Below are 115,343 nucleotides of genomic sequence, written 5' to 3'. Positions count from 1 at the left end.
GTCTACCCGGCTGTTCATAAGCAATATCTAGTTGTCCCAATCGACCCAAACAATCATCCAGTCGTGAGATGGCATTATCTACAAAGCCTTCCCTGGTATAACACACCAAATCGATGTCCGAGTACTCATCCAAGCTTTGAGTGCCATCGGAGCCCTCCAGCCAGATAGCCAATATAAAATCTTCGCCCTCAAGATTTGAAACCATTTCATTTATGATGGTCTCACGGGTAATTGTCATAGCTTGCTCCTCCTCGACTACAGTAGGTCAATAAGGCAGAATATAGGAATATCGGGCTTAGACAGGTATGTTATATTTTTCATTAAATAATCCAATGACTTCTCTTAGCTTATAATCGAGTCTGAGCATCACTTCAGAAATGATCTCTTTGGGTATTTTCTTATAGTAAGCATGAGCTATACTGCCTGTTATACAGGCTATAGTGTCACTATCTCCACCAATAGATATGGCCTTCCTTATAGCATCTTCAAAATCACAGGACTCCAAAAATGCAATTATTGCTTGCGGAACAGACCCCTGACAGCTTGGATCAAAGGCATAGGCCGGCCTTATATCATCCAGCTTTTGACTAAGATTATATTTAAATTTATTTTGAATGAAAGATTTGATTTCGTCCTTCGATTGAAGGGTTCTTCCCAAATATACTGCACAAGCCACAGCCTGGGCGCCAATAACGCCTTGTCTATGATTATGGGTAACTATGGCCGATAGTTTGGACTCCATTAACACCTCTTCAAGCGTGCTGTAGGCAAAACCTATAGGGCTCACTCTCATAGCAGATCCGTTCCCATAGCTTCTGTATGGTTTAGAGTTGTTATTCTTAGCCCATTCCTCGAACTTCTGACCGTATCCAACATTCGGGTACCATCTTGTATATTGCTTAAGCTTAATGGCATACAATTTCTTGCTTGCATAGTGATCAATAAGCTTGTTATTTTGCTTCTTTCTATTCAGAACAGCGTCTGCTATTGCAACAGTTAAAACCGTATCGTCGGTAAATCTCGTGAACCTGTCGTATAGTTTAAATTCAGTAGTTTTGACATTATGCCACTCAAATACAGAACCAATAACATCTCCAATCACTGCACCTAACATGATTCACCTCTGCCAAAGCTTTAGCATTGCTATATCCGAAAATTCTAATGTCGCACGTTGAATTAGGACTTCCATATAGCCGCTCCTCCACTGCATTATCCTCATTAAATTTTACCACAATATGGATTTGTATAGATATGTAAAACAAACAAACGCACCCTATTAAATGCGCTTCTCTGTCAGTTAAGCAAGCTGGGATTGATGATGCCCTGAAGTAGCTTTTTGCTCTCCAAATCCTTTTTGCGTGGTAGCCTGCCTATTTGCTCGTAGACTTCTTTTTCTTCAAGTAATTGCTGGGGACTTAAAACATACGCTGATCTGCCATGAAGAATGAACTTTTGTAGTGGTAAAGCATCCGACCTCCACACCCACTGTGGCTTACCATTCGCAACAATGCGACCGTCACTGGCTCGTGTCAAAAAACAAAATTGAATATCTACGTCTTCCTTGCGGAAATCCGTCTACGACGTGCTTACGGGTATGCATTGAAATCCAGCGTCGATCAGCGAACGCTCGATTTTTTCCCGATGCCGAACCCATGCAACCAAATCAATGTCGTCGTGAGGTCTTGTAATCCTTCCAAGCAGAAAATCTATCGCCCATCCCCCACGTAACCAAAAACGTGTATTAAGAGATGTACATATTGCATGAATTTCATCCAATATTTTTAATTGACACCGAGATCGTGCAATCGTGATAGCATCTGAGGGAAATAAACGATTAACGCTGCTCTCATCCTTCATCAACATAAGCTTTCCCCCTGTATGCGGCTTATTTCCATTCTTACTCCTTCATCCATATTCCTTATTATACGCCCCTTCCACATTCCAAATAAAGGTAATAAATAGATTATTTCAAAATCAATTGCCCATCATATCTCATAAAATCGTTGATGACTTCACGATTATGCTTATGCCAAAATCCACCGTCAGAAGGTAAAGGTAATTCATCAAGCGGAAAAAACCTCGCATCCGTGCTTTCCTCTGTTTCCGTCAGCAATGTTCCAGCCCATTCATGGACTATGAAACAAAACTCAAACAACTGCCCCTTCTCAGTCAAACCTTCAGCCCCAGTATAAATAGCGAAAAGGGTAGCTGAATAGACATCAAGACCCGTCTCTTCCTTTTAACTTCCTTTTCATACATTCGTAAATAGACTCCCCCAATTCAATAGAGCCAGCTATCAACCCCCATGAATGAGTATGTTTTACATTGGGCTTCCGTCTTTCAATAAATAAGATGCTGCCTTGTTCATCCCTTAATGATCGTCTTAATGGATGGAACAATGATGGGCAATTTCCCATCCACAAGGGTACGTAGCTTGTAAATATAGTGGTCCTCCCAAGGTATAGACATGGATGCATCTCTCCCAAGTGAATAATATATAATTGGAATATATTTCTTGTTAAAATTATTTCTCCATCTATATGTCTTTGTCCTTTAAAGGAGCCTCCAAGTAAAAAAAGAGCAAGCTGCCATAAGGCAACCTGCTCGTCTATTAAGTAACTGGTTAGTGCCAGTCATCCATTCTTACCACGCATAAGCCTTCGGCGCATCGCCACCTGGCCCTGGGAAAATTTCATCCAACCGCTTCAGCACATCTTCATTCAGTTGAATATCCACGACACGCAGCGTGCTCTGGAATTGCTCCAGCGTACGAGGCCCGATAATTGGCGCTGTCATCGCCGGGTGAACCAGCGTCCAGGCCAGCGCGACATTGGCTTCGGTTTCTCCAAGCTCCTTGCACAGCTTACTGAACGACTCCAACTGATCACGACGCTGCTCAGCGCGCGATTGATTACGAACGCTGCGGGACCCTTCAGCCGGGTTCAATGCATTGCCGCCAAGCAGGCCCCCATCAAGAGGACTCCAGGCGATAACTCCGATGCCGAATTCTTCTGCTGCTGGCAGCACCTCCAGCTCGGGCCATCTGCACAGCAAGCTGTATTTATGCTGCTCCGACACGAGTCCTAGGAAATGACGGTTTTTGGCCTCATACTGCGCCTTCACCAAGTCACGACCTGCAAAATTGCTGGCGCCGACGTAACCGATTTTACCCTGGTAAATGTGTACCAGGAAAGCTTCCCAGAGCTCCTCCCATACGACATTGCGATCCACGTGATGCATCTGGTACAACTCAATATGGTCCGTTTGAAGGCGCTTTAATGAAGCGTCCAAGTGACGACGTATTTTATAGGAGGACAATCCTCGAGCCGCATTAGGCCCGTCATTAGGGTCTTCCATATCTCCGTATACCTTAGTGGCCAGTACCACTTTCTCGCGGCGTCCTCCGCCTTGGGCGAACCAGCGACCGATGATCTCCTCGGTTTGCCCGCGTGCTTCTCCTGACCCGCCATAGACGTTTGCCGTGTCAAAAAAGTTGATCCCGGCATCCACTGCTGCATCCATGATCCGATAAGCTTCCTTCTCATCCGTAGCGACACCGAAGTTCATAGTTCCCAAACAAAGCTTGCTGACCTTTAATCCGGAACGTCCTAAATAAGTGTACTCCATCACAAATACCTCCTTATTTTAATCCTGCGGTACTGACAATCCTCATCATACCGCTCCTTGTCTTTTTTTAACAGTACGCAAAAATAGGTGAGATAGGAAGTCAAGGGAAATTTAGTTACCTTCAAGTAAGTCCTAGACCCATCTGAAAAATATGTCGAAAGTACCTTTATCTTTCGCTCTCCATGATGTATCTTGTTAACAGCCCATAAAAAGGTGCATTTATCCTTTTTTTCGGAAAATGATGGGAACCTTCTTTGCGTTACCCACCTATTTATGGATTGAATCACGAATAAATTGTAATGGACAGCTCTTAGTAGAAAATGCCGAATCAGCACAGCATAAGTGCTAGTACGGGGGATATTTTTCCTTGGGGTGAATATTTGTATGCCTTGTGCCTGCAAGTAAGGGAAAACCTCTTCCCTAACCCGTCAACTAACCTCGGAGGCTAATAGGAGGAATTAAGCTTTGAAGTTTTTCAGTAAGAAGACGGTTTGTTTATATGCATTTCTTTCTTGTGCACTCCTTTCTCCAGTTCATTCTCATGCAGCAGCGCTGAACGAAGGAGTCAAGATTCAGATTAATGATACGCTCGTTTATTTTCCCGAAGGACAGCCTGTCGTGGATACTCGTTCTCAGCTTCAAGTACCCTTTCGTCCTTTGATGGAGTCGCTCGGTTACGATATCAGTTGGTCACAGGAAGGCAGCGAGGTTCGTGTCTCCATGAAAAAGGGTGATCAAACTTTATCCTTGAAGACTGGCGATACGTTCGTGCAGGTCAATGGGAAACAGGTGAATGTCAATTCCTTGATCGGTATGGACAAGGGAAGCATCTATGTACCGGTCCGATTCATATCGGAAACGCTCGGATACAAAGTTCAATGGGATGACGATAATCAGATCGCCATCGTGGATGCGGATGGGAAATACCATGCTCCGGCCTGGTACAAGACTAAGAAGCAGGATAATGTGCTTCAATACGCTCAAGGCTATCTAGGCGTACCCTATGTATGGGGAGGAAGCACGCCCAACGGGTTTGATTGCTCCGGGTTCGTGCGGTATGTATTTTCCCAAACTCGGGGGATTGATTTACCGCGCACGTCTACTGCGATGTACTATAGCACAGGAATGTCTGTAGCCAGTCCGTCACCGGGGGATCTCGTTTTCTTTTCAAAAAGCGGAATATCTCACGTCGGGATTTACTTAGGTAACGGTCAATTCATCTCAGCTACGACATCCCGTGGGGTTCAAGTTGATTCTATCTACAGCTCTTATTGGCAAGCCAGGTATATTGGCGCAAAAAGCATTTAGTTGAATGAAATATATGATTACAACAGGCTGCCTCTGCAGCCTGTTTTTTTAATGTTTCGAATAAACGTCCCGATCAGTCACGAGTCGAACGGAAACGATACACTTTATATTGTCCGTTGTCTGACGAATATCTCAAAATATTCCCATCCTCAGGTATTCCTTCAAAATAAGCTCCAATACACCCCGTCGTGCATCGGTGTCCAGATAAGGCAATATGGACATTACTTTGGCCGTTTTTTTCTTCAAGCTCACGCATAAAATGAAAAACTCTTTGAATGAAAGCTTGGATTTCCTCGACATTTTTATAAATGCTAGAATCGGGAACTGCGCCATTCAATATTACTTCGCCTTTTTTTAACCTGTCAGCTTCACCTAAATCAAAAACATTCAGTCTTTCGTCCACTGTTACTGTTATACCTGCTGCAATTTCTGCTGTTTGAACAGCTCTTTCCTGAGGAGAGGAGAATGCATAATCGAACTTTATGTTATGAAGATTGTCTCTTAAACCTTCCGCTTGCTTTATGCCGTGTTCATTCAGAGGCAGCCCCTGTCTTCCTTGCAACCTGCCTTCTTTGTTCAGGTCGGTTTGCCCGTGTCTAATGACATAAATCATGATGACACCTTCCCTACTGCAGAATCATAAGGATATTTTGCAACCCTGAGTGCATATTCGAATGATTCTACATCGGGCATGTTTCGTTCTTTTGCTATGAGAATCGCCTTTTCAATATCATAAGAAACCCTTCTTAGCTGAACCGCTATATCCTTTCTATTAAAATCTACAACAGCATAGCTCGCTCTGTTATCTCCGTCAAAAGGTAGGCCAATGCTACCGCAGTTAACCACCGTTCGTCCGCGACATTGCCTAACATAAGCATGATGAATGTGACCATGCAGCACTAGTTTAGTCCGCTCATTTTGATGTAAAGTGTCAAGCTCGTCCAAAGTTGCCCAAGGATATACAACGCCCACTAGCGAGCTTGGAGTTGCATGATACATTTCAGTTGCTACCCCTTCAAACTCATAGCAAAACTCTTTAGGCCAATTAGACAACCAAAGCTGATCAGCGCTTAATATTTTTGCACAATCGTATTCAAAAGAACGTAAGAGCAATTCTTTTTTATAATTATCAGGCTGCCAGCCCGGCTTCGGGAATCTTGTAAATTTATCGTCGTGATTGCCTCTTATTATCGCTAACGGTTCTAACGACTTTAATAAATCTATACATTCTTGGGGTTCCGGTCCCCGCATACCAACGTCACCGAGGAATACTATGGCATCAGGACTTTGTTGCTTAAGATCATCTATTACCGCTTCAAAAGCAGTTGCATTCCCATGCGTGTCCGAAATTACGGCTAATTTCATGTTCTTCCTCCATTTCTATGTATGATAATAACAATTATTGTAATTTATAACTTGAATAGAAGGGTAGTATTATTTTGAGAGTGGTTTCACAAAAGCTAACAAAGTCCTCAAGGTTGTGTCTTCCTTAAATATTCAACCATAAAATCAAAAAGAGCCAGGCTCACTTCCCTCATAACACCTGGCGAATTTCCTACGTGTTTCTTGGTATAGAGGACATTTTCTTCAACAGTTACCGCTTTATGTATTCCCACATAATTAGGGACGACCTCATTGAGTGCTGTAAAAAATTTGATTTGAGGCTCCACAAGCTTAAGATGCTTTTCAAATGAACCTCTTCCTCTTGTTTTGTCAGCTTCCTTCCGTTTTCTAAGTTCTGGCTCCTCTGACCATAAAAGTACGTAGGCATGAGGAAACGCCAGCTCTCCTGAGACTAACTTTTTCCGAAAATAATTGGATTCATATTCAAACTGCTTATCGTCCAGCCCATAAACCCAATCATACCAAAGCTTAAAAACATCTCCGTCCAATAAAACATATGGATGCTCCTTACTTTTCTCCAATGCTATATGCCATCGCTTTATTTGACAATCAAGATACCAATCAACAAGCTGAGCACCCTGCATATTCGTTGGTCGGTTAAAAAGGAAATGAGTTTCTTCAACTACATACGCATCATATTTTTCTGCAAACATCCTACATGTTGTTGTCTTACCCACCGCGCTGGTGCCTTCAAGGCAAATAATTGGCATCTGAAACTGCTCACTTTCCTATATTTGGGAAATAAAAATTAAGTCAGGATATCATAGTTTGATTGATTTTACAATAATTAACTTCCAAGTGCACAAAAAAAGAGACCTCTTCTGAGATCTCCTCATTTAAAAAGCTATTTTAAGACCTATTTTTTCTGGCCAACGTTAACGATAAAGGTAGTAAAAAAACGGTATAAGCCGCAAGCACGTACAGACAGAAGATGAACGCTTCCGTGTAGCTCCGCGCATTCGCTTGCCGGACTCCGTCCGCATATAGCTTCTTGGCTTGATTGGTAACGGAAGCAGCATCCTCTGTGCAACTAGGCGACATGGAGGGATGAGCGCTTATCATTTGGGGATAACACAATTGGAATTTGGCAAGTGCGGCGTCACTCTGCTCCGTCGTCAAAGGCGCATATGCAGTCAATTGCTGACGCATTTGCAATTCAGTCTGTACGATCGCCTTATCCGCATTATGACTAAGCGAGTTCAGCCAGACGATACCAATAAGAGCAATTCCAATCGCATAGGCTACCTGCATCCCGGTCGTTAATATCCCCGATGCGGAGCCAATATCCTGCTTCTTCACCTTGGAAAGAACGACATTCGTAAGCGGTGCGGCAATGAAGCCCTGACCTAGACCAAGTATAGCCAATGCAGGAATCCACACATAAATATCCGGTGATATTCCTGTTCCTCGTACGGTAATAGCTAAAAGTAAATAGCCTGCCGCTGTCAGCACAGAGCCAACGGTCAGAACGTGCGAGCCTAGCTTCAAGGCTACCCGCGCTGATAATAATGAGGCTAGGAAATAGCCTAAACCCATTGGCAGAATGACCGCTCCGGCTTTAAGCGGAGAAAATCCGAGCCCAATTTGAAACAAATAAGCTGAGATTAAGAAGAAACTGGCTTGGGACGACATGAGCAAAAAAACGATAAGCATGCCCATTCCAAAGCCCCGTTGCTTGAACAAATTCACGTTCATGAATGGGTCGCCGTTTCGGCGCAAAAGTCTTTTCTGAACCCATACGAAGAGGACCAGCACAGGAATAGACAAGAGCAAGCTGAGGATCAGTATAAGCGGCCAGCCTTCTTTTTGTCCTTGAACTAGCGGGTACACTAGTAGGAATAAACCGACGGCGACTAATGCAGCACCAATCCAATCCGGTTTCGTTTGAACCTTTTCCTTGGATTCCGCAATGAAAGGGATCATACATAATAAGGCTATGCCTATCGGTACACTAAAGAAGAATACCATTCTCCATTCAAGACCCCAAGGGTTCCAGAAAAGCAGTAATCCTCCGATCAATTGCCCCGTCGAGGCGGCAATCCCTTGGGCTGCACCGTAAAGGCCGAATATTTTGCCTCTCTTCTCCGGTGCATATTGGGCCTGGATAAGCGATAAAATTTGCGGCGAGATCATCGCTGCGCTCAAGCCTTGCACGATCCGTATGACGGTGAGCATGCCGACTCCGCTTGATAACCCGCACAGCAAGGAGCTGATCGTAAAGCCAGCGACGCCAACAAGCAGCATGTTTCTCCTCCCAAACCGGTCGCCAAGTCTGCCGCCGATAATTAGAGCAATTGCATAGGAAAGTGTATAAGCCGAGATAACGAATTGGACCCCGAAGAAATCGGCGTGAAGACCGCGCTGAATTGAAGGCGTCGCCACATTGACGATAAAAATATTAGCCACCGCCATAAAGACCGATAGCAGCATGACGGCTAACATTAGGCGAGGACGTTGAAGAGCTTTCACCTCCACCTGTTGAGGATTAAGTGAACTATGTGCTGCTTGGGACATAAATTTTTTTCCTCCTTAGCGCACCCTGGGAACATTGACATACGCAGGGAACCTCGATTAAAATAAACGAGACAGAACTGTCTCATCCATCAATGTTTCGTATGATACAGACAGATCTGTCTCATGTCAACAAGATTTTTTCCTTACATTTGGAATTGGGTGATCACAATGGAAAAGAAAGAGTCCGCGAAAGAACGAATTTTACGAGTCGCTTCTGAATTGTTTTACAAAGAAGGGGTCCGTGCTGTCGGGATCGACCGAATTATTGAAGAATCCGGAGTTGCCAAGGCGAGCTTTTACCGCAATTTCCCGACAAAGGATAGTCTTATCGTTGCTTACTTGGAGAAAAGACACGGCAAGAGAACGGAAGCGATTGAAGAAGCAAAACGGCTTCATCCTAACTCACCTAAAGATCAGTTATACGCTATTCTTGATGAATTGGTTGAACGGATGAAGGCTCCAGGATTTCGCGGATGTCCGTTTATGAACGCAATCGTGGAGTTTCCGGATTTGGAGCATCCGGGGCACCGATCAGCCGTTGATAACCGACATCGGACTTGGGATAAGGTGGAGGAAATAGCGCGGGAAGGTCACGCACGAAATCCGGCCGAGCTAGCTTCACAGATCCGCATTTTAAGTGATGGAGCTATTATGAGCGCCTATATCGATAAGGATTCCTTCCATCCAGAACATTTCCTAAGTGCGGCAAAGCGGATCATAGAGGATCAATTCTTGGGATGAAGAAAAAAACATCGCCCCTTTCAGTCTGTAGACTAGCAAGGGGCGATGTTCCTCGTCTCCAAATAGAGTGCAGCAATTAATTAAGGACTGCGCCTGGCTCTAGGTTGGCTTTGAGCATTTTTTTAATCATATTAGCAGCCTTTACCTTGGTTGTCAGGCAAGGCGAGATTTCGATGCGAGATTTCCCCTGCTGAATGCAATGTTTTAACTCCGCGACCGTCGAGCATTCCGCATCCAAGTGGTTCACCACACACCCGAACTGCATCGGATGATGCGTATCGCTCCCCCCTACAACCGGAACTCCAAACTGTGCCCCGAATTTCAGAACCTGCTCGCTCATCGTATCGACACCGTATTTGTACAAATCCTTGCCGTTCATATCGAAGCTGTCAAATTGCTGCAGCAGCTCAGCAGAAACATGGTGGAGCGGATTGGATTCGCGGAATGGGTGTGCTCCAGTTTTGAGCAGCTCATAGGACTCTCCAAGACGGAACAGATTTTCCAAGGAAATGAACTGTCCTTCAACCTCATGGCCGTTCAGCTGCTCACGAATTTCACGAATGGCCCTCATATTACCCACAAACAAGATATGCCCGCCCTCCGCTACATCGATTTCCATTCCAGAGAACACCTTGAAGCCGTCCACATCGTAATGATCTCCCTGATACGTATACTCCTTATCCAAGGCATCATACATATCGGTAAAACGCAGCGTATTAAAATGCTCCGTCAGCGTAATCGCCGTCAGCCCGTTAGCCCGTGCTTCTTCAATGGAATTGCGGAAATAGTCCAGCGAAAAGGTTACTTTTTTGGTTAATTTCATATGTGTGTGAAAATCAATAATCATGACAGTCTCTCCCCGGTTGTTAGATTACAATTAAACTAGCTTTCAAGTATAATAGGCAATAAGTGTATTAAAGGAAATCGTCGATAAAGGCATAATAAAGGAGCCTGCCCGAGCATGGAAAAGAAATTCGAGTGGAATCTAGCCGAACTATCCTCCAACCAGAAAAAAATAGCCGATTTTATAGAGAAGAATAGCGCCAGAATGCCGCTGCTAACCGAGCAGGACATCGCCACGGAGCTGCAAATCAGTATTGCATCCGTCTCCCGCTTCTGGAAAGCGGTCGGTTACAAAAACCTTAAGGATTTCAAGCTCGCCTTAATGGAAGAACGAGATGTTTCCCCTGCCAATAAAATGCGCAACATGTTGAACAAAGTAGAAGCGGACGACTTGCCCGGCAATATGATGGAGCTCGGTGTTCAATATTTGAACGAAACTGCCGCGGAGCTGTCACGAGAACACTTCCAGCTCGCTGTCGAAGCCATCAATGCTGCCCGGCATTTGTACGTATACGCTCCTGGCCCGTCGGAAGGCCTCGGCAGCCTGCTTCGGTTCCGGCTTATGCGTTTTGGCTATGCCATACAATCGCTGCCTAAGAGCGGACGCGAGCTGTACGAATATTTGCCGCTGCTTCAGCAAGGCGATGTCGTCATTATTTTTGGCTTCGTTAATATGAATCAAGAAATCAAAGTGCTGCTCGAACGCGCCAAGAGTATCGGCTGTACTTCGATTCTGATCACCGATGTACTCGTCTCGGACATGCTTGCCAATGCGGACCTGAGCTTGTATGCATTCCGCGGTCAGATGTGGGAATTCCATTCCATGGTCGCCCCTACCGCCCTGGTAGAGAGCCTCATTGTAGCTGTAGGAATGAACAATAAAGAAGCCACATTGAAAAATCTCGAGCAGTTCAACGCTCTACGCAAGCAATACTCCGCCTATCTCCCTAAATAAGCCGGTTCCTTCCAATCCGCTTCCGCTTTCTCGGCAGTCCCTTCGGATGAATTCAGCATAGACGATTTCTGCTGTTCCTCTGCGGATGGGCTGCTGTATCTGGATAGTAGACTTCCGCTTCCCGCATCGTATACATTGACCTTCTCCAGAGGAATCGTAATCCACACCTCGCTGTTCAAATCCAGCTCCGCTTGGCCGAGCAGCTTCGCCATCAGCTGCACATCTCCCGTCTGGAGCTGCAGCAAGGTTTCTGATCCAGCCGGAAATACAGAAGTGACAGAACAGCGAATCCCGTTCGCCTGAGGAGCAGGCCCTACCGTGATATCCTCCGGTCGTAACGCAAGCATCAGTTCCTTTCCTGAGGCCAACGACTCGCAGGATACCTCTAAGCGACCCAAGCCTGAGCTCGTCATCAGCTTCCCGTCCTTCAGCGAACCGACAGGGACAGCCTTCACGAAGTTGATGCTTGGATTGCCAATAAAGTCGGCCACCTGAAGGGTCGCAGGATTGCGATACAGCTCCTTCGGTGTATCCACCTGCACAAGCTCCCCCTGGAAAAACACGGCAATCTTCGTTGATAACGTCAGCGCCTCGACCTGGTCATGCGTGACGTAGATAATCGTTGTTTTTAGCTCGCGGTGAAGCCGCTTCAGCTCGGAGCGCATCTCCATTCTCAGCTTAGCGTCGAGATTAGACAACGGCTCATCCAGCAGTAGGATGCGCGGCTCGGTCACAATGGCCCGGGCAATTGCAACCCTCTGCTGCTGGCCCCCCGACAGCTCGGAAGGATAGCGGTCGGCGAGATTAAGGATACGCATCTTCTCCAGCGCCCCCTCAACCTTCGAGCGGATGACCGCTTTGGACTGCTTCGTCAACGTCAGACCGAACGCCACATTATCGAATACGCTCATATGAGGCCAGAGCGCATAGCTTTGAAAGACTAGGCTGAGCCCCCGGTCAGATGAAGCTTTATGATAGCCTACAGCGCCGTCATCTACCTGCTTCCCGTCGATATAGATCAGACCGTTTTCGGGATGTTCTAGTCCTGCTATCATCCGCAGTGTTGTGGTCTTCCCGCAGCCGGAAGGGCCAAGGAAGGTCATGAAATCACCTTCCTCTACCTGAAGATCCAAGCTTTTGAGTACCAGATTGCCGTCGAACGTTTTGCTTACTTGCTTAAGCTCAATGAGTCCCATGTCAGCCACCTATCCCTCTCGTCAAATCGGCCTTCCCGAGCTTCGTTGCGAGAAAGTACACGACCATAATGATTACAATAATGATAAGAATCAACGCATCCGTGAACTGGAAATATCCCTTCTCCGCATACCAAAATGTCAGTGTGGTCAGCGTTCCCGTCTTAGGAGTAATGAGCAGGATGATCAGATCCATCTCCTTCATCGCCCCGACAAAGACAAGCAAAAAGCTGCTGATCAAGCTCTTGCGGGTGAGAGGAAGCAAAATTCTCATGAACCGCCGAAACCAACCTGCCCCTTGGATCATCGCAGCCTCCTCCAGCTCTCCCCCGATCTGCATCATCGCGCTGCTGCCCGCCCGGGTAGCGAAAGGCAGTTCCTTGACCAGCGTAATCAGAATAAGCAGGCTGAGCGTCCCGTATAACGCAGGGAGCAGGAGGGTCGGCTTCGCGAACATGGAGATGAATATGGCGGATAGCGATATTCCCGGAATCAAATAAGGGAAAAAAGCGACCTGCTCAATGAATCCAGATAGCAGCCTCTGCTTCTTTCTGCCGCGGGAAATGAGATACCCGAGCAGCAAACCAAACACAGCCGCCATAATAGAAGCAGCCAAGGCGATAGTGACTGAATTTTTCAAGGCCAGCCAAATGCCCTCATTTTTGAAAATACCCACTTCACCGGAAGCGATTTTTGGGTTGGAATCGCCGTTCCAATAATGAAGCGTCAAATTGCTGAGGCTGTAGTCGCCGTCCTTCAGCATAAAGGTTTGCCACACCAGCAAAATAAGCGGGAAAATAGCAATGACGGCCATAAACAGCATTGTCAAGCCTGCGGCGGGCAGTCTCCACTTCCCGAGCTGGGCGAGCGACTTTTTGCCATCCTTGCCGCCTACCGTTACGAAGCTTTTGCGGCGTCCAATCATTTTTTGGTTAAAGTAGATAGTAACCATGGAGATGACGATAAGGATCAGGCCGAGCACGTACGCTTCCGTAATCATCCGGTTGCGCATACTGCTGTACAGCATGGTTGAAATCGTATAATAGTTCACTGGCAGACCGAGCAGTGCCGGCGGGCCGAAAGAGCCCATCGCCTTCGTAAAAGTCAGGATAAAAGCCGACAAAATGGCAGGCAATACGAGCGGCAGCGTAATCCGCCGGATAATCGTCATACGGTTAGCCCCGAGAATCCCTGCGGACTCCTCCAACTGACTGTTCATCGTGCTGAGCGCTACACCAACCAGCAGATAAAAATAGACGCTGTCATGCACCGTAAGCGAGGCAACTACAGGAACAAATCCGTAAGACAGCCAATCCGGCGGATTGATATGGAACAACGATTGAAGCAGGCCGTCGCTGCCGCCGATTTTTTTATTTTTGAACACGGTTAACCATGCCAAGGAAAAAATCCAGGAAGGCAGCATATAAGGAATGATCGCCAGAAATGCGATCGTTTTCTTCAGCGGAATGTCGCTGCGCGTAACCAGCCAGGCTAGTCCCGTGCCGAGCAGCATGGACAAGCCTGATACCGTAATACCGACACATAAGGAGTTCAGCATCGGCTTATAGAACATTGACGAGCTCATTTCACTAGAGAGCACCCGGATCCAGTGGAACCAGGTGAAGCTCCCCGGCTTCGCATCCGGTGATACCCTAACATCCTGCGGTGCCCACAGCAGCGTGGTTTTGATGATCTCAACCATCGGAAGCACAATGGTATAAGCAAGGAAGAGGAGGGCCAGGAGACCGATCCAGAAGACTGGATTGACCAGCATGCCTTTCCCTTTGTTTCTAACGCGAGTCAACATCATCCGGGCTCCCGCCCCTTCTCTTGGTTCCGATACCGTATGCTTGCTGTAAGACACTGAAGCAATCCCCTCTCCGTTAAAGCAATAATGTAAGCCGGTTTATTTCAGTTTGATCCAAAAATCACGGACCTTTGTCGAGTTTTTATAAAAGGCTTGCGAATCGTATGCCCACATGTTCAATTTTTCAAAAGGAAACGCGTTAACCGTTTTTACATCTGTCCGCGGAACCCATGCTCCAAGCTGATTAAACGGCACGAGCCCTTCCCCTTTGCCGTCAGCCTCGCCCATCATCCAGCGCATCAGCAGCTTGCCGGCATTTTCATGCGGGGCTTTGTTCACCATATATAAGTAGCCTGCATCTGGTACGGAAGCTTTAGGAAGTACGTCAAACATAGGCGCTACCTTCAAGCCCTCCTCTTCCACTGTGCTCATATCGCCCGAAACCGCAATACCAACTGCAGGACTCTTCGTTCCTGCTTTACCAATTGCCTCGAGCACATCACCGCTGCCCTTGAGAACAATAAGCCCATTGCCCATCAACCGTTTAATGAATTCATAGCCTGCATTTTCTGTGCCGGTAAGTTCAATCTCCTTACCAAACTTATCCTTGTATGCTTTTTTCATATCATCACTATTGATGGCCATTGCTGTAAACAAATCCATAAAGGCCGGGGAGCTGAGCGGATCCGCTGTATACACCTTTCCTTTCCACTCCGGCGTCGTTAAGTCCCACCAGTTCGTGATTGGAGGCTTCGCATAAGCTTCCGTGTTGTAATAGAGACTGCGCATCTCTACATAATTAGCGTAGCCCGGGGATTGCGTTCGGAAAGGCTCTTCGACATGCTGAGCGATATCATCCGGCAAATATTTATAGATCCGGCCCGGCTTCACCATCTCTTCCTCCACCGCGCCGCTGACTTCCTTCGTAATGATCACATCGGCATTATACAAGCCTGCATCCTGCTCCCTGGTCAGCTTGTCCAGCATGTCGTTCGATTTGATTTTGAACACTTCTACCGTAATGCCAGGGTATTTGGCTTCAAACGATTTCTTCACATCATTCGCGCGGCCGGAAGTGGAATAAACAACAACCTTCCCTTCCTTTTTCGCCTTCTCATACAAGTCTTCGGGCTTCTCTACAGGTGCGGTGGCTGTTGGCTTAACAGCTGCTGTACCGCTGACAGCTGGAGCGGATGCCCCGCCACAAGCAGATAAACCTAAGGACATCAACAACAAGCTCGAAACCATTAAGGCACTGCTGGTCTTTCCTTTGAACGACTTCATCATGAGTATGACCTCCGTTTTCTTGGATATTGTCAGTATAGGGATCATTTATTATCGGAATGTAAAGCCAATGTTTCTTTATTGTTAATTTTTTTACATTATAATTTATATGTAATAAAATTTACATTTCGATAAACAGCTTGCAGTTCTGCATAATTGTCAACAGCCCCTCGCTGGGAAACTGATCTCTCAGATCCGCATACTGATGGACGGAACTATCATGAGCGACTATATGTGGCAAAGCCGCTCACAGAGAATCAATCTCATCAAAAAAATAGGCGTCCCCCTTCAGGACAACGATCTGTCATGTCCATAAGGGGAACGCCACTATTTCATCATGCTATATGCTGCTCCTGTTAAAGCAATATTTGTCATTTGTTCAAGAGCATAATATTCCACCTCGCCCGATTGCTCGCAAAATGCAATGACGTACAGTTGAGACGACTGAGTGAATATTCGATATGGGTGAATGAGAACCGTGTACTCCTCTTCCCCCTCCTGATACGTAATCTGAAGCTTCTGATTCTGCTTGATCGCCTGATCGATACTATGCTTCATATTCGCTTGTTGCGTATCCACATAAAATATTGGAATGTCACTTTCTTCGGGCTGATAGGGAACGAATCGTTTAAGCGTCTGCACGACCCGGTCCAATCCTTCGATATACCCCATAGACTGTGCTGCTTCCTCATACTTGTAGATTAAAAAGCTAAGAATTCGGACATCCGTCTCCGTTAAAAATACCGAAGGCAAAATATAAGCCGCATCCTCATATTCGTAGCCGCGATGCTTGGCATTATATGATATCGGTGCGCGGAGCGAGCTTTGCATGTACTCAATGTCGCGTCCCGCTTGGCGAACGGATATTTCAAACTGCTCCGCCAAATCCTTGGCATTCGGGTAACGCTTGGCGCGGATTCGTTCGTCGAACCATAGGATCCGATGCATGTTGCTCATGGTACCGTTATCAACTCCATTTGCGTCATGTTATCCAGCTACCAGCCAAGAAGCGAGTGAGGGTCAAGGGGCTGTAAGACCGGTGTTCTATCGACTGTTTCTTGCAGTACCCGCTTCACATCGGATGCATGGCGCATCGTATCAAATGTTTTTCTGTGATGGAAAGTCGGAATCATATTCAGCCATTGATAGGCGCTCTTTCGGCCATATTTCAGTTCCTCCAGAAATGGGATATATAATGGATCTGCCGCCTGCCCGCTTTGGATCGCTGTCGTTTTGGATACGGCAAGATTAATAACCGCCCATAGCTTATCGACTCCGGTACCCGGTAAAGCAAGCTTACGCAAAAACGACCATGCCAGCTCCTTATGGGCACATTGTGGTGAAATTCCATAGCCATAGACTTGAAAAAGGTTGGCTTTCGGCTGAATCTTGTTCGACGGAAAGCCGACAACCCCGAATTTGTCCTTTTGTGCTTGCGACATCGGTTTGATTGCCCAATTCGCATCCATATACATGGACATTTTGCCGTGAATGAAGCAATCTATCCAGGATTGCTGCCCCACGCCTATTCTTGGAGAAATTCCTTTATCAATCAGGCTCAAGTACTGTTCGAAGGCTTCTATCGTGGCCGGTTGGTTTAAATAACCGTCTAACGTCCTTCCATCCTCAGACAGAAATGCCCCTCCGTTGTTCCAGACAACCGGCTCGATGCAGAGCATATGGCCAAAGCTTGTGAACACGCCATGGCGTACAATATTTCCTTGCTCGTCGGTCCGTGTCAGCTGCGTCGCGGTAGCTGTAAATTCATCCCACGTCCATCCCTCCTGCGGATAAGGCAGCCCCGCTTCGTCAAAATGCTCCTTATTGTAAAAGACACCGATCGTTTCCGTCATCACCGGCAGCGCCCCTACCCTGCCCTGGTCTGTTATTGCGTTACGGATGCACGGATAATAATCGTCAAGATCGACTTGATCACGTACAATGAATTCGGACAAATCGGACAACAAGCCTCCCTCAAGACATTGCGCTATGTTTGCGTCTTCCCATTCCACAATATCAGGACCGTTGCCGCTCTGGAGCATCTCCATCAGCTTCTCCCTCATCCACGTCTTATCCGGAAGCATCTCTAGAATAACGCTGACATCCGGATGCTCCTTGCGAAATTGCTTCACCGCTTCTTGAATGACGGCCATTCGATGCTCGTCGTGTGTTGCGATACGAATTTGCATTGGGATATTCCCTCCTTGATTGGTTTGACTTACACCCTCAGTATAAAGGGAGTACCCTGACATATCGTGTCCAACTGTTTAGTCCGTTTAGGGTAATTTCCGTTTTATACCATATAAAAACATGACAATACCCAGTATTAAGAAAATAACAACAAAAGGGTTATCCGTAAAATCTACTTGAGGAGAGCTGAAGGATCCGTTACCTGAATGGACAGCGTAGCCTCCGGATGATAATCCAATGGCAATCCAGTAGCCCAAACGTTCTACTGTGTACAATATACCGGCAATGATAGTAAATAGGACACCAATACCTTGAAAAAATTTATTCATCCCGTTCTCCCCTTCCTAATGCAAAAACTCCAGCCTCCTCGATGTCTACTATTTTACCATAATAATCCAATACCTCCGGTAGGAATGTTAGACTCCATTCGGGCCTATAAAGTCGTAGCCATAGCTAACTAGCAAAATGACCCCACAAAGTAGGCTAATCTGTAGAGAAACCTAAGAGGCTTGAACCATTGCTAATATCTCCGGTGGGATATGCTCCTCCAGCCGCTGTTGAAACCCGTGAATTAGATCAGATTTAGTGGTATATTCACGGGCTTCAAAGGCGGACGTAAACTCCTCTGGGGCATACCCCACCTCCGTATTTAGCAAAACTTCCCGCAAAACTAGGCTTTTCAACAATCAGGTTTTTCGACAGACTCGTGGGGAGCCCCGACATTAATAACGCTATAACGTCTAAAAAGCCGGCACACCATCTGGCGTACCGGCTTTTACTCGTTACAAATTACGATTCATCTTATGATGCGGACTGCAGGCTTCGTAAATCATTTATCGGGATGACAAGATGAATATTATTCATCGTCTTCAGTGAGCCGGAAATAATTCCGGTTAACCGCCCGTACTTGTCTATGATCGGACCGCCTGACATGCCGCTTACGATCTGGGCCGAGGTTAATATGCGCCCTCGTCCGTTGATTTCCGCATTCGGCGAGTTCACAATGCCTTCGGTTATGATCGGAGTATCTTTCATCGGATAACCAATGGCAAACACTTTTTCTCCATGCTTTACTGCCGTTTCCCTAAGCGGGAGCGCAGGGTACTCGGCAATTCCCTGTGAGCCTTCATTCAGAGCGGGCAGCTTCAATAGCGCCGCATCCGTCTGCTCATCGCAGTTCAGCACTTCGATCGGAGAAACTATAAGTCCGTTGTTAAATACTCCTTCCAGCTGCGCTGCATCGGAAAGAACGTGGCAGGCCGTCACTGCCACTCCTTCAGGTGAAACCACCACTCCGGTTCCGGTTGCCTTTAAAGCTCCGTCGTTGTTCAGAGCCCGAATGTAGAACACGGCGGCTTCCGACCGTTCATAAATGTCCTCGGCATTATATACTGCGGCCTCATCTGCATTCGCTTTGGCAAAAAAACCGATGCCGCCCAGCAGTAAAAGAAGCATACCTAAGCCTGCAGCCATTACTTTTTTTCTCATTTGCATTGCCGCCTTTCTCATTCTGAAGCTTATTTCATAGCTGCCATAATATCTTGATAAGCCCAGTGAGATGACGGAAGATCGCTGAATTTTGCAGGTAAATCCTGTTTCTCCTTGCCGATGATACGGTTGATTAGGACAACAGCCTGAGCCCTTGTAATCTCGCTGTCAGGCTTAAAGGTGCCATCCGGGAAGCCGTCGACGTAGCCTGCTTTTGTAAAGGAATTGATATATTTCTCCGCCCAATGGCCAGATACATCGGATAATGCAGCCTCTCCAGCTTGGCTAATATTGAGCTTCAGCACTCTGGACATAATGACGACAAACTCGGCTCTTGTGAGTCCTTTATCACCGCCATAGGTATTATCCGGGTAACCGTCAATGATACCTGCGGAGGTAAAGAACGCAATTTGATTTTCCTTGCTGCTATCGACGTCCTTCAGCAGGTTGCCGACAGTTACATCCTCCTTATTCAGCAAAGGAGCAAGCATATCCGTGATTTCGTATCGGCTGAGCGATTTTTCCGGTCTAAACTCGTTGTTTTCGTAACCGGAAATGTACTTCATTTGTCCAGCATCTCTCATTAGATCGAACTTCGCATTTTCCACCTGATAGTGGATGGTCACTACTTGATCGTTTTGATCCGTAATCATCTTGATCGTCATGTTCCGGGTAAGAATCAGCTCGCCTGTATAACGCAGGCTGTTCTTGGTCGGAGTGCTTCCGTCGGTCGTATAGTAAATGATTTGACCGTCCGGCGCCGATAACGTCAATTTGCTGTTTCTTGCAATCGTCACGGATGCATTGTCATCCACCTGAACCGCTTTGGAGCCAATATAGGCTATAACCGCCGGCTCGGTTACAGTAGGAGGGATCCAGAAGCCTCCTCCGCCGCCCTTCGGTTTGTCAGGCTCCGACTTCGTCCAAGTTCCGGACAGCACCTCGCTGCTTTCTTTTTCCTCTGCGATGGTGATGGCCTTAATCGTTGTCGTCTTGGTCAATACGATTGGATCCGTGTAGACCATGGACCATTTGTCCGGCTGACTGCCGTCCAAGGTGTAATAAATGGCCCCGTTAGCTTCATCGGTAGCCAGCTTAACAGATACTTGACTGGTGAAAGGAGTATCTCCAGAGACTACTTTCGGCTTCAAAGCCGTTTCTGCAAATGCAGGAGCAGGTGCATTAACGGTTACTGCTCTTGTGTCACCGTTGATGGCAGCGGTCAATACGGCACTGCCTGATGTTATCATCGTGCCTTTGGCTGAACCTGAAGTGAGGTTAAGTGCAATAGCCTTCGGATCTGCCGTCCACGCCACTTCGTTATCGCGAGTCAGCTCGAATTCGGATTTGATGCTGGACAAGTTGTCTTTTTCACTCAGAATCAAAGCTGCAGCGCTCAGCTTGGATGCCGCGGTTCCGTTGAACGCAGCGAGCTGAGGATAAAATCCTGCTGCTGCCTTCCACAAGGCTGCATCCAGACTTAACGGCAGCGTTCCTTTGACCATATCTTTGGCCAGTAGTCCAACAGATTCTCCTGCTGCTCCTTCGGACCTTTTTCCTGCCGCCGTATAATAAGCTGTGCTCGTTTTGAGCATTTGCTTGTTAAAAGCGGTATTTTTGATTACGGCACCGTCGTCCTTCTGACCCGCTATGCCGCCAAAATACGTGGAGCCAGGCATAATTTTACCGTTTACGGCTGCAGAAGCTTCGCCGTAACTCATCGAATCGCTTATTGTACCCTCCGCTGCGTAACCGGCGATACCGCCTGCCCACGCTTTCGTCGTACCTATAGCTTGGATACGTCCTGAATTGTACGTGTTAGCGATCGTTCCGCGACTCAGCCCCGCAATACCTCCAGCCGTCGCTTGATCCGATGTCATCGAAAGATCTGCAAAGGAGAACGACTCGCTGATAACACCTGCTTTTCCGTTCTCTCCCGCAATTCCGCCTGCCACCACGGTCTGGCCTTCCTGGATGGTACGGATAGTGTCTCTTGCATAGGCTTTGCTGATTTTGCCGTCATTGGTGCCTGCAATACCACCCATAACACTGCCTGTGACGTTAATGATGCCATTGACGGACGCTTTGCTGATGGTACCGGAGTTCTTGCCGGAAACACCGCCTGTGTTATTGGCTCCGTTGATTGTTAGAGATGTAATGCTGACTTCCGACAAAGTCCCTCCATTTGTCCCTGCCGCACCGCCTATGGAATCTGTACCGGTTACGCTCAAGGTTTGAATCGTAATATTCGTAATCTCGCCTTGGTTCACACCTGCTGCTCCACCGGTGTACTCCATACCCTTCACCGATCCGCCTACTGTAATTCCGCTCAGGATCGCTCCGGCGTGATTGATTCCTGCGGCGATACCTGTGTTCGTTCCTCCAGTGAGGTTAGCATCGCTAAAGGTGATATTGCTGATTTTGCCTTTGTTTTCTGCGACAAATCCATAAGCGGACGCGCCTGCAGCCGTACCTTGAAGTCCTTTGATCGCCTTGCCCTTACCGTCGAATTCACCGTTGAAAACCGTAAAAGGTGTCCACGAAGGGCCTTCCATCGTAATATCTGCCCCGAGCGAAAGCTTGTTCAAGCTTGGCTTGGTATCCGCTGTCCGGTTAAACAACCGGTAAAAGCTCAGATCCGAATCATTATACAGTGCCACTACACCATGGAGTTGTTTAGCATTCTGAATCACAACTTCCAAGGCATCGTACACGCTTAAATAGGAAGCATCCACTTCAAAATTCCAATTTCCGAAGCCGTAAGAGCCCGTTTGATCTCCCTCCGCTTTGGAAGCCTCTACGGTTCCCAAACTGCGGCCAACTGGAGCCATGTCGCTGATGAGATAGGAGGAGGAAGATACCTTACCATCTCTAAAATTATAGCCGATGAGCGCACCGATGAACGCATTGGCGCCCGTTACATTCATCTTAATGTTCTTACTGCCTGTGAACGCCTGTTGGATGATGCCATCGTTATACCCTGCAAAGCCTCCGGTATACGATCGGGTGGCATGGTTAACCCCGTTAGTCGTCACTTGGTCCTGTACCGCATAAGCATTCTTCACAGTTGCATAGCGCTCGATAACACCCGCAAAGCCGCCGGTTCTCGTATCGAAGCCTGTATTTACGACACTCCCTGTCGCATAAGCATCACCAATTTCATAACGGTCTGCCGAACCTGCAAAGCCGCCTGCATAAGCGCCTGTTATGCCTTGGACATCGACGCTGCCTTTAGCATAAGCCCGGTGAATGACCCCTGCGCCTGCCGGGTCTGCATCGCCCAACAAGCCTGCAAAGCCGCCTGCATAAATGGTATTATCCTGATTGTCGCACACGACCTGTACCGGCATATTGGCAAAAGAATCCGCAAACAACGTATTGTCTGCCATTCCAACAAATCCGCCTACATGTGCAGCCGGTATCATGCCTGATTTCGTAACCGCGCTGCCAACAGTAATTTTCTCTCCCGCAACATTTGCAGCGTTGGAATAATGAATTTCTCCTCCTGCCGCAAGACCCACGAACCCGCCGACATGATAGACGCGGCTGGCATCTGCAGCAATGCTGCTGTGAGCTGTTGTGCTTACAATAACACCGCTGCTGAAGCCAGCGGCCCCACCGACGATAGAGGTTTTGCCTCCGTTGACGGTAATCCCTACAGTAGATAAGGAATGATAAATGGACGATGTTCTACTGCTGCCGGCGATACCGCCGACATACAGATCCGCTCCATTATCGGCACTTGCAGCTTTTACGCTTTTCGATGATACGGATGCATTATAAACACCGTGATACATCGGGGCAAGCTTGCCAAAATCAAAGCTTTTATTACTATCGTTCGACGATAAAAGTCCTACAACGCCGCCAACGAAGCTTTCACCTGTCTTGGAGGCTGACTCGATATCCGACTTCACATCAATCAAATAAAGAATAGATTGATCGGCTTGCCCGGCGGCGCCACCGACAGTTACCCGATCACCGGCAGCTTGGAGCAAACCGGTCACCGATGCCTGGCGCACAGCGGAGTTGACGAGCTTTCCTGCAATACCGCCGACGACGGCTTGCTCACTTGTCTCCGAGCTGGACAGCGTCACGCTATCTACTTTTACTTGATCCATATCAAAGGAATTGCTGCCTTTCCCTTCCTTCACACCTACGATACCACCGACAATGCCGTTCCCCAGCATATGCTGGCCGGCGCTGGTAGCAGCAATCGTCACATGATTCATCGGATTATCCGCGCCGGATTGTCCAATGACTCCTCCCAGAGTCGATCCCGCTCCGAGTGCTTGCAATGTACCGTCTGTAAAGGCAAGACTAATGTTCTCAAGCTTGCCTGAAACCTGCTGCCCGATGAGTCCTCCCACAATACTGCTTGGACCCGCAGCTGAAATCCGGTAATTAGCCGCAATATTTATATTGAACCCGGTGACATCTCCGGCTTGTTTACCGATCAGTCCGCCGATTGTCGCCTGACTTGCCGAGCTGCCGATACTTCCGTCTGTCGATTGGAATGTATACAAGCCTGGATTAATGGCAAACGCATTGTCGCCAATAAGTCCTCCCACAACGGCATTGGCACCAGTGCCCTCGATCCGGCTTCCGCCTTCAATGCTAATGTCAACCTTGTTAATCGTACCGGTATTTTTTCCTAATAAGCTGCCAACCGTACCGCCGCTAATCTTGGCCCCGCCTACCAGCTTAATGTTAATACCCGATACGGCGCCTTTATTGAATCCGGCAAGCACGCCTGTATATTGTTGGCCAGCCATGGACAATGGTTCCAGCTTGACGCTTTCCACTTTCCCCTTCGGCCCGATCACTCCGAATAGTCCGGAATAAGTGGTGGCCGACGTTAACGTCAGACCGTCAATCAATTGGCCATTTCCGTTAAAGCTTCCTTGAAACGCACTGTCCTCATTAAGGCCGATCGGAATCCACTGTTTGGATTGAATGTGGATCGGGTTCATGACTTTAATCGTTCTGCCTTCAAAAGAGAATTTCGGAACGCCAGGTATCGTGCCGTTCACTATAGCCGCGAGTCCGGCAAGCTCCGCCTCGCTTTTCAGCGTGAAGGTGATCGCTCCTGTATCCCGAACATACCAGTTGATGTTGGCATTAACGTCACCGCCACCGCCTGTCTCTCCTCCGCCATTAGCAACACGGATTAGCTCCGGATATTTATACTCAGCATCTAGCGAGCCGTATCTCCAAGTCGAATTGAAATCCCAGCCCGACAATCCCGGAAAGTAGTTTCTGTCCTTCAGCGTTGCAGACAAGATCGTGCTCAAACGTGCATGAGCATTCAGCCAGAGGAAGCTGCCGTCTGCAAAATCAGGCAAATCCCCGTTGATGTCGTTGTCGACATCCTTCACATAATAAGCTTTGTAGAGCAATTCTTTATTGGTATTGTCGTAGCGTCCGGCAAAGCCGCCCGCATACGAGCCATCCACTGCCGTTACTTTACCCGCTGAATAGGCGGTCGTTACGATTCCGTTCGTAATTCTGCCGAGAAGACCTCCGGCATAAGAATGGTCGGCACTCGCAATAACTTCTTTAGCTGCATAGGCATTCGTAATGCTGCCCGCAACATGATCACCCACCAAGCCTCCGACAATGGAGTAGCTACCTTTTGCAGTAACCGTGGAAACCGAGTAGGATTTGTCCATAGTTCCGCTGTTGCGGCCTATCAGTCCTCCCAAATAGACAGGACTGCCTTCCGTACCATGAGCATTGCCAGTGATAGCGATATCCACATAAGAGGACAGCACTTGACCCAGGTTTTCGCCCACCAAGCCACCAGCAAGCGTGTTCTCACCTTCGATCGTCATGTTCGCGTTAGAGTAAGTGTAATATAAAGTTCCCGTTTCCGTATTTCGTCCTGCTAAACCGCCGACAATGCTTGAATTTCCTTCGGAAGTAACGGAAATTTTATCGGAAATGCTATTGTTGGCAATCAGGCTTCGGTTCTCACCGACCATGCCTCCGATCAATGAACCTTCTGCATTGACCAATACAGTACCCACGCTTCGGCTGTTCTGAATGGTGCTGACCGCTTTACTCGGATCAGAGTTCGGATCTCCCGCCCTGCGGTCATTGATACCGATGATGCCGCCTACAGTGGATGCTACCGCGGTCGGTGTCACCTTCAAGCTGAGTGCAGACGTATTATTGTTTATAAGGATGGAGGTCGTTTCCGTTCCCAGATTATAACCGACCATACCGCCGACAACAGAATCAGGCCCATTTACAACCAAATTAACGGAGCCCGATGCAAGCTTCTCCATTCGGGTTTGGCTGCTGTATCCTGCGAGGCCGCCGATATGGGGAGAATCAGCAGCAGCCGTGCTGATGATAAACAAGTTGTTCGCATTGATCTTGACTTCGTCGCCAATGATTTTGCTATTTTCAATGTGACCGGCAATACCTCCGGCTTTGGCATGAGTCCCCGACACGGATAATGTAGCATAATCCGGCAGCTCCGCACCTACCGAGAAATCCTTAATTTCGGTACCTTTAGCATATCCGGCAATGCCGCCAAGAGCATTGTTTGCTCCCGACGATTGAATCAGCACCTCTTCCCCGGCTTGTACCGAGACGCTGCTGATGCTTGCCGTCGATGTACTTCCATCCGGTGTTTCGGACCGTCCAACGATACCGCCGATTTCTCCTGCTTCACCGCTAGTCTCAAGATGATGCTTTTGGGCCTGTACATTGATAATCACACCCAAGTTTTTACCGGCAATACCCCCAATTTGGTTCGCCGAACCTGCTGCCGTCACTTGAACATTAGTGGCCAAACTCTTAGGTGTTGTTTTGACATTCTCACCAAATAGTCCACCGAGTTCAAGCACATTTCCTTGGGAAGTGATAGTGATATCTTTGCCCTCGATGACTAAGCTCCTGTCGGTCCCATTCCCTATTACCGTGTCCTGAACACCGGCAGCACCACCCACCTTATTCTCGGAACCCGATACTTGAACGGACAGCCCCTCAATAGAAACAAAGGTTTGCGGCGCACGGTTCAAGCCGAAAGCTCCACCTACATTACTTTGCTCTGCGTTGATAGGAATATCCACTTGCTTGACCTTTACAGTAGCCCCTGCTGCTCCAATTTGAGCTTCAGGCGTCAGCGTACCCGCGACGGCACCCAAGTTGTAGCCAGTTCTTCCCGCTTCATTCAGCAGGCCAATTCGGGTTACCCAGATCTTCGTACCTGAGACAGTGAGAGGTCCTTCATTGCGTCCAACGATACCACCCGCTGTCAATCGGTCGATCCCGTTTGCAGCTCCCAGCTTCACACTATCGCTGCCGGATGCGTCAGCATCCCCGACAATAATTTCGCCGGAAATGGTTCCTTGCGCTGTACCCGCAATCCCCCCGGCAAAGCCGTCTGCCGTTTGAACCGTTGCCGTCAAATACTTGACAGCCGCCGTATTGACAGTACCCTTCAAGTATCCCGCCACACCACCGATGAAACCGTCGGAAGTGATCGCTGCTTGGCTCTCCTTCGTATTTCCTGCATTGACGTTAGAAACTACACTTCCATCCACATACCCGGCAATACCGCCGGAATATGTATTAGCGCCACCGCCGGAGGATGTGATCGTACCACCCTTATAGGTTTGAACTCCGTTAACTACAGCCGCAGGAGTTCTGGTAAAGGAAGCATTGCTGATGCTTGCGCTGCTGCCGGTCAAATAGCCGACAATACCGCCTGTGCTAATTGTGCTTCCGGGAGCCGAAGATGCAGCATTGACTGTTATGGCATTGGCAAACGTTACGTTTGCTATCGCTTTATCCGGGCTATCGGCTGGAATAAGGCCGATGAAGCCACCCGTGTAGAGCTTCGTCTTGCCATCCACCTTGATGTCTCCCAAGCTGGTCACATTGCTGATCAAATTCCCCGTTCTCGCATAGGCTCGGTTGGAAATAATTCCTCCGGTATAGACGCCGGTTCCGCCGCTTACCGTAATCGTTCCGCTGTTTTCATATGCCAATGGAGCTGTACTTTCGAATAAAACGCGATTCTCTGCATAACCGACCAAACCGCCGGTATAAGCTTCATCCGGTTTATCCGCTAGAGCTCCGCCCGTTACGCGAATCGCTCCGGTATTTTTGGCATTTCCCTTAAAGGTGAAATCACCTGTTGCATAACCGATCAATCCGCCAGTATATACATGATCTTTACCGGATGCTGTCACGTTTACACTATTCACATAGCTTTTTTCCCACGAAAGGGCGCCCTCGATATAACCGGCTACTCCTCCTGTGTATACGTTGCTTCCACCGTTGTTGGTTACAACGCCCGTATTGTTGAACACAATATCCGTACTCATTGTGCCCAATGCTCCTGCCAATCCGCCTGCGTAGGACCCGCTTGCAGAAGGAGCATTAATGTTGACGGAGCCTCTATTGGAAGTATTGGCAGAAAACTTCGCCAGCCCGTTAGCCTTACCGACGATACCGCCGGCATAATTTTTCAAACCGCCGGATACGGTAATGGTGCCTGAGTTCGAGATGATCGTATTGTCCGTATCCATCTCAATAGAAATCGGCGATTGTCCAATAATTCCCCCAGCATACACATCCTGAGCGGTCTTGCTTGTCGCGCTTAACGCTCCAGTGTTCCACGTTTTAACCACTTTTCCGTACACGCTGCCTGTAACCCCTCCGGCATAAACGTTGCCGCCGAGCGCTGTTACCGCGCCATTATTTTTCAAGTTGGATAACGTACCTCCACCTTGACCGACGATTCCACCCACGTAAGTATCACGGGTCTTCGAATCGACTGTAATTGGCATATCATTGGTGATATCGTACAAAATGCTGCTGTTCACCATCTTACCTACAGCCGCACCCACATAAACGTTTTGAGTGACGGAAGTCATGGTAATGCTGCCGCTCCCCGTAAACTTGAAGCCACCTACAGTAGCTCCGTCCATATAGCCGATGAAGCCCCCGTACATGGCGTTGTCGCTTACGGACATACCGCTAATTTCTTTGGTAATTCCGCCTGCGGCAATTAGCGTGCCTTTAAAGGGTCTAGCGTCCGTTCCGATAGGCACCCATTGGAAACCGGACAAGTCCAAATCCCGGCTGATCTCCAAAATCCTCCCGCTAAACCCGTTAACCGCTACTCCATTCCGGTTAGTCCCATCGTTAACCAGCTTGGCGACCCCTGCCATCTTAGCCGGCGTATCTATTGTATAAGTTCTGTATTCCGTTGCGTTATCAAACCAGCTCGTATCTGCATTACTGCCATCCGTCCAATGACTCGCGCCCGCGTTGGCACGGAATGTCATAAAGCCTGCTATCAGTGCTAGAAATAAAACAGCAAATCCAATCGCATAGATGGATTTTTGCTTCAATGCCATCTTTACACCGCCTTAGTTTGGTAAAAATCCGAAGAGCTACCGGCAAAAGTCGTTCAGACTTAAGCCGGTAGCTTTCGTTTATTCGTTGCTTGCGATCCACGAGGCAAGTCTTATCGCAATAGCTGCCGCTTGTGCCCTCGTCAGTTCGTCGAGCGGATTCACTTTATGGTTATCGCCTTCGATAATGCCATTCTTGATGCAGATTGCTGCTGGTATTCTAGCCCATTCCGGAACGCTAGCTGAATCAGAGAACGTGCTCAACAGCTTGTCAGCTTCCTCTTTGGAGACATCCTCAGCGAGTCCGAGCGCTTTAAGCAATCGTCCCGCCATCGTCATGGCTTCGATTCTCGACATCGTTGCCTGAGGTGCGTAGGATCCGTCTGCCAGACCGTTCACAATACCCATTTGTGCTGCGACGGACACACTGCGTTCAAACCAATCTGCTGCATTTACATCGTTGAATGAAGCTTGACCGTTCTTGTTCATCATGCCTGCTACACGCAGCAGAATCGTCGGATATTCCGCCCGTGTAATATGGCTTTCCGGATCGAACCGATCCTTGTCTTTGCCGAGTACAAACAGCTTGGCTGCGGCTTGGCTGATGCTATCCTTGCCCCAGTAGCCGTCCTCAACATCGGTGAAGGTCTTGCCGTTGTGAATAAAGGCCACATTCCCATTGCCTGTCAATTGAACATCTGCGATGGCCGAATTTCCGGCAGCGTTCATCTTCCATGGCAATGGTGTCCAAGCACCCTCCGCATTTTTGAGCACAACGGCTGTTACTTGGCTCGGGTCAATGGAATTCGGAACCGGTACTTGAACCGATGCATAAGAATTCCAGTTGGACGCCGGAAGATTGGTCTTGATCGATACGCCTTGACCTGCCCCCAGCAAGGAGGAATCCAGACTATCCGCTATACTGCCCAGAGCATCAAGCTCATAGCTTTCGTTCGGGAATATATGAACCTCCAGGTTCTCCTTCATACCCTCCAGCTGCTTAGGCGTCAGTTTCAATTGCGCCAAAGGAACTTGGATGATAATGTTGCGCTGCTTACCGACTGCTTGCTGAACAACATCCTTATCTATCCGGAATGTATAGCCTCTCAACGTATTATCCGAAGAAGCGATCACGATGTCTCCGCTACCTGCTGCGTCCACATTGGCCGCCGTAATGTCGGCAACAAGGACATTGTCCTGCTTCTCGGCATTCATTCGCTGCTGATTAATGGTAATTTCCGAGGTTTCCGCTGGCGTTGGTATTCCTCCGCCGCCTCCGCCTCCGGTACCGCCGGTTCCTTTGGACTGCCATACATTGGCAGACATTCTGCCTGTTGAGGCTACAGCCAGTTTACCTGTAGATGTTCTTTTGGCTATAACAACTTCATTTCCGGCTTCTGCCTTAATAATTCCCTCCGCGGGAAGGATACTCCAACTACTGATATCCTGATTCAGCTTCGGAAGCACTACGCTTGCTCTGGCAAACACTTTGTACGTCAGCTGATAGCCAAGCATTTCACCGGCATCGGTTACCGTCACCTTCGTTCTGGTGCTGTCGTTGGTCAATGCCGAAGTGGTCGCCATGATGGTTCCCAGCTCTGTTGGCGCTGGAACCTCTACCGTTGCCGCAGCCATAGCCTGTAAGGTAACCCCTTCGGAGACCTCATAGCTTGCCTGAACAAGACTTGCTCCTCTCGATTGTGCTGTCATCGTTCCGTCGTCCTTCAGATCAATCGCGTCGCCTGACAGGATCGAATAGCTGACGGGTCCCGTTACGGCTACCTCTTTGAACTTCGGCTTGCCTTGAGCGTCTTTACCATCCGATACGCGCAGGAAGGTCTCCAGCTTCCGGCTGTCTCCGCGCTTCATGACCGGCACCTGATGAATGACGAGCCCTGCCGGCACTTGATAACGATCATTCGTCACCGATACGACAGCCATATTCTCATTGCCGGCTCCATCGACCGCCTTGACAGTGAGCTCAGCCGTCGGACCGTTGGATTCTACAGCTACCTCACCGGAAAATTGGCCGTCGTCCTGCACTTTCAGAACCGTCTCTTTCCCGTTTCCGATCACCTTCAGAACAGCATCATTCGAGCTTCTGCCGGAGAATTTGATCTTGCCGTCCTTCGTTCTGGCACCGGTCAACGGCGCGTCCAGATACAATACAGGAGCGAGGGTATCCACGGTCAGGTACAGCATCTTCACCTTGCTGTCTTTGGTTATTGTATTCGTTGTAAGCAATTCAATGGCGTAAGTGCCATCTGTCGTAAGCGGCTGCTTCAGCTCAAGCACGCCGTGGCTTCCACTGCCGTCATTCTTAAGATTAACTTGGCCGATCGATTGGTTGTCATAGAATGCTTCTACGGCAACATCCGGCTGATTCGAGAACAGCTCAATGCTTTGCTGTTTCACATTGTTAGTCAGCCAGTCGATTTTCGGCTGAGGCTTCTGCAACAGCTCCTTACTTGGTTGAAGCTCCGGCTTCACTGGCACAGGAAGCAGCTTATTCCCGCTATCCGCCCGGTTCGCATAATGATAATTCTCATTTTTGTCCAATTCCTTGGAAGGCTTGACAACAGTCGACACGCCTATCGTGTACTCTTGGCCCACCTGCAATCCGACATACTTCACCTCAGCCGGATCTACGGGCTTGGCGTCAAGACTCTTCGGATCTGACTTGGCTTCTGATGTCGTGGTTGCGGTCCAGCCGCCGAGCATAATGCCTTCGTACTTTCCTGTTGCAGGGTTCCAGTGGCTTGCAAGCTCTTTTTCCGTGAACATCAGTTCACCGAAATTGCTGTATGGCTTCAGCTTGTCTCCCTGCTCCTGCATGGCATTAATGACATAGCTGTGCTCGAAATTCTTCAACTCGTCCTTTTTCGCAGCAGGTTTGAAAGATAGACTGAAGTACCCGTCCCCTGCCGGCTCTATCGTTACGTCACTAACGGCCTGTGGAGCTAGACGATCGATGATCTCGAATTGCTCTGCCGAAGTTTTGGTACCGAAGGTGGAATCGGACTTGAGCTCGGCACGCAAATAATAGTTGCCCTGCTGCATAAGCCCGGTAATATCCTGTATATCCTCTTCGCCACCCTTTACATTCAGGGAGACTTTAGTGACGTCAATCACTTTATGGCCGTCGGCAACCGGAACATCTTTGGCAATCAGAATGCCCGGATCCCCTGGCTCAAGCACATCATCCCCGTTGGCAAGCTTCGTAGTAGCCGCACTTACCGAATCCTTGGTCAAATACAGATTGACTGTGTCTTCCTTCTTCGCATTGCTGACTGTCCAGCTTGCCGTGAATTTGTTCTTGTCGCTGGCATCCTTAGTCAGACTGACATTTTGCAGCTGTGGCAGAGTAGGCACATTCAACAATCGAGTCTGTACCGCCGCCTCGGAGGTAAGGGTCCATGTACCGCTTTTTGCGACCCGTTCCTGCGGAACTATGATGTACGCCTTCCAATGATCCGCTTTATCTCCGTTCTTGACATCCGCCTTGATATGCTGTGTAAAGGCTGTTGCTTCCGGATTCTTATTTTCATCGTCAAAAATGATCGGGTAAGGCTGACCAGCCTCATCCTTAAGCGTAAGATTCGGCAAATCCTTGTCATACTCCACTTCAATAATGGCGTTGCCAGATACGTCATTCATCGGAATTTCATGAATACGTCCGCTGTTTTTCACCTTGATGCCGCCGATGCCGATATTCATCGCACCGTTATCCAGCACTTTAACTCCATCTTCCACATCGCGGTATACGATCTCATGAGTTTCCTTTTCCGATTCTACCCAAGAGGTTGCGACTGTCTTGACCCCTTGCCCAATAACGAGCAGACGCGGACCGCGTTCCGGATCGTCGATCAGCAAATGAGTAAATCCGTCAGGAAGCTGCTCGCTGGAGGTTCCGAATTCAACCCCGCCGCCCCAGTAATAAGTAATTCCTAGAGAAATGAACAAGATACCTACGCTTCCCCATACCTTATCGTTGTTCACTCCAAAAAATACGCTGGACAACGGCATACCGCCGACAACCGGCACTTCTTTAGGAATTTGTATCTTCGCTCCGATATAGCCTTCAAAGTCCGTCCGGTGCTTCTCGAGATTTTGTCCGACGAACACTCCGACTTTACCTACAATGACATTCCAGCCGCCAATATCGACCTCTGCCTGCATTCTTACGAACCATGGAGTTACCCATTGCGCTTCGATCAGAGCTTGGGTCAGCATTTTGATTAATTCTTTTTCTTTAGGATCACTTTTTGGGGAATAATCCAGCTTCCCTTGGATTGTGATTCCTGTCCGCTTCAGTGTCAGATCGATATCCCCAAAGAAGTAAGCAGGGGCAATACCGAACCGCAAGCTGACGCCAGCCTCTACGACAAGCGGGAACGGATCATCCTTAGTACCTCCAGCAATCGTATCCGCAAGCTCGCGGACCGCTCCCCGTATCCCGGTTAAATAAGTTGCTCCGGTAATCAACACTCCCGGATTATTCAGTGATGCTTTAAAGCCAAGCACATCCGGCAAAATCCGTCCGTCATCCACTTTCTTGAACGCGATTTCGACTCCGATCTCCGTCATGCTTTTCAATTGAGCATCGAATTTTAATCCGTAAGTGTTAGAAATACCGGCAACCGGCTGTACATAGTGGACAATGTCGATCTCACCGCTCGGCTTCTTCGGACCTTCCGGATCCTCTTTTGCATCTTTCTTGTCTTTGTTCTTCGGTTCGAATAAACCTAATTCTTCATTCAAATCAAATTTCAGTCCGGCTTCAATACCAACAAAGCCCTTCTCGTTAAACAGGACGTTGCGAACTTCAGCGTTCAGCACCTTAAGCGAAATAGTACCGCCAAAGGAGACGCCGCCGGGTCTAAGAATAAAATCGTTAAACGATAATCCGAACCCAGAAAAAGTAAAGTTCGGTACGGCGAACAAGCTATGCTTGTTGAAGTATACCAGCTCGATCATCACTTGACGCAGCGGATTTGCCTTGTCTCCAAGCGCACCTGAAGCCCATTTTAAGGAGCCGTTTAAGCTGTCGTCTTCTTCATTTCCTTTTTTCTCAGGATATTCCGCTTGCGGAATGGTATAGCCTTCACCTAAGGTTTTCTCAAAACCGTTGAAGAAATCGAGCGTCCATTCTCCTTTGTGGAAAACAAACCCGCTGTTTGCAACACTAAGCGTTCCGTCCCCCTTCACAAAGAGCGTGTCGAAGAATGGCATGCTGTCAAAGCCGTTCACCCGCTGTTTGGCACCGAAAATATCCAGCTTGCCACGGGCAAACACCATATCCTTACCCCGATAAGCAACGGCGCCGTTAATAATCGCCGGCTCGGTCTTCGTATCGACAACGACCTGCCGGTCGTTACCGGAGCCCGCTTGCTTGATCATCCCGCGGATGTCTACCAGCTTCTCCCGAGCTTCATCCTCGAAAAATTCATCCATCTCTTCTTCCGATTCGAACATTCGGTAATTATATGCAGGCACTTCCTTCAGCTTTTCATCATCCAAAAATGCCGCCAAATCGAATTCCGGATCTAATGCCTTGCTCGCTGCGCCAAAAAATGTTTTGGTTTGCTTGTACGCCGTTACGGCACTGTACAAATCCTCTCCCTTTTTAAACGGCTCTCCCGGAAAGGCTTCATTGATCTGTTCCAATAGCTTCCCATTCAACGAAGGCGTTACATGGCTTAAATCTACCTTTTGCTTATACACGGCCATCAGCTTCGCCTCACGGACCCGATTGCTCTCGTTATCCGTTACGGCAAAGGTCTGGCTTGTCGTAATATCATACATTGCAGCGATTTCGGAATCGCCGCCACTGTCGCCTTTGTAGTCAATCTCAACCTGGTATTCGCCCAAAGGCAGCTCAGGCCCAAGTCCTGCTTGAACCACTTTTCCTTTGTCATCTACCAAGTCTCCGCCCCGATACGTAATACGCATATCTCCAGAGAACCCGTCATCGGTTGTCTGGATAATGACCGAGCTCTTAACAGGAACCTTATAACGCTTGCCTGTCACCTTTTCCTTAAGAAACAGGTCAAAGTTCGGCTCGCTCGTCTCATTCCCTGTATTGTAGGCATCGATATTGGAAATATTGGCCGTAATGTATTTCACATCACTGGAGTACACTTCTTTAGGCGATAGGCCGTAAGCGTACGTTGGCACAGCATTGCCGATAGCCGGCAATAAAATAAAGTTGGACTTACTGGATTCATACTGGGCTTTAATCCCTTCATCCGTCTGCCCTTCGAGCTTGACCTGGGTTTCCGGACTTCTTGCCGTCAGCAAATATTGCTTGGTTGTCGGCCAAGGTCTTCCCTTTGCCTGTATTTTAAAGGATGCGGTAATGGTCTCACCCGGCTTGTATTTCGGAATGATGCCCTTCTCCGCTTCCTCCGGCGTAGCCGTTTTTCTAAACTCCAGCTTCTTATTTCGAACGGGCTCCGTCAGCGCTTTACCACTCGCATCACGCATAATGTTGCCTGACTCATCCAGCTTGACGAAGCTGAGTCCAGAATCCAAGGTCAGCTCGACCTCGATTTTGGTTTGCTCCATGTTGTACATAGCGAGATTTTCCACTTCGGCATACATGTCGAATATGCCCTCATTGGCATAATTGCTATTGTCGCTTAGAGTTGCCAACTGCTGCGGGGTATCAAGATAACGAATAGAGAATACTTTATCCGGCTCGATAATTTCCCCTAAACCGTAAACCGTTTCAAACGTTTGTACCGCGTTGTTCGCAATTGATTTCGGATTCCAATAGAAGGCAACCGCCGAATCCTTGGTTCCGTAATCGTTCGTATCTCTCGTAAAGTCAAGATTTGGGTTCGGCGTATAATCCCATTTGGTATTTGCCAGACCGTTCCAATGACCAACGATCATTTCATCGACGATGTTAATATTTTTTTCCGCAAAGTTATTGAAGCCATAAGCCATGACGTTGGTAGCCTGTGGATTCGTCGGGTCCATCTTATCCCGCATCACCCAATAAGGCGGTAATTTATATAACGGTCTGTCCTCTTCCGTAATCGTCGGATCATTCTCCGGATCGTGAACGAGCTTTCTCTCGACCAAAAGAGGCGCCTTAGACGCGGTTCCAATCTGGAATTCAGGACCGTCATTCCCTCCTACCATCGTGTCCAGCAAAATCCGGGAGCCAAGCTCTACCTGAGCACCGCTTCGGTTGATCACCTCATAGCGGATGTTCACATTGCCTGCGTTTTTCTTATCCGAGCTGTCACTATAGAGCATCAAAACCTGTTTGATTTCTACGCCCTTGATCCGCCAGATCGTTTCGATCTGCTTGGTTCCATCAGTGTTCTCAACAACTCGAGGGGGGGTTACTTCCGAGAAAAAATTAGCCCCAAACTTGTACGGATTTCCGAAAATATAATCGGTACCATCAATCCGAAACGTCGTAAAGGAAGTTTCCGGGTCATCACCACGGAACAGCATGTTGACGTTATCGTCCTTTTTCCGAATTGGCTGTCCGGCTACCGTTCTTATGCCGTACCGTCCGGTGCCATTATCGACTGTAATTTTAATGAAATCGTTTTGCAGCACCGTTACTTTGGGAGCACTGAGCTCAGCCGCAAGAACGGACGCAACCTGGGCATTCGAGCCCATGATGAAAATAAGTGCGAACAATAAGACAAGCGTCCTTTTGAGAAGCTTCAATTCAACTGCCTCCTATCTTGAACCCGTAAATGCCATCTTTTGAACAAGGACAAGGGCTTCCTTCTCAGGGGCCCTTGATCCAAACTGTTTTGACGATTAATCTTTCTTGCCAATAAAAAAGGTTGCGTATTCACGTTCCCGCTCCTGGTTTCTCACGATAATCGTGTACCAGCCTGCTTCAGGGAAGGTTACTTTAAACTTGCCGTTCGCCAAGTCGCTGTACGAAATTTTGCTGGCAATATACTTCATTTGCCCTTCTCGGTACAGACCCGGCTGATACATCAGATCGTAAGTACCCCATTCGTTAACCTGCTGCTGCCCGTTAACCTCCATGATGTTGTACTTCGAGATGTTGAAGGTCAGCGTATTTTTATCGAACAAGGCAGATTCTCCGCTGGAGCCAGAAATAAGTACGTCATCGGCGAAGATGAGCATGCCGTCGCTGGAGACTACGGTCACGTCTTGATAAACTACCGAAGTATTGCCTACCTGATCCTCGGCGGTGTAAGTGACGCGTTGACGTCCAAGCTTGGACAGATCCAAGCCGCTGATCGTAACCTTGATGTCTTGTGCGGCGGACACATTGTCGCTTACGGTATATCCGCCCAAATCTCTGGTTACATCGAAGTCTTGTTTATTTTGCGTAATGCCGACCGATGACATATTCAGCTTGATCTCTGGCGGAGTGTTATCCAAGCCTTTGATCGTCACAGGTACTTTCCTTGTATTCCCTAGAAGATCCGTTAGAGCAATAAGAGTCGATCCATCCGCTGAGAAAATGCGTGAGTAGCTATACGATCCATCCGCATTGCTAATCTGATTCGTATACTGGCCATTCACGAGAATTGGTGTTGTTCCTGTGAATACTTTATTGACCTTATGCTCCTGCTGTCCGGCCAGCGTTACCTTCATTTTGCCTTTGGCATATTGCTGCCCGTTTATCGTTACAACTTTGTTGTCCGGCAAGGCATTGCCGTCTTCATCGACAAAGGTATACGTTACCGCTGTTGGTGTCGGAGGCGTGGAGATGATATTATTTACCTCTCCCTTCACCACCGCCGTGTTGCCGTACTGGTCGGAGACCGTAAACGAAGCGGTGCCGTTGTCGAGCAGCATCACATTATCCTTACCATCCACATGGATGATTTGCTTGTTATTGTTTTTGTCATCTTTTTCTACCGTTAAGGTGACTCCGTTGGAGTACAGCACTTTGCCGGTATCATCCACAATCGTTCCGAACGTCTTGCTGCCATTCTCACCGTAAGCATAGGAACTGACGACCTTCACCTTCGGTGCGCTTTTATCGATATTGGTGACAGTTGCTACAGCATCGCTCTCATTGCCCGCTTCATCCTTGAACTTAAACGTAAAAGTGCCGTTTTCTTTAAACGTGTAAGTCGAGCGGCCTTCAGGGGCGGTAACCGTAACCGGTTCGGATAGCCCTGTCAGCTGAACCGTTACATTCCCGTTCGTTTGTGTTGTCGTCAAATATTCAACTGTGCCTTCCGGTTTAGTGGAATCCACATTCTTGACTACGGCATACAGTGTCGCTTTTCTGGACGCATCGGCGTTGTCCGTTAGATCAAAGGAATACAGTCCGTTTTGACTAACATGGAACGTATTGCCGGTGCGCACCGGTGTCGAAGGATTTACAGCCGACGGCACAACCTTGATTCCAAGCGGAGCTGCGATATCAATATCTACTCCTGTTTGTACGTTGACTGGTCTCTCGGTGCTTAAGGTCGCTAATGCGTAGACCGGCATGTTTTTGGATATGCTGCCCGCGTCAAGACTCTTCGGTTCGCCGACAACTCCGGCAGATGTTCTGTACTTCACTTGAATATGCAAATCGCTTGCTTTATTCGTTGGCACCTTAAGCGCAACAAAGTTCGTATAAGGGCGCCACCTCAGCCAGTTAGCACCATTGTCAGGAGATACGGAGAAATCGTAGCCGCCTTTATCTACCGATTCTTCAGCCAATCCGAGCTTCACAATAGCGGTATAGCCATCCTCAGCATCGCCGTACAAATAAATCAGATCCGATGTCACATCGGCAGGAGGCTTTTCCGCACCCTCAGACTTCGATACAACAAACACTCCAGATGTTTTTGCGATTACGCTGTTCTTCGCACCATCAATGGCCCATACGTACAGGCGGAAGCTTTTTTGCTCCCCTGGCTGAAGCACAGCATCGGTAATTTTTACCAGACCGTCTCCCGGCAAATCGGACCAGCCTGGGGACGCTTCGTTAGGAGCTGAAAGCTGATCGTCGATCCATTGATATTTCTTTTGTAGCCCACTCTTGCTCAAGCTCTCATTCACCGTTACGTTTACCGATTGCGTATCTTGCGGATAACTGACACCGGTCTTGCTGAAGGTAACCGTTGGAGGCTCGTTATCGAAATAGTATAGTTTGGAGAAATAATAAATTTTCTCAAACCCGCCGTCATTAACCTTAATCAAAATATGAATATACGGCTTACCATTTAGGGATGTATCGGCAGGTACCGTATAGATCCGCTCTCCATTGTTCCCTTCAGCATAACTGGAAAAAGCTTTAAATGAAGCTTCTCCCGGGCGCAGCTGGCTGGAAGAAATCGCGTAACCCGCATACGTTGCATAGATAAGGTTGTTCACAGATAACAGGGATTTCCCCTGGTAGGTCGATTGCGTTACAGTTCCCGAATACGTCGTTTGCGTCACCGTTCTTGCATAAGTTGTTTGGGTGACGGTTCCCGAATAGGTGGCCGATGTTACCGACAACAGCGATAGAGGTCCCAGACTGTTAAGCCCCGTGAGCTTAAATTGCACATCATGGCTTTTTACATAGACATCCTCTTTGGAGTCAGGCTCAAAGCGGCCGCTGATTTGATCGGAGGAGTTCACCGTAATCTGCTGGCTATCAAACATCCGTTCATTGCCAGCCTTATCACGAGTTTTGACTTTCAGCACATACTTTCCGTCTTCAACAACCTCATTCTGAGTCGTTACCGTAGCTTGGTTTCCTGTAAGAGGCATCCACGCTGCTTCTTCTACTGAGCCTGATTCTTTCACCCATTGATAGAAGCTGCTGTCTACGCCGCTGTGCTCATCCGTGATGCTGAGCTTCATTTGAACCGCAGCCGTATTATCTCCGCTGATTTCTTGAACAGCCACCGTCGGTGCTTTATTGTCTATTTTGATGGTTCCTACACTGTGCACCCAGTTGGAATCGTCTTGTTTAAAGTCGGCTAATGGCCAAACCTCCAGGTTGCCGTAGTCACCCACTTGGGCTAACGCTTTATTATCGGCATAAAAGATTTTATCCGCTTCAGAGCCCGGAGCCTCTGCTTTCCACGCTTCATATTGCTCTGAATGACTCTCTACATACTTCTGTTTCTTCTGGTATTGCATCAGCTCCCTGGCTGAATCCCAAGTCATATCGGCAGTCCAAGTATGCAAGTACCATTCGCCGCTTTTCTCTTCAGCCAATGCCTCAGAAGGTACAGCTATCAGGTTCGTTTTATTATTGCCGACGCTAAGCTTGATATCTTTCAGCGGCCCTGTTGTATACAAATCTTCACCAGGCTGCTTGGCCTTGAGAGAGTATCTTTTGAGCGCTGCAAAATGATCGGCTTCCTTGCCTGCAAAAGGATCATTCGGGCTTTGACTCCACATGTAGTAGACAAGCCCTACAGCAGGAGCGGAAGCCCCCGTCATATTCGAAGGACGGTAAATCCCTCTGCTTGGCCTAATCTCTCCCGGCTGGTTAGGATCCAACGACGGGACGATCAAAGGCGGATCGTTAGCGTCAATCGTGACTTTGCCTGATTTTTGATAAATCTGATCGGTAGCTCCACCTGCTTCATACCGGTAGCTGACTTCCGGATTCGTATTGTCGATGGACAGCTGAGCCCAGTCTATTTTGGAATTGACCTTCGAAGCGTCCTCGCCATCCTCCGGATCTGTGAAGATACCATCGTAGTTAGCTGGTTGAATCAGCATATTGCCTGCGTAATCCTGAAGCACGTTAGTATCTTTATTCTGATGGGTCGCAGGATCAATGACCTGATTCTCATGAGTCAAGGCTATGACCTTAAGGAGTGGAGCCTCTATGTCCACACCATCCGGAATATCCAGATGGAAGGTCCATTTATCCGTACCATTGCCGGATATATATTTTGCTTTCATCCCGTTATTCAGCAGCAGGTACGTTTGATCCTTATCCCATCCCCTTTTCACGATAGCTTCTTCCGTTAACTGCACCGTGAAATCAAAGCCGTCATTCCGGTTCAAGGTGACCCCGGTCAAAATTTCGGGCTGAATCCCGTTGCCTACCTTCGTATACTTAGGCCGCACTGCATCTACGATGACTCGGAAGCCGCCTTTGTCAAAGTTAAAGGGATTCACGTTTTTGTTAGCTAAGTAATTATTGCCTACTGTAGTTGCACTGTTAACCTTGTTTAGGGCTGAAAAATCATGGACAATATTCCCTGCTGTATCGGCAAGCACAGCTCCCCTTAACTTTTGCTCCAGGGACGAATCCATATCATAGATATCGTTGTTTGCACTCTTCTCTGCATCAGTCCTGGATATGACCGGTTCGAGAGGAAGATTGCCACTATGGTGATACTTGCTAGCCGTATACTTATAGTCAATGCTTTTCGTAATGGGCACTTTGTCAAAGCCCTGAGCAAAATCGGCCGCCTTATAGTTGGTATTGGTTAAATATTGCTGAACGCCGGCAGCTGGCAAGCCGGTATCTGCTGGATTTACAAACAGCTTATGCTTCAGAAAAGGATCGCTGTATGCTGAACTCACTGACGTCGGTCTTACAGCCTCACTGAAGTTATAGGCGATGCTGATAAATTCATCCTTTTTGGCATATAGCTCTCTTTGACCAATTTTGTCGTTGTCTCTCCATGCTCCATTACCATTAAAGGTGTAGTCCTTCAAGACCGGACGTGTAACATCCTTAAATTTAACGTATAATCCTCTTGGACCTGACGGAGCATCCGTTTCGTCACGAACCCCTTTTACTTTAATGGCAATTACGGAGTTTGTATTGATAGTAATTTCTTTAGTGTGCCTTGGACCAACTCCGCCATCCCATGCAGTTTCATTAAGCAGTTCTTGGCCATCGACACTGGCTGTCACTTCGGTTCCCTGAAAGCACTTAAAAGCTCCAAGAAAGCCGCAACCACTCCCTTGCTCTATCCAGTCAAGTGCTGACCATCCGAGAGCAACCGTCGCCTCCCCACTCATGGCCAAATCACGCAAGGTAGGATTTTGGGCAACATTAATGGTTAGATTCATCGTATCTCCGGAATACACAAAAATATTCCCGCCGGCAAAATCCTGGCTGCCACCAATATTGTTATGGCTGTAGCCTGGAGTTGAATTCCAGAAATTCGCTAGTGCATTTTCTGCGTCATAAGAACAGTTACCGATTCTAGCTGCTGCTGAACCGAATCTGACCTCTAAATCCCCGGATCCACAACTGCCGCTAGCCGCCTCCACCTTAGGAATATCCCAAGGCAGCAGCAGCGAAAAAAGCATGCTCAAGCATAAAACAATTGAGCACCATCGTCTTGCCGTCTTGCTATTAAGCATTAAAACTAGACCTCCTCTGATAAATAGAATCCTTGATGACTAGGCTGTCGTGAACTGCCTTTTGTCCGGTATACCGGAGTCTTAGAGAACCATCCCATCTTGCCAACTAGGACCTGCCTAGTGCTTTTTTTACATCTTACGACAACAAACCTTAAAGAAACCTTAAAAACTAGGACTTTAGGCTCATAATTTATCGAATTATGTAACGAATTGTATCATAAAGATTTGTTTAGAAAACAAAAAAAAACGGCAACCTTCTTCCGATTTGCATCGGTGAAGATTGCCGTTTTGGGCATCTCATCATCCTATATTTGTTTTTGGAATAGAGTCATGGATAACATCAATCGGAATTAGGACCGTGACCTTGGTTCCTTGCCCGGGAGTGCTTTCCATCCGCAATTCGGAATGATATTCATACTGGAGACGCTTCATAATATTTCTCAGACCGACCCCTCGAGCAGTCTCCAGGTTCTGATCCAGCAGCTGCTCGATCTTCTCGGCTTCCATACCAACCCCATCATCTTCAATCTGAAAGCAATAATGATGATGGGTTTTCTGCGCGGTAATTTTCACCGTGCCTCCCTCGGTTAAACCTCCGATCCCATGGCGAATTGCATTTTCAACGAGCGGTTGAATCAGAAGAGGAGGTATGCTGACACCATGCATGGCTTCTTCTACATGATATTCAATCCTGAGCCGATCTTTAAATCTTGCACGCTCTATCTCGACATAAGAACGGATCAAACTTAATTCCTGAGAGAAGCTGGTCCGCTTCTGGACATTGCTGAATCGGAAGCTTCCACGCAAATAATCAGCCAAATCCATTGTTAATTTGCGCGATTTTTCCTCATCCGTGTAGCTTAAAGCAATAATCGTATTCAACACGTTGTACAAGAAATGCGGCTTAATTTGGGATTGAAGAAACGCCACTTCAAGCTCCACCGCCTTTTCAAGCGAATCCTTCATCAATAGCAAGCCCTTGACTCTTGCCTTCAGCTCCATCGCATCGAACGGTTTGGACAAAAAGTCATTAGCCCCCGCTTCGAAAGCAGCTAGCTTATCCTGCGGCTGAGATGCCGTGGTTACCATCAATACAGGCATCTCCAACAGTGTATATTTGCTGCGGATCTTCTGGCATACCTCGAATCCTGACATTCCAGGCATCATCAGATCAAGAATCACCAAATCGACCGCATGGGGCATATCGAGCTGCTCTACAGCCTCATATCCATTTTTGACGGCGATGACATTGCAGCCCAGCGGCTTAAGCGCATCGATCAAGATTTTCAGGTTCGCAACATGATCATCCACAATGAGAATCGTATGCTGCCCTTCACTCTCCATATAGTAAGGAGTGGAGAAGGAATCCGTCAGCTTACTGCCCGATTCATTGTGCGTCGGTCTGTCAATTTCAGCTCTTTCGCGGTTTCCGGCAGATGGAAGACTGAAGGTAAATACGGTGCCTTCCCCTTTTACAGAGGAAACCGAAATGGTGCCTTGCTGCAGTTCAATCAGCTGCTTCACGATCGGTAGCCCTAAACCGAAGCTATGACTATCCGAGGACTCGAACGATTGAAAGGGCTCATAGATAAGTGCGATAGCTTGCGGATCAATTCCCTCTCCCGTATCCTTAACCGAAATTTCAATAGCTCCGTCCCGTTCCTCCGCAGACACTTCAATGGTTCCGTTATCCGTATGCTTCACGGCATTATCGAGCAGATTGTTCAATATTTGCCGAAACCGGTTTTCATCCGCCAACACGTTCGGCAAATGCTCCGGAACGTTATTGATTAAGTTTATCTGTTTACCCGCTATTAAAAAGGAGAAGATCCTCAGGACAATATCCACCGTAGTACGCACATCCACCTTCACAGGCCTAACGGTCAGGTCTCCCTGCCTGAGTCTCGACAAGTCCAAGATATCCAGGACAAGCTGCGACAGCTTCTTACTGATGCTGTGTACCAGCTCCAACTTATCCTTCTGCTCCGCAGGCAGAGGCTTGTGGTCATCATGAATTATCGACTCGGAAATCATGATAATGCTCTGCAAAGGCATCTTAAATTCATGTGAAGTCTTCGACAAAAAATCGTCTTTCAGCTTATCCGCTTTAAGCAATTGCTGGGAAAGCTGCTCATTTTTCTTGAACGAATTCGAGAATCGAAGCGACATCAGCAGGGCAAGCATTAGCAGAACGAGGAATACCTCAAAGGGAAAGGTAAGATATAGCGGTACATTCGTATATACGTTAAAGCTTTGGATCATGGAATGATAATTAAAGGATATCGCCGCCACTACCAGGTATATACTGCCTTCCGCTCGGTGAAAAGCGGCCAGCACATACACATACGTCGCATATAAAAAAGGAGCTGTAGCGTAAAAAGTCGTAAGCAGCGTAAGATATTTGCTATTGTTAATATCGACAAGCCCGAATAGCATCAGGCTCATTCCGAAGCCGATACCCAGATACACAGTCCACTTGGAGCAAAAGGGGCGAAATGCCGTATACACATACAGCAAAAGCGAGATACAAGCTGCATATACCGAAATCGTCTGCATGCGAATATACATGTTGTAGGGGACGTAGTCAAATAAAACAAATAGCAGTCTCTCTCCGCGCGTCGATAAGTACACGGTCGTAAATAAGCAGAGAAGTCCAAAAGCAGCCAAAGAAAAGTCGCTTTTCCGCTGCATATACATACCGATAAAATAGATGCCAATGATAAAAAAGCAGCAGATCGAGATTAAATCGTGAGCAAGTGCGGTATCTCGCAGCTTGGAAATCTGCTCCGAATAGCCAAAAAATATAGAATTGGCAATCCCGCTGCTGGCTATATAATCAAAATTAGCGACCTGAACGATAATTTCATTCCAGCCTGGCTTCAATGTAAAATAGCTTACGTACGGCTTGTTGCTCCCGGCATAGGTGCTTTGCTCCGGTAATGTACCTGCTGATCCTATGACCTTGCCATTAACTAGAATACGGTTCGACATTTGAATCGATAACGTCTTTAATCCGTAAGTACGGCTGACATCATCTACGCGAACTTGCAGACGGTAAGTAGCCATCCCGAGCGTATCCATTTGGCTTCCCCATGAACCGGGCACATTGATCCAATCAGAGGAAGCAGCAGCACCAGAGTCCTGCAGCATATCTTCATGCCCCAGCAGCCTGCCGGGATAAAACTCCCATTCCCCGTCTAGCGGAACAACCCCTTTTTCAAAAAAGAGCCTGCCACTCAAATCCATACGACCACCCGATGCTACCGGCGTACTCTTCTCTTTCACCATGAACATTTGATACAAAAATCCGTAGCTGACAGCTAACATGACTAGAGTTACGGCCGCTGCGGCCAGTTTTTTTCTCATGCTTGTCTCCTCGAATGAATTAGGCTAAGCTCTTGTACAAACGAACCGTCTCTTCTTCCAGCTCTACCCCTAGATTCACGCGAACCGCATGATCAAGCTGCCGGAATATTTTCAAAGCCTCATTGCGCTTGTCCGCCTGGAGATACAGCCGGATCAAGTCTCTTCCGTCCTTCTCCGAGTCAGGAGATGCCACCAGCACACGCCGCAAGCTATCCACAGCAAGCAGAATATTTCCGATTTTTGCAAAATGTCCGCATGCGATTCTTAACGTTTGTAAGTATTTATTCTTCAACTCTTCCCCTCTCCACATCGACCAATGAAAATCACAACCTTGGAAATATTCCCCCTTATGTAAAATGGTTAGCTGCTCGTATTGTTTCTCGCTCAAGGCTTGCTCTGAAGACGCTTGTTCAGCTATCGCCAAAAATTCCGCTACATCGCTTCGAGTTCCCTCCATGTCGATAGCATAGCCTCTGCCAGCTTTGTTGACTTTCAGGTTGATGTTACTCGCCTGGAAGCTTTTGCGCAAATACGAGATGCATGTATACAAATACGTTCTCGCCTTATCCAGCTCGGATTCCGGCCAGATGGAGTTAATCATGGTAGCGGCATCCACTTGAACGTCTGCATGCTGAATCAAGAAGGCGCAAAGTTCTTTTTCCTTATTGGTTTTCCAAGAAAGCAGTCCATTTGCCGTCTGGATCTGAAATCCTCCGAAGCACTGAATGTAGGTTCCAGCTCCTTGCGCAGCTTCCTCTGAACTTTTGTGGGGCAGCAGCTTCATAAACCGTGAAACGGTATTACGCAGCCGCTCCTTTGTAAACGGCTTCAACAGATAGTCCGTGGATTGGATCTCGAAGGCTTCGACTGCATATTCGGAATAGGCAGTGGTGAATACAATTTGGGTATGCGGGGCTATAGCCTTAATCCGTCTTGCCGCTTCTAGCCCCAGCATTCCTGGCATTTGGATATCCAAAAATACGGCATCCGGCTGAAACTGGTCCAATGCATCTAGCGCTTGTATCGGATTCGTATAGCGACCGGCAATCGTTACACTGCCAATTTCTCGCAATAGGATTTCCAAAACATCCAGCGCATTCTCTTCATCGTCGATAAGTATAACGCGCATTAACATTGTTCACTCCTTGTAAATGGATAAGGTCACAGAGACCGATAAAAGGGGAGTGGAGTCATTCATATCTTAGCTAAAAGCATTATACACTGCCGATTCTTAATAAATCTACTAGGTAAAGTAACCTCACAAAGTGGGGTCTTGACTTTAAGAGCCACGAAGGTTTAAAAATAGGGCTGCCCATTGGCAGCCCTTTATCCATTCTCTTATGATCATTTTTTTAAGCTTTGGGTAAATCCGGATCTCCATGAAGGGTAAAGCGGTACCCACCCGAACTCGCCCCGCGCTTTGGCGTTCGATGCCCCTCGTTCCCCTCGATTACTTCCTGTTGTATACGGAGGGACAGGAGCATTAAGGGCTTGCGCATACGCAGGCAGCCACTCCTTGCCTGCAGCGGGCTCATCATCGACGATGTTTACCGGTCCTGTAGGCCATTTCAGCGCCTGCATAGCGGCATTGGCCGCGTCCTCCACATGAAGAAACGAAGTGAGTCCGTCGGTTGCCGGCAGCTCGCCATCTCGGACTTTTTTCGCAATGGCTCCCTTGGCGTCATACCAAGTATCTGGTCCGTAGAGCATTCCATACCGGAGAATGACGTGATGCGGTAGTTCGGCTACTGCCCTCTCCAATGCAACAATTCCCTCTATCGTTGATTTGCGGGGCGGAGGTGCCTGAATATCCAAAGGAACTTCTTCTGTCGCAGGATGATCGCCAGGCTCATACGCCCAGGAGATACTTTGTGCAATCATAAGCTTAACCCCTGCAGCTTGGGCAGCATCCACCAGGATGCGGGTTCCTTCTATTCGAATCCTGGCATTCTCGGCGAAATTCCAGTTACTTAACGAAGTAAGTTGATGAATAATTGCATCCGGCCGCACTTCCCCTACTGCCGCTATCATAGCCTCGCGATCAAACGCATCAACTATCATAGGCTTTGCCCCCATAGCTTCAATGAGCGGTCTCCGTTCTTCGTCATGCGTCATTCCAATGACTTCATGACCCGCTTGGGTCAGCTTGGGAAGCAGTAAACGACCGATGACCCCTGTGGAACCTGCTACGAATATTTTCATCGAATTCCCTCCCGAATGTCGGTAGTTATGATTTGTCCCATTCTATTGTTCCATTTTCGATAGTAAATAAGAACCTGAATCAAAATTAACATAAGTGTGACAAAGATCAATAGTAGAATCGCCAAGCCAAACTGATGTGTAATATCATTGATCCAGCCCAAAAGGATTGGTCCTAACGCCCCGATAATATATCCCGCAGATTGCGTCATTGCAGCTAAAGAGGCCGCTTCCTGCGGACTTGAAGCCGCATCGATCGGAAGCAAAGTTCCAAGCGCAAACAACATCCCCGAACCAAAACCTAGCAGCATGGCCGCTAACCAGGGAAACGTCGTACATACAATCAGCAGAAATCCAATAAGCTGCAATAACGATGCGGTAAGCAGCCATAACAAGCGGGATGGAACCCGCTTCAGCAGCATTTGAAGAACCCAGCTGCTAGGAATCTGAATCACAGCAAAGATCGTCAATACATTTCCCGCATATAGGCGAGAATACCCCATGCTTTCCATGATGGGAGACAGCCATGCCATTAACGAATAAAATACGAATGCCATGAGCCCAAAGTGCAGAGTCAGCAGCCAAGCGCTCTTATTTCTCCATGGCAGCTTTGCTGCCTGAGCCAGATCCCTCGTCCTCACAGAAGCTTGGTCTCTCTGTCTGACGACAGCATACCATACCGGTGTTGCTGCCACAGCCAATACCGCCCAGAAAGCCAGCGACATTCGCCAAGAATGGGAGACCGTTTGCAAGGGAACGGATAAGCTGGAGCCTAGTGCAGCCCCTAAGGAAAGAGCCATGGAGTAAACTGCGATCATCATAGGAACATTGCGCAGGAAATGCCTACGGATAAATCCCGATAATAAAGGCCCCATCGCTGCAATCCCCAAACCTATCAGAACCGCAGTCAACAGGAAAAAGACCGTGGAGTGTGCGACTAGCCGCAGCAGTGTGCCCCCACTGATTAGCACGAGCGACCATGCAATAACCCACTCCATTCCGATACGTGCAGCGATTCTGACAGAAAGCGGTGAGAAAAAGCCCATGCACAAGACAGGAATAGATGTTAGCAAGCTGGCAACAGAAGCACTCATTCCTAATTCTCCTCGGATGTTCTCAAGGACAGGAGCTAGGCTGCTGATCCCTGGCCGCAAATTTAAAGAAGCCATGAAGAGGGCTAAGATCATGAATCCACCGGCCATCTTGCTCTTCCTGCTGCTTTTCTGAAGCTGCAACGGAAGACTCATCGATTCCACCTTCCTTCTACGTTTGTTTTCCATTGGCAATATTCATAGTATCATGGTAGATTGGTATCGATCAGTACCACATTTCAATCAAAATAAGCATACCAATTATATTAGATCAAGGAGGCATCCTCATGCCGAGACAGCCCGACTTCCACACTGCCCAGACGAAAACAAAGCAGATTTATACCCTCCTTCGGGAACGAATCTTTCAAGGTATTTATCCGGCTGGCAGGAGACTGCCGTCAACGAGAGATCTTGCAAGCGAATTCGGAGTGTCACGGGCACTTGTCGTAGAGGTCTATGAGCAGTTGATTGCTGAAGGCTATTTGGAAGGCAGACAAGGTTCAGGCACCTACGTCGTAGATTTAGGCGGTCGAAGGCCTTTTCTGGCTCAGCAGCAGGAAAGAAGTTTATCCCTTGGAGCTGCCGATTCTATAAAAGCTTCTTCAGGCTTCCATCGCATTGACTTTCGCCCAAGTTTCCCGGCACTGGAGCATATTCCTCGCAAAAAATGGAAGGAAACCGCCCAGGCTGTATTTGAAAATATGGCTGCATGGGAATTCGGATACGACCAAACCGAGGGCCATATAGAGCTCCGCACAGCCATATGTCAGCTCTTACGAAATACCAAAGGGATTACATGTCTCCCTTCTCAGGTGATGATCACGGCTGGTGCTACCCAAGGCATAGCTTTGCTGTGCCGGTTTTTATTGAAACCCGGAGATAGCATGGTATCAGAAGACCCTACCGCTACCTTCATTTATGAGATGTTTGCTTCTACCGGCGCTAACATCATACCGGTTCCTGTTGATGACCATGGATTGCGAATCGTGGATATACCGTCTTCCGTTCGACCCAAGTGCGTCTTTGTTACTCCTTCGCACCAATTTCCTTTTGGCAGTATTCTGTCGATAGGGCGCCGTATGGAGCTTCTGGAGTACGCAAGACAAACCGGTTGTTACGTTATCGAGGATGATTACGACAGTGAATTCCGCTATGCGGGAATGCCGGTTCATGCTCTAAGAGAGCTGGACGCAGAACGCGTCATCTATGTCGGGACGTTCAGTAAAAACCTGTTCCCCGCGCTTCGGATAGGTTACATGGTAATGCCGAACGAACTGATCGCTCCTCTTCAGCGCCTGAAACGACTGGCAGATATGCAAAGCCCGACCTTACCCCAGCTTACTCTGGCAAGGTTCATAGCCGAACAGCATTTGGAACGGCATATCGCCCGTATGAAACGCATCTATGGCAAAAGACGAAACCGTCTCATCACCAGCTTATCCGAAGCGTTCGGCAGCGGGGTCCGAATATCTGGCGATGCCGCGGGCCTGAATCTGGTTGCCGAATTAAACAAGTACAAACTTGATTCCTATGCCACTGCGCGGCTTGCGGAACAGAACATTACCATTTATCCTGCGGAGAAATATACAATCGCCAAAGGAAAGTATGAAGACCGGTTCATTATGGGATTCGGTAACGTATCAGAACCAGATATTGTAGAGGGAGTCAAAGCCCTAGCGGAGATTTTAAAAGGGACTAGCAGAAGAAACAACGAGCCCCTATGATGGCTTGGAATAAAAAAAGGCAGACCTCTCATGTGAACTGCACCTTCAATGTTAGTGATGACTAATCATTGGAGTACAGTTCACAAGTAGGCCTGCTATTCGTTACTTCCCTAAGAAAGATAGGGCCGCTCCATCTTGACGCGATTCAAGCCTCCATTGCCGTTCCTAGAGTCAACAATTTAGTGACTGTCTTCCAATTGCGAACGGTAACCGGGACATCCAGCTTATGAAGGTTAATCGCCAATTTGGAATCACGGACACTGTAGCGGAATAAGAGGTATACATCCCGTCCTGCAACGTGATATTTATCATCCTCACTCTGGTACTGCTTCAGTCGTTCCACCTTTTCCTGTAACGGCTCTTCCAGTAAAAAGGCTACGTACAAGCTCTCTGCATCTGACGCGGCATCCGCTTCGGCAATTTCCTCATCCGAGAACGGACAATGGGCTGCCACCTCTCGCAGCTCTTCCAAAGTTCTTAAAACGACAGTGATAGCGAAGCCAAAAGCGTTCTCCAGCTCCTGCTCGATTCGTTGGCGCAGCGTTCCTTGTTCTTCATCTGATTCGAACAGCACATTGCCGCTTTGAATATAGGTTTGCACGCGGCTTAGTCCTTCCATCAATTCCAGGGTACACTTTAAATCAGCCATTTTGACCTTATTTTTGCCGCCAACATTAATCCCCCGCAGCAGTGCGATATAGATCATCCTGATCCCTCTTTCTTATTTTGTAAAAGTTAAGTTATCCGACACGGCAAGCTTCGTTTAAACTACAGAGCAGCTTACGCTCCCTCCTTTATTCTGCTCTCGCAACAACCCGAGCAATGGAGGAATCCGCCTTAACAGATAACGGCAGGGCTATAACTTCAAACGATTTTACATGGAGCAGCTGCTCCACATTCGTCAAATTTTCAATAATCAGAATGTCGTTTTGGAACAGATACTTATGGACTTCAAAGGGATACTGATCTGGCGACGGAAAGTCCAGTCCGATCATTTTCACTTGCTTCCGTACCAGCAGCTCTGCAAAAGGGAGGGTCAGCACAGGATGATCCGTATAATAGCGGGGTTGTCCATAGTATTGATTGTACCCAGTATACAAGAGGACGATTTGCTTCTGCTGAATAAGCTCCTCATATTCCACCTTGTAATCGATTGTATTTTCTTGGGAAACATCGAGCAGGCAGCCTTCCCCTATAAAGGTTTCCACAGGAAAATCATTCAGATACTTTTCACAGTCCACAAGATGCATGGGCCCGTCAATGTGAGTGCCTGCATGCATGTTTATAGATAGCTGATGGTTCGTATAACCGTCCTGTTGGAATTTCTTGGATCTGACCAGCCCGGTTTCAGCATCCCCAGGATACACCGTCATTCCGTCATGAATGGGTTGTGTTAGGTCTATGATTCTCATTAAAATTTCCTCCGCTCTAGGAGCCATTAATCACTAAGTGAAAAAAGAGTCTTAGGTTCCAAATGCTTCGTCAGCTTGTCCAGCTCTGGAGATGAAAACCAGTCATTTTCCAAGTAATCCCCATATTTGATCGTATGGATAACAGAATCAGAGGACAAATAAATATTATGGTGAACCCCCGGCTGGAAGGTGATGTTATCTCCTTGTCGCAGAATCCCCAATTTCATTTCGCTTTCCTTCTTGCTGGCATAGACGATCCATCCCGACTGAACGACGTACAATTCTGATACAGACTTATGATAGTGACTGTTCTGCCAAGCACCTTGGTCTGAAGCAACAGTTCGACAGTAGGAGCTTCCGTCCAAAGAGCAATTCAAGCGAAACCTGCGCTCCCCATTGTCCATGAGATCGTATTTGGTTGCTATTCCGAATAGTGCCGCCTCTTCATCTGATATTGGGTTCATCCTAACGCCTCCATGTTTGCTGCCACCTCTATGGAAATTAGCAGCTTCTTCCCTTTACAAGCTCTTTAGCATTTTATAATTAACCAGTTGTACCCCTCTGCGCTCAACAACCTGAGATTCAATAACCCGATATCCCCTTTTTTCAAAAAAAGGTCTAGCCGTAATGCTTGCTTCTACATTTATTTCAGTCAAACCCCACCGTTTCGCTTCCTGCTCCAATCGCTCCACCAAAGCAGAGGCAATGCCTTGTCCTTGATAATCTTTATGAACATACAGTCTATCCAGATGCCCCTCTACCGTCATATCCGAAAAACCGGTAATGACTCCACCAGTCTCAGCAACATAGGTCATATTGCGGCTCATCGATTCTTCCCAAGCTTTCAGCTTAAGTGCTTGCTCGTCTACAGGTGCCCATGCATCTAACTGCTCTTGTGAATAGTCTCTGCCGTTTACCGAATGTACAGTTTCATAGAACAGGGTGACGATCTGGTTTATATCGGAAGCTTGAAACCTTCTAACGTTCATAGACGGCTCCTTTCTATAAGGAAAACGTTACCATTTTATATTATAAGGGATTGTCCTCTTTGAGAAAAGCTCGCCAAGCTTAAAAACCCAAAACGGAGCAGCCACAAATGGCCTTATCGCTGTACGGATTTTTTCCTATTGCAATATACAGTTGGATTGTATATAGTATAACTATACAGTTTCACGATATATAGTTTCGCTGAATAAAGGGAGGCCACATATGAGTCGCGATAAACATTTACCGCTCACGGAAACCGTCTATTATATTCTCTTGGCTTTAACGGAGCCTGCACACGGCTACTTGATTATGCAAAAGGTCGAGGAGCTTAGCGGCGGGCAAGTCAGAATGGCTGCAGGCACGCTGTACGGTGCGGTCGAGAACCTGTTAAAGCTAAAATTTATACAGCCTGTCCAAAGCGAAGATAGCCGCCGCAAAGTTTACGCTATTACAGATAAAGGTAGAGAGATTTTGCAGCTCGACTTAGAACGAATGATTCATATGGTTGAAGTAACAAAACCTATTCTTGGTTAACAACAGGAGGAATGAACATGAGAAAATATAAGTTTTTTCTTAATTTGGATAAAGAAGAGCAATGGTTGAATGAGATGGCGAAGCAAGGATATCAGCTCACTAATAAATCATCGTTCGGATACGAATTTCAACCTGCTGCGCTTGAACATGCTGCGATCAAAATCGATTACCGCACATTTAAAAAGAAGGTAGATTTTGAAGATTACCTGGCGCTTTTTGAGGATTGCGGCTGGAAGCATATTGCAGGAACAAAAAGCTCCGGCGCGCAATATTTTATGAAAGTCGACGAGAGCGGAAATGAAGATATTTTCTCGGATGCCGATTCGAAAGCCGGCCGGTATAAACGGATATCGGATATGTGGATGACCCTCGCGTCAACATTTATTCCTCTCTTCGCTGTTTTGGTTTCAACCGGCTCGATTAAAATAGGGGCACTACTGAATCCTAAACTGTTGTATTACACACCAGGACTATGGGAAAAAACCGGATCTTCCTTTTGGAGCGCCTTTTGGTTTGAAACGCCGTTTGCTTTCTTTAGAGGCTTCTTCTGGATGCTCATTCCGCTCATGATTCTTTTGTACCTTATCTTTGCCTATAAAGCCAATAAGCAGTATCAGAAGACACAAGAAGAAAAGTATGTAAAATAAAACTAATTAACTACTCAACCAGCATCTTATTTAGCAGTCGATAATTGCTTATCCATTTCAAATGCAGCCTCAGTCAAAGTTTGCTGAATGGCTTCCTGCGAGTCGATAGTGGACAATTTCTTTAGTGCACTGGAATTCACTAAGACATAAGTCACAACAAATAAAGAAATATTCCTGTTAGGGATTTATGAGATTAGACACATGAAAGTATGTAAGGAGCTTGGGGACATAATGTTAGAGGTAAATGGAGAACGCAAGGTCTGGAGTGTTATTAACGTTTATTTCTCTTCTCATCCAGATAAATATCTAACGCCGCTATTCCACGAAAATCCAGTTTTATAAATAAAGACTATAGATTCCAAGTAACAGCAATAACCCATAAATAATGATCATGATCATAGGTAACATGGCAAACATAGAGTAGTCATTATCCAATATTAATTTGTTGATGTGAATGAGCTTAAGTTCTTACCGATTCAATCGTAAATCCATTTCAATACAGGTTTAAGAGCCGCCGAAGCGACTCTTAAACCTGTATTACCTCATGAAAAAATGGTTTCATTCACCTTCATGCATGATACTTACCTTCTGGCGCATCAAGAACCCACTCTAATATTTCAATCCTAGCTTTTGTTTCATTTATTTCATCCGTATTTTGTACCGTATCCAATCTCTGCAACCTTTGTTGTAGTTGGATTATCATTCTTTTAATTTGATCTTCTGACCTCATATTATCCACCTCTTAGTTGAATTAGTTTATTAGATTTTATAAAGAGTTACTTTTTCTTTAATTTGAGTCCTACTTCCTGAAGGTTCTTTCATAATCTTCAAACCTTATTTTTCTAATTTGTTTACGATCTGAAGTACGGACAATAATCCCCTCGGACTTTCCAGAAGCATCCATCCCTACCCTAGTGCCCTCAAACTGCTTTAAAAATGAAAATGTATGCTCGAGAGAAATTGGAAAATCTGAGCCCTTGACCGTTTCTAATAGTGGAGCGAATTCTAAGTCCATACGCTCAACAAATTTCCTTTTCTCAGCTTCATCATAAAAAGGTTGATTACCATGATCTCTCCACTCGGCAATCTTCTCCTGAGGTAATTCAAGCAGCCTTACTAATTGTTCCTGATTTAAAGAAAACACATCAAACACGCGATACCCTTGAGTCTTACTATCCGTATAGTTCTTAGCAGCTTTTGTCTTTCCTCCATAAGATTCTTGATAGATTACTGTTAAAGCCCAATCCTCTTTTGGAAGGATGCCAGCAATTAGGGTCTCAGCTAATGGCTTAAGGAACTCTGCAATGTTACCGTAAGGATTGCCGATCCTATCCCCCTTTGCATACAGTAATTCCTCTCTGGAACCAATCAGATAATCGATTTCATTGTTATTTTTAAAGATGATTATTCTTGAGTTCTCGCCGTCTACTTTTTCATAAACAAAAACCTCATCCGAATTGGCGAATCCTTTTGACTCGGATAATTCATTAGTTAGTCTGCCTCTTTCACCTAATTCATGATAGGTAAGAATACTTGGGTATTTGGTTAAAGAATTTATTTTTTTCAAATCCATTGCTTCATCTCCCACAATAGTTAGGATATCATTGTAATAATTAGTATAATAATGAAATCAAAGTTGTAAAGGAGAATTCATATGGGATGGTCAGAGCTGCAATTGAATCCTAATGAATATAACGAAACATTTAAAGCTATAGATGAGAAGCTGATGATTCTCTTGAATGAGCGAAAGGTCCTTGCAAAAGGCAAACGGTTCTCTCCCCCAAGAGAAGTTATGCAAGAATGGGCAAATCAATACGATTTGAATATTCCACAAATCAGTTGGCTGCTGCACAGTCTTAATGAGGGAAGCCGTCCTGCATTGCCTAGCGAGCCAGGCGAGCTGCTAAACGTGTTACCTATCATGAAAAAATCCGTTGTTGAGGGATTCCAGTATTCTTTGACTCATTCCATGCAGCATCAAAACGGAAGCATTGTTTTTCTCGAAATTCAGCAAATCCAAAATGACGAAAGCATCGGCCATGTACGCCCTCAATTATTATTAGAAGTGACAGGCAAAGAGGAATACCGTGTCCGTAGAAACGGTTCTCATGGCGGTGGCGGTCAATCTCAAGTACGCTTTCTGGTGTTCCCACGGTTACCTGATGATATTGATAAAGTTCATTTCACTTTGATTCCGTATGCCATCCCTATGGAGGAACCTCCAAAAGAGGTTGTATTAACTCAAGAAGTTGTATTTGACTAAAATAATGGTTCTGCCCACTATTCATTATCGGTCATGCCAATTCCATAAACGCACTTCTCCCACACGAAGAGTAGATACCCACGGTTCTTGCTGCAGCTTCAACAGCTCCTTGGTTGGACCTGTCAAGACAACACCGTACAGCTTAACCCCGTTCACCTCAAGATACTGGACGGCAGAATCAATCTGAAGCCAAGGGGCAAGGCGATTGCTGATCCTGGCGTATTGCTGCAGAAGATAGAGGGTATCCATAAAATTTTGCTCCCTGACCTGTCCGTCTCCATAAGACTGTATTGCCGGCGAGGATGAGCTCGTTGTTACGATTTTACTGAACCAGCCTGTTTTCTGCTCCGTATAGCTGTCAACCTTCATATCTTTTTTATGCCAAATAGGGTAAAAAGGAAATCCGACAGGGGCCATCACCGCCGTATCGTCCCCATTCCTCCTCTCTTGATCGGTGTAAGCGGCGAACCAGACTGGATCCATATTTTTGTTTTCAAGAAGGGTCAGCAGCTCATCGGTTGTGTAATACCGATCTAATGAGACGAACACTTCGGACACAGTGCCCTCCGGAAGCTTTTCCAATCTGCTCCATTCCGAGTCTGCTTTATACTTTGCATCAGGAAGCTGGAACAAGTAATCACCCGAGGCAGAAGCTTCATTACGCCACGTCGTTTGTTCAATCCCCGGCCACCCTAGCAAGAATGAGAACTGAAAATCGCCGATAGAGGAATCCACTGACCCTATTTTCTTGCGCAATGTTCCTTTGTAATCCATCGTGAAAAAGGCGTTCGAATTGCTGCTCCCGCTCACACTCAAATTCGGCCTGGTCAGCGATATTGCCGAGGAAATAACATCTTGATACACAGCAGAACGGTCCCCGATCCCATAAAACAGTCCGGTCAATATTGCGCTGACTATAGTAATGGAAATGACGATCCCGATGGCAGTCAAGGCCGTCTGCAGTCGAGCCTTCCATTTGCTTTTACGGAGCAAAGACGCTTCCTTGAATGGCGGAGCCATTCCTTCTCTAAGCGAATCCCGCTCCTCTTCGTTACCGAGTAGCTCGCTCAAATATTTTTGATAAGCTTCCATTTTATCCAGCTCTTGCTCCAGCTGTTCTTTCTCGCTATCCTTAAGCTTGCCTTCCGCATAATCTTGCAGCTGTCGTTTGAATTCTTCGCTCATAGATGCTCCTTCCTTTCTTTGTGCTGTCTTAATGCCTGCCTTGCACGATACAGCAATATTTTAAAATGAGACAGTCTAATCTCCATAATATCTGCGGCTTCCTGATAGGATAGCCCGTGAAAATCATGCAATAGGATCGCCTGCATCTGGGGCTCGGGCAACGCATGAATGACATCCCCGATCTGCTCCCACTGTTCTTGTTCTAGTACATATTGATCTGGAGTTCGTGTATCCGGCAGCTTGGCAAAAAACTCTGCTCCTGTAGGAATGCTGCGCTTTTCTTTTCGATAAGAATCCACGAATGCATTATAGGCTACGCGGAACAGCCAAGGCTTTATTTTATCGTCCTTGCAGTGCTCTAAATACAGATAAGCCCGGTAAAACGTTTCTTGAACCAAATCTTCCGCAGCGTGATGATCTCGGCAAAGGGAGAACAAATACCGATACACATCTTTAACATATAATTGATACACGCTGTCCAATGAGTACCGTTTCATTCCATCCCCCCTCAATCTATACACGAATGAAACCGTCAAAAGTTACAGTTTTTTCTTTCAAGATCATGAAACATGTCCATTATTTGATTGAACACAAATAACACAGACCCTTTGAGCTGCCTGTGCTTTGTTTATTACGATCCACTGTTTAATTACCGTCCGCCGTTAATTTAATCAACCGCAATATATTTTCCTAACCGTATCCCCGTTGATATATATGGCTTCTTTGTCAGTAAGCCTCTCCACCTTGCAATGATGCGCGGCTTCGAATTCCAATATTCTTTGTTCATGAGATTTATCATCGGGAAACTTATCTTCTCTGCCATAATGCGGAAAAATAATCGTATCATTCAAATGAATAGCATCTAAATGAATCATTCCAACCTGATTAAAATGAGGAGTAAAGTGATCGACAATGCGAATGTCAGGCCCTAATACCATCGTCCCGGCACTGATCCCTACAAGTACGACTCCTTTTTACTCAGTCCTTCGATTAGCTTGTCTGATCCACTCAGCCTTAAATGATGCAAGAGGTGAAATGGATTGCCGCCACTTAAGCAGATAACATCGTATTCGGCCAAGCGATTCGCGTCTTCAAATTCAATATCTATAAAATCCACTTTGCGAAATCCCATGGTTTCAAGAGCATGCTTTGCTTTCACAGAGGGGCGAGCCTGTTCTCTTAATTCAACCGCAGCCGTAGTAATAATAGCGGCAGTTAATTCAGTCGGAGCTTGCTCCAGTAGATCGAGGAAGGCTTCGGTTATTTGAGCAGTCGGAAAAGCGGTAGAGGTTAGTAACATTTTTCTCATATTTTTATCTCCTGAATCACGTTATGAAGTAGCATTAAAATGCTTAATGTACAGTCCGTTCTCATTCATATTTGCCCCGTTGAATTCAGATAAATCATACGCCCCAAGCTCGCATAGACGCTCAAGAGTGCCTAGTCCATTTTCAGCAACTATATCTAGCACTATATTCATATTGAATTACTTCCTGTCATTAAAACTAAACTTTTCTCCAAAAGTGCTTGATTAAATCCCGATGTCCCGCTTCTATCATAATAGAGTTAAGTACATCCCTTAATTGCTCATATACCGGTTCACCTGCCAGCCATCGTCCACAAAGGGATACTATAAGCTCTCCTTGTTTATGCTTGGCTTTTAGCCAGCTGCTTTTCCATTTTGGATAAGGGTAAGGCTCGTTACGAGAAAGAAAAGGCAAAGCCAAGGCAGCATCGATCGCCCTTGTCATCGTAATGATTTCCCCCAGTGGTTCCCGTGATGCGGATAGAGTCACCCCCGTGCGGAAATCTTTGTAATGCTTTGTTAGAAGCTCCTTATTTATGGACTGAAATTGTGTATTCGCATCTTCTATCAGTTGGGGAAGCTCTGAATTATGGTCTTGGATACAACAAGCATGCTGATATATCCACAGAACTTCAGGATTATCCCCACTTAAACGGTTTTGCAACCAAGTGAGCGGGCGAACTTTGATATCTATTAATGGGTGATGAATTTCATCATGAACCCATACATGCTGAATTCCACCTGCCATTTCAACTATAGTATTGTGCAATGAGTCCGGTATGATGAATTCAATATCAAGATCAGACGTTTCATTCTGCATTCCAAAAGAATAACTGCCGGTTACTGCGATAACAGCTTCATTCATGGTTTTTTCAATATAATGATAGGCTGATTGTTGTTTTAATGAACCATTAAAATAATCTGATACTATAGCTCGAGCTTCCGAGTTCATAATTATTCCACCTACTATTAAGTGCTGAAAGCAAATTGCTGCAGCGAGTTATTTTTATTTTTACATTTCTGTCTGCACCATTTTTAGAAAGCGTTTACAAATCACTGCTTCAGCTTAAACGAGTTGCGAATGCTCTCCACATCATGAAACATAGACAGGTACTGCTGCTTCTTCATCTCATCATCCGGCGCATATTGGACATCTGAAGGCGTATGGAAGGTAAAAATGGCGTCCCCGATTTCACCAATCTTTGCAATATGAATGATCTTCACCAGCTCGGTACCTTCCCTATCCCACTTTGCTTTGGGCCATATTTCGACTGTAAATAACTGACCCGCAGGTCCATTGATCTTATCTGAAAAAGTGATGCGATTATTGGCTTCAACCACTGCATATTTATCTTTCCACTTACGAGGAATTTCCAACGTAAAATGATGATTGGTATTTTCATATACAATACTTTGGAATTCGCCCTCTTTATCTGCACAAGCATTAAGGATACAAAGTGAGGTCAATAGCAGTACCAGTACCAATTGTTTGCCTTTCATTCGCAATCCTCCCCTTAAGCATTCATTCCCCCAGTTCTCACAATAATTAGACGCATCTTTATGTAAAAAGTTTCCTTTTGATAGTTTTATTTTCCGAAATGCAATTGCTCTAACCAGCACTTAATAGCCCATGCTTGATGTTCATGGAATAATTCGTTGACCTGTTCAATACGAATCCATCGGAGAACATGATCTTCATCTAAAGGATCCATTAGTTTATTGACCAACTCAGCAGGTAACCGTAACACCTTTGTTCTAACATATCTTCAATCTAATCCGCCAACTCCATCCATGAAGTAAATAGGTTCAATCTATCTTCATCCACATGTTCTCTCCCATAAGCGTCCAGAAATATATCCTTATATTGATCCGTCTTTAAATTATAGTTAAGCGTCCAAAGTCCCCAGTAAAGATCGTAATGTCGGTCTCCTACCCCGCCGTATCCTAGATCGATAAATCCCTTAAACGCGAAGTTATCCATTATGATGTTAGGCAAGCAATAGTCCCCATGAATCATCACATTATCGATAGCAGAGTTCTTCACCTGATGTATGATCTGTAGATGGCTTGTGTCTTTATCGTTCAGCTCATCCAACATTTCCGTAGTTCTATGAGGATAAGGGCATCCCTCTGTAGGAAGTGAATGCAGCATTCTCAAAGATTTCCCAAAAACACCAGCCAATTTCCTGGGATTCTCAATATGCTCTTCTGCCGTTCCGTCTTCTCCCGCTAAGGCCTCTGTAAATAAAAAATCATGGTCCGCATCGGACTCATAAGCAATGACTTGGGGAGCAACAGCATGATAACGATTCAGAAAACGGGTCATTTCGTATTCTCGTTCGAGGCTGCCCCGCTTGCTTATTTTGAGATAAGCCTTAACATCACCCACTACAAAGAGTGTTTTTGCATTTTCAGAACAACTGCTATCATAGATGTTTGCGTTTTTTAAATAGGGTCTAATTTGTACAGGAACGTTTGCAAAATGGAAGTCAATTTCTGTTTTTTTCATTGGTTATCATTCCTTTAATAAAAAATTCGAAATCTGCTACTGAATCGAACTGATTTAAAGGTACTTGTTCAGATCGAATATGATGCTCTAGCAGCTCGTTGAGCTCTAATACAGCTTTTCGTAATGGCTCAAAATCATAAGGGTCAAGAAGTGCTATTAAATCCGGGTAGCCGAATTGCTTGTAATAGTGCCGATAGTCACCCAAATCAAAAGCACCGGGCCTTTGTCCATGTTCGGCTGCATAAAGGATTCGTGCTAATCCATCCTGCACATGAATGGCGGCAAAAAATGCCGTTTCATAGTGACCTTGTTCGCATGCGGTCTCTATTTTGTTCAGCATGCCTTTTTCCTCTTCATAGTATCCTTTCATACGATCTTTATAGGAACGAGCCTTAGGCAGGCTTTGCTTTTGCGAGGTAATGAGATGCATCATATCGGCAGTCATTTGTTCACAGGCTTGAAGGATGTCATGAATTGAATGGCTGAACATCACCGTATCAAGAAACGGCTCTATTTGTTTCGGCTTTATCGTTAATTGGCTGATCTGCTCACGAAAATGACCCCACATGCGTATATAATACGTTTGGTTTACCAAAGCAAGGCTTTGAAAAAGATGAACCGTGACTTCGTGCGCAAGCGTTCGGCAGTAGGACAAATCCATGTCATTTCGGGCAAACCGCATTTTTGTCAAATGCAGCAAGCTATCTCGCCATACAGCTTCCGCTTTATGGATCAGCGTACTAGCTTGGCCCGGCTCCTTCATCGCCGCCGCAGCATCGCGAAGACTCAAGAATTTCTCATAGTCCTCCTCAGCTCGGACATACAGCAGCTCACAGTCCGTAATAATGGTCGTACCCCAATCCTCAAACGAGGCCATTTTCTCAGCGCGCTCCCAACGGATAGGCCAGAAATCGAAGCTTATTCCATCTATAATGAACTGTAACTCAACGTCTTTTCCTCTTGTAGTGGCGGGGATGAAGAAAAAATCCAAGTCCGACCGTTCCGTCGCCCTCCCCTGCAAGTACGACCCGTAGTAACCGACGATAGCCACATCTTGCGGGTAATGGTTCCTGATGTGCTGGACCAGAATATCCGCTACCGCAAATACATCGACCATTGCGACTCCCTCCCTTATACCGGTTCGTTTCACCTCGTTGATACACGCTGGCACGAATAACTATATAGGATTTTTTGGAAATGATGTAGTACTATAATTGTTTTTTACCTTAAAGATTTTCTATCGCCAGGACGATCAGGCTGCCCACTAGACCAAAGTCCAGATGAAAGTCTGGTCTTCTGACTGTTACTAGAAGCTTCTCCATACTGTAAACTAGGATTATTCAATGAAATGAAGGAGAATTAAGTTTATGAAAAAGCCTTTCAGCCGCTCTACCCTTGCCATTCTGTTTGCAAGCGCCACTTTGGCAAGCTCTATTTTGCTTGCTCAGCCGCTTAAGAAATCACGCCAATCCTAAGAGTCGTCTAATTGGTTCATACATAATCGAAAGATCGATACGCTCCTTTCGAGGAGCTATAGTACAAGGAAGAGACTCTCTTCAAGCGAAATTGTATCGCATGAGGTAGTCTCTTTTTCATCGAATATTATTCATATTAAATCAATGGGAATTATGGTATTATACAGGTGTCAAAAAGTTTCCGAGTTACTTCGGCCAAGCCCCTTAGCTGAGAGGAGAAAAGTTTAATGCAATCATTGGACCAGCTTATACAAGGTCAAGAAAAATTACTACCGGATTTCCACTCCGATCTAAAGGTTGTACTGTTAGGCACTGGTTCACCACGAGCCGTCTACGGCGTATCCAAGCCTGGAGTGGCCGTATTGGCCGGATCCAAGGTTTTCCTGGTCGATTGCGGTGCCGGAACGGTCAATCAACTGCTTCTGGCAGGGATCATGCCGCAAAGAATATCGGACGTACTGTTTACGCATCATCACAGCGATCACAACTCAGGATTCTTCGATGTGTTTATCAGCAGCTGGAGAACACACGTCATCCCTGGAGCCGTATTCCCGAATCGCACGGTTCCCATGCAGGTGTACGGACCTGAAACAACGAAAGACATTATTGGAAAAATGCAAGAATCGTTCGCTTTTGATGTCAATCTGCGCATAAACTATAATAAATCTGCCTTTGATGGCTCCCGAATCGAATATCATGAATGCAATGAGGGGGTCGTTTATGATAAGGACGGCATCCGCATTACCGCCTTTGAGGTCGATCACCGGCCTGTATATCCTGCCATTGCATATAAGTTCGAATACAACGGCAAATCGGCTATCATATCCGGAGATACCATTCCTGTAGACAACATGATCCGCCATGCGCAAAATGTAGATTTGCTAGTACACGAAGCATACAATAAAGAGTGGCTGGATGCCTTAATCGGTATGTATCCTGAGGAAGCCGTCGGTTTGAACAATCCCGCCAAGTATCATACAACTACGCTTCAGGCGGCGGAAATCGCACAGCGCGCGGGAGCAAAGCATCTGCTGCTCACCCATCACATTCCCGCTCCGGCCAAGACCAAGGAAGCCGAAGAAGCTTATATTCAAGGTATGAAAGAGATTTACTCCGGTCCTATTACCGTTGGGAGAGATTTGACAGAATTTGACCTGGGGAACATAGGATAATGAACGGAATAGAGCTCCGCACCCTCTCAGGATACGGAGCTCTTCCATTAATCACATCCCGGCAAGGGTGTAGCGAATGAGCAGCCAAAGGCCCAGGCAGACAAGTACGATACGAAACACGTCCTCAGAACGCGACCCTGTATCAATAGCAAGAAATTTGGGGAGCAGCCTAATCTTCTTACGGATGGGCCACAGCAGCGCTACTCCCTGCTCATTGAATAAATCGATGAATGGATGAGAGGCGTATGCCAATAGAAACGTCCAATAGTATAGCGGATTCATTGCCTTTGCCGCCATTGCAATCAATACCATAAAAATAATGGAATGAGTCAAAGTACGATGACGAATCTTCAGTACTTTCAGTAATGCGGATAATGGAAATAATAATTTGGCCATGACCGATCCCGGCTTATCGATATCGGCAAGCGGTCCTGCAAAACAGCCTAGCAGGACGGCACCCGCTGTCTCCCATGACCAAAGCGGAACATGGAAGTACTGCAGCACACATTCCGCGGCTACGACTCCGGCCACCCCATGTGTTCGTTGAAGCATAATGATCTACCCTCCGATTGTTCTAAGTTGCTGCCATATTAACAAACACATGTTCGTATAACTAATTTATAATATCATAAAAAAGGAATAGGTGCATCTTTCGCAAGACTTAGTTTTCATAAACCCTCATGGAGATGATATGAAGAACTTCTTTCTCATATGATATTCGCGGGAATCTCCTGAAAACGGTCCGCAGCTCATTTCCAAGGCAACCTGATAGCCAAACCGTGCTCTACAGGAGCTGAGAGCTCCGCAGTCTGAATTTTCTATTCAGCAAAAGCAAAAGGACACCCACTATTATGGTGGATGTCCTTAATTTTGCAACGCGCGCGAGTTCCAAGTGCGCGTTACAGCGCTGCATAGTGGTCGCTCGAAAACTCACTTATACAGACTTAGATATTCAATGGCTCTAACAGCTTGAAAATCATCGACGCCGCTTCGGCTCGCGTTGCCACTCCACTTGGACGGAATGTACCATCCTCGTATCCGTTCAATATACTTAAAGATGCAGCGAAATCTACTGATGGTTGAGCCCATGCCGGAATGCTGGAAGCATCTTTAAAATGAACGGTTTCCTTGCCCGCTTTTACGGCATACGATTTTAGTGCATTTGCGATAATTGTCGACATTTCGGCTCTAGTGATCGTTTGATTCGCCTTAAACAAAGATTTCCCGTTCTCCTCGTAGCCTTGGATGAGGCCTGCTTTCATCGCAGCATTCACCGCTTCCTTGGCCCATGAAGGGATTTCATTGTCGTCGGCAAAACGGGTGCTGCCATTCACGCCTTGTAAGCCCAAAGCTTCCGTCATCATTTTTGCAAACTGCGCGCGGGTTATCGTCTCTTCCGGATGGAAGGTCTGATCCGAATAACCTTGAATTACTTTCATGCCAATTAACCGATCGGTAAATGGCGCTACCCAATGTCCCGTCAAATCAGAAAACAAGACCGGCTGGTATTCATATACGGCAAATTTCGTGAAATGATTAACTTTTACGGTTATCGTCCCATCACCATTCACCGTTCCTCCAAGATAAACCCATCGTTTTTCCCGCTCGTTGTAGTAATATATCGCAGCCTTATTTCCTTTAGAAATTTGCGTCCCATCATATTGGAATGTTATTTCTAAGGGTTTGCTAAACGTATTACCGGTCGTACTCGTAAACTCAAGCACCTGACTCAACGCTCGAAGCGTACCTACAGCTGGTACCTGATCTGCAGCTACTATCGCCACGAAAATTTTACCGTCCGCTGGTACCGCACCTGCTGGAACTAACAGTTTGACAACGTCTTTAATGACCAGCTCGGCGCCTTTCTGAATCGTCACATCCACATCCGCTTTGTTTGGTGCTGCTGCTGGTCCTGAGGCAGAAGAGTAGCCTCCTCTTCTGCCTCCTGATTCTGGATCAGCGAATGCAAAGGAGAACATTCCCGACGTTACCGGTCCTGTCGCTCCGACGATATGCGCCTGATCCACCGTGACACTAGCGTTAGCTGCATTGTTTGCTGATGCATGATTCATCGCTTTGCCAGTGAATGAAATCGTCAACTGCGTATAAGTGTTTCTCGTTACACTAATACCTAATCCGGCTGGCAGATTATTGACAGTTACCCCACTGCTCAGATTTTCAATAAACGTGCCGTTAGTCAATGTCACTACTTGGGTTGCTGCAATACTACCATCATTGGCTAAAGCTTCCTGTATCACTGTGCTGCCTAAGGTCAATACCGGAGATATTGTGATCGAAGCCATTGGCGTCGCACTAACGGACTCTGTCGCTGGGCCTTCACCTGCTTCGTTACCAGCTGTAACCTTATAATAGTAAGTGGTTCCGTTTTGTACAACCGCATCCGTGTAGCTGCTTGTACCTAACCGGTCACCGACGATTATGTGTGTTCCATTTAACGTTGCACTGCGCTTCACGTTGTAGTAGGTCGCTCCAGTGACCGTGTTCCATGTCAGTGCTACCTTACCATCACCTGCTGCTGCGGTCAGACCTGTAGGTGCTGCACCAGGGACTTGAATTGCAGCCATTGGCGTCGCACTAACGAACTCTGTCACTGGGCCTTCACCTGCTTCGTTGCCAGCTGTAACCTTATAGTTGTAAGTGGTTCCGTTTTGTACAACCGCATCCGTGTAGCTGCTTGTACCCAACCGATCACCAACAGTTGTGAATGTTCCGTTTACCGTTACACTGCGTTTCACGTTGTAGTAGGTCGCTCCAGTGACCGTGTTCCATGTCAGTGCTACCTTACCATCACCTGCTGTTGCAGTCAGACCTGTAGGTGCTGCGCCAGGTACTTGAATTGCAGCCATTGGCGTCGCACTAACGGACTCTGTTGCTGGGCTTTCACCTGCTTCGTTACCAGCTGTAACCTTATAGTAGTAAGTGGTTCCATTTTGTACACTAGAATCCACATAGCTGTTCGTATCTAATTCAAAACCAATTTCTTTGTACTCACCGTTTATCGCGGTACTGCGACTTACGTTGTAGAAGTAGGTCGCTCCAGCGACCGTGTCCCAGGTAAGTGCCACTTTTCCATCGCCCGCTGTGGCGATCAAACCTGTTGGTGCAGCGGTAGGCGCTTTGATCGGAGCCTTAGGTGCTGCGTTAACCGGCCCTGCTACTGCACTTTCGCCTCTGATGTTGCCGGCTGTGACGGTATAGTAGTAGGTTGTTCCGTTTAATGCACTCCCATCTGAGAAGCTATTCGTGTTTAATTGCAGCCCCACCGTTGTGTACGTTCCATTTGCTGCCGTACTGCGCTTCACATTGTAGTAGGTCGCCCCAGTGACTGTGTTCCATGTCAGTGCCACTTTCCCATCGCCTGCTGTTGCGGTCAAACCTGTAGGTGCCGCACTAGGTGCTGTACCGCCAGTAATATAGTAAACTTCCATTTCATCGATAGAAGGTTCATTACTGCTGGTGCTCATCATAAACAGTCGAAAATACTGGGAAGTAACTGGAGCGAAAATGAGCGTTCTATTGGCACCAATCGTTGTACCTGTCATCTCCTCAATATCCATGTAGGTAATATCATCGTTAGAATACTGAAGCTTATAAGACGTTATTCTCGGGAATGAAACTTCTTTAATGACCACCTGATTGTACTTGGTGGGGGCACCAAAATTAACTCCGAGAAACTGATCCTTCGTTAAACCTTTTGCTGATGACCAGCGACTGGATATAGTAGTTCCGTCAAAAGCTTTGCTTGCAGTATAGGTTGCATTCCACTGGGATGAAGCAAAGTACGCATTGGATGGCTTACCTAGAGCTAAATTGACTAAAGTTGTTACACTAATTGCATTGCTTGCAGGCGATACGTTACCTTCTAAATCCTTTGCTTTAATATAATAATCATAAGTAGTTCCGCCTTGAAGTCCTGTATCGCTATATGTCGTCGTGGTTACCGTTGCGACTTTCGTGAGGCCCCGATACACATCATAGCCCGTTACACCCACATTATCTGTTGAAGCTGTCCAGCTCAAATTAATTTGACTGTTCGAAATAGCCGTACCCTTCAAATGGGTCGGCGCTGTCGGCGCTTCGGTATCACGGCGATGGATATCCCAAGTGGTTTCAATGACTGTGCTGCTAGCTTCCGAAATGTTGCCCGCTGCGTCCTTCGCTTTCACTGTGTAGCTGTATGCAGTTTCAGCAGTAAGACCCTTATCGCTGTAAGAAGTTGTCGTTGAAGTCCCGACTAACGTTCCGTTCCGATATATATTGTAGGCTCTTACGATCACATTATCTGTTGAAGCCGTCCAACTTAGATTAATTTGACTGCTTGATGCGGCTGTAGCCTTCAGATTCGTTGGTGACGTAGGAGCTTGAGTATCACTGTTATTGCTTAGTTTATTTTTGGCCCATACTAACCTTGAGAACGTAGCCATGCTTGTACTAGATTTGCTTGTCATAACGGAATTTGCCAATGCATCATACATATCTGGACGAAGAGCGGCCAAGAAAAGATTGCCATTCCGAGCACTCGTGGTGGGAGCGCCATGCCCTGTTCCATCGGTTCCATCAACACGACCTGCAAAATCATTGGGTCCCCTCATCATTACATCTGCATACATGTTGGCAAAGGGCTTCAACATTTCTTCCGTTATACCATAGCGGCTAATTAAGTGCGCCCGGTAAAAACCAGCTACATCCAAGCTAGCATGGTTGGAATCTTCTCCTCCCAATAATGTCGGATTATAACCCCAGTTATAAATTGGGTTCCCTTTCTTACTGGTATCCGTTTTTTTGGCGGTATCATCATTAAAAAACCAATCGAGGTTTGTTTGAACGATATCATCGTATCGAGCAACAAGAGACGCGTTATCTCCACTAATCTCATGTGCAGCTGCCAAGTTTTGCAAGCCGTAGGACATCATCATCTGCTGATTCCACGGCATAATGCCACCGCTCATATAAGGTGATTGCGTAGAGAAGTAGTATTTATTATCTCTCGATAGATCTAGAAGCGATGGGAATAAAAATTCGCTGACTACATAATCAGCCTCTTTTACGAAAGTTGCCGCACGTTCTCTATAGGTCTTTCCGTGTCCATACTTATCGCCATTAGGAACCATCGTGTCTAAAATCCATGGTGTCTGAAGAATTAGTCTGGCGCAGTAGGCCATATGGCCGATAGAGTCGCCATTCGCCGAATCGGCAGATGCGATCCCGTCCGTACTAGTCCCTGGCCATACAGGAGCGATAGTGTTAGTCCACACGGTTTTCTGTCCGTATGGAGCTGGTAGGATGTCATTGCGTTGAGATAAGAGTACATCAACGAAGTAGATCATCCGATCAAGGATCTCCGTGTCACCCGTTATTTCATACATGAGCCCCAACGCCTTGATGTTCTCACCACTAGTGCCTTGGGCATACTCACTCTGCATGTTACTTGTATTTGGCCCCCATACTACAGGCTCAACCGTTTGAATATATGCTTTGAAGGAATCAATTTCGTTCTGAGTTACAGGGCCATCAAAGCTATCGAGCACCATGGATCCTGCTAAAGCCTGAGTGTTCGAAAATAGTCCGATGGAGCTGCCCACCAGTACACTTAGCAGGATATGTTTTTTTTGCAAAGCAAAAAAGTGATGTTTTCTTACAATCATAAATACACCAAAAGCCAGAACGCCCATTAAAGTTCCGATTGTTATTAGAATAGGAATACCCTCTTTGTGTCCCTCCATCGGCTGGAGTATTTGCTGTTTGACTGGGATTTTATTATCTTAAGAGAGATTTGACCTCCTTCACCAAGTTATAGACAGGTAAGCGTTTACATAGATTGGATAACCTTTTCAGCATGGGACCTTATCCATCCATTTATGAATGTGAAACGATCAAGCTGCTCCGTCTACTGGAACTACATTCATATATTAGTATTAAAAAATAGCCATATCAATCTAAGAATATTTATATCAATATATCAATATTTAAATAGTATCGTAATTTCGCTAATCCCCTCGCCTCCTTCTATAGACAAAAAGACACCTTTTCGGTGTCTTTTTGTGCTCGTTTAGAAAAAATTCCGCAAAACCATTAACACAACCACTCCAGATAGCACAGTCCCCAATATGCTGCGGGTTAAGACGGCAATGATGAAGCTGGGAATAGCTGCCCATAGCTCAAAATTTTTGGATATAGGCGGGATGGTTCCATCATGTACAAACAGCTCCTGACCTATTAACGCGGCCATAACCGCTATCGGTACGTAATTCAACCATCGCATGGCCCACGCTGGCAGTTCAAAGCGACTAAGGACCATTAACGGTACGACTCTGGGAATCATCGTCACCACCGTAGCCGCTATTATAACTAATAAGACGTACCATCTTATTTCCATTTTTCCATCACCATTCCTACCGTAGCTGCAACAACGGTCGCAACAATAATTCCGAGACTTCCCGAGACGATGAAGGTGCTTCCCACCCCCACTGCAAGAGCAATGATACCGACAATGAGATCCCGTCTAATGTTATTTCTGCCGACCATGGAAAGCACTAGAAGTCCGATAAACATGCCGACCAAAGCAAAATCAAGACCCCACTGCTCAGGATTCGAAATCCATTGCCCCAAAAATGCACCGATCAGATTAGCACCCCACCACCCCAGATAGGCAGTTAGATTCAAGCCGTGCATCCATTTCTCGTTAATTTCTTTGGTCTTGACAGCCTTGTTCATGGCAACGCCAAATGTTTCATCAGAAAGCAGTGTACCGACCAGAAGATTCTTGAATGAGGACAAATGCTTAAAGTACGGGGATAACGCCGCACTCAGTAAAATATAACGGGCATTGACGAAAAAAGTAGTTATAGCGATTGCCGTAATCGAGCTGCTGGAGGCTATCATCCCTACGGCAATGAACTGAGCGGAGCCAGCGTAAAGAAGCAAGCAGAACAGCGTTATTTCCGAAATGCTCAGCCCTGCTGTGGTCATCACAACCCCCGCGGCGACACCGATACTGATATAGCCTAGCAAGGTCGGAAGACAGTCCTTCACCCCTTGTAGAAAGCTTTCTTCATTCTTTTGCGACAAAACGGTTGGTGCATGGATAGGTTTGGTACTCATTGACGTCCCTTCTTCGCTGTACATAATTTGAATAACAGAAGTTATTCAGCTAACTACTATAAAAATCCGAAAGAAAATACGGTTCAATGATTTGAACCGCAGCTTGATAAGAACTCAAACATCATAATCAACGCATTATATTACTTAAATCTTTTCCCAGTCACCACATGATATAAATCAGGGCGATTAGTCCAGAAATCTTTGAATTTGTCCGGTCCAAAATGAGTCGCCACTTCTGCAAACATAATGTCATGTCTTATGTACTCAATAGCCACTAAAACCAGAACAGGATCTTGTGTTTTAACTGCCCAAGCGGTTGCGGCGGAACTCGGGTTAAAATTGGCAATAAGCACTTCTTCATGATCTCGTGTAACAACTGTCAGATGTCCATTCGCCCGCTGCTCGGGAAATTCCGGAGCCATATAGTTATGATGAGTTGTGGTCCCTAATTTAGTACCCGGTGCTCCGAACACGCAAGAGAAAACATCCAACCCTTCGGTTACGCGGCGGTCTACGGCCTCTTTAATAGCAGGAACTTGAGGCTCCCAGATCGAAATCCACAGCTCTTTATCCGCTTTGCCTATCATGTCGATCATTTCAGCAATGACAAGCTCATCACTGCTGATGCGCCGAATAACATCGATCTCCTGTTCGCTTTCAAGCGCAGAGAGATTTTTCTCGAGATAATCAAAGGACTGCTCGAATGTGCTCCTTAACCGGTTTATTAATTCTTTAGCGGGTAAGGGAGCATAGGTTACTGGCTCGGAAGGCACCGTATAGACGGCCCCTTTATCTAACAGCTTGCCTATAACCTCATAAATCATAGAACGTGGTACACCCGACCGTTTACTGATTTCATAACCGGTAATGGGCGAGTTTTTTAGCAGCCCAACATAAGCCTTACACTCATATTGAGAAAAGCCTAATTTCTGAAGCTCTTTATAGATGTCGTCCATAAGACTCCTTATTAGTAGTTAGTGTAATACTTACTATACAAACAATCGATTTATTCGTCAATGATTGAAATTCAACAAAATCTCGCCTGACTGATAGCAATGACGCTTCGATACTCGCATGTACGAGCTGCCAAGTTTTTTTATACTAAAAGTAGGGAGTTGAATGAGGAAGCGGCTCATCATATAATAAACTGTAGGAGGTGGTAATGATGGCAAAACATTTTGCCAGAGTTAGCAACGACTCGTGCAAAGCCTAGTATTGGAGGCGATACTTTGCATGGGGCAGGACATTTAATTAAGATTTAATCGCCCAAATTCGCTTATATCGTTTCTAATAATTGGTTTTGCAACTTATATCATTTTTAATCATATAAGGAGCTGAAACCTCATGATTCAACCATTTATTAGAAACCATCAATATAACCTTATCCAAAAGCAAATGGATCTTCTGCAGCAAACGTACAGGACGGTATCCGATCCTAAAGTCGTAGAATCTGTACGCTATAGCGCGGAATCCAAAACTATAGAAGCGTTTGACCAAGTTACAGGCGTTCAACATGAAATGCTAGCCGCTATTTCAAATCTGAAAACAGCGGAGGATTTTCAGTCATATGGACGTTCTTTGGAACCGTATTTGACACCTTTTCCTCAAGTGACGGAGAAGCAAATCAAGAAGCTTTTTCACAAAAATAAAAAATTGGCGCTTCCTTCATTAGCGACGATACCTTATGAACGCTTAACTTATCTTGGCTGGTTAGACATCTCCACCAACAAAATGTTCCTTGTTTATGACTTGAACGGACAGATCGTCGGTATTGAAGGCAAGTTCACGCCATTAAATAAGAAGGGCATCTGCTTTATATGCAATAAACATGAAGAGGTTGCTTTATTTTCTGCAGTAACCAAATCAAGACCTGTGAATGCAAATTCCGATTATTATAAAGCGGTCGGCAACTACATGTGCATTCATAGCGATGCTTGCAACAAGAACATTACGGATGTGACTTCCTTAGAGAAGTTTATTCATAGTGTCATATGACAACACAGAATTAGGGCGGCTGATAGCCGCCCTTTTTTTATTTTCCCAAAAATCAATGCAAGAAATTCGGCGGCGATAATTTGGGATAACGATATAATAAGACTATCAGAGAAACGATTATCGAAGTCAGAAAAAGGAGCACCGACATGATAACGTCCGAAATAATAAAAATGGAGTATTATCAAGCGTTAATAGATAAAAGATCTGAATATGAGGGTGTTTTCTATGTAGGCGTCAAGACAACCGGCGTATTTTGTCGACCTACTTGTCCGGCAAGAAAGCCTAAATTTGAGAATTGCGAATTTTACGAAACCGCCAAGCAAGCCCTTCTGGCTTCCTTTCGTCCCTGCCAACGCTGCCGTCCGCTTTCGCATCCCAACCATGTATCCGAGCTTGTACAGCTGCTCGTCCATGCTGTAGAAGAAAATCCGGAACAGCGATGGACGGATGAAGATTTTCGCAAATTATCCGTAGATGCTTCAACCGCACGCAGACAATTCAAAAAACGGTTTGGCATGACATTCGTTGAATATGCAAGGGCCCGACGTATGGGAATTGCTCTGAAGCATATCAGAGAGGGTAGCGCTGTAATCGATGCCCAACTATCCACGGGTTATGAGTCCAGCAGCGGCTTCCGGGACGCATTCTCCCGAATTATGGGGGCAGCACCTACGCTGCTTGGGAACCATCATATTTTAAAGGCATCGTGGTTGGATAGTCGCCTTGGCCCCATGATAGCAATCGCAGATGAAAAGGAGCTTTATCTGCTTGAATTTGTGGATCGCCGGGGGTTGGAGCGCGAGGTTGAACGTCTTAGACTGAGAACGAAATCAGCAATTATTCCAGGTTACACAGAACCCATTCGATCTATTGAAAAAGAGTTAGACGCCTACTTTGAAGGGGAATTAATGGAATTCCAAACACCTATATTTATGATGGGATCGCCTTTTCAAAAAGAGGTTTGGGAGCAGTTGAAGAAAATCCCCCCAGGTCATACATCATCCTATGCTAACATGGCAGCAGCGATTGGAAAACCAAGCGCTTATCGAGCTATAGCGCAAGCCAACGGGGCTAATCAGCTTGCCATAGTCATTCCTTGTCATCGCGTTATCAACTCCAACGGTGACCTGGGAGGTTACGGTGGTGGGTTAACGCGTAAGCGCTGGCTGCTGAATCATGAGAAAAAGAGTCAGTCTATGACTACAGCCGCAAACAAAGAAGAGTAGATCGTATAAGAAACAAAGTTCCCACTCATAATAAAAAAAGGCCGCGCTTGCCAAGCGTAGGCCCTCTTACTCTTTAGACTTTTCCTTCATCCATGTAGTATGCAGACGGCAATCCATAGCTGTCCAGGAATGCATTGACCATTGCAAGCGGCTCATCATAGCCATAATTGCGGAAGGAATAGCCTTTGACGACATACGGGGCTCCATTATAGAACATCTCGTACTGCTGGTGGCGCCCGCCGAATTCAGATCCGATAATATCCCACGCCAGCTTAAACAGCTGGACCTTCTGCTCCGCCTTCACACCGGTCGAACGGATATATTGCTGCATATCTCCCCGGGTCTCGGGGTTCACAAGCTCTCTGTAGGACGAAGGCACCTGAAGCACACCGCCTCCGACCAGCTCTCGCAGTATGCGGATCACGGACGAGTAGATCGTATCCTGCATGCCTACGATACCATATAAGAAACGTCCGTGCGGCCTTGCTACCCCGTTGTTGTCGATAATGCATTCGTACTCGGAGGCAAGCAGCATCCCCTCCACCGAAGCCGCTAAGGAAGCAAGCTCCCCTAGACGCTCCTGCACCTGAGGGAATTTGTCCGTCCCGTTCATTTCGGTCACTTTCCTCGCCACGCCGATCAGAAATTTCATCTTAACGGTTAAGCGGGTTTGCGCCTGATTGTTGCCAAGCACATGAGCTGGCGTTGATAGAAACTGTGCGCGTGTCGCCTCAATATTTTTATACACGAATACATCTTTCCACGGTATAAATACATCGTCGAACACAACGAGAGAATCGCTCTCATCAAACTGGGTGGACAGCGGATAATCATAGGTGCTCGGCTTATCCGCCGCGAAGCTTTGTCGCGCATACATCTTCAGCCCCGGTACATCCATCGGCACGACAAATGATATCGCGTAATCCTCGTCCCCTGGACGCAGAGGGGTAATGCTGCTGCACAACAAATAGTTGGACACAGCGGAGCTGGTACCTAGCATTTGCGATCCTCGTACGATGATTCCGTCTTCTCTTTCTTCATACACACCGACTGGGAGGAATTTCTCCTCCTGCTCATGTGCCGTTTTAGTACGGTCGATTTGCGGAGGGATGATGACATAAGTAACGAACTGATCATGATCCCTTGCGTAATGATAGAAATCGAGAACGTTCTGCGCCCTATCACCGAACACTTCCGGGTGGCTCGCAAAGCCTGACAAAAAACTGGCAACGTGGTCCGGGCTCCTTCCTGCAAAGCCGCAGGTTGCCTCAGCCCAACGGGTTATCGCTTGGCGGCGGTCCGCCAAATCTTCCCTGCTTCTCGGTATCATAAATATTTTATTCGCAATGGTGCCGTCTACTGTTGTATAGGTCATCTGGTTAGCCGGATTGGCCGCAATATCATATAATTTGGAAAATGATTGAACAATACCCGAGAAGGCAGGATGGGTCGTCACATCTTTAACGCGTTCACCGTTAATATAGATGCAGCGGTTGTCCTTCAAAGAGTCTTTGTACTGCTTGCCGTTCCTTACCATCCTTTTCTTCCTTTCCATGTGACGCTTATTGCCCCCGGTTAACGGAACCCCACCGATTGACCCAATCCGGATCATAGCCAAACTGATCGAGAACTCGACCTACCGTATGATTCACAATATCATCAATCGTCTGCGGTTTATTGTAAAAAGCAGGCATAGGCGGAAATACCATCGCCCCAGCCAAAATGACGGTCTCCATATTTCGGACATGAATCAGATTCAGCGGAGACTCCCTCGTCAGCAAAATCAGCTTTTTGCCTTCCTTCAGCATCACGTCCGCTGCCCGGGCTACCAGATCAGAGGCAAGTCCCGTTGCAACACCGGCCAACGTTTTCATGCTGCACGGAGCGATAACCATCCCATCGACCCGAAAGGAGCCAGAGGATACGCTAGCAGCCTGATTTTTGACATTGTGATACACGGAGGCCATCTTCTTCACCTGATTCAAGGAATACGAGGTTTCCATCTGAATCGTCTTCTCTCCCCATTCGCTAATAATCAAGTGGGTCTCGGCTCCCAATTCATTCAACGCTTCCAATAAACGCACTCCATAGATAGCACCTGAACCGCCGGTAATACCAATGATGATTTTTTTCATTCAGGAGTCCTCCATCGTTGGTCTAATCCATCCTTTATTTCCCGCTAAAATAACGGTCAACGAGCTGCTGCTGCAGCTGATCCTCTACAATCGCATTTTGAACATACTCCGCTAAGTTCGGGATTCGGGTCACTTCATAGTCAAATGGAGCTGCGCTTAGCGGAACCGTGCAGTCGAATCCGATCTTGGAGCCCACTCCGTTATCCGTCGACGGATCCAGCTTCGAGCCTAGTGCGCGATGAACGACTACAAGGTCGTGCTCCGCCTGAAAGCGCGTTGCTACGCACCAATCTACCTGATCCATATCGAAAATATCGATTTCCTCATCCACGACGATCACTTTTTTTACATCATAATGTCCGGCAAAGGCGGCCAAAATAACGTTTTTGGCTTCACCTTCATTCCGCTTTTTCATGGAAACGACCATATGGAAGCGGCATTTTCCGCCTTTGGTTAAATGTACGTTACGAACGGTAGAAACCGTATTTTTCAATGATCTCAGAAGCGACGCTTCACGCGGAATGCCCCCAAGCAGCAGGTTCTCGTCCGATCCTGCCAAGCAGGTTTGATAAATCGGGTCTTTGCGGTGCGTTACGCAGTGAATTTCGATAACCTCTTTATTGCTTTGAGCACCGTAATAAGCCGGGAATTCCCCGAACGGGCCTTCCGGTTCACGCACCTTCGGCAATATTTTACCTTCCAGCACGATCTCCGCATGGGCCGGTACATCAATATTCACGGTTTTGCAGCGGACGACAGGGATGGGAGCATTTTTCAATGCTCCTGCGATTTCCATTTCATCCTGTCCCAATGGCGCAATGGCCTGAGAGGCCAGCATTAAAATCGGATCGACTCCGATAACGATGGCGATTTCCAACGGAAGACCTTTCTCTTCCATTTTTTTATAAAAGTTAAACGTATGTCTAGGAAGAATCAGCGCGCCAAGGCGGTTTTTGCCCGATACCTGAAGTCGGTGTATGGAAACATTCTGGCTGCCTGACTCCGGATCACGAACGATGGCAAGCCCTGCACTGATGTAAGGTCCTGAGTCTTTTTCCTGGTGAATCGGTATTGGGAACAGGCTTAACAAGTCGATATCCGTATCGATAACAACCTCATGAACAGGAGCATTTTCGCTGGAGACCTGCTCGGTCGGCAAGGGATGGTCGATTGCCTCGAGGAACTTCGGGATCATCTCGTTTTCCTTGCAGCCCAATGCTTGCGCGAAATGCGATCGGGTACTGGCAATCCCGGCTACAGCCGAAGTGGTGTAACCGGAAATTTTCGGGAAGAATACAGGCTTCACTCCGTCATACTGCTTTGTTAAAGCGGCAATCTCGAACTCCGTGGATACATGCTTGTCTACTACCGCCAATTGCTTGGATTCGTTCATATACTGCAACCAGGATCTCAAACTGTTAGCTTTCATCTTATACGCCGCCTCCATCATGGGATAGTACTTGCTTGACCTGCGGTTTGGTGTACTTCTGATAAACACATAACACAATCAATCCTACCAGACCAACGATACTCGATATAACCTCGGGAACGATCATGCAGATCGATACAATATAGAAGCCTATCCGGATAACCGGATTCATATCGCGGAATAGATAACCGACCACGGCTGCACACAATGCAAATATGCCTGCGCAAGTAAAGAAGATCGCCCAAACAATGTGCTGCCAATCTCCGATCAACAGCAATTCAGGACTCATAATAAACGCAAATGGAATGAGCAATACCGGAATACCGTAATAGAATGCCATAAATCCAGTCTGGAACGGCTTCGTTCCTGCGATTCCTGCTGCACTGTAGCTGGCTAGAGCAACAGGCGGAGTAATCATCGACAAGCAAGCCAGGTAGAATACAAACATGTGCGCTGTCATTTTCTCAACACCGAATTGTTGTAACGCTGGAGCCATCAATACAGCAGCCATAATATAGGCCGAAGTCGTCGGCATCCCCATGCCTAATATAATGCAGGCGGCACATACCAATAGTAAGCTGATTACATAATTGCCCATCGAGAATTGGATGATCAAGCTTGTGAATTTTAAACCAAGCCCTGTATAGACGATAACACCAACAATAATACCCGCTACCGCGCACGGGATAGCGACCTGAATCGATTGCTTGGCACCGCTCTCGAGCGCTTCAAAAATTTTCCCAATCGTAAACCTGGTATTTTTCCGGATAAAGCTTGTAATAACAATAACAAGGATAGACCAGAACGCGGCTTTTTGAAGCGTAAAGCCAGAGAAAATCAACACAACCAGAAGAGCCAAAGGAATGAGCAGGTGCAGCCTGTTCAAAATTTCGTTTTTCTTAACGGCATGCTCGTCCTCGACATCACTTTTGCCCATGCCTTCTTTTCTAGCTTTCAGATCTACCATGACATAAACGGATAAATAATACAGAATAGCTGGAATCATGGCCGCCAAACAAACCGCACTGTATTTAACTCCCAGCATATCCGCCATAATAAAAGCGGCTGCTCCCATAATAGGAGGCAATATCTGTCCCCCTGTAGAGGCCAATGCTTCTACCGAGGCCGCGAACATTGCCGTGTAGCCTGTCTTTTTCATCAATGGAATCGTGAATATCCCTACGCTCGCAACGTTCGCTGCAGCACTACCGCTGATAGTCCCCATCAAGCTGCTCGCTACAACGGCTGCTTTAGCGGGTCCACCCACCGTTCTACGGGTTATGGTGTGGGCTATATCAATGAATAGCTTCCCACCCCCTGATATTTCCAGGAAGGCTCCGAACAATATAAAATAAAATACGAAATCTACGGAAACCCCAATCGGAGAACCGAAAATACCGTCTACGGAAAGGAACTGCAAATCCACCATCTCGGTGAAATTCATTCCGCGGTGCTGCAAAAGACCGGACAAGCTCGGGCCAAAGAAGCCGTATAATATAAAGCCGACCGCCAATAAAGTCATAGCGTAACCAACCGTCCGTCTGGATGCCTCCAGCAGTAAGAGAACGGTCAATACTCCAATGATCCAGTCCAATGAAGTGATATCTTCAACGTATGGAATACGGGAATTTAATCGTTCGCTGGAAAAGGCTATGTAAAACCCTGGAATTAGACCCAATATGGCTAGTGCATTGTTATAAACCTTAGACAACATGCTGGTGTGTTCTTTTTTAGCATTGAATAAGCTGAAGGTTAAAGCAAGAGCGAATCCAACATGGATCGCCCTTTGGGTAACGCTAGGAAAGCTGCCGAAACTGGCTGTATATAACTGGAATATGGACCATGCGATAGCAATAAGCGAAGGTAAACTTAAAAATTTTTTCATATGGCATTGTCCTCTCTTCCAATTATTATTTTAGCAATCCTTTTTCCTTGAAGTATTTCTCAGCTCCTGGATGCAGTGGAACATTGATGCTTGCAGGATCCATGGCCTTAGTCGTATCGAAATCCTTTAGAGCATCATGCGCGTTAACCAGCTTTTCTTTGTTTTCCATAATGGTTTTGGTTATGTTATAAGCGAGTTCCTCATTCAAGCCAATTGTCGTTAAAATCATGCTGGAGAACCCGATAGTCGGTACATCAACGGTTTGTCCTTTATAGGAATCTTTAGGCAAAGTAGCAGCTTGGTAACCCATTTTCTTGAACTTGTCGACGACATCGTTCTCCATCGGTACAAAAGCAATTGGAGTATGTACGGCGATTTCACTGATGGTTGGGTGTCCTTTTGGCATTACAAGAATGTGAAGATCGGCTTCGCCGTTTTGGAATGCAGTTTGAATAACGTCATTGGAAGTCAGCTCTACTTTACCGCCGAATTTTTTCACGGTGTCGTAAGTTAGACCATAAGCTTCCAGTACTTGTCTTGTAGCAAATTCCGCCAAGCTTCCTTTGGTGTTCGTATAAATGCGGACGGGAAGCTTCTTGTCGGCGATATCCTTAATCGATTTCACTCCATTTTTGTCAACGAAGGATTTAGAGGCTACTAGCCCAACATAATATTGGTCCATGGAGCCTACAAGTGCGCGCAGGTCTTGTTGTTTATCGGTGTAAGCGATGTTGCCTTCATAGGCCCATTTGCTTGTAATACTGAAGGATAATGCGATGTCCGCTTTTTTGTCCTTCAGCATTGTAGCGTTACCTACTCCGCCAGAGAATGGAAGGACGTCTATGGTCGAGCTTTTAAGTACAGGACGCATCATTTCCGCAATGGATGCACCATACACATACCATGCGCTGCCTTGCGTATTGGTAGCGAATTTAACATTCGACGGAATCGTGCTGCTCGGAGCGTTAGCCGCTGCCGGTGCTGCTGCAGGAGTTTTTGCATCCCCTTTGGTACCGCATCCCATCGTAGCTACTAACATTAAACTCAATACACTTGCCGTCATAAAACGCTTGTTAAAAAATTTCATTATTGTCCCTCCATTGGTTTAGTTAATGTCATCTTGTCTTCGTAATTACTTAGAGTAATATCGAACCTCAAACGTCTTGCAGCCGTTAGGTGAAATCCAAGGTCCATGCTTCATTCCAGGAGGCCTGCATGCCACCATGCCTGACGTGAACTCCTGATTCAAGCTCAGATCAATGATGGATCCTTCAATAATATAGAGCTCTTCCCAGAAATCATGAATCTGCACTCCGTTAGGAGTCGTATCCGTATTCGGCGCGAAAATAAGAATGCGCGTGGCCACTCCCGAATCAGGATCCTTTGCTATTACTCTTTCTGTCAGCCCCTCCACAGCACTGAAGGGCTTCTCCTCAAACTCGCGAAAATCCGTGAATTCCAACTCAGGCTTTCCCATCTGCCACTTCTCCTCTCATCATGATGAATCACTTTCTGTAAAGAGTTCTAATAACTCACCTCCATCGCAAAATAAAATGCAATATTTAAATTTTCTAAATATTCAGTATTCTGTGTGGTGTATACATGTTGATATCGAAACTCTCTGTAAAACGTTTTCGCTTTATATTTATCCGATAGATTCTTTCGTTCTGTTGAGATGCTCAATCATCGTAAGGACCGCTGCTTCGGGATCTCTTCGTTCCAGCGTCGATATGATTTTCAAATGCTCCAGCAGCACCTCTTGCATCCGGTTGCTTTTCTTCACCGCTTTAAGACCGATCAGCTGAGATAAATTGTGAAAACTGAGCAAAATCTGCTCTATCAGCTCAAAGCCTGCAAAATGAATCAATGTACTGTGGAACTGCTGATCTAAATGAATGAATCCAACCTCGTCGCTCTCTTGCATCGCCTTTTCCTGCTGCTCACAGCTGTATTTCAATTGTTCGAGCTGCTCTTCGTTAATCGTCTCGGCTAGTTTTTTCATTACTTCGCTCTCTATGGATGACCTTACAACAAAGATTTGCTCGATTTCACTCTCGGTGACTTTGCGAATGGACATTCCTTTGCGCGGAATGGAGGTTATCAAGCCCTCTTTCATTAAATCCAGCAGCGCCTCGCGAACCGGAGTTCTCGATGTGTTTAAGGAGTTAGCCAGTTGAACTTCGGTGAAAATTTCCTTTGAAGAAATATAGCCATTAAGAATCACCTTTTTAATTTCGTTATAGGCTCTCTCCTTCGTTGTCGTATGTTTAACAATCGGATTCATGTTAAATTTCAAATCAACAACTCCTCACATCTGGTTGCTTTATCCAATTTTTTCATTTATTTCATGTACACATAATACGTGATACACAATAGGTGGTCAACACTTTTATGAGATATTATACCTATCCAACCTGCTCTCCTTAGGGTAACTAAAAACAGGTAAGGGGCCTATCTAATCTGATTCAGATAGCCCACTTTTATTTCATTCTATATGGAACATTTCAAAGAACAGGATTTTGTCTCTATGGCCGATAAGTCGGTTTCCTGAAGCTGACCCTAAATTTTGAAGTGACCGATGTGTCCTTGAAGCTCTTGAGCCATTCTGCTCAAATCGCCCGCACTTGCCGTAATTTCTTCCATCGACGCCATTTGCTTCTGTGCAGACGACGAAACCTCTTGAGCAAGATGAGTCGATTCCTTAGCAATGTTCGCTGACTCGTCCAATGATGCGGATACTTCCTCTGTACCTGCTGCAATTTCTTGAGCCACAGCAGAAATTTCCTGTACCTGATCCGCTACTTCCTGTGCTGCTTTATAAATAAGGTCGAAGGTTTCACCTGCATCGGCAACGACCTGAATGCCAGTTTCTACTTCTTTTGCATTTTCGTTCATGGCTTCAACCGCTAGGACGGTATCGTCTCGAACCTGCCGAATCAATGCTGTAATTTCGTTGGCAGACTGGGCGGACTGTTCCGCGAGCTTTCTGACTTCCTGTGCAACTACAGCAAATCCGCGACCTTGCTCGCCAGCACGTGCAGCCTCAATGGCGGCGTTTAATGCCAACAGATTCGTTTGGGAGGAAATCTCCGTGATTAATTTGACAATATCACCGATTTCTTGGGACTTCTCATCCAGACGATTGATAACAGAAGTACATTCGTTTACCTTAGCGTGGATATTATCCATTTGATACGAAATTTTCTCAACCGTTTCTTTCCCTTTTTCCGATTCATCCGAGGTTTTAATTGCACTCTCCGCCATAACGGAAGTTCCTTGAGCAATTCGCTGTACACCGGATGCCATCTCTTCCATCGCATTAGCGCTTTGCATAGCTCCGTGAGCCTGAACGTCCGCGCCGTCCGCTACCTTTTGTATCGATTGAGCTATTTGTTGGGAAGCGACGGAGTTTTGATCCGCACTGGCCGATAATTCCTCGAAAGTGGCGGCAAGCTGTTCGGAATTTAGAGATACTTGACCGATCAAGCTCCTTAGGTTCTCCGTCATCGTATTAAAATCCGTTGCCAGCTGTCCTACCTCATTGCGCGAGCGCACCTTCAGATGCTGCTTCAAATCGCCCTGCGCCAACTGGTTCATTGCTTGTCCTACTTGAATAATTCCTTGAGACATCGTTCGTCCCAGCCACAAAGCAATAGCAACTCCAACGACCATAATAATGAGTCCTACCAAGAGCGTGCGCAGCCACATCTTATCCAAAGTCTCTGTAAATTCAGAATAAGGTGCAGTCACCACCAGCTTCCATACACTGTCTGGAATTTGCCGGACACCAACCAAATGTTTGGATTTATTTTCATTTATATAACCGATAAACGGCTCTTGCATTTGCAGGAATTGTTCGTAGCTTGCTTTTTGTTCAGGAGTCTCTGCCGTTTCCAGAATGTTTTCCGTCAACACCTTGCTGGCATCCGGATGGGCCAAAATATCTCCTTTATCGTTAACCATGTAGGCATAACCGCTCTGGCCGAACTGAATGCGTTGAACGATAGCTGCAATTTGCTCGCGACCGATTGCCCCTGTAATAACACCGGTAATAGTGCCGTTAGCGTCCCGGATCGGAGCAGTCGCGTTCATGATCATGCTGTTATCCGCTTTGGAAATCATCGGCTCGCTAATTAACGTTTTGCCGGTCAAGGCAATTTGATAATAGTCACGTGAGCTGATGTCAAACTTGGTTCCGATCGCTTTCTTCTCAATTTGCTGCCCTTGCCCTTGAGTATCGAAGAGGGAGAAGCGTAAAAAATCGGAGTTTCTCGATAAATAGCCCTGTAGTACTCCGACACGTTCGTCAAATGAATTGCCCTTTACAAACGCCGGCAGACCGGTAATCCCATTCATCTGCGCTGTTACTCTATCGCGCCATTGAGTAATTAACTGAGCATTTAATTCCAGCTGCTGACTGACGTTCAATTCAATATCCTGCTTAAGCATATCCGATGATGACTTGTACATAGAACCGCCTACAACGGCAACAGTAACAAAAATAACGGCAATAACGGCAAGCATCAGCTGCGTTCTGAAGCTTCTCCAAGACTGTGACTGGAAAATTGCTGAGAATCGTTTTGTGTTCATATTCCTCTCCTCATAAGTTAATAAAAAAATGGCTATTCAAATTTGAATAGCCAAAATATACAAACATCCTCTGTTTTGGCAACCCGGCTATCATAGTTTAAGCAACCTTAGACCCGTGGCTTTGTGTCTCCATCTTTCGATTGGATTTACCTTTTTAATATGAAGTTGTTAAATAAAGGAATGCCATTATGTCCTCAACATCACCTCTAGATGCAGTTGCACGAAAATGATAGCGAGCTCATGTAGGTCTTTGGGTGCAATGAAACACAACAAAAATTTTACTTTTGTATACATAGTACATAATACTCAATACTTGAGTCAATACATTTTTTGACAATGTAATTGTTCTTTCGACAAGGACAGTAGTAAATGTTTGGAATTATGACAAAATTACAACAGCACAACTGCGTTCATACTTGCCCTCCATGGTTATGAAAAACCCTATAATAAGTCAGTACCCAGGTCTGGATACAATTTCCTTAATAACAAAAAAAAGCTGCAAAATGCGCAGCTTTTTTAATAAATTATGGATTTATTATTAAGATTATCCCAAAACAGGGCTAGATTGTTCCTTCTTCCTCAACAGCAAATTCAAAATCATCCAGATCAAATACTTGGACTTGAATGGAAGCTTCGATCACTTTCTCGATAAAATCCGGCTGATCGGTCAAAATCGGCACTTGCTCTCGAATGGAAGTTAATACCAACTCTGTCTCGATTGGATCGAAGGCTTCACCATATTCTTCATTATCGTAGGAGTTTACCATTGTTAACGTTACCGCCTCATTTAACGGCATCGGTGGACTTTTGGCCCACGGAACGTTCAAGGCGCGCTCCATTTTTTTCCGGTTCAATGGCTCTTCCAACAGCTCGATCAGCTCAGCAATTTTCACTCTAACATGCGTTTCATCGCCCGCATCCGGCATGATCGGTTCCTTGCTGTCCTTCAGCTCGTACAGCTCTCGAATTGTAGTATAAGGAACGAGGTATTCAACCGGTTGGCTAGGAACGAGCAGTTCTCCATATACCGCAATCATTACAGCTTCTATGACAAAGCTTTTGCGCATCGCTCCGCCCCCCTCTCTGTCTGTAGTGATTATAGTGGATATCATTCTAATATCCCATTATATCACTATTGCAGTCTCTACACATCAGAAGCTTACCTAAGCAAATAAGCCTATCCATCAAGGTATAAGCACCTTAATGATAGGCTGATTCAATAGATTCTTTCCACTTTAACGCGCCTCGTTCTCCAAGATCCAAACGTCTTTGGCCGGAAGCTCCGCTACGCCGGCACGTTCTTCTCCGTTCAACAAATCCTTATACACAACATCTCCAAGGTCGATAGCTACCGGACGGTCAGTATGATTGAGTACGAAGGTGTACTGCTGGCCCTGCTTCGATCGACGTGTCACCTCGATGCCCTCGGGAGTATGAAGCAGAGGCACGACTCCACTTTCTTGGCAAATACGGAGCAGCAGCCGGTCCATAAATTCGGCGTTCGGACTCGTTGCGACATACCAGGCCTCTCCCTGCCCGAAACGGTTGCGGGTCAGCGCCGGCATTCCTTGATAGAAGTCCGAGCCGTATTCAGCCATTACCTCGGCTCCCTCAGAATGAATCAAGTCGCAGAGCAGGCGGCAGCCGTAAGTGCTTCCAGCCTCTAGCTCTCCGAAGGACGATGTCATGACGATATCATTGGATGCTTCAGGAGGCAGCGCATCGATTTCTTCAGCCCAAATACCCAGCAGGGAGCGCAGCTCTCCTGGATAGCCACCGAGCGTAACAAGGTCGTTCTCGTTCACAATGCCGCTGAAGAACGTCGTCATGAACCGCCCTCCCTGCTGTACATACTGCTCCAGCTTGCTTGCGTAACCTGGCTTCATCATGTACAGCAAAGGGGCTATTACCACTTTGTATGACTCAAGGGGTGTATCCACACCGATCAAATCAACCTGGATATTGCGATCGAACAAAGCCTTATAGTATTTCATCAGTTCATCCACATACTTGAGCTCTTTACTTGGCCCGGAGGACATCTCTACCGCCCACCAATTATCCCAATCGAACAAGATGGCAACTTTGGAATCAAGCCGCGAATCCAGCAGTGTGTCTCCAAGACGCTGCAGCTCCTCGCCAAGCTGAGCGCATTCCCTGAACACCCGGGTATGCTCGTGTCCTGCATGCTCGATAACCGCGCCGTGATATTTCTCGCAAGCACCTATCGAGCGCCGCAGCTGAAAGAACATGACTGTATCTGCTCCCCGCGCGACCGCCTGATAGCTCCACAAACGCATCACCCCAGGGCGCTTCAAGCTGTTGTAGGCTTGCCAGTTCTGCTGGCTCGGTGTCTGTTCCATCAGCATGAACGGGTCGCCGTCCTTCAAGCCCCTCATCAAGTCATGTCTCATAGCCGTTACACTGACAGGAGTGTCGTAACGAGGATAATTATCCCAAGACACAATATCCATCGACTTTGCCCATTTGAAGTAATCAAGCGGCTTAAAAGTACCCATCAGGTTCGTCGTTACCATAATGTGCGGTGTTGCAGCTTTAAGCTCCTCATATTCTGCCTGATAGCACTCCAGCAGCGCATCGCTGTTGAACCGATTGTAGTCCAGGGAAATACCTTGAAACGTCGTCTTCCCGTCACCAAGCTGCTCGGTTAAGGCACTTGGCAGCACAATTTCATCCCAATCGTGGAATGTGTGTCCCCAGAAACGGGTATTCCATGCCTTATTCACCGCATCCAGCGTGCTATATCTCTTCTTCAACCAGACGCGAAACGCCTTTTCGCATTGGTTGCAGTAGCAGCTGCCACCGTACTCGTTGTTGACATGCCATACGGCTAATGCCGGATGATTGCCGTAACGCTCTGCCATTTTACGGGCCATAAGACGGGAGAAATGCCGATAGGACGGGCTGCTCGGGCAAAAGTTATGCCTTCCTCCAAATTTGCGCTGCTTGCCATCCGATGTGACACGCAAAACATCGGGGTACCGCTTGGCCATCCAAGCTGGCACAGCCGCCGTTGAAGTAGCTAGGCACGCATAAACGCCATTCTGTGCCATCTTGTCCATCACCTCATCCAACCATGTGAAATCAAAGGTAATTTCATCCGGTTGAAGGAGTGCCCACGAGAACACCGCGACGGTCGCCACATCAATACCTGCCAGCTTAAATAAACGCATGTCCTCATCCCAAATTTCCTTAGGCCATTGGTCCGGGTTGTAATCTCCGCCATAAAATATTTTGGGCAGCTTCGAATTGATCATCCTCAATCGCATCCTTTGTGTCTTAGTAATATTCTCGTTTACACCGCAGCAATAAGGTGCAGGCTTCCGCCATGCCCCAGCTTCATATCCAGTTGTCGGCCCTCATGACACAGTGGTACAACGCCCGAATCAGATAGCGCTTACATTAAAATCTTCTGTACTACATATAACAACATGAAGAGGTGTGTTAACGCCTTTAAGTACAATCATTCCTATCATAAGTTGGCCATCATTCTTCCATCAATCTCAATATCTTAATCTGGTATTAGGATATGAAACTACCACCAGAAATAAAGCTGCCTTACTTTCATAATTAAGCAAACGCTCAGCATTTACTCAGCTTTAATTCAGTAAGTCTGGCGAAGCTTCGACTTCTACGATTCATAAGCCTAAGGATAAGAAGCTTCCCCGCTCCCTTCGCGAAGCCGAGATCTGAATTCCTTTGGAGAGCATGGATTGTAGCGCTTGAACATTTTATAAAACTGCGCCACATTCGGTATACCGACGCTGCAGCCAACCTCCACGATACTGAGATCCTGAGTTAGAAGCATGCACTCCGCCATTTTTATCCGCTTAAAATTGACATAATCGACGAAAGTCACTCCCATCACTTTTTTGAAATATTTCACAAAATAATGATAGCTCAAATTCAGCAGACTGCAGACGTCATGCACCGTGATCTTCTCCCCAATGTGCGCATCGACGTAGTTCAGCACTGGCTTTAATCGAATAATTTCGATGTCCTCCGATCCCTTGAGCAGACCTTGTTTGTCATTACGGACAAGCAGCAGCATCAGACTTTTAACCGCTATGGCAATAGCCATTTCGTATCCTCTTCGTTTCCCCTGCATTTCCTCGAAAATATGCAGGATCAAGTGATGAGCCTCCCGCCGGGCATCGGGATAGTTGGAGAATATATAGTTCAAATCGTCCAGCGGATTCGTCAGCTCCGAGAACCCGTGCAGGAAGGGCAGCGTGCTCTGATCCAAATATTGGGCCAGGTTCACTTGGAGCACCACATAGCGAAGAGGAGCCGTACTTCTATCCGACCTATGCAGTTGGGATGAGCCAAGTATGAATACATCGCCGTCATGCAGAGTAAGGGCCGTGTTCTTCGTGTATACATCCAAATCTCCTTGTAAAATGGCTAGTAATTCAACTTCCTTATGATAATGCCAATCCCCGATATGAACGTTATTGCGCTGCAGCTCCCACACTTTCAAGAACAACAGCGGATTTTGATAAATGACCAGCTCATTTCTTGCCTCAGCAATCGTCTCGACAGACTTAGCCATCTCTCCCCACCGCTCCCACTCCATAGAATATGAACAGAGCAAATTTGAATGTTCATCTTCCCTTAATCCTTAACAATTTTTTAACATTAAAAAACAACAAATGGCAATTTTGAATAAATATTGATTAAAAATTAGAATATCATTTTTTTGCTTCTATTTCTATAATTTTACTTACTGGAATCGTTTACAACGATATTTTTAGGAGGTCCAAAAGCGATGTTCAAATGGAGTGGAAAAAACGGAGCTTTACTAAGTCTTGTCATCCTGGCAGGCTTGCTCTCTGCTTGTGGAGGCAAGGAGCCGACAGCTGTTGGCAAAGATCAATCTAAAGTTAAGGAGGAAAATAAAGACCCCGTAACGGTTACATTCGGAGTCCGCCCCAGCTATTTAACCGATAACGAAATTCAACGCTATATCATTGATCCTGTGAAGAAGAAATATCCTTATATAACCGTCGATATTGTCAAATTGGATGATAAAAACAACTCCTTCGAAAAGCTGCTCGTAGCAGGTGCCCTGCCGGATATTAACGTGACCAATTCATTAACGCTGCAAGGAACGAAGCTGCTCGGCATCCAAGAGGATATGACAAAAATAATAAAGGAAAACAATTATGATCTAAGCCGATTCCAATCCGAGCTTCTCGATACTGTCAAAGCGAACAATCAAACCGACTACCTGGTCGGAATTCCTTACTACGTCCAGTTTAATGCACTGTACTATAATAAAGATATTTTCGATAAATTCGGAGTCCCTTATCCTAAGGACGGGATGACTTGGTACGAGGTGACTGAATTAGCTAAAAAAATGACCCGGATGGATAATGGCGTGCAGTACCGCGGTTTCGAGCCGGACTCCGTGTATCGCCCCGCGTCTCAGTTGTCTCTGCCTCTCATCGATCCTAAATCTTACAAGTCAATTGTAAATACCGATCAGTGGAAAACCGTACTGGAAATGGTTAAGAACATTTACAGCATTCCAGGCAACAATAAAGTCCAGCCTTTCAGTCCAGGCGTGAATGCATTTGTCAAGGACCGCACCATTGCCATGCTCGCAGGCTTGAACAACCTCGGTAATTTGGCCGATGTCAAAGATGTGTGGAATAATTGGGATTTCGCCTCGTATCCGGTGTTTGCGGAAAGACCCGGCATCGGCACACAAGCAGATTTTCATCTTATGCTGATGTCCCCATCGTCGAAGGTAAAGGACGCTGCCTTCAAGGTCATGACGACCATCGTCTCCGATGAAGTACAGCTGGATATGGCTCATATGGGTAAAGGCTCCGTGCTGAAGGATAAGAAATTCCAGGATGAATTCGGTAAAGATCTTGATTTCCTTAAAGGGAAAAACGTTCAAGCCATATTCAAAACCAAGCCTGCTCCAGCCTTCCCGCCAACGGAATTTGCCAGCGAGGCGTTTAACCAGATTACGAATCTTATGAAAACAATCATGAAAGATAATCTGGACGTTAACACGGCTATGCGCCAATATAACGAGCAGATGGATAAATTTATCGAGCAAAACCGAACTAAGTAGTTGCTTGTTATAAGAAAAACCTGAGGCTGTGCCTCAGGTCCTTGTCTAAACCCATACGTTTATGCGTCGGGAGGGAATTGGGTGTGGGATTCCGGCCGCTGTTGAAGTCGTGTTCCTTTGAATTGTAGGCTTTCAGCGGTAGGAACACGAGCTTCAAAGGCGGACGCTATCGCTCCTCCACCCCACACCCATTCCCTCTTTTGTTCTACTCTGAGCTTTGCGTTGCTTCCGTTCTTCTTAACCGCTCTTTGCGGGGAGCCCCGAAATTTATAAAATCTATACTGTTAAAAAAAGAAGATATAGGCTCGCGCCTGTATCTTCTTTTTTTGCGTTACGACTTCAATCGATTCACTGTTGGGATAGACTCTGAACCCATTGCATCGTCCGGAATTTGCTTGGTGCCTTGCCGTCGCCAATTCCGCCTCCCCATTCGATATACCCTCTTCTTAAATTACCGTCGTTCTCATTGACCACCAGTGAGAAACTGAATACCCCGTTCTCTGTCCGAATCGGCGCTAATTCCGACCATGGCAACGCCATTTCATAAGTCGTAAGCTTCTGAGTCTCGTCTCTCGCGATATGAACGATTCCATCGGCAACCAAGCCTTTGGCAACACCAGAGGGTGTTATCCACCTGTATATTTGAGGACCTGCCGGGGTTTGTGAAATGCCGTATTCATAATAATTCGGATCCTCGCCGGGCAAGCCGTTCGAGATAGCAAACTGAATGCTATCGTTATTCCACATATTCACATCGGTAGCCGGAAAAGCATAAATATCATCTTTAATCGATGCCGTCAAATAAAAATAGTTTTCATCCCGATTGAGCCATAGCGAGCCGCTTAAATCGTCTGCCCCTTTATAACCGTTCACCTTCACGTTACCCTTGGATAAATCGATGGTTGGCGGCTTTGCAATGATAAGCGGGTCGGGATTTCCGTCTACGTTAACCGTTCCGCTATAGACCGGATTGAATTCGATAGAGCCCGTATAAGTGAATGATTTATTGTTACCGTAAGCCACGTTCACGTTAGCCGTATAGCTTTTTGCCAGCTCTATATTTTGCAGAGCAACATCGAACTCACCTATTGCTTCGGGCTGCATCACTTGATTCAGTTCCTGATGGCCTGATAAAGCTCCAAGCTGCCAATCTACTCCATGCACAGGTAAAGCGTTCACTTTCGAATGATTTTGCACTTGCACCTTGATCGATTGGCTGAGCGGTGTCGCATCCTTAGTGATAGGACGAATGCGGATCGACTCAGACTGATTCACTGTCGCTGCGTGCTGAAGCAGGCCGATTTGACCACCGGATTTCAGAACCCCTTTCACCAGTCGGGTCCCTGGCTCCTCTAACCCGCTAACAACAACAGACTGGAGCTTGGTTTGACCTGGAGCAGCGTGAAGAGGATAGGAATTGCCCTCTACTCCCAAGGTATAATCAAGTGCTTCGGTGCTCGTGTTGTTCATCTCAACCTGTAGTGTTACCGGCTCTCCTGTCAGCGAGCTTTCCCCGTGAACCGCAAATGTTGCATCCTTGCTTATCCCTTGGATCTCCCCTTTGATATAGATAGGTTCTCCAGTCAAGGTAATGTAGATGTTGCCATTCACCGGCGTAAACATTTGCGCATTTCCCATCATGTCTGTAATTTCAACAGGTTGATTCGTCCGGATAACAGCCGAATCGGATGCCAGTGACCATACGACCCGTTTACTCTGTCCGGCTTTGGCAAACCGATAGCTTTTCAAGTCGGACTCTAATGACTCTTCACCAGTAAACTCCCACCCGGTGAGTTCCCTTGTCATAGCTGCATAAGCAGCATAAGCAGGCTTTGGAGCAAACGCTCCGAGCGGGTCAGCTGCATTTCGGAGCAACCCGAAGTTATCTTCGTTATAGTCATTACGGAGCCCGTCATTCGCCAGATCGTACCAATATATTTTCTCGACTCCACTTGAAATGGCCGACACATAGTAACGAACCAAATAATTCGCTTGCTTAATTTCATCGATGCCATTAGCCGCTTTGAAGGTTGGATAACCGAATTCCGTAATCCAAATCGGTTTATCTTGGCCATTATTATACTGGCGAATCAGTGCCTTAATCTGCTCCATGGAGTCGGCTACGCCTTCTGGTTCATCCGGGTAACGATAAGGATGCAGAGTTACTGCGTCCATGTATTGCAGCCCACCCAGCTTGAACACTTCCTCGATCCAGCTCACTGCATCTTCAGAAGCCACAATGCCGAAGACCGGGAATTCAGGATGCTGGGATTTGACAGTCTCATACGTTTTTTTCAATAATTTAAAATAATATTCTGGCCGGGAGTTGGCGGGACTGTTGCCCCTTTTTCCAAAACCACCGTTAAACTCATTGTAAGCTTCCATCGCAATCAACTGATCTTTATAATAATCAACGTACGCTTCAGCATAATTGGCAAAACCTTCACGCCCTTGATCGGTATATGGAGTTCCATTGTTGTCGTAAAACGGGTTATTGTATGCGGCCACAAACACCATACCGATACCCTGCTCTTTGAGCTTAACCATGTAATTATCGGGAGTTGGATTGAATGTGTACACTCCCTTGGTCTTCTCAATCGCATGCCACTCAATGCCATCCCGGACCGATTTGGCTCCTGCCTGTTGAATTAACGGGATTGTGCTGGTCTGTCCCCGATGCAGATGGGTTGCGATCCCAAATGGAGAATCCGCTACAGCAGTAAAATCATAGGGCGATAGAACAGCGAACGACGTTTCTAATGAGACTTGCGGTTGCTGGTTCGTAGATCCCACGGTTGCCACGAGCTTAAAGTAGCCTCGTTTGGAGAATGGGACTTGAATAAGGATTTGGCCTTTGTCATTGTGTCCTGTTCCTTCAGATATTTTAGCGCCTTGCATATCGTAGACAGACCATGTAACAGTGGACTGCAGCGCAGCTACTTTGAACTGGATCGGTTCATTTTCGGTAAACACATTTCCGGTTTTGATTTGTTTCAGCTCCGTTATAGGTATGTTCACCGTTACATAGGGGCCATCTTGGCTCCACTGATTTTGAGTGCTTCCAGCTTCGATCTTGAATGTGTACGTTTTGCCGATATCGGCATTTTGAGTCGGAATATGATAGGTAGTGCCGGTTACGGTTGCAATGGATTTGCCATTTTGAAGGACACGATAATTTCCCGCAGAACCTTCCGGTTCCGACCATTTCAAATCAAGACCGTTCTCATTCAATTGTACAACTTCAACGCTGGCGCCGGAGGGCCACTTTGGAGCCGCTGGATTAACACGGGTGTGCGATAGGGACAAATAGGGCTGATTCGCTGTGCTCTCTTTACTGTTGATATGGATAAGAGCACCGCTCTTGGCGCCTTGAGTAAAACCGAAGCTGGCTACCTGATCGGATTCGAGCTGCGCCTTCACAAAGGAGGTGACATCCACCTGAATCCATTTCCAGGTCAAGCCTACATTCACATTAGCCAAATAATGGTCCATGACCGGCTTATCATTCCAGGTCGTCATATTCTCACTCCACGAATCGTCCTCCATTCCGTACAATTGAAAAGCCAATGGACTGCCGTTAGCATTGTTTACAACGGCATAAACGTTCAGCGTTGCCGTTCCCAGCTCCCCGGTATAAGAACTTAGATCAAATTTCATATAGGATTCCCGGGAATAATTCGGATCACCGGTCCACGTCCTAACCTGAAGTATCGGGGACGTACCATAATTGGTGTTTGCGAGCGATCCCCCATTCATATAAGTATCTGCCAGCGGCGGGAGCTGAATTGCGGCATTGTTCGTTTCGAGCGCGTAAATCAAGGAGCCCCCGTTGGTCATTAATAAGCATGCAATAGCCATGATCAGCAAAGTACGGATGGCGGGATTTGTCCGTCGGAAAGCCTTCATAAACCATCACTCCTCTTCTAAAAGTGGTTGAACAAAGCAAACCGTCTTTCTCTAAACAAACCAATCAGTATGTCTTCAAGTTTTTCACCTCCCCTGCTCTTATTTCGATAGCTGTTTCATCCACTCCGATCCACACGGATAGGGCTGACGGGTTATGTACAATGTGGCCGGACACGGAATAACGAAGCTGCCGGATAGCTCTCAAATAAGCAACAATTTCGGAATTGGTGGCATACCAGATATCGCTGTGTCGCCCTACTAGCTCCCCGAACTGTTCAACCATGCTCCAATTTCCGTCTCTCTCGAACTCATAGCTATGGCCCCACACATAAAGTAGAGCCATTCGCGAGTGCCTGGGCTTATCGGAGAGAAGTCTTTCACCATACTCCAGCATTTGTTTATGATGGCAAGTCGGATGCCATAGCAGGAAATCGGAAGGCATCTGGAACGTATGACTGCTGGCCGTCGTTCGAGCATATTCAATGCCAAGGCCAGGCAATGCCGACACAACCTGTTCATTCCAAGAGCCATACGGATAACTCATGCCACGAACAGGATAATCAGTAAGCGCTTCCAATGAACTGCGGTCTTCCATGATCTCCATAACCACGCGGTCCGGAGGGGTCAAATCCAGGAAAGGATGCGCTGCCGTATGGGCAGATACTTCGTGACCAACGTATAGAGTCCGAACCTCGTCCACACTAATATAACCGGGCTTCCCCAGAAATCCCGAGTTTAGATGAAACGCACCTTTCAAACCGTAATCGTTCATTTTGGCGACAAGCATACGGTCCTCTTCTCTTCCATCGTCGTAGCTCAATGTAATGGCTTTCGTTCTTCCGCCGGGAAAACGGTCGTATTGTATCCTCAAAGCTGTTCCTCCTTGTAGAGGGAATGGTGTGAAAATAACCATTTCACGAGCTTGCCGATAACCCTAAGAAAATTAATTTGCACATATAATCCGGTGAGATATCCCCTCCAGCCACTGTTGTCATTGGGAAAATCTAATCGTTTTGCAGCGGGTATTTCCCAATGACAAAGGTGGATGCTAACACTCTTTCGAGAGATACCTCACCTACTCTAAGGGCAAATTTCTAGAACTCACGGTTTATCGACTGCCTAGGTAATGAAATGATTAAGAATACAACCATTCCCTATCTATAATAGCTATCATCAAATCCATTCCCGTTCTTTTGAAGGGAAGCGACTTATCCTGCTGAGTGATTTGCGGATCTTCCACTTTCGTATACGTGAGCAGCGCTTTGCCCGAATCGGCGAATGAACAGTTCAAATCCATAAATTCGAAAGGTCCGGTTTCAATGTCCCCCACCCTCTCCCATGTCATACCACCATCTCGCGACAATGCGGCGGTTAACGGGGTACGCAGTCCATAATGATGTCTTGTAGGGTCGTAACAGCTACCGTTATAAAACAAGACTAGATCATCGGTTCCGGGAATACGTCTCAAGCATGTGCATGATTCCGGGGCTCTTAATCCCGAGGTTTGAGGCAGCGACCATGTTTCTCCCCCATCGTCAGAATAGGACAAGAACACGGACCCTAGCTGCGTCCGAAGCGACATGATCAGCTGCCCGGAACGCAGCTCTGCCACCGATGCCTCCATCGCACCGCGCATCGGCAAGTCGACCGTCCCACTTGATCTTCGCCAGCTGAAGCCGTCGTCATCGCTTAGGAAGCAAGCAACGGTATTATGCTGGCTCCCCTGATGCCCCGTTCCGAAGTGAAACGGCAGGAGCAATCGACCGCTAGTCAGGACATTCATCTGATTGGCCCCTCCCTGAATCCATTGTCCGTCACTCCTACTCCATACGTTGCCTGCATCCTTCCAGCTTTTCCCTTCATCGGAGGAACGGAATAAACAAAGGGTCGAGCTGCTGCCTCCCTGATGACCGCGCAGGCAATGAAGTATCAGCTCTCCGGAAGATAACCGGGTTAATCCAGGTGCTTGCACGTTATGATCGCCAGGCTCTACATCCACGAGCAAGGCTTCCTCCCCCCATGTGTTCCCTTTGTCTCTCGATAGTTTGGCATAAATGCGGCAAAGGCCAAAATCGCTTCCCCCCTCATCGCTATCCGCGTATTTATGCCATGCCAAAAGCAGGCTTCCATCTTTCAGCTGAACGACGCTTGCTGTATCATTGCGCGGGTTGTCCGGCCCAGCTTGCGCTACCATTCTGTGTTGGATTGCTCCACTCCGCATCCCTTTCATTTCCTCCTATTCAAGTACAGCAGGATGGGAGTTATTTATCCATCCTGCTTCAATGTTAACTTCCCATTAAAACTTTAGCTTGAACTCATAAAAATCCTTGGTCAGAAACGCTTTGGTTTTGTTATCCTGATACCATTTGGCATACCATTCTTCAATATTTTTGCCGTTGTTTTTGTCCCAGGTGCTTTTCGCGTCCTGAAAGGCCTGATCGACCGTATAGGAAGCTCCGGATATAATAGCTTTAGTCCAAATATCTCCAATATTTTTGGTCGCGTTGTTAAACGACGTTTGCAGTTCCCCAGGCATAGCAGGAATATGTTCCGGGTGCGTAAAGTCCGGCATAGGGTGCTTCTCGTCCAAATAAATATCGTACGCCTGTTTCATAAGATCCAGATATTGCTTCTCTACTGGGTCGTTCGGATTCAATGTTGCCTGAAATTGACCGCAGGAACCTTCCACAATCGGGGAGAATAGCATTGTGTAGGCAGCCGTGTATTTGATCTTCAGATCAGTTTTCTCCTTATCGATAAATTGCTGGCATCCGTTTGCGCCTTCCTTCCAATCTTCGCCCTTGATTCCGTATTTTAAGGTTTGGCCTGTTTCCTTGGCTGCCATGAAATCAACATAGTTCATAACCGCCTCCGGATGCTTGGCGTCCGCATTGATCATTGCGGTCACTTGAACCGGATTGGATAAGATCGGGCTGAACTGCCCGAATACGGTCGCAGGAAGCGGTATTACCTGCAGTTCTGCATTCGGATCGGCCTTTTTCAGTGCTTTGAATGTTTCAATATCGGATTGATGTACGCTTGAACCCCACATCCCGATTTTTCCGGCAATGATCTCCTGCGCATACAGTCCCATGTAACCGGAGCCTTTTTTCGTTAAATAATCTTTGTCAATTAACCCTTCATCGTATAATTGCTTCTTGAAGGCAGCCGCTGCTTTCGCTCTGTCCCAATCCCAAACCATCTTGTCACCGGAAATGACCCAGCCTACGTTGCCGAACATACTGTCGATAACTTGGATGGAACGGGCGCCCATATCAAGCGTAATCGTATCCTTCTTTCCATTACCATCCGGATCGTTATCCCGGATAGCTTTCAATACGCTAATGAGCTCTTCCGGTGTTCGGGGTACTTGAAGGTTCAGCTTTTTGAGCCAATCCGACCTTACCATCAGCACATTGTGCGGTCGCAGCCCATTTATTCGGCCAAACCCATACATTTTTCCATCGGGCATCGTAGCCGCTTTTTTCAATGCGGGATATTGTTTGAGCAAATCCTTATAAGTCGTGCTATGCTTCTCGATTAAATCATCGACGGGCAGGATTAATTTTTGGTCATACAATTGGTTACGAAACGGGCCGCTAAATTCCTGAATCAGATCGGGAGCAGAGCCCGAGGCGAATAATGTGTTGAATTTTTGAACGGACTCGGTTCTTGGAATGGAGATGACCTTAATGGGGGCCGGGCCGTTCTGGGACATCCAGGTTACCCAGCGGTTTTTCTCAATCGTCCCCTCTTCGGGAGGTGTGTTGCCAGCGTCGTACGCAGAAATGGTAATCTGTTGCTTCTGTTTATCTGCATTGGAGCTTCCACTTCCGTTCTGTGTCTCTTTGGAGCACCCTGCCGTTATCGCAAGCATACAAAAACCAACGACGGCTGCTCTCCATATGTCCTTCCTCTTCGCTTTCATCCTGTGACCTCCTGTTTGCTTGTCTTTTAACATCATAACGCTAAACTCATCCTTTTACCGCGCCGATCAACACCCCCTTAACAAAATGCTTTTGAAGAAGCGGATACACGACGAGCATCGGGATTAACATCACGGTCATACCGGCAGAGCGAATCGATTCCGGGGTCAACATCTGCCTATCTTCTTCCTGAATATTTTGAAGCTCATTCATCAGATTCGATTGTGCCACCATCTGCTGGATAAGTACGGAAAGGTTATACTTGCTCGAATCATTGATATAAATGAGCACATTCATAAACGAATTCCAGTGACTTACTCCGTAAAATAGAGCCAGCGTCGCCAATACAGGAGCAGATAGCGGGAGCACAATTTGAGCGGCCAATCTCCATTCTCCGCATCCATCTATCCGGGCCGAATCTTCCAATTCCTCTGGAATGTTTTCAAAAAAGGTTTTCATAATCAGCATGTTGTAAGCGCTGACTAAACCGGGAAGCCATAGAGCCCAATAGGTATCGATAATGCCTAGCGACTTCACCAATAAATAGCTGGGTATAAGCCCTCCGGAGAACAACATTGTGAAGATAATCAACAGTGTCATGAATCGCCGCCCGATAAAATGCTTCTTGGATAACGGGTACGCCGCAAAGATGGTAATAAGCATATTGAGCGCCACACCGACTCCAGTAATGATCAGGCTGTTCACAAAAGCATTGGGTACACGAGTTCCTTTCAGCAGAGCCTTGTAAGAGTCCCAACTGAACTCTACAGGCCATACAAACACTTTGCCGGCCAGAATCGCATGATTGCTGCTAAATGACAGTGATACAATATGAAGCAATGGAAACAAGGCACTTAACGCCCATAATCCTAGAAATAAAGTGTTGATTCCGTAAAATATTTTTTCACTTTGTGTTGGTTTCATTCTTGCGTGCCCTCCTTGAAAATCAGAACAATCCTTGATCAAATTTGCGGGCTATCGCATTGGCGGCTAATACCAGAACTAGCCCGATAACCGACTCAAAAAGCCCAACCGCTGCCGTAAAACTGAACTGGCCTCCTTGAAGTCCCACTCGGTACACAAATGTCGAGATAACATCGGCTACCTCGGAAACAGCCGGATTGGACAGCATATAGACCTTGTCGAACCCTACATCGATCAGCTTTCCCATTTGCAAAATGAACATGACGATGATCGTCGAACGAATTCCCGGCAGCGTAATATGCCACATTTGCCTCCATTTGGGAGCACCGTCCATAGCAGCCGCCTCATACAAAGATGGATCGAGCGAAGATAAGGCGGCCAAATAAATAATGGCCGAAAACCCGGCCTCCTGCCAAATGCCTGAACCAAAATAGATCGCCAGCCAGCTCGGGATTCTATACAGGAAAGGAACTGGCTCCTCTGAGCCCGTAATCGCTTGCAGTATTTCGTTCATCGCCCCGCTAGAGGAAAATATAGTAACGACGACGCCCGTGACGATAACCATCGATAAAAAATGAGGCAAATAGACCAGTGTTTGGACTACCTTCTTGTACCACTTTTTGTGAATCTCATTTAACAGAATGGCGAGAAGGATCGGAAAAGGAAACCCGATGGTAAACCCAAGTATGCTGATTAATAATGTATTGCGAAACACTCTTATGAAATCCGGGCTGCTCCAAAGCATCTCGAAATATTTGAACCCGGCCCACGGACTGTTCCATATGCCTTCACGGAGATTGTAATCCTTGAAAGCAATGATGATCCCTCCTATCGGTATATATTTGAATACGATGAAGTAGATCAATACCGGGAGAAACAAAATCCAGAGAGGTAGGTTGGATCTCCATAATTTCCTTCGCTCCGTGTTTGTACGAATGTTCTTTTTCACCGCCACGGCTGCCATTTTCATTTTGCCTGCTCCTTTTTGTATGATCGTTTGTGGAATTGTCCCCAATATACCGGAGAGCCTCGTCCCGGCACAATATACACCTTTTTTCTCAATAGATGGGATACAAAAAAGGCTTCGCACCAGCCTTTCGAAGCGATCTCCGAAAGGCCAGCGAAGCCGTATGTACCTTTTTTTATTGTATAGATAGTCGAGTGAAGCACTACACTCAATCAGCTTCCGTCGAAATTTTTCTGTATTCCCCCGGTGTAAGTCCCGTTGACTTCTTGAAAGCACGGATAAACGAAATCGTATGAAGGTAACCGACCTGACCGGCGATGCTTTGAACCGTATCCCGGGTTTCTCTAAGCAGCTGTTTCGCCCTCTCGACTCTCGTCAGCATAAGGTAATCCATCATATTCATTCCGATTTCTTCTTTGAAGATACGGCTCATAAAGCTGGAGTTGATTTGAAACAGCTCCCCGATTCCCGACATAGACAGATCCGGATCTTCATAATGCTCATCCAAATAGGCCTTAATTTTATATAGCAACGCCGTTTGAGAGTCTTCGTCCTTACGTTTGTTTATTTCTCCGAAGATCGCGTCTAGCTGGGCGTAGAAATACGAATACAGCTCATCCTCCGTCTCAATCGGTTCCAACCCTTCGTTCAAGGAGTTCAGACCGTTCTTCCAGATCGTTTTCAGATCCGAGGATGTTTCGCTCATCTCACGATCGATGGAGAACAAAACGAGCTTCATCAGGTTAAGGACGCTATCTTTGGATATGCTGGCTTCCGACGTTTGCTGAACGAACTCCTTCAGTTTGGCAGACCACCCGGAATCACCTTGTCGAAAGGTCTGTGCAATGCTCCGCAGCAATTGCGGCTGTACGACCAGTTCCTCTTCCTTTAGATGCTGAATATTGTCCACGGAGATGACTCGATTACCGCCGAACTTGAATTTCATTTTGACTGCATGTACAGCTGCCTTATGGGATTCAGCTATATCATCGATCTCCTCCGCTAACGACCCGATACCGATGGTAATCGTAATATCTAAATTCACTTGAATCCAATCGCAGACTTCTTGCGTGATCGTCTCCACCTTGGAGCTCAAATGGCCCGATTGAAACAATACGGCCAATTGATCTGCCTGAACCCATTCTGTCCATACCCGAATACGGTGTTTTTCCGCTACCTCTTGGAATACGCGTAGAATCGCATATTTTAATAAATATTGATCACGTTTATTATATCTTACCGCAAAATCGGGAAATCGATCGATTTCCGCTAACGCAACGCGAGCAACATATCGTTCTTCCAGCATTTGCACGATCAGCTCATCGTCTCGGTGGATCATATTTCCTTCAAGGAGATCCAGAAACAATTTCGTATGACGGTATTTTACATTTTCATTTTTCAACACCTGCTGGCCATCCACTTGGTCTATTAACTGGTCTATCGCTGCCTCAATAAAGTCGAAGTCGTTGCGCTTTTCACTTCCAAGCAGCTGCATGCTTTTTTGAGATTTGAATCGCTCCAAACGATCCGTTAAGGCTTCGATCGGTTTGTAATTTTTGCGGGTAACGGCATACATCCAATAGCCCCCGAAAGCAATAACCAACAGCCATAGTACATAGCATGCATAAAAAATCGCCGAGCTAAAGCCATACACCTTGGAGTTGTTAACCGAACTATGCATGCTCCATCCCGTATAATCCGAAGCAACCTCAAAAGAATGTATTTTTTTCTTCCCGGCTTCAACCTCACTCTCTCCAATGGAGGCAATAGAACCGTTTTCTCTATCTACAAAGTCCAGATGACTGTATTGGGAGTTGGCCATTTGCTCAATCATGGATTGAATAGCATAAGGACGGACATTGACAACAATAAGCCCTTGTCCTCCGGAAATGGTCGGAACCTTGCTGGTGAGAGTCAGTACTTTACGGGTCACTACTTCGTTCGAATACACGTTCATTTCTGAGACCTTGCGCAAATCCGACCATTTCGACTTGGGCTGATGTTGTATCACTTCCAGTAGAAAATCCCGGTCCGGGAATTGATCGATGGAAATCCTTTCATCCCTAGTCAACACGATCTGATCCCGGAAACGGTACAAATACAGCGAGTCTATCAACGGCGTAGCGTGAATGATATTTCGAATCCGTTCACTCATTTCAAGAGAATCCAGATATTTGTTCGTCTCCTTGGCAGGATCGAAAAATTTATCAAAGGTCACGCTGTTAAGAATTTCTTTTACAATTAATTGATCGATGGAACGAAGAGCGTCATCGACGCTTTGGAGCATTTGCTTCGTCGCGACCTCATTTACCCGATTGGCTTCATTCCCGATGGTTAATCGCACGGAAATAATGGAAATGAGAACAACAACGGACGAAACGACAATGAAGATGGGGAGATAAGACAAAAGCAACCGATAATACCATTGTTTTCGCATCCGAACGCACCTTTCCTTGTGAAGTCGATAAATATTCAGCGTCCTTCATTGAAAATAGCACACCTTGGGTGTGCTTGATAAGGTATAATATTTCAAAATCATTCTTCGACGGTATTTATCCTCAAAAAATCAACCTGCTCTGCAAACAAGCGAATTTGTAACCGCTCTTCCTCAGACAGCTGTTGAATCGGTTTTCTCGGTGTTCCTACTTCAATTCCTTGCAAATGCAGGATCTCCCTTTCAAAAGCAATGAAATCGTATTTTAACAACTCGGCAATCACGCGGTTTGCTTGGGCTTGTAGCGTACGGGCCGCAACCAAATCCCCGGCCTGGAACGTACGGTACAATTGGACGAATAATTGTGGCATGATGTTGTATGTGCTCCCGATGGCACCACAGCAGCCGACAGCCAGCCCCGCAAGCAGGCATTCGTCCGGACCATTGAACACGCGAAAGTCTGGCCCGCACGCTTCTATCAGCTGCTGCAGCTCGAAAGTATCCTTAGAAGTGAATTTAACCCCGACAATGTTCTCTACCTTGGACAGCTCCTTATAAAAGGATACGGTAGATTGAACACCCGTCATGGCAGGAAAATGATAAATGATGAGCGGGATGTCTGCAGCCATCGCAATATCCAGATAATGTCCTCGAACCTGCTCTTGTCCGTGCTTGTAATAAAACGGAGCCACCGAAGAGACTGCATCTGCACCGGATCGGGCAGCATGCTTCGTGAGCTCCACGCAGGTAGCCGTGTCCATAGCCCCTACATGGGCTATAATGGGGACGACTCCCTTAACCTCATCTGCAACGATCTCGAGAAACAACTGACGTTCGCCGACAGTTTGCAGAAACCCTTCTCCCGTGCTTCCACTTAAATAAAAGCCGTCCACCTGCTTGTCCAGCAAATGACGAACGAGATGACGTGTTCCCGACTCGCTGATTCTCCCCTCACAATCATAAGGCGTAATCAATGCTGGAATAATTCCTTTGAATTTTTTCAATGACGACATCATAGGTTCACCTGTAGCCTTTCGCTTTTCAATTATGTATTTTATCGCAAAAATCCCCATTACGGACGACGTTCTGAGGCCTGCCCTCCAAAAAGGACCGCACATTATCCACAGCGGTTTGCAGCAGTCGGCCTCGGGCTTCCCTTGTTGCCCAAGCGATATGCGGGGTAATGATGCAATTAGATGCATGAAGCAACGGATGATCTGCTGGAGGAGGCTCCATGGAAAGCACATCAAGCGCAGCTCCTGCGATTCTCCGTCCATTCAATGCCTGTGCAAGATCCATCTCATTCACCAGTTTCCCGCGGGCGGTGTTAATGAGCAATGCATTAGGTTTCATCAAATTTAAATGAGCTTCGTTGATGATGGCTTCGGCCTCCGTCGTTAACGGACAATGCAAGCTAATGACATCCGAATTCTGGAACAATTCCTCCTTGGGAACCCATCGGAAACCGTCAAAAGGAACCGCTCGATCCGTTTCCCCTCTTCCATTTAAAGCAATCACCTTCATTCCTAATGCATTAGCGATTCGTGCCGTCTGCAATCCTATCCGACCCGCACCGATAATACCCATTGTTTTACCAGATAATTCAACAAGGGGAGTTTTCCAATAACACCAATCTGGACTTGCCGTCCATGTCCCCCGTTGTACCGAATTTGCATGAAGTCCAACCTGATGGCAGAGCTCAAACAATAAAGCAAAAACAAATTGGGCGACTGAATGGGTTCCATAGCTCGGGATATTAGTAACCACCACCCTTTGGAGTTCAGCAGCTTTTACATCAATGACATCATAGCCGGTAGCAAGAACACCGATATATCTTAGATCCGGCAGCTGTTGCAGGGTTGTTGCACTTAGAGGCGTTTTATTGGACAGCAGCAGCTGAGCTCCTTGAGCGCATTCCACAATTGTATCCTCAGGGGTACGATCAAATATAGTCACATTCCCAAGCTTCATTAATTCATCCCAGCTCAAATCACCGGGGTTCAGCGAGTACCCATCCAATACGACGATGTTCATGGTCAACTCCCTCCAATTCGTTTCCAATATGGCCAGAACTTCGAGTACTGATCTGTTTGATGGCTTACTCACGTTCTTCTTTTCTAATTTCATGTTCTTGATATAATAGCAGTATCTGGAATTGGAGGTACAGCAGCATGTATCCGGAGTATTTATTCGAATATCCTAATATGAACTCTAGCTTCCCTTTCTATATGAAACGGAAGCTGCAGTGGAAAACGCCTTCTCACCGACATGATTTTGTAGAACTGACTCTGGTACTTAACGGTCAAGGCACGGAAACCATCAATGGCGCCACGCATGACATGCTGCCCGGTACCATGGTACTGCTGCTTCCATACCAAGTACATGAGATCGTCTCCCATCCGAACGATCCTCTCGAATTATATATTTGCAATTTCCCCCTGGATGTTATCTTAGAGCTTGGCGAATTGGATACCGGATTGCATGATATCCTGTTAGGCAGCGCCGTAGAGGCAAGAACGACTTTCCTCCATTTAGATGACAGTCTGTTTGATGAGATACGGCAATGCTTCCATTCTATTTGGAATGAATATAAGAAGCCGATGCCATTTACAAAGATTATGTTAAAAGTGAATCTCCAGCGGGTATTGACTCAGTTTGCAAGAAGCAGACTGCAGGCCGATCCGGATAGGACGACGCATCCATCGTCCCAAACTTCAACAGCTCAGACCCGTTCTATTTGGCCTATAATCGGTTATATTCATGAGCATTACTTGGAGCCGCTCAGCCTGACCGATTTATCCGAGCGGTTTGGTATCCATCCCTCATCCCTTAGCGAAATGTTTACCCGTCAATATGGTATTCACTTCATAGATCTGCTTCACGAGCTTCGTGTCCGCCATGCATGCTCGTTGCTGCATGCTACAGAGATGCAGATCGCTGACATTGCTGAGGAATCCGGCTTTGGCTCCTACTCCAGTTTTGTCCGGATTTTCCATAAAACCAAGGGTGTTTCTCCTAAAATGTACCGGGTCTCTTACCGTACCGCGACACCTGCGAAATAAAATCATTGAAACTCCATAATAATGATTGAGTTAATGGTATGAACCCTAGGCTTGCAGGAGTTCCTTATTGATTTTAATGACGACACGTTTGGTTAACGTTCCGCCTGCATGGCTGCAAGCTGGTCGGTGCAGATCGTCCGGAAAATAAATAACGAACGTGCCTGGCTTTAACAGCAATTCAAATTCATTCTCAACCTTGTCATACAAAGCGTAGTCCTTGTCGGTCAATTGATCCTCAACTGGGACGTTGAGCTCGCATTGTCTGGCAACGGCATGAACCTCTTCCCCTGCCACGACCATTTGAACATCAATAAACTTGGCATGATGCTCCGATTTTCGTTCCAGTGGAACTACGGTATGGGCTTGTTGGACCAGGGCATACATATCATTCCCGATAAGGTTATAGGTTCCGATATCAGCATTCTCCAGGTCCGACGTTCGCAAATAATCAATCGCTTTACGCAAGATTGGGGCATATGCCCATTGTTCTTCCTCCCACTTGCTCAGGTCACCAAGTATCATGTTGATTCACTCCTTGTTTCTTACCATTCTCCAGAAGAACCAAACTGGTTTTTCACATTCAAGCCAAATTGTCTGCCTGCTTCATCGATCCCCGTTAGCAGCTCTTCCACCGTCTTTCCTGCTGCACTGCGTGCTGCTGGTATCACCGTACTGCACTCATTGCCGTCCATATAAATGGAAGCTTCCAATATGCGGGCCTCGTCTTCCTTCGGAATGACCATAAAACCATGCTTGTCAGCATGAATAAGCTGGCCTGGTTGAACCTTACACCCAAATACTTCCACCTCTATCCCCCAGCGAACGGGTGTGCTGAAGGCATGACCGACGCAGGTTCTCCGAGCAATGGCTTTGAAGCCGGCGTTGTTCATTTCATCTGTATCGCGGATGGCTCCATCCGTGATGGTGCCTACACAGCCTAATGAGCGATGGATATTACTGTTCACTTCGCCCCAGAATGCGCCGATCACACGCGGCTTATCCAAATCCTGCACTACGACAATTTTGGGTCCGGGCACACTCGCCACATACTTACGATACTCGCTCCACGCGTTGGGGTTATTCTTGGGATGATCTGGATTGCTCGGTTCGAATTGTACTGTGACTGCATAGCCAACCATCGGCCCCATGTGCGGCATGAAGTCGCGAGTTTCCTCTAGATTGAAGCCCTGTGTGATATCGCACTTCGTAATCACCTCCCAGCCATTGTAGATTGTCGGTGTATTCCAGCGCTTCAGCTTCAGCAGATCTGTATAGGATAATGTCAACTCGGGTTCATCCTCTCTTGATCGAATATACTCCTATTGTAAGCAGTACACGGTGGTAAGAACTTGCACTTTTTCGTCTGAACCTCTCGAAATTTCGTTAGAACCGATGCTGTTAGCACGTCAGCTTACTTGTCCAGATTGTCGAGAAACCTATGAAGCATCAAAGGAGAGCCGCTTACTATAGCTTTGGAGGAATCAGGTATTGTTCAGATAGGCGATATATGATCCCAGCATGGTTTCCGTGTGATTCCGTTTCCACTGGATAGTACTGCGCTTCCGGTAGATCTGCTGGACGCCCAGCGTATTCATGCTAGGCGACAGCGCAGGACGTCACTTAGAAATGAACGTGAGTGCAGCCTGTAGTGTGAACACTTTAATCGTTCTTGCTTTAGCTAAGGGGGTTCTTGTACGGATAGAAAAATGGGGAGATGAATCGGAGCACGGTGAACCCGGTCCTTTATCTAGGCTTCAGCGGTATCCTAAGGCAATATGGAGCAAGGAATTTCTTTGTTAAAAAAAGCTTGGGCTGCAGTTCTCAACGCCCCTTTAACTACGGGAAATTATAAATAGAATGATACTGTCCCAACCTTATCGCTCTTGTATCTGCTATGATATAGAAAGAAGAAGACCACTTAAGAAAAATGAATAGTTGAGTCTGGCTCGGAGACCCTTGGCGGTCTTCTTTCTATAAAAGAACATAAGGAGGGCGTGTCATTTGACTATACAGCTCAAAGCCATAACATCTGACAACTGGCAGCAATGCGTTCGTCTGTCCGTCCATCAAGAGCAGGAGCGCTTCGTCGCTCCGAACGTTTACTCGATTCTGCAATCCAAATTCGAATCGGATAAAATACCGCTAGCGGTTTATAGCGACGATACACCGGTTGGATTCGTCATGTATGGCTGCGATCCTGAAGATGGCTGCTACTGGATTATTCGTCTAATGATAGACAAGAAGCAGCAGGGTAAAGGCTACGGAAGAGCGGCTCTCCTTCAAGCGATTGAGCTTATTCGCGCTCAGCCGGATTGCAGTCAAGATATTAAAATATCCTATAAGCCCGAAAATGCCGGAGCAGAAAGGCTGTACGAAAGCCTGGGCTTTCACAAAACCGGGGAAATGATCGGAAACGCGCCTCACAAGGAGGTCGTGGCTAAGCTTCAGTTGAGCTAATGGACTTTTCGATGCTCATACGTTACCGAAATTAACTAACTAAAAAACCAGCCTATAACTCATGAAAGATCATGGGCATAGGCTGGTTTTATTTTATTGGCTATGGCTCTTAGTATCGTGCGACAATCATTTTTTTGCGTGTATAGAATTCTACGCCGTCCTTGCCGTTTGCGTGCAGGTCTCCGTAAAACGACTTCTTGTATCCCGAGAACGGGAAGAAGGCCATAGGTGCCGGAACTCCTACGTTCACTCCCAGCATCCCCGCATCGATGTTTTCGCGGTAGTGACGGATCGCCTTCGCGCTATCTGTGTACAAGCAGCCGCCATTAGCGAACTCTGAGGCATTGGCAAGCTCTATCGCCTCATCCAGCGTTTCTACCCGCACAATAGACAGTACGGGCGCAAAAATTTCATCGGTCCAAATTTTCATTCCCTGCTTCACATGGTCAAATATCGTCGGTCCGACGAAGTATCCGCTGCCGCTTGCCTCAGGCACTTCACGTCCGTCAAGAATCAGCTGCGCTCCTTCTTTGGCCCCTGTATCAATGTACTGCAGCGTACGGGCTTTGTGAGAGTCGCGAATGACCGGGCCCAAGAAAATTCCATCTTGCGAGCCATCGCCGATGGTGATGGCTTGAGCCGCTTCCGCAAGCCGATCCACCAGCTCGTCTGCAACGCCACCTACCGCAACGACTACTGAAGTAGCCATGCAGCGCTCGCCTGCTGAGCCGAAGGAAGCATTGATGATCTCTTTGACGGTGAGATCCAGATTAGCGTCCGGCATGACGATGGAATGGTTCTTGGCTCCTGCCAGCGCTTGGACTCTTTTGCCGTGAGCTGCCGCCGTTTTGTACACGTACTCCGCGACCGGCTGGGAGCCTACGAAGGAGATGGCGCTGATGCTCTTGTGCTCGAGCAAACCGTTCACCACATCATGCGCCCCATGCACGATATTGAACACACCGTCCGGAAGCCCTGCTTCAGTCAACAGCTCCGCAAGCCGATTCGCCAAGAGCGGCGTCCGCTCTGATGGCTTCAGCACGAAGGTGTTGCCGCATGCAATTGCCAGCGGAAACATCCAGCAGGGAACCATCATCGGGAAGTTAAACGGCGTAATGCCGCCTACGACCCCGATCGGATAGCGGTGCATATTCGATTCAATGCCTGTCGCGATATCGGGTAAGGTACTGCCCATCATCAGGGTAGGAGCACCGGCTGCAAACTCGACGCACTCGATGCCGCGCTGTACTTCACCGTAAGCTTCACTGAAGCTTTTACCGTTTTCCTTCGTAACAAGCTCCGCCAGTGACTTCCAGTTTTCTACCAGCAGCTGCTGGTATTTGAACAGAATGCGCGCTCGTCTCGGAACAGCGACATGCTTCCATTCCTTGAAGGCTTCCGCTGCGGTAGCTACCGCCAACTCGACATCCTCCCGGGTCGATAAAGGGACCGTAGCCAGCACTTCTCCTGTTGCCGGATTCGGAACCGCCTCATATTGAGAGGATGTTGACTCGACCCACCGGCCGCCTATAAAATTTTTTAAAGTGGGAACAGCTGCAGTCTGTGCAGGTTGTGTCATCACGAATCGTCTCCTTTTAAAAACCTAAAATGGAAAACTTATTGGTTGCTGCTTCCTGAACGGCAATCATCGGCGGCCCAAATAGACTGATGCGGTCAAATGCCTTCGGCTTCTGCTCCATCTCCTCACGGAGCGTGTTGCCGAACGCCATGCGAAGCGCCGTGCCGATATTGATTTTGGCAACTCTGCAAGATGCCAGCCTGCGCAGCTGATCGTCCGGGACGCCGCTGGAGCCGTGAATAACAAGCGGGATGCTCACCTGACTTTGGATGCGTTCGAGCAGATCGAAGTCAATGCTTGCCCCTTGCGTCTCCATCCGATGAACCGTTCCTACAGAGACAGCCACCGCATCGATATCGGTTTCTCGTACGAACTGTTCAACTTCGTCTGGATCGGACAACTGATGCTTCATGGCAATAGACGGATCGCTATAGCCGACCGAACCGATTTCCGCTTCGACGGAAATGCCGCGCTGATGCGCGAAATCTACGATTTCCTTCGTCCTCCGAATATTCTCCTCCAACGACAGCTGAGAGCCGTCATACATCACGGAGCTGAAGCCATTCTCGATAGCATCGGAGCAAGTTTGAAAGTCTTTGCCGTGGTCCAGGTGGACGCACACCGGCACTGTTGCGCTCTTCGCGGCCTGCAGCATGAGCGGAGCCAAATAAGCGAGTGGCATATGCTGAATGGCCGGAATGTTAGCCGCCAGAATAACCGGTGCACGTTTCTCCTCCGCAGCCCGTATGACCGGAATAATGTCCTCATATCCGAATATATTGAACGCCGGTATCGCGTAGTCCCGATCTACGGCTTCGTCAGCGATTTGTTTCAAGGTTACCAGCATGAAATGGTCTCTCCCTTCCTATCCCCTAGAGCATATTATTGATTCGTATGTTTATTGATAACCGCTTGAATCTCCTCTGCCGTAGGCATCGCATCCGAGCAGCTGTGGCTGGAGACGACAATAGAAGCAGAAGCCGCTCCAAACTGCTGGCATTTCGCAATGTCCCATCCATTCATCATGCCGTATATGAAAGCTCCTGCGAACGAATCCCCTGCACCAAACGTCTTCACGACATTAGCCGGGAAGGTCGTTCCTGTGAAGCTTTGACCGTCCTTGGTGAAGGCTACCGAGCCGTCTCCGCCGTGCTTCACCAGTACGATCTTCGCATGATGAGCAAACCAGCGGTTAGCTGTGGCCGTGTCATCCTTTTGCAGCGGACCATACGGAGCCTCCAACAAATCGAACTCTTCTCTGCCGCCTAGTATCACATCGCTTTTCTCTGCGACCAGACTGCAATAGATCCCCGTTTCCTCGCGTGATTTCCAAGTATAAGGGCGGTAATCGATATCGAAGAAGACGACGACATTATGCTTGCGAGCCAGCTCCACCGCTTTGAACACCGCTTCTCGCGACGGGCTTGCAGCCAGTGCGGTCCCGGAAATCATAATTGCTTTCGCATTTTTGATGTATTGTTCCTGAACATCGTTCGGCTCCAGCTTCAGATCCGCTACGTTATCTCGGTACATCAAGATGCTGCACTCCGTAGGAGATTTGATTTCAGTAAAAGCAAGTCCGGTCACCGTACCAGATTTGTCGGTAATGACATTGGACGTGTCAATCCCCCGCTGTTCCAAGTAATTCGTAATAAAGCGTCCGTGCTGATCGTCGGAAACTCTTCCAATAAAACCTGACTTTTTGCCTAATCTCGCGATGGCAATCGTAATGTTGGCCGGCGACCCTCCAACATATTTGGTAAAGGTCCGTGTCTCTTCCATCGGTCGGTGAATTTCATTCGCATTCAAATCAATACATAAACGGCCCAGGCCGATAAAATCCATTGGACGGCTTTCATCAAAAGTAATCAAGCTCATATTTGACCTCCTCGGTATGTGTTGATTATTTGGTCCATTCCTTAAAAATCCACTCATGGTCCGGGTCATTCTTGAACTTCCACGTCCGGACAGGTCCGGCCATCACATTCAAATAATACAAATCATACCCGGGCGGGGCAGACACCGGATGATATCCCCGCGGAACCAACACGGCATCCCCGTTACTCACAGCCAACGTTTCATTAAGCGATCGATCATCGGTATACACTCTTTGGATCGCAAATCCATGCTCAGGCTGAATTTTATGATAATACGTTTCTTCCAAATAAGACTGTTCAGGCAAACGCTCCTCGTCATGCTTGTGCGGCGGGTAGCTCGACCAGTGACCGTTAGGCGTTAGCACCTCTACGACAAGCAGGCTGTCTGCCGGCTCATTCTCCGGTAAAATTTGATGAATGCGTCGCTCCGCATTTCCTTTGCCGCGAATTTCCACTTCGATCTGCGATGGCGCGATCAATCGTGCCTCATACGTTCCTTTACCCGGCGCCCGGCACACAGCAAGCTCCAAGCTTGTGTGTGCTTCGACTTCATAACGGTCTCCAGATGGAATATAAACGGCATAAGGCGGGATTTGCTCAAACACACTCATCCTTTCGCCTATATGATCCCATTTCTGATCAGTCGTGGCGATACTGGCTTTGCCGCCTATTAGCACGAGGCACACTTCTTCTTCTCCCGTCTCCTGCTGCAGCCGCTGCCCTGTTTCCAGACGGTATACTTCAAAACCAACAAATTTCCAACCTGCGGAATGAGGCGTTATGCTCAGCACACGACCGTCTTCTTCAGGCACTGCTGCACTGCTTACAATCAACTCGCTATTGGACATTGCCGCTCCTCCTTTTAAACGATTCCGACTTCGACCTCAATTAGCTTCACGGGACGTCCTTCCAGCAGCGACATTTTGGCGGCGTAAGCGATCTTCTCCGCCTGAAATGCATCGTTGCCGTCCACCGGCACCTGATTTCCATTCAGCACGCATTCGATAAATTGCCGCGTCTCGTCGATATAAGAATCGTGATACCGTTCCAGGAAAAAATATTTGGGGTTATCCCGAATGATGCCATTAGCCGTACTGATTTCAGCCGTATTCGGATGATCGTTTTGAACGGCAACACTGCCTTCTGAGCCGAACACTTCCACACGCTGATCGTATCCATATACCGCCTTGCGACTATTGTCGATGACACCCAGCGCACCGTTAGCAAACTTCAGGGTGATAATCGCCGTATCTATATCACCTAATTCGCCAATGACCGGATCAACAAGCACCGCCCCCTGCGCATATACCTCTGTCACTTCGCTTCCGGACAAGTATCTAGCCATATCGAAATCATGAATGGCCATATCCATGAATAATCCACCAGAACCTTTGATGTAATCGCTGCTTGGCGGTGCCGGATCGCGCGACGTAATTTTGATCAGATGGGGCTCACCAACACGGCCTGCTTTCACTAGCTCACGGACTCTTTTGAAATTGTGGTCAAATCTTCGATTAAACCCCGTTTGAAGCACCACCCCAGCCGTCCGAACCTCCTCCAGCGCAGCCGCCGTTTGACGGTAATCAAGGCTGATAGGCTTTTCGCAAAAAATATGCTTGCCTGCTCTCGCTGATTCCGTAATGAAGGGAACGTGCGTATTGGTTGGAGAGCAAATAAAGACAGCGTCGATGTCCGGATCCTCTACGATTTCCTTGTAATTATCCGTAACAGCAGGGATCCCTAACCCCGCAGCCCAATCCTTTAATTCATCCGTTACAAAAACATCCGATATTTTGCGAATGTCGGCCCGGCCGTTACGTGTCAGATGCTCCGCGTGCAGCCGTCCGATTCTCCCTGCACCGATAATGCCGATTTTTAATTTATCCATAGTTTGACCTCACTGTCGCTCGAATAGGTTAAGCGCTTTATCTTGGAATAAGTGCATGTTGACCGTCTATCGTTTCACCTTCTACAAGAGATAGGTTCCGAACGGACGTCTCCCTTTTATGAAAGGGGATTGACGAATTAGATTAACCACCAGTAATTTCGCTCAAATAATCCCTTGCTCTTTGTGCATATTCCACCGGATCGGCTATAGACGGGTCCTGCTCCGCTTCAATAATCATCCAGCCTTCATAGCCGCGAGCCTCCAGCTCGTTGAAGATCGGCTTGAAGTCGATGCATCCGTCTCCCGGGACAGTGAATATCCCCTTACGCACGGCTTCTCTAAATCGGATGCCCTCTTGACGCTTCCAATCCAGCACTTCCGGGCGAATATCCTTCAGATGAATATAGCGGATACGGTCATAGTAGGTTTGCAAAATATGCAGCGGATCACTGCCGCCGAAGTAAGCGTGCCCTGTATCGTACAGCATATGGACCAGCTCTGGATCGGTAGAATCCATCAACCGCGCGATTTCCTCGCCGCTCTCCACCACGGTTTCCCCATGGTAGTGATAGACCAGCTGCATCCCGTTGTCTCTGCAGTAGCGGCCGGCTTCATTCAGCCCGTTGACCATATGCTTCCACTGCTCGTCGGTTAACGGCTCGATACGAACCGAATTATTCTCCAAATCCTCGAAAGCATTGCCCGTTTCGCAGGTCACCACATAGCGGCAGCCCATCGATTTTAAAAAGTCAGCATGCTCGCGAAACGCTTGAAGCTCCTCCTCCCTGCGCTCCGGCTGGCTAAAATGAACCGATTTCCACTGAGAGGTTAACACCATGCCATTGCGTTCCAACAGCTGATTCAGCTCCGCTGTATCCCGCGGGAATTTGCGGCAAAACTCCGTTCCTTCAAAGCCCAGCCTGGACATGTCCCCAAGCACTTGTTCAGCCGTATAATGATCGCCTAGCTCCATAATATCTTCATTCACCCAGTTGATCGCTGAGATCCCATAGTTTACTTTCATGGACAGACTCCTCTCCTCCTGCGTCGGCTTACCACTTGGGCGCCGTGCTTAATTTGGTCTGAAGCTCCTTATAGGCCTGCTTCACGTTATCCATCTCTGAAACCTCAGAAACTCCTACATGCCACCACGATTCGTAGCCATCTGTATTCGTTCCCGGAAGCACCTTCATATCAATTAAAGTGGTTACCTGCTCACCCTGCGCCTTATCAAGCGCATCTCTCAGCTCCTCCACCGTTCGGACAGAATATGCCTGTGCGCCCAAGCTGCGGGCATGCGCTGCAAAATCGATAGGCATGTAATCGCCGGTAAGCTGGCTGGTTGAATCAGATCGCTCACGGAATTCGTTGCCGAAGCTGCCGCTGCCATGGCCTCTTTGCAGGTTATGAATGCATTGGAAGCCGTGATTGTCGAACAGGAGAATAGTTATTTTTCTCCCCTCCTGCAAACTGGTCACGAGCTCGGAGTGGAGCATCAAATAGCTGCCGTCCCCAACCAAGGCGTACACCTCACGATTGGGCTCCGCAAGCTTAATTCCGAACGCTCCCGACACCTCATATCCCATGCAGGAAAATCCATACTCCATGTGATACGTCTTTGGCTGCGTCGTTCTCCAGACACGATGAAGGTCACCGGGCAGGCTGCCTGCTGCACAGACGATGATGTCCTGTTCATCTATGAAGCCATTAATCTCACCGAGAACCTGTGTCTGTACCAAGCCGTCGGGCCGCTCCAGACGATGCAGCCGATCCACCTCAGCATCCCATTGCTGCTTCAGTTCTCCCAATTCCTCTGAGGAATAATCAGATGTATAGCCTTGCGCCTTCAGTTCGCTGGCGATAGCCTGCAGCGCTTCCTTAGCATCAGCCGTTACGTAAGTACCATCCAATTTATAAGCATCCATGGAGCTGACGTTCAAGTTCAAGAACTCG

The 115,343-nt window shown here is 46.9% G+C and carries 87 protein-coding genes and 2 riboswitches (2 of these 89 running past the window's edge); of the genes, 13 read left to right on the top strand and 74 right to left on the bottom strand.

Features of this window, described 5'->3' with window-relative positions:
• The 6 genes from QMA13_RS05895 to QMA13_RS05875 all read right to left on the bottom strand — a co-directional run.
• Positions 1-238, bottom strand: partial view of an aminoglycoside 6-adenylyltransferase gene (locus tag QMA13_RS05895; protein WP_282940169.1) — the 5' end (the start) only. Its footprint begins 539 nt before the window's first position; the window shows 238 of its 777 coding nt (coding positions 1-238); the start codon lies at positions 236-238; the stop codon falls past the left edge of the window.
• Positions 239-295: 57 nt separating this feature from the next.
• Positions 296-1,114: an ADP-ribosylglycohydrolase family protein gene (locus tag QMA13_RS05890; RefSeq protein ID WP_282940167.1), complete on the bottom strand. Its 819-nt coding sequence runs from the start codon at positions 1,112-1,114 to the stop codon at positions 296-298.
• Positions 1,115-1,575: 461 nt separating this feature from the next.
• The gene (locus QMA13_RS05885) at positions 1,576-1,863 is read right to left on the bottom strand and encodes a nucleotidyltransferase domain-containing protein (protein WP_282940165.1); all 288 of its coding nucleotides are present in this window, start codon (positions 1,861-1,863) and stop codon (positions 1,576-1,578) included.
• Between the two features lie 100 nt (positions 1,864-1,963).
• Complete coding sequence (locus tag QMA13_RS05880) at positions 1,964-2,173, bottom strand: NUDIX hydrolase (protein WP_282940163.1); 210 nt, start codon at positions 2,171-2,173, stop codon at positions 1,964-1,966.
• A 46-nt stretch (positions 2,174-2,219) separates the two neighbouring features.
• Positions 2,220-2,399: an NUDIX domain-containing protein gene (locus QMA13_RS36520; RefSeq protein ID WP_481858203.1), complete on the bottom strand. Its 180-nt coding sequence runs from the start codon at positions 2,397-2,399 to the stop codon at positions 2,220-2,222.
• A gap of 244 nt (positions 2,400-2,643) precedes the next feature.
• Entirely contained in the window at positions 2,644-3,627 is a 984-nt protein-coding gene (locus tag QMA13_RS05875; RefSeq protein WP_282940161.1) for an aldo/keto reductase, read from the bottom strand.
• 311 nt (positions 3,628-3,938) lie between these two features.
• Positions 3,939-4,089: riboswitch (cyclic di-AMP (ydaO/yuaA leader) on the top strand.
• A gap of 3 nt (positions 4,090-4,092) precedes the next feature.
• On the opposite strand from QMA13_RS05875, the gene QMA13_RS05870 reads away from it, so the two are divergent.
• The gene (locus QMA13_RS05870; protein WP_282940160.1) at positions 4,093-4,935 is read left to right on the top strand and encodes a C40 family peptidase; all 843 of its coding nucleotides are present in this window, start codon (positions 4,093-4,095) and stop codon (positions 4,933-4,935) included.
• Positions 4,936-5,008: 73 nt separating this feature from the next.
• Here QMA13_RS05870 and QMA13_RS05865 read toward each other — a convergent pair whose 3' ends face one another.
• The 4 genes from QMA13_RS05865 to QMA13_RS05850 all read right to left on the bottom strand — a co-directional run bounded on the left by QMA13_RS05865 (position 5,009) and on the right by QMA13_RS05850 (position 8,853).
• Positions 5,009-5,548: a histidine phosphatase family protein gene (locus QMA13_RS05865; RefSeq protein ID WP_282940159.1), complete on the bottom strand. Its 540-nt coding sequence runs from the start codon at positions 5,546-5,548 to the stop codon at positions 5,009-5,011.
• Positions 5,545-6,300, bottom strand: coding sequence for a metallophosphoesterase family protein (locus QMA13_RS05860; RefSeq protein WP_282940157.1), 756 nt, complete (start codon positions 6,298-6,300; stop codon positions 5,545-5,547). The genes QMA13_RS05865 and QMA13_RS05860 overlap by 4 nt, the downstream gene beginning before the upstream one ends.
• A 107-nt stretch (positions 6,301-6,407) precedes the next feature.
• On the bottom strand, positions 6,408-7,049 hold the full coding sequence (locus QMA13_RS05855; protein WP_282940155.1) for a nucleoside/nucleotide kinase family protein: 642 nt from the start codon (positions 7,047-7,049) through the stop codon (positions 6,408-6,410).
• A 139-nt stretch (positions 7,050-7,188) separates the two neighbouring features.
• Positions 7,189-8,853, bottom strand: coding sequence for an MFS transporter (locus QMA13_RS05850; protein WP_282940153.1), 1,665 nt, complete (start codon positions 8,851-8,853; stop codon positions 7,189-7,191).
• A 168-nt stretch (positions 8,854-9,021) separates the two neighbouring features.
• On the opposite strand from QMA13_RS05850, the gene QMA13_RS05845 reads away from it, so the two are divergent.
• On the top strand, positions 9,022-9,594 hold the full coding sequence (locus tag QMA13_RS05845; protein WP_282940151.1) for a TetR/AcrR family transcriptional regulator: 573 nt from the start codon (positions 9,022-9,024) through the stop codon (positions 9,592-9,594).
• Between the two features lie 76 nt (positions 9,595-9,670).
• Here the strand turns inward: QMA13_RS05845 and QMA13_RS05840 are convergent, their stop codons facing one another.
• Positions 9,671-10,441 carry a PHP-associated domain-containing protein gene (locus tag QMA13_RS05840; RefSeq protein WP_282940149.1) on the bottom strand — a complete coding sequence of 257 codons (771 nt, stop codon included), beginning with the start codon at positions 10,439-10,441 and terminating at the stop codon, positions 9,671-9,673.
• 114 nt (positions 10,442-10,555) lie between these two features.
• Between QMA13_RS05840 and QMA13_RS05835 the strand changes: the two genes are divergently transcribed.
• Entirely contained in the window at positions 10,556-11,392 is an 837-nt protein-coding gene (locus QMA13_RS05835; RefSeq protein WP_282940147.1) for a MurR/RpiR family transcriptional regulator, read from the top strand.
• Here the strand turns inward: QMA13_RS05835 and QMA13_RS05830 are convergent.
• The 14 genes from QMA13_RS05830 to QMA13_RS05765 form a co-directional block, all read right to left on the bottom strand.
• Complete coding sequence (locus tag QMA13_RS05830) at positions 11,377-12,588, bottom strand: ABC transporter ATP-binding protein (RefSeq protein ID WP_282943271.1); 1,212 nt, start codon at positions 12,586-12,588, stop codon at positions 11,377-11,379. The genes QMA13_RS05835 and QMA13_RS05830 overlap by 16 nt on opposite strands.
• A gap of 1 nt (position 12,589) precedes the next feature.
• Entirely contained in the window at positions 12,590-14,449 is a 1,860-nt protein-coding gene (locus QMA13_RS05825; RefSeq protein ID WP_282940145.1) for an ABC transporter permease, read from the bottom strand.
• Between the two features lie 42 nt (positions 14,450-14,491).
• Positions 14,492-15,679 (bottom strand): ABC transporter substrate-binding protein, encoded by a 1,188-nt coding sequence (locus QMA13_RS05820; protein WP_282940144.1) that lies wholly within the window; start codon positions 15,677-15,679, stop codon positions 14,492-14,494.
• A 324-nt stretch (positions 15,680-16,003) separates the two neighbouring features.
• Positions 16,004-16,633: a helix-turn-helix transcriptional regulator gene (locus QMA13_RS05815; RefSeq protein ID WP_282940142.1), complete on the bottom strand. Its 630-nt coding sequence runs from the start codon at positions 16,631-16,633 to the stop codon at positions 16,004-16,006.
• Between the two features lie 38 nt (positions 16,634-16,671).
• On the bottom strand, positions 16,672-17,865 hold the full coding sequence (locus tag QMA13_RS05810) for an ABC transporter substrate-binding protein (protein WP_282940140.1): 1,194 nt from the start codon (positions 17,863-17,865) through the stop codon (positions 16,672-16,674).
• Between the two features lie 87 nt (positions 17,866-17,952).
• Positions 17,953-18,195, bottom strand: a complete 243-nt coding sequence (locus QMA13_RS05805) for a hypothetical protein (RefSeq protein ID WP_282940138.1) — start codon at positions 18,193-18,195, stop codon at positions 17,953-17,955.
• A 472-nt stretch (positions 18,196-18,667) separates the two neighbouring features.
• The gene (locus QMA13_RS05800; RefSeq protein WP_282940136.1) at positions 18,668-19,354 is read right to left on the bottom strand and encodes a S1 family peptidase; all 687 of its coding nucleotides are present in this window, start codon (positions 19,352-19,354) and stop codon (positions 18,668-18,670) included.
• A gap of 29 nt (positions 19,355-19,383) precedes the next feature.
• Positions 19,384-28,731 (bottom strand): chitobiase/beta-hexosaminidase C-terminal domain-containing protein, encoded by a 9,348-nt coding sequence (locus QMA13_RS05795; RefSeq protein WP_282940134.1) that lies wholly within the window; start codon positions 28,729-28,731, stop codon positions 19,384-19,386.
• 78 nt (positions 28,732-28,809) lie between these two features.
• Positions 28,810-36,420: an S-layer homology domain-containing protein gene (locus tag QMA13_RS05790; RefSeq protein ID WP_282940132.1), complete on the bottom strand. Its 7,611-nt coding sequence runs from the start codon at positions 36,418-36,420 to the stop codon at positions 28,810-28,812.
• 96 nt (positions 36,421-36,516) lie between these two features.
• Positions 36,517-41,958 (bottom strand): Ig-like domain repeat protein, encoded by a 5,442-nt coding sequence (locus QMA13_RS05785; protein ID WP_282943269.1) that lies wholly within the window; start codon positions 41,956-41,958, stop codon positions 36,517-36,519.
• A 354-nt stretch (positions 41,959-42,312) separates the two neighbouring features.
• Entirely contained in the window at positions 42,313-45,378 is a 3,066-nt protein-coding gene (locus tag QMA13_RS05780) for a hybrid sensor histidine kinase/response regulator (protein ID WP_282940131.1), read from the bottom strand.
• Positions 45,379-45,397: 19 nt separating this feature from the next.
• Entirely contained in the window at positions 45,398-46,507 is a 1,110-nt protein-coding gene (locus tag QMA13_RS05775) for a response regulator (RefSeq protein ID WP_282940129.1), read from the bottom strand.
• Between the two features lie 215 nt (positions 46,508-46,722).
• The gene (locus QMA13_RS05770) at positions 46,723-47,580 is read right to left on the bottom strand and encodes an NAD-dependent epimerase/dehydratase family protein (RefSeq protein WP_282940127.1); all 858 of its coding nucleotides are present in this window, start codon (positions 47,578-47,580) and stop codon (positions 46,723-46,725) included.
• Positions 47,577-48,824, bottom strand: coding sequence for an MFS transporter (locus QMA13_RS05765; protein WP_282940125.1), 1,248 nt, complete (start codon positions 48,822-48,824; stop codon positions 47,577-47,579). Before QMA13_RS05765 ends, QMA13_RS05770 begins: the two co-directional genes overlap by 4 nt.
• Before the next feature lie 131 nt (positions 48,825-48,955).
• Here QMA13_RS05765 and pdxR point away from each other — a divergent pair, with 131 nt between their 5' ends.
• Complete coding sequence (gene pdxR, locus QMA13_RS05760; protein ID WP_282940123.1) at positions 48,956-50,392, top strand: MocR-like pyridoxine biosynthesis transcription factor PdxR; 1,437 nt, start codon at positions 48,956-48,958, stop codon at positions 50,390-50,392.
• 145 nt (positions 50,393-50,537) lie between these two features.
• Here pdxR and QMA13_RS05755 read toward each other — a convergent pair whose 3' ends face one another.
• The 4 genes from QMA13_RS05755 to QMA13_RS05740 all read right to left on the bottom strand — a co-directional run bounded on the left by QMA13_RS05755 (position 50,538) and on the right by QMA13_RS05740 (position 52,793).
• Positions 50,538-51,098, bottom strand: a complete 561-nt coding sequence (locus QMA13_RS05755; protein WP_282940122.1) for a DUF1697 domain-containing protein — start codon at positions 51,096-51,098, stop codon at positions 50,538-50,540.
• 88 nt (positions 51,099-51,186) lie between these two features.
• On the bottom strand, positions 51,187-51,804 hold the full coding sequence (locus QMA13_RS05750) for a cyclase family protein (protein WP_282940120.1): 618 nt from the start codon (positions 51,802-51,804) through the stop codon (positions 51,187-51,189).
• A 26-nt stretch (positions 51,805-51,830) separates the two neighbouring features.
• Positions 51,831-52,268, bottom strand: a complete 438-nt coding sequence (locus tag QMA13_RS05745; protein WP_282940118.1) for a cupin domain-containing protein — start codon at positions 52,266-52,268, stop codon at positions 51,831-51,833.
• 54 nt (positions 52,269-52,322) lie between these two features.
• Positions 52,323-52,793: a GNAT family N-acetyltransferase gene (locus QMA13_RS05740; RefSeq protein WP_282940116.1), complete on the bottom strand. Its 471-nt coding sequence runs from the start codon at positions 52,791-52,793 to the stop codon at positions 52,323-52,325.
• A gap of 220 nt (positions 52,794-53,013) precedes the next feature.
• Here QMA13_RS05740 and QMA13_RS05735 point away from each other — a divergent pair, with 220 nt between their 5' ends.
• Together QMA13_RS05735 and QMA13_RS05730 are read left to right on the top strand one after the other, a co-directional pair.
• The gene (locus tag QMA13_RS05735; RefSeq protein ID WP_282940114.1) at positions 53,014-53,325 is read left to right on the top strand and encodes a PadR family transcriptional regulator; all 312 of its coding nucleotides are present in this window, start codon (positions 53,014-53,016) and stop codon (positions 53,323-53,325) included.
• Positions 53,326-53,342: 17 nt separating this feature from the next.
• Positions 53,343-53,972 carry a DUF2812 domain-containing protein gene (locus QMA13_RS05730; RefSeq protein WP_282940113.1) on the top strand — a complete coding sequence of 210 codons (630 nt, stop codon included), beginning with the start codon at positions 53,343-53,345 and terminating at the stop codon, positions 53,970-53,972.
• 568 nt (positions 53,973-54,540) lie between these two features.
• Here the strand turns inward: QMA13_RS05730 and QMA13_RS05725 are convergent.
• Both QMA13_RS05725 and QMA13_RS05720 read right to left on the bottom strand, forming a co-directional pair.
• Positions 54,541-54,702 carry a hypothetical protein gene (locus tag QMA13_RS05725; protein WP_282940111.1) on the bottom strand — a complete coding sequence of 54 codons (162 nt, stop codon included), beginning with the start codon at positions 54,700-54,702 and terminating at the stop codon, positions 54,541-54,543.
• A gap of 69 nt (positions 54,703-54,771) precedes the next feature.
• Positions 54,772-55,545: an RNA ligase family protein gene (locus QMA13_RS05720; RefSeq protein WP_282940109.1), complete on the bottom strand. Its 774-nt coding sequence runs from the start codon at positions 55,543-55,545 to the stop codon at positions 54,772-54,774.
• A gap of 81 nt (positions 55,546-55,626) precedes the next feature.
• Here QMA13_RS05720 and QMA13_RS05715 point away from each other — a divergent pair, with 81 nt between their 5' ends.
• On the top strand, positions 55,627-56,235 hold the full coding sequence (locus QMA13_RS05715) for a hypothetical protein (RefSeq protein WP_282940107.1): 609 nt from the start codon (positions 55,627-55,629) through the stop codon (positions 56,233-56,235).
• A 24-nt stretch (positions 56,236-56,259) separates the two neighbouring features.
• Here the strand turns inward: QMA13_RS05715 and QMA13_RS05710 are convergent, their stop codons facing one another.
• From QMA13_RS05710 to QMA13_RS05670, 9 genes are all read right to left on the bottom strand, one after another.
• On the bottom strand, positions 56,260-57,420 hold the full coding sequence (locus QMA13_RS05710) for an anti-sigma factor (protein ID WP_282940105.1): 1,161 nt from the start codon (positions 57,418-57,420) through the stop codon (positions 56,260-56,262).
• On the bottom strand, positions 57,417-57,917 hold the full coding sequence (locus tag QMA13_RS05705; protein WP_282940103.1) for a sigma-70 family RNA polymerase sigma factor: 501 nt from the start codon (positions 57,915-57,917) through the stop codon (positions 57,417-57,419). The genes QMA13_RS05710 and QMA13_RS05705 overlap by 4 nt, the downstream gene beginning before the upstream one ends.
• Positions 57,918-58,091: 174 nt before the next feature.
• On the bottom strand, positions 58,092-58,358 hold the full coding sequence (locus QMA13_RS05700) for a hypothetical protein (RefSeq protein WP_282940101.1): 267 nt from the start codon (positions 58,356-58,358) through the stop codon (positions 58,092-58,094).
• Between the two features lie 17 nt (positions 58,359-58,375).
• Complete coding sequence (locus QMA13_RS05695) at positions 58,376-58,729, bottom strand: Type 1 glutamine amidotransferase-like domain-containing protein (RefSeq protein ID WP_282940099.1); 354 nt, start codon at positions 58,727-58,729, stop codon at positions 58,376-58,378.
• Between the two features lie 21 nt (positions 58,730-58,750).
• The gene (locus QMA13_RS05690) at positions 58,751-58,900 is read right to left on the bottom strand and encodes a hypothetical protein (RefSeq protein WP_282940098.1); all 150 of its coding nucleotides are present in this window, start codon (positions 58,898-58,900) and stop codon (positions 58,751-58,753) included.
• A gap of 25 nt (positions 58,901-58,925) precedes the next feature.
• Entirely contained in the window at positions 58,926-59,678 is a 753-nt protein-coding gene (locus QMA13_RS05685; protein WP_282940097.1) for a hypothetical protein, read from the bottom strand.
• 101 nt (positions 59,679-59,779) lie between these two features.
• Positions 59,780-60,226 (bottom strand): methyltransferase, encoded by a 447-nt coding sequence (locus tag QMA13_RS05680; RefSeq protein WP_282940095.1) that lies wholly within the window; start codon positions 60,224-60,226, stop codon positions 59,780-59,782.
• Positions 60,227-60,497: 271 nt separating this feature from the next.
• A complete protein-coding gene (locus QMA13_RS05675) occupies positions 60,498-61,235 on the bottom strand; it encodes an aminoglycoside 3'-phosphotransferase (RefSeq protein WP_282940093.1) in 738 nt (245 codons plus the stop codon).
• Positions 61,216-62,352, bottom strand: coding sequence for a kanamycin nucleotidyltransferase C-terminal domain-containing protein (locus tag QMA13_RS05670; RefSeq protein ID WP_282940091.1), 1,137 nt, complete (start codon positions 62,350-62,352; stop codon positions 61,216-61,218). The genes QMA13_RS05675 and QMA13_RS05670 overlap by 20 nt, the downstream gene beginning before the upstream one ends.
• Positions 62,353-62,937: 585 nt before the next feature.
• On the opposite strand from QMA13_RS05670, the gene QMA13_RS05665 reads away from it, so the two are divergent.
• The gene (locus QMA13_RS05665) at positions 62,938-63,882 is read left to right on the top strand and encodes an MBL fold metallo-hydrolase (protein ID WP_282940089.1); all 945 of its coding nucleotides are present in this window, start codon (positions 62,938-62,940) and stop codon (positions 63,880-63,882) included.
• A gap of 51 nt (positions 63,883-63,933) precedes the next feature.
• On the opposite strand, the gene QMA13_RS05660 is transcribed toward QMA13_RS05665, so the two are convergent.
• The 5 genes from QMA13_RS05660 to QMA13_RS05640 form a co-directional block, all read right to left on the bottom strand.
• Positions 63,934-64,434 carry a metal-dependent hydrolase gene (locus QMA13_RS05660; RefSeq protein WP_282940087.1) on the bottom strand — a complete coding sequence of 167 codons (501 nt, stop codon included), beginning with the start codon at positions 64,432-64,434 and terminating at the stop codon, positions 63,934-63,936.
• 392 nt (positions 64,435-64,826) lie between these two features.
• Positions 64,827-69,548: an S-layer homology domain-containing protein gene (locus tag QMA13_RS05655; protein ID WP_282940085.1), complete on the bottom strand. Its 4,722-nt coding sequence runs from the start codon at positions 69,546-69,548 to the stop codon at positions 64,827-64,829.
• A 404-nt stretch (positions 69,549-69,952) separates the two neighbouring features.
• Positions 69,953-70,279: an AzlD domain-containing protein gene (locus QMA13_RS05650; RefSeq protein WP_282940084.1), complete on the bottom strand. Its 327-nt coding sequence runs from the start codon at positions 70,277-70,279 to the stop codon at positions 69,953-69,955.
• Complete coding sequence (locus QMA13_RS05645) at positions 70,270-71,004, bottom strand: AzlC family ABC transporter permease (RefSeq protein WP_282940082.1); 735 nt, start codon at positions 71,002-71,004, stop codon at positions 70,270-70,272. Before QMA13_RS05645 ends, QMA13_RS05650 begins: the two co-directional genes overlap by 10 nt.
• Positions 71,005-71,144: 140 nt before the next feature.
• Complete coding sequence (locus QMA13_RS05640; protein ID WP_282940080.1) at positions 71,145-71,960, bottom strand: TrmB family transcriptional regulator; 816 nt, start codon at positions 71,958-71,960, stop codon at positions 71,145-71,147.
• A 388-nt stretch (positions 71,961-72,348) separates the two neighbouring features.
• Between QMA13_RS05640 and QMA13_RS05635 the strand changes: the two genes are divergently transcribed.
• The gene (locus tag QMA13_RS05635) at positions 72,349-72,999 is read left to right on the top strand and encodes a FusB/FusC family EF-G-binding protein (RefSeq protein WP_282940079.1); all 651 of its coding nucleotides are present in this window, start codon (positions 72,349-72,351) and stop codon (positions 72,997-72,999) included.
• 146 nt (positions 73,000-73,145) lie between these two features.
• On the top strand, positions 73,146-74,225 hold the full coding sequence (locus QMA13_RS05630; RefSeq protein ID WP_282940078.1) for a bifunctional transcriptional activator/DNA repair enzyme AdaA: 1,080 nt from the start codon (positions 73,146-73,148) through the stop codon (positions 74,223-74,225).
• A 73-nt stretch (positions 74,226-74,298) separates the two neighbouring features.
• Here the strand turns inward: QMA13_RS05630 and QMA13_RS05625 are convergent, their stop codons facing one another.
• The 11 genes from QMA13_RS05625 to QMA13_RS05575 all read right to left on the bottom strand — a co-directional run bounded on the left by QMA13_RS05625 (position 74,299) and on the right by QMA13_RS05575 (position 88,834).
• Entirely contained in the window at positions 74,299-75,780 is a 1,482-nt protein-coding gene (locus QMA13_RS05625) for a 4-hydroxyphenylacetate 3-hydroxylase family protein (RefSeq protein ID WP_282940077.1), read from the bottom strand.
• Positions 75,781-75,787: 7 nt separating this feature from the next.
• A complete protein-coding gene (locus tag QMA13_RS05620; protein WP_282940075.1) occupies positions 75,788-76,360 on the bottom strand; it encodes a UbiX family flavin prenyltransferase in 573 nt (190 codons plus the stop codon).
• Positions 76,361-76,394: 34 nt separating this feature from the next.
• Positions 76,395-77,789: a UbiD family decarboxylase gene (locus QMA13_RS05615; protein ID WP_282940073.1), complete on the bottom strand. Its 1,395-nt coding sequence runs from the start codon at positions 77,787-77,789 to the stop codon at positions 76,395-76,397.
• Position 77,790: 1 nt separating this feature from the next.
• A complete protein-coding gene (locus QMA13_RS05610) occupies positions 77,791-79,674 on the bottom strand; it encodes a TRAP transporter permease (RefSeq protein ID WP_282940071.1) in 1,884 nt (627 codons plus the stop codon).
• 25 nt (positions 79,675-79,699) lie between these two features.
• Complete coding sequence (locus QMA13_RS05605; protein ID WP_282940069.1) at positions 79,700-80,761, bottom strand: TAXI family TRAP transporter solute-binding subunit; 1,062 nt, start codon at positions 80,759-80,761, stop codon at positions 79,700-79,702.
• 45 nt (positions 80,762-80,806) lie between these two features.
• The gene (locus QMA13_RS05600; protein ID WP_282940067.1) at positions 80,807-81,151 is read right to left on the bottom strand and encodes a cupin domain-containing protein; all 345 of its coding nucleotides are present in this window, start codon (positions 81,149-81,151) and stop codon (positions 80,807-80,809) included.
• Positions 81,152-81,319: 168 nt separating this feature from the next.
• Positions 81,320-81,970, bottom strand: coding sequence for a GntR family transcriptional regulator (locus QMA13_RS05595; RefSeq protein ID WP_282940065.1), 651 nt, complete (start codon positions 81,968-81,970; stop codon positions 81,320-81,322).
• A 263-nt stretch (positions 81,971-82,233) separates the two neighbouring features.
• Positions 82,234-84,264, bottom strand: coding sequence for a methyl-accepting chemotaxis protein (locus QMA13_RS05590; RefSeq protein ID WP_282940063.1), 2,031 nt, complete (start codon positions 84,262-84,264; stop codon positions 82,234-82,236).
• A gap of 74 nt (positions 84,265-84,338) precedes the next feature.
• Positions 84,339-84,425, bottom strand: a riboswitch (cyclic di-GMP riboswitch).
• Between the two features lie 399 nt (positions 84,426-84,824).
• Entirely contained in the window at positions 84,825-85,331 is a 507-nt protein-coding gene (locus QMA13_RS05585) for an ADP-heptose synthase (protein WP_282940061.1), read from the bottom strand.
• Between the two features lie 168 nt (positions 85,332-85,499).
• Complete coding sequence (locus QMA13_RS05580; protein ID WP_282940060.1) at positions 85,500-87,539, bottom strand: beta-galactosidase; 2,040 nt, start codon at positions 87,537-87,539, stop codon at positions 85,500-85,502.
• Between the two features lie 389 nt (positions 87,540-87,928).
• Positions 87,929-88,834 carry a helix-turn-helix transcriptional regulator gene (locus tag QMA13_RS05575; RefSeq protein WP_282940059.1) on the bottom strand — a complete coding sequence of 302 codons (906 nt, stop codon included), beginning with the start codon at positions 88,832-88,834 and terminating at the stop codon, positions 87,929-87,931.
• Positions 88,835-89,050: 216 nt separating this feature from the next.
• Between QMA13_RS05575 and QMA13_RS05570 the strand changes: the two genes are divergently transcribed.
• Complete coding sequence (locus QMA13_RS05570) at positions 89,051-90,370, top strand: ABC transporter substrate-binding protein (protein ID WP_282940058.1); 1,320 nt, start codon at positions 89,051-89,053, stop codon at positions 90,368-90,370.
• Between the two features lie 348 nt (positions 90,371-90,718).
• On the opposite strand, the gene QMA13_RS05565 is transcribed toward QMA13_RS05570, so the two are convergent.
• From QMA13_RS05565 to QMA13_RS05525, 9 genes are all read right to left on the bottom strand, one after another.
• On the bottom strand, positions 90,719-94,276 hold the full coding sequence (locus QMA13_RS05565; protein ID WP_282940056.1) for a CBM96 family carbohydrate-binding protein: 3,558 nt from the start codon (positions 94,274-94,276) through the stop codon (positions 90,719-90,721).
• 64 nt (positions 94,277-94,340) lie between these two features.
• On the bottom strand, positions 94,341-95,147 hold the full coding sequence (locus QMA13_RS05560; RefSeq protein ID WP_282940054.1) for a polysaccharide deacetylase family protein: 807 nt from the start codon (positions 95,145-95,147) through the stop codon (positions 94,341-94,343).
• Between the two features lie 264 nt (positions 95,148-95,411).
• Complete coding sequence (locus tag QMA13_RS05555) at positions 95,412-96,497, bottom strand: sialidase family protein (RefSeq protein WP_282940052.1); 1,086 nt, start codon at positions 96,495-96,497, stop codon at positions 95,412-95,414.
• A gap of 75 nt (positions 96,498-96,572) precedes the next feature.
• Positions 96,573-98,204, bottom strand: a complete 1,632-nt coding sequence (locus QMA13_RS05550; RefSeq protein ID WP_282940051.1) for an extracellular solute-binding protein — start codon at positions 98,202-98,204, stop codon at positions 96,573-96,575.
• A gap of 46 nt (positions 98,205-98,250) precedes the next feature.
• Positions 98,251-99,126 (bottom strand): carbohydrate ABC transporter permease, encoded by an 876-nt coding sequence (locus tag QMA13_RS05545; RefSeq protein ID WP_282940049.1) that lies wholly within the window; start codon positions 99,124-99,126, stop codon positions 98,251-98,253.
• Between the two features lie 22 nt (positions 99,127-99,148).
• Positions 99,149-100,096: an ABC transporter permease gene (locus QMA13_RS05540; protein ID WP_282940047.1), complete on the bottom strand. Its 948-nt coding sequence runs from the start codon at positions 100,094-100,096 to the stop codon at positions 99,149-99,151.
• Between the two features lie 205 nt (positions 100,097-100,301).
• Complete coding sequence (locus QMA13_RS05535) at positions 100,302-102,530, bottom strand: helix-turn-helix domain-containing protein (RefSeq protein WP_282940045.1); 2,229 nt, start codon at positions 102,528-102,530, stop codon at positions 100,302-100,304.
• Between the two features lie 98 nt (positions 102,531-102,628).
• The gene (locus tag QMA13_RS05530) at positions 102,629-103,531 is read right to left on the bottom strand and encodes an N-acetylneuraminate lyase (protein WP_282940044.1); all 903 of its coding nucleotides are present in this window, start codon (positions 103,529-103,531) and stop codon (positions 102,629-102,631) included.
• Positions 103,532-103,568: 37 nt separating this feature from the next.
• Positions 103,569-104,561, bottom strand: coding sequence for a D-2-hydroxyacid dehydrogenase (locus QMA13_RS05525; protein WP_282940042.1), 993 nt, complete (start codon positions 104,559-104,561; stop codon positions 103,569-103,571).
• A 137-nt stretch (positions 104,562-104,698) separates the two neighbouring features.
• Here QMA13_RS05525 and QMA13_RS05520 point away from each other — a divergent pair, with 137 nt between their 5' ends.
• Positions 104,699-105,589 carry an AraC family transcriptional regulator gene (locus QMA13_RS05520; protein ID WP_282940041.1) on the top strand — a complete coding sequence of 297 codons (891 nt, stop codon included), beginning with the start codon at positions 104,699-104,701 and terminating at the stop codon, positions 105,587-105,589.
• Positions 105,590-105,634: 45 nt separating this feature from the next.
• On the opposite strand, the gene QMA13_RS05515 is transcribed toward QMA13_RS05520, so the two are convergent.
• Both QMA13_RS05515 and QMA13_RS05510 read right to left on the bottom strand, forming a co-directional pair.
• Positions 105,635-106,111 carry a NanQ anomerase/TabA/YiaL family protein gene (locus QMA13_RS05515; RefSeq protein ID WP_282940040.1) on the bottom strand — a complete coding sequence of 159 codons (477 nt, stop codon included), beginning with the start codon at positions 106,109-106,111 and terminating at the stop codon, positions 105,635-105,637.
• Positions 106,112-106,131: 20 nt separating this feature from the next.
• Entirely contained in the window at positions 106,132-106,875 is a 744-nt protein-coding gene (locus QMA13_RS05510; protein WP_282940039.1) for an RraA family protein, read from the bottom strand.
• A 715-nt stretch (positions 106,876-107,590) separates the two neighbouring features.
• On the opposite strand from QMA13_RS05510, the gene QMA13_RS05505 reads away from it, so the two are divergent.
• Entirely contained in the window at positions 107,591-108,046 is a 456-nt protein-coding gene (locus tag QMA13_RS05505) for a GNAT family N-acetyltransferase (protein ID WP_282940038.1), read from the top strand.
• Positions 108,047-108,155: 109 nt separating this feature from the next.
• Here QMA13_RS05505 and QMA13_RS05500 read toward each other — a convergent pair whose 3' ends face one another.
• From QMA13_RS05500 to iolD, 7 genes are all read right to left on the bottom strand, one after another.
• Entirely contained in the window at positions 108,156-109,625 is a 1,470-nt protein-coding gene (locus tag QMA13_RS05500) for a CoA-acylating methylmalonate-semialdehyde dehydrogenase (protein WP_282940036.1), read from the bottom strand.
• A 16-nt stretch (positions 109,626-109,641) separates the two neighbouring features.
• Positions 109,642-110,472: a class II fructose-bisphosphate aldolase gene (locus QMA13_RS05495; RefSeq protein ID WP_282940034.1), complete on the bottom strand. Its 831-nt coding sequence runs from the start codon at positions 110,470-110,472 to the stop codon at positions 109,642-109,644.
• A gap of 35 nt (positions 110,473-110,507) precedes the next feature.
• Positions 110,508-111,503, bottom strand: coding sequence for a 5-dehydro-2-deoxygluconokinase (gene iolC, locus QMA13_RS05490; RefSeq protein WP_282940033.1), 996 nt, complete (start codon positions 111,501-111,503; stop codon positions 110,508-110,510).
• A gap of 25 nt (positions 111,504-111,528) precedes the next feature.
• The gene (iolB, locus tag QMA13_RS05485) at positions 111,529-112,350 is read right to left on the bottom strand and encodes a 5-deoxy-glucuronate isomerase (protein ID WP_282940032.1); all 822 of its coding nucleotides are present in this window, start codon (positions 112,348-112,350) and stop codon (positions 111,529-111,531) included.
• 14 nt (positions 112,351-112,364) lie between these two features.
• A complete protein-coding gene (iolG, locus tag QMA13_RS05480; protein WP_282940031.1) occupies positions 112,365-113,390 on the bottom strand; it encodes an inositol 2-dehydrogenase in 1,026 nt (341 codons plus the stop codon).
• A 142-nt stretch (positions 113,391-113,532) separates the two neighbouring features.
• On the bottom strand, positions 113,533-114,414 hold the full coding sequence (gene iolE, locus QMA13_RS05475; RefSeq protein ID WP_282940030.1) for a myo-inosose-2 dehydratase: 882 nt from the start codon (positions 114,412-114,414) through the stop codon (positions 113,533-113,535).
• A 28-nt stretch (positions 114,415-114,442) separates the two neighbouring features.
• A protein-coding gene (iolD, locus tag QMA13_RS05470) for a 3D-(3,5/4)-trihydroxycyclohexane-1,2-dione acylhydrolase (decyclizing) (RefSeq protein ID WP_282940029.1) crosses the window boundary here: on the bottom strand, positions 114,443-115,343 show its 3' end. Its footprint extends 965 nt past the window's final position; the window shows 901 of its 1,866 coding nt (coding positions 966-1,866); the start codon falls outside the window, past its right edge; it ends in the stop codon at positions 114,443-114,445.

The sequence above is a fragment of the Paenibacillus sp. RC67 genome, from assembly GCF_030020805.1.
GTDB lineage: Bacteria > Bacillota > Bacilli > Paenibacillales > NBRC-103111 > Paenibacillus_S.
The sequence above is the reverse complement of the archived record's forward strand: the minus strand, read 5'-3'. Positions and strand labels throughout refer to the sequence as shown.

Coding starts and splice junctions, on each gene's coding strand:
- QMA13_RS05890 (WP_282940167.1), bottom strand. CDS start 1,114: ATGTTAGGTGCAGTGATTGGAGATGTTATTGGTTCTGTATTTGAGTGG.
- QMA13_RS05885 (WP_282940165.1), bottom strand. CDS start 1,863: ATGTTGATGAAGGATGAGAGCAGCGTTAATCGTTTATTTCCCTCAGAT.
- QMA13_RS05875 (WP_282940161.1), bottom strand. CDS start 3,627: ATGGAGTACACTTATTTAGGACGTTCCGGATTAAAGGTCAGCAAGCTT.
- QMA13_RS05865 (WP_282940159.1), bottom strand. CDS start 5,548: ATGATTTATGTCATTAGACACGGGCAAACCGACCTGAACAAAGAAGGC.
- QMA13_RS05860 (WP_282940157.1), bottom strand. CDS start 6,300: ATGAAATTAGCCGTAATTTCGGACACGCATGGGAATGCAACTGCTTTT.
- QMA13_RS05855 (WP_282940155.1), bottom strand. CDS start 7,049: ATGCCAATTATTTGCCTTGAAGGCACCAGCGCGGTGGGTAAGACAACA.
- QMA13_RS05850 (WP_282940153.1), bottom strand. CDS start 8,853: ATGTCCCAAGCAGCACATAGTTCACTTAATCCTCAACAGGTGGAGGTG.
- QMA13_RS05845 (WP_282940151.1), top strand. CDS start 9,022: ATGGAAAAGAAAGAGTCCGCGAAAGAACGAATTTTACGAGTCGCTTCT.
- QMA13_RS05840 (WP_282940149.1), bottom strand. CDS start 10,441: ATGATTATTGATTTTCACACACATATGAAATTAACCAAAAAAGTAACC.
- QMA13_RS05835 (WP_282940147.1), top strand. CDS start 10,556: ATGGAAAAGAAATTCGAGTGGAATCTAGCCGAACTATCCTCCAACCAG.
- QMA13_RS05830 (WP_282943271.1), bottom strand. CDS start 12,588: ATGGGACTCATTGAGCTTAAGCAAGTAAGCAAAACGTTCGACGGCAAT.
- QMA13_RS05820 (WP_282940144.1), bottom strand. CDS start 15,679: ATGATGAAGTCGTTCAAAGGAAAGACCAGCAGTGCCTTAATGGTTTCG.
- QMA13_RS05815 (WP_282940142.1), bottom strand. CDS start 16,633: ATGAGCAACATGCATCGGATCCTATGGTTCGACGAACGAATCCGCGCC.
- QMA13_RS05810 (WP_282940140.1), bottom strand. CDS start 17,865: ATGCAAATTCGTATCGCAACACACGACGAGCATCGAATGGCCGTCATT.
- QMA13_RS05805 (WP_282940138.1), bottom strand. CDS start 18,195: ATGAATAAATTTTTTCAAGGTATTGGTGTCCTATTTACTATCATTGCC.
- QMA13_RS05800 (WP_282940136.1), bottom strand. CDS start 19,354: ATGAGAAAAAAAGTAATGGCTGCAGGCTTAGGTATGCTTCTTTTACTG.
- QMA13_RS05795 (WP_282940134.1), bottom strand. CDS start 28,731: ATGGCATTGAAGCAAAAATCCATCTATGCGATTGGATTTGCTGTTTTA.
- QMA13_RS05785 (WP_282943269.1), bottom strand. CDS start 41,958: ATGCTTTTTTCGCTGCTGCTGCCTTGGGATATTCCTAAGGTGGAGGCG.
- QMA13_RS05780 (WP_282940131.1), bottom strand. CDS start 45,378: ATGAGAAAAAAACTGGCCGCAGCGGCCGTAACTCTAGTCATGTTAGCT.
- QMA13_RS05775 (WP_282940129.1), bottom strand. CDS start 46,507: ATGCGCGTTATACTTATCGACGATGAAGAGAATGCGCTGGATGTTTTG.
- QMA13_RS05770 (WP_282940127.1), bottom strand. CDS start 47,580: ATGAAAATATTCGTAGCAGGTTCCACAGGGGTCATCGGTCGTTTACTG.
- QMA13_RS05765 (WP_282940125.1), bottom strand. CDS start 48,824: ATGAGTCTTCCGTTGCAGCTTCAGAAAAGCAGCAGGAAGAGCAAGATG.
- pdxR (WP_282940123.1), top strand. CDS start 48,956: ATGCCGAGACAGCCCGACTTCCACACTGCCCAGACGAAAACAAAGCAG.
- QMA13_RS05755 (WP_282940122.1), bottom strand. CDS start 51,098: ATGATCTATATCGCACTGCTGCGGGGGATTAATGTTGGCGGCAAAAAT.
- QMA13_RS05750 (WP_282940120.1), bottom strand. CDS start 51,804: ATGAGAATCATAGACCTAACACAACCCATTCATGACGGAATGACGGTG.
- QMA13_RS05745 (WP_282940118.1), bottom strand. CDS start 52,268: ATGAACCCAATATCAGATGAAGAGGCGGCACTATTCGGAATAGCAACC.
- QMA13_RS05740 (WP_282940116.1), bottom strand. CDS start 52,793: ATGAACGTTAGAAGGTTTCAAGCTTCCGATATAAACCAGATCGTCACC.
- QMA13_RS05735 (WP_282940114.1), top strand. CDS start 53,014: ATGAGTCGCGATAAACATTTACCGCTCACGGAAACCGTCTATTATATT.
- QMA13_RS05730 (WP_282940113.1), top strand. CDS start 53,343: ATGAGAAAATATAAGTTTTTTCTTAATTTGGATAAAGAAGAGCAATGG.
- QMA13_RS05725 (WP_282940111.1), bottom strand. CDS start 54,702: ATGAGGTCAGAAGATCAAATTAAAAGAATGATAATCCAACTACAACAA.
- QMA13_RS05720 (WP_282940109.1), bottom strand. CDS start 55,545: ATGGATTTGAAAAAAATAAATTCTTTAACCAAATACCCAAGTATTCTT.
- QMA13_RS05715 (WP_282940107.1), top strand. CDS start 55,627: ATGGGATGGTCAGAGCTGCAATTGAATCCTAATGAATATAACGAAACA.
- QMA13_RS05710 (WP_282940105.1), bottom strand. CDS start 57,420: ATGAGCGAAGAATTCAAACGACAGCTGCAAGATTATGCGGAAGGCAAG.
- QMA13_RS05705 (WP_282940103.1), bottom strand. CDS start 57,917: ATGAAACGGTACTCATTGGACAGCGTGTATCAATTATATGTTAAAGAT.
- QMA13_RS05700 (WP_282940101.1), bottom strand. CDS start 58,358: ATGGTATTAGGGCCTGACATTCGCATTGTCGATCACTTTACTCCTCAT.
- QMA13_RS05695 (WP_282940099.1), bottom strand. CDS start 58,729: ATGAGAAAAATGTTACTAACCTCTACCGCTTTTCCGACTGCTCAAATA.
- QMA13_RS05690 (WP_282940098.1), bottom strand. CDS start 58,900: ATGAATATAGTGCTAGATATAGTTGCTGAAAATGGACTAGGCACTCTT.
- QMA13_RS05685 (WP_282940097.1), bottom strand. CDS start 59,678: ATGAACTCGGAAGCTCGAGCTATAGTATCAGATTATTTTAATGGTTCA.
- QMA13_RS05680 (WP_282940095.1), bottom strand. CDS start 60,226: ATGAAAGGCAAACAATTGGTACTGGTACTGCTATTGACCTCACTTTGT.
- QMA13_RS05675 (WP_282940093.1), bottom strand. CDS start 61,235: ATGAAAAAAACAGAAATTGACTTCCATTTTGCAAACGTTCCTGTACAA.
- QMA13_RS05670 (WP_282940091.1), bottom strand. CDS start 62,352: ATGGTCGATGTATTTGCGGTAGCGGATATTCTGGTCCAGCACATCAGG.
- QMA13_RS05665 (WP_282940089.1), top strand. CDS start 62,938: ATGCAATCATTGGACCAGCTTATACAAGGTCAAGAAAAATTACTACCG.
- QMA13_RS05660 (WP_282940087.1), bottom strand. CDS start 64,434: ATGCTTCAACGAACACATGGGGTGGCCGGAGTCGTAGCCGCGGAATGT.
- QMA13_RS05655 (WP_282940085.1), bottom strand. CDS start 69,548: ATGATTGTAAGAAAACATCACTTTTTTGCTTTGCAAAAAAAACATATC.
- QMA13_RS05650 (WP_282940084.1), bottom strand. CDS start 70,279: ATGGAAATAAGATGGTACGTCTTATTAGTTATAATAGCGGCTACGGTG.
- QMA13_RS05645 (WP_282940082.1), bottom strand. CDS start 71,004: ATGAGTACCAAACCTATCCATGCACCAACCGTTTTGTCGCAAAAGAAT.
- QMA13_RS05640 (WP_282940080.1), bottom strand. CDS start 71,960: ATGGACGACATCTATAAAGAGCTTCAGAAATTAGGCTTTTCTCAATAT.
- QMA13_RS05635 (WP_282940079.1), top strand. CDS start 72,349: ATGATTCAACCATTTATTAGAAACCATCAATATAACCTTATCCAAAAG.
- QMA13_RS05630 (WP_282940078.1), top strand. CDS start 73,146: ATGATAACGTCCGAAATAATAAAAATGGAGTATTATCAAGCGTTAATA.
- QMA13_RS05625 (WP_282940077.1), bottom strand. CDS start 75,780: ATGGAAAGGAAGAAAAGGATGGTAAGGAACGGCAAGCAGTACAAAGAC.
- QMA13_RS05620 (WP_282940075.1), bottom strand. CDS start 76,360: ATGAAAAAAATCATCATTGGTATTACCGGCGGTTCAGGTGCTATCTAT.
- QMA13_RS05615 (WP_282940073.1), bottom strand. CDS start 77,789: ATGAAAGCTAACAGTTTGAGATCCTGGTTGCAGTATATGAACGAATCC.
- QMA13_RS05610 (WP_282940071.1), bottom strand. CDS start 79,674: ATGAAAAAATTTTTAAGTTTACCTTCGCTTATTGCTATCGCATGGTCC.
- QMA13_RS05605 (WP_282940069.1), bottom strand. CDS start 80,761: ATGAAATTTTTTAACAAGCGTTTTATGACGGCAAGTGTATTGAGTTTA.
- QMA13_RS05600 (WP_282940067.1), bottom strand. CDS start 81,151: ATGGGAAAGCCTGAGTTGGAATTCACGGATTTTCGCGAGTTTGAGGAG.
- QMA13_RS05590 (WP_282940063.1), bottom strand. CDS start 84,264: ATGAACACAAAACGATTCTCAGCAATTTTCCAGTCACAGTCTTGGAGA.
- QMA13_RS05585 (WP_282940061.1), bottom strand. CDS start 85,331: ATGCGCAAAAGCTTTGTCATAGAAGCTGTAATGATTGCGGTATATGGA.
- QMA13_RS05580 (WP_282940060.1), bottom strand. CDS start 87,539: ATGATCAATTCGAAGCTGCCCAAAATATTTTATGGCGGAGATTACAAC.
- QMA13_RS05575 (WP_282940059.1), bottom strand. CDS start 88,834: ATGGCTAAGTCTGTCGAGACGATTGCTGAGGCAAGAAATGAGCTGGTC.
- QMA13_RS05570 (WP_282940058.1), top strand. CDS start 89,051: ATGTTCAAATGGAGTGGAAAAAACGGAGCTTTACTAAGTCTTGTCATC.
- QMA13_RS05565 (WP_282940056.1), bottom strand. CDS start 94,276: ATGAAGGCTTTCCGACGGACAAATCCCGCCATCCGTACTTTGCTGATC.
- QMA13_RS05555 (WP_282940052.1), bottom strand. CDS start 96,497: ATGCGGAGTGGAGCAATCCAACACAGAATGGTAGCGCAAGCTGGGCCG.
- QMA13_RS05550 (WP_282940051.1), bottom strand. CDS start 98,204: ATGAAAGCGAAGAGGAAGGACATATGGAGAGCAGCCGTCGTTGGTTTT.
- QMA13_RS05545 (WP_282940049.1), bottom strand. CDS start 99,126: ATGAAACCAACACAAAGTGAAAAAATATTTTACGGAATCAACACTTTA.
- QMA13_RS05540 (WP_282940047.1), bottom strand. CDS start 100,096: ATGAAAATGGCAGCCGTGGCGGTGAAAAAGAACATTCGTACAAACACG.
- QMA13_RS05535 (WP_282940045.1), bottom strand. CDS start 102,530: ATGCGAAAACAATGGTATTATCGGTTGCTTTTGTCTTATCTCCCCATC.
- QMA13_RS05525 (WP_282940042.1), bottom strand. CDS start 104,561: ATGAACATCGTCGTATTGGATGGGTACTCGCTGAACCCCGGTGATTTG.
- QMA13_RS05520 (WP_282940041.1), top strand. CDS start 104,699: ATGTATCCGGAGTATTTATTCGAATATCCTAATATGAACTCTAGCTTC.
- QMA13_RS05515 (WP_282940040.1), bottom strand. CDS start 106,111: ATGATACTTGGTGACCTGAGCAAGTGGGAGGAAGAACAATGGGCATAT.
- QMA13_RS05500 (WP_282940036.1), bottom strand. CDS start 109,625: ATGACACAACCTGCACAGACTGCAGCTGTTCCCACTTTAAAAAATTTT.
- QMA13_RS05495 (WP_282940034.1), bottom strand. CDS start 110,472: ATGCTGGTAACCTTGAAACAAATCGCTGACGAAGCCGTAGATCGGGAC.
- iolC (WP_282940033.1), bottom strand. CDS start 111,503: ATGAGCTTGATTACTTTTGATGAAAGCCGTCCAATGGATTTTATCGGC.
- iolB (WP_282940032.1), bottom strand. CDS start 112,350: ATGTCCAATAGCGAGTTGATTGTAAGCAGTGCAGCAGTGCCTGAAGAA.
- iolG (WP_282940031.1), bottom strand. CDS start 113,390: ATGGATAAATTAAAAATCGGCATTATCGGTGCAGGGAGAATCGGACGG.
- iolE (WP_282940030.1), bottom strand. CDS start 114,414: ATGAAAGTAAACTATGGGATCTCAGCGATCAACTGGGTGAATGAAGAT.